Annotated in this window: 67 protein-coding genes and 1 other RNA gene (1 of these 68 cut by a window edge); 47 read left to right on the top strand and 21 right to left on the bottom strand. The window is 71.1% G+C overall.

What is annotated here, in order from left to right:
• Positions 1-100: 100 nt before the first annotated feature.
• The gene (locus tag ACIQMX_RS10760) at positions 101-1066 is read right to left on the bottom strand and encodes a LysR family transcriptional regulator (RefSeq protein WP_363068014.1); all 966 of its coding nucleotides are present in this window, start codon (positions 1064-1066) and stop codon (positions 101-103) included.
• A 136-nt stretch (positions 1067-1202) separates the two neighbouring features.
• On the opposite strand from ACIQMX_RS10760, the gene ACIQMX_RS10755 reads away from it, so the two are divergent.
• Positions 1203-2453 carry an MFS transporter gene (locus ACIQMX_RS10755; RefSeq protein ID WP_402476449.1) on the top strand — a complete coding sequence of 417 codons (1251 nt, stop codon included), beginning with the start codon at positions 1203-1205 and terminating at the stop codon, positions 2451-2453.
• Between the two features lie 48 nt (positions 2454-2501).
• Here the strand turns inward: ACIQMX_RS10755 and ACIQMX_RS10750 are convergent, their stop codons facing one another.
• The 5 genes from ACIQMX_RS10750 to ACIQMX_RS10730 are packed head-to-tail and all read right to left on the bottom strand — an operon-like array spanning position 2502 to position 7941.
• Complete coding sequence (locus ACIQMX_RS10750) at positions 2502-3812, bottom strand: DUF58 domain-containing protein (RefSeq protein WP_402476447.1); 1311 nt, start codon at positions 3810-3812, stop codon at positions 2502-2504.
• Between the two features lie 11 nt (positions 3813-3823).
• Positions 3824-4825 carry a MoxR family ATPase gene (locus tag ACIQMX_RS10745; RefSeq protein ID WP_363068020.1) on the bottom strand — a complete coding sequence of 334 codons (1002 nt, stop codon included), beginning with the start codon at positions 4823-4825 and terminating at the stop codon, positions 3824-3826.
• The gene (locus ACIQMX_RS10740; RefSeq protein WP_402476443.1) at positions 4822-6048 is read right to left on the bottom strand and encodes a DUF4350 domain-containing protein; all 1227 of its coding nucleotides are present in this window, start codon (positions 6046-6048) and stop codon (positions 4822-4824) included. The genes ACIQMX_RS10745 and ACIQMX_RS10740 overlap by 4 nt, the downstream gene beginning before the upstream one ends.
• Entirely contained in the window at positions 6045-6734 is a 690-nt protein-coding gene (locus ACIQMX_RS10735) for a DUF4129 domain-containing protein (RefSeq protein WP_402476439.1), read from the bottom strand. The genes ACIQMX_RS10740 and ACIQMX_RS10735 overlap by 4 nt, the downstream gene beginning before the upstream one ends.
• 4 nt (positions 6735-6738) lie before the next feature.
• The gene (locus ACIQMX_RS10730) at positions 6739-7941 is read right to left on the bottom strand and encodes a glycerophosphoryl diester phosphodiesterase membrane domain-containing protein (protein ID WP_402476437.1); all 1203 of its coding nucleotides are present in this window, start codon (positions 7939-7941) and stop codon (positions 6739-6741) included.
• Between the two features lie 140 nt (positions 7942-8081).
• On the opposite strand from ACIQMX_RS10730, the gene mtnA reads away from it, so the two are divergent.
• The 7 genes from mtnA (at position 8082) to ACIQMX_RS10695 (ending at position 16562) form a co-directional block, all read left to right on the top strand.
• A complete protein-coding gene (mtnA, locus tag ACIQMX_RS10725; RefSeq protein WP_363068028.1) occupies positions 8082-9227 on the top strand; it encodes an S-methyl-5-thioribose-1-phosphate isomerase in 1146 nt (381 codons plus the stop codon).
• 4 nt (positions 9228-9231) lie between these two features.
• Complete coding sequence (gene mtrA, locus ACIQMX_RS10720; protein WP_005316841.1) at positions 9232-9921, top strand: two-component system response regulator MtrA; 690 nt, start codon at positions 9232-9234, stop codon at positions 9919-9921.
• 1 nt (position 9922) lies between these two features.
• Positions 9923-11944, top strand: coding sequence for an MtrAB system histidine kinase MtrB (gene mtrB, locus ACIQMX_RS10715; RefSeq protein WP_402476433.1), 2022 nt, complete (start codon positions 9923-9925; stop codon positions 11942-11944).
• A gap of 85 nt (positions 11945-12029) precedes the next feature.
• A complete protein-coding gene (locus tag ACIQMX_RS10710) occupies positions 12030-13799 on the top strand; it encodes an LpqB family beta-propeller domain-containing protein (protein ID WP_402476531.1) in 1770 nt (589 codons plus the stop codon).
• Between the two features lie 82 nt (positions 13800-13881).
• On the top strand, positions 13882-14610 hold the full coding sequence (locus ACIQMX_RS10705; RefSeq protein WP_402476431.1) for a ComF family protein: 729 nt from the start codon (positions 13882-13884) through the stop codon (positions 14608-14610).
• 321 nt (positions 14611-14931) lie between these two features.
• Positions 14932-15621, top strand: a complete 690-nt coding sequence (hpf, locus tag ACIQMX_RS10700) for a ribosome hibernation-promoting factor, HPF/YfiA family (protein ID WP_148018960.1) — start codon at positions 14932-14934, stop codon at positions 15619-15621.
• A 185-nt stretch (positions 15622-15806) separates the two neighbouring features.
• Positions 15807-16562, top strand: a complete 756-nt coding sequence (locus ACIQMX_RS10695; RefSeq protein WP_363068035.1) for a response regulator transcription factor — start codon at positions 15807-15809, stop codon at positions 16560-16562.
• Positions 16563-16599: 37 nt separating this feature from the next.
• On the opposite strand, the gene ACIQMX_RS10690 is transcribed toward ACIQMX_RS10695, so the two are convergent.
• Positions 16600-17775 carry a winged helix-turn-helix domain-containing protein gene (locus ACIQMX_RS10690; RefSeq protein WP_402476426.1) on the bottom strand — a complete coding sequence of 392 codons (1176 nt, stop codon included), beginning with the start codon at positions 17773-17775 and terminating at the stop codon, positions 16600-16602.
• 84 nt (positions 17776-17859) lie between these two features.
• Entirely contained in the window at positions 17860-18447 is a 588-nt protein-coding gene (locus tag ACIQMX_RS10685) for a GNAT family N-acetyltransferase (protein ID WP_363068039.1), read from the bottom strand.
• A 239-nt stretch (positions 18448-18686) separates the two neighbouring features.
• Between ACIQMX_RS10685 and secA the strand changes: the two genes are divergently transcribed.
• Positions 18687-21500 (top strand): preprotein translocase subunit SecA, encoded by a 2814-nt coding sequence (gene secA / locus ACIQMX_RS10680; protein WP_402476424.1) that lies wholly within the window; start codon positions 18687-18689, stop codon positions 21498-21500.
• A 213-nt stretch (positions 21501-21713) separates the two neighbouring features.
• Here the strand turns inward: secA and ACIQMX_RS10675 are convergent, their stop codons facing one another.
• Complete coding sequence (locus tag ACIQMX_RS10675; protein ID WP_363068043.1) at positions 21714-22133, bottom strand: Rv3235 family protein; 420 nt, start codon at positions 22131-22133, stop codon at positions 21714-21716.
• Positions 22134-22423: 290 nt separating this feature from the next.
• Here ACIQMX_RS10675 and ACIQMX_RS10670 point away from each other — a divergent pair, with 290 nt between their 5' ends.
• Positions 22424-22930 (top strand): DUF6912 family protein, encoded by a 507-nt coding sequence (locus tag ACIQMX_RS10670; RefSeq protein ID WP_402476420.1) that lies wholly within the window; start codon positions 22424-22426, stop codon positions 22928-22930.
• A gap of 70 nt (positions 22931-23000) precedes the next feature.
• Entirely contained in the window at positions 23001-23672 is a 672-nt protein-coding gene (locus tag ACIQMX_RS10665) for an HAD family hydrolase (RefSeq protein ID WP_363068047.1), read from the top strand.
• A gap of 29 nt (positions 23673-23701) precedes the next feature.
• On the opposite strand, the gene ACIQMX_RS10660 is transcribed toward ACIQMX_RS10665, so the two are convergent.
• Positions 23702-24268 carry a DJ-1/PfpI family protein gene (locus tag ACIQMX_RS10660; RefSeq protein WP_363068049.1) on the bottom strand — a complete coding sequence of 189 codons (567 nt, stop codon included), beginning with the start codon at positions 24266-24268 and terminating at the stop codon, positions 23702-23704.
• A 397-nt stretch (positions 24269-24665) separates the two neighbouring features.
• On the opposite strand from ACIQMX_RS10660, the gene ACIQMX_RS10655 reads away from it, so the two are divergent.
• The gene (locus ACIQMX_RS10655) at positions 24666-29699 is read left to right on the top strand and encodes an NAD-glutamate dehydrogenase (protein ID WP_363068051.1); all 5034 of its coding nucleotides are present in this window, start codon (positions 24666-24668) and stop codon (positions 29697-29699) included.
• 421 nt (positions 29700-30120) lie between these two features.
• Here ACIQMX_RS10655 and ACIQMX_RS10650 read toward each other — a convergent pair whose 3' ends face one another.
• Together ACIQMX_RS10650 and ACIQMX_RS10645 are read right to left on the bottom strand one after the other, a co-directional pair.
• Positions 30121-30900, bottom strand: coding sequence for an ABC transporter ATP-binding protein (locus tag ACIQMX_RS10650; protein WP_402476415.1), 780 nt, complete (start codon positions 30898-30900; stop codon positions 30121-30123).
• Complete coding sequence (locus ACIQMX_RS10645) at positions 30893-31867, bottom strand: ABC transporter permease (protein WP_402476412.1); 975 nt, start codon at positions 31865-31867, stop codon at positions 30893-30895. The genes ACIQMX_RS10650 and ACIQMX_RS10645 overlap by 8 nt, the downstream gene beginning before the upstream one ends.
• Positions 31868-32006: 139 nt before the next feature.
• Here ACIQMX_RS10645 and ACIQMX_RS10640 point away from each other — a divergent pair, with 139 nt between their 5' ends.
• The 5 genes from ACIQMX_RS10640 to ACIQMX_RS10620 all read left to right on the top strand — a co-directional run bounded on the left by ACIQMX_RS10640 (position 32007) and on the right by ACIQMX_RS10620 (position 39838).
• Entirely contained in the window at positions 32007-32612 is a 606-nt protein-coding gene (locus ACIQMX_RS10640) for a TetR/AcrR family transcriptional regulator (protein ID WP_363068055.1), read from the top strand.
• Between the two features lie 169 nt (positions 32613-32781).
• Positions 32782-36375, top strand: coding sequence for a CDP-glycerol glycerophosphotransferase family protein (locus tag ACIQMX_RS10635; RefSeq protein WP_402476528.1), 3594 nt, complete (start codon positions 32782-32784; stop codon positions 36373-36375).
• Between the two features lie 183 nt (positions 36376-36558).
• Positions 36559-37800, top strand: a complete 1242-nt coding sequence (locus tag ACIQMX_RS10630) for a glycosyltransferase family 39 protein (protein ID WP_402476409.1) — start codon at positions 36559-36561, stop codon at positions 37798-37800.
• Positions 37801-37878: 78 nt separating this feature from the next.
• Positions 37879-39393 carry a bifunctional glycosyltransferase/class I SAM-dependent methyltransferase gene (locus tag ACIQMX_RS10625; protein ID WP_363068059.1) on the top strand — a complete coding sequence of 505 codons (1515 nt, stop codon included), beginning with the start codon at positions 37879-37881 and terminating at the stop codon, positions 39391-39393.
• 70 nt (positions 39394-39463) lie between these two features.
• Positions 39464-39838, top strand: a complete 375-nt coding sequence (locus ACIQMX_RS10620) for a hypothetical protein (RefSeq protein WP_236064105.1) — start codon at positions 39464-39466, stop codon at positions 39836-39838.
• Positions 39839-39898: 60 nt separating this feature from the next.
• On the opposite strand, the gene ACIQMX_RS10615 is transcribed toward ACIQMX_RS10620, so the two are convergent.
• The 5 genes from ACIQMX_RS10615 to ACIQMX_RS10595 form a co-directional block, all read right to left on the bottom strand.
• Positions 39899-42055 (bottom strand): CDP-glycerol glycerophosphotransferase family protein, encoded by a 2157-nt coding sequence (locus ACIQMX_RS10615; RefSeq protein ID WP_402476405.1) that lies wholly within the window; start codon positions 42053-42055, stop codon positions 39899-39901.
• Between the two features lie 229 nt (positions 42056-42284).
• On the bottom strand, positions 42285-43208 hold the full coding sequence (locus ACIQMX_RS10610; RefSeq protein ID WP_363068063.1) for a carbohydrate ABC transporter permease: 924 nt from the start codon (positions 43206-43208) through the stop codon (positions 42285-42287).
• On the bottom strand, positions 43205-44629 hold the full coding sequence (locus tag ACIQMX_RS10605) for a carbohydrate ABC transporter permease (protein ID WP_402476401.1): 1425 nt from the start codon (positions 44627-44629) through the stop codon (positions 43205-43207). The genes ACIQMX_RS10610 and ACIQMX_RS10605 overlap by 4 nt, the downstream gene beginning before the upstream one ends.
• 4 nt (positions 44630-44633) lie before the next feature.
• Positions 44634-46004, bottom strand: coding sequence for an ABC transporter substrate-binding protein (locus ACIQMX_RS10600; RefSeq protein ID WP_402476398.1), 1371 nt, complete (start codon positions 46002-46004; stop codon positions 44634-44636).
• 229 nt (positions 46005-46233) lie between these two features.
• Positions 46234-50082, bottom strand: coding sequence for an FHA domain-containing protein (locus ACIQMX_RS10595; RefSeq protein ID WP_402476395.1), 3849 nt, complete (start codon positions 50080-50082; stop codon positions 46234-46236).
• 451 nt (positions 50083-50533) lie between these two features.
• Here ACIQMX_RS10595 and ACIQMX_RS10590 point away from each other — a divergent pair, with 451 nt between their 5' ends.
• The 3 genes from ACIQMX_RS10590 (at position 50534) to prfB (ending at position 54828) form a co-directional block, all read left to right on the top strand.
• Positions 50534-52210, top strand: coding sequence for a protein kinase (locus ACIQMX_RS10590; protein WP_402476393.1), 1677 nt, complete (start codon positions 50534-50536; stop codon positions 52208-52210).
• A gap of 178 nt (positions 52211-52388) precedes the next feature.
• Positions 52389-53639, top strand: coding sequence for a serine/threonine-protein kinase (locus ACIQMX_RS10585; RefSeq protein WP_363068073.1), 1251 nt, complete (start codon positions 52389-52391; stop codon positions 53637-53639).
• 82 nt (positions 53640-53721) lie between these two features.
• On the top strand, positions 53722-54828 hold the full coding sequence (gene prfB, locus ACIQMX_RS10580; RefSeq protein ID WP_363068075.1) for a peptide chain release factor 2: 1107 nt from the start codon (positions 53722-53724) through the stop codon (positions 54826-54828).
• 87 nt (positions 54829-54915) lie between these two features.
• Here prfB and ACIQMX_RS10575 read toward each other — a convergent pair whose 3' ends face one another.
• Positions 54916-56265, bottom strand: a complete 1350-nt coding sequence (locus ACIQMX_RS10575) for a histidine-type phosphatase (RefSeq protein ID WP_402476389.1) — start codon at positions 56263-56265, stop codon at positions 54916-54918.
• A 411-nt stretch (positions 56266-56676) separates the two neighbouring features.
• Between ACIQMX_RS10575 and ACIQMX_RS10570 the strand changes: the two genes are divergently transcribed.
• A complete protein-coding gene (locus tag ACIQMX_RS10570) occupies positions 56677-57582 on the top strand; it encodes a hypothetical protein (protein ID WP_402476386.1) in 906 nt (301 codons plus the stop codon).
• 125 nt (positions 57583-57707) lie between these two features.
• Here ACIQMX_RS10570 and ACIQMX_RS10565 read toward each other — a convergent pair whose 3' ends face one another.
• A complete protein-coding gene (locus ACIQMX_RS10565) occupies positions 57708-57908 on the bottom strand; it encodes a hypothetical protein (protein WP_363068082.1) in 201 nt (66 codons plus the stop codon).
• A 268-nt stretch (positions 57909-58176) separates the two neighbouring features.
• Between ACIQMX_RS10565 and ftsE the strand changes: the two genes are divergently transcribed.
• From ftsE to ACIQMX_RS10510, 11 genes are all read left to right on the top strand, one after another.
• Positions 58177-58866, top strand: coding sequence for a cell division ATP-binding protein FtsE (ftsE, locus tag ACIQMX_RS10560; RefSeq protein ID WP_024489199.1), 690 nt, complete (start codon positions 58177-58179; stop codon positions 58864-58866).
• A gap of 23 nt (positions 58867-58889) precedes the next feature.
• Positions 58890-59807 carry a permease-like cell division protein FtsX gene (gene ftsX, locus ACIQMX_RS10555; protein WP_363068084.1) on the top strand — a complete coding sequence of 306 codons (918 nt, stop codon included), beginning with the start codon at positions 58890-58892 and terminating at the stop codon, positions 59805-59807.
• Between the two features lie 68 nt (positions 59808-59875).
• Positions 59876-61060: a S41 family peptidase gene (locus ACIQMX_RS10550; RefSeq protein ID WP_402476381.1), complete on the top strand. Its 1185-nt coding sequence runs from the start codon at positions 59876-59878 to the stop codon at positions 61058-61060.
• 18 nt (positions 61061-61078) lie between these two features.
• Positions 61079-61567: an SsrA-binding protein SmpB gene (smpB, locus tag ACIQMX_RS10545; RefSeq protein ID WP_363068088.1), complete on the top strand. Its 489-nt coding sequence runs from the start codon at positions 61079-61081 to the stop codon at positions 61565-61567.
• Between the two features lie 122 nt (positions 61568-61689).
• Positions 61690-62077: a transfer-messenger RNA gene (ssrA, locus tag ACIQMX_RS10540) on the top strand.
• A 368-nt stretch (positions 62078-62445) separates the two neighbouring features.
• Positions 62446-63132, top strand: coding sequence for a hypothetical protein (locus ACIQMX_RS10535; protein ID WP_402476377.1), 687 nt, complete (start codon positions 62446-62448; stop codon positions 63130-63132).
• Positions 63133-65325: a glycosyltransferase gene (locus ACIQMX_RS10530; RefSeq protein WP_402476374.1), complete on the top strand. Its 2193-nt coding sequence runs from the start codon at positions 63133-63135 to the stop codon at positions 65323-65325.
• The gene (locus ACIQMX_RS10525) at positions 65322-66680 is read left to right on the top strand and encodes an acyltransferase (RefSeq protein WP_402476371.1); all 1359 of its coding nucleotides are present in this window, start codon (positions 65322-65324) and stop codon (positions 66678-66680) included. Before ACIQMX_RS10530 ends, ACIQMX_RS10525 begins: the two co-directional genes overlap by 4 nt.
• Before the next feature lie 131 nt (positions 66681-66811).
• The gene (locus ACIQMX_RS10520) at positions 66812-68143 is read left to right on the top strand and encodes a nitrate/nitrite transporter (protein WP_363068096.1); all 1332 of its coding nucleotides are present in this window, start codon (positions 66812-66814) and stop codon (positions 68141-68143) included.
• A 182-nt stretch (positions 68144-68325) separates the two neighbouring features.
• A complete protein-coding gene (locus ACIQMX_RS10515; RefSeq protein WP_363068098.1) occupies positions 68326-69468 on the top strand; it encodes a uroporphyrinogen-III synthase in 1143 nt (380 codons plus the stop codon).
• A gap of 146 nt (positions 69469-69614) precedes the next feature.
• On the top strand, positions 69615-70181 hold the full coding sequence (locus ACIQMX_RS10510) for a GNAT family protein (RefSeq protein ID WP_363068100.1): 567 nt from the start codon (positions 69615-69617) through the stop codon (positions 70179-70181).
• Between the two features lie 324 nt (positions 70182-70505).
• On the opposite strand, the gene ACIQMX_RS10505 is transcribed toward ACIQMX_RS10510, so the two are convergent.
• A complete protein-coding gene (locus tag ACIQMX_RS10505; protein ID WP_402476366.1) occupies positions 70506-71060 on the bottom strand; it encodes a GNAT family N-acetyltransferase in 555 nt (184 codons plus the stop codon).
• A 113-nt stretch (positions 71061-71173) separates the two neighbouring features.
• Here ACIQMX_RS10505 and ACIQMX_RS10500 point away from each other — a divergent pair, with 113 nt between their 5' ends.
• The 6 genes from ACIQMX_RS10500 to ACIQMX_RS10475 all read left to right on the top strand — a co-directional run bounded on the left by ACIQMX_RS10500 (position 71174) and on the right by ACIQMX_RS10475 (position 78324).
• On the top strand, positions 71174-71791 hold the full coding sequence (locus ACIQMX_RS10500) for an ABATE domain-containing protein (RefSeq protein ID WP_363068104.1): 618 nt from the start codon (positions 71174-71176) through the stop codon (positions 71789-71791).
• 87 nt (positions 71792-71878) lie between these two features.
• The gene (locus tag ACIQMX_RS10495; protein ID WP_363068106.1) at positions 71879-72466 is read left to right on the top strand and encodes a sigma-70 family RNA polymerase sigma factor; all 588 of its coding nucleotides are present in this window, start codon (positions 71879-71881) and stop codon (positions 72464-72466) included.
• The gene (locus ACIQMX_RS10490) at positions 72463-73350 is read left to right on the top strand and encodes a zf-HC2 domain-containing protein (protein ID WP_363068108.1); all 888 of its coding nucleotides are present in this window, start codon (positions 72463-72465) and stop codon (positions 73348-73350) included. The genes ACIQMX_RS10495 and ACIQMX_RS10490 overlap by 4 nt, the downstream gene beginning before the upstream one ends.
• A 131-nt stretch (positions 73351-73481) precedes the next feature.
• Positions 73482-75863 carry a HelD family protein gene (locus tag ACIQMX_RS10485; RefSeq protein WP_402476362.1) on the top strand — a complete coding sequence of 794 codons (2382 nt, stop codon included), beginning with the start codon at positions 73482-73484 and terminating at the stop codon, positions 75861-75863.
• A gap of 405 nt (positions 75864-76268) precedes the next feature.
• Positions 76269-77702, top strand: coding sequence for an NAD-dependent malic enzyme (locus tag ACIQMX_RS10480; protein ID WP_363068112.1), 1434 nt, complete (start codon positions 76269-76271; stop codon positions 77700-77702).
• A gap of 340 nt (positions 77703-78042) precedes the next feature.
• Positions 78043-78324 carry an HU family DNA-binding protein gene (locus ACIQMX_RS10475; RefSeq protein WP_003968811.1) on the top strand — a complete coding sequence of 94 codons (282 nt, stop codon included), beginning with the start codon at positions 78043-78045 and terminating at the stop codon, positions 78322-78324.
• 130 nt (positions 78325-78454) lie between these two features.
• Here ACIQMX_RS10475 and murA read toward each other — a convergent pair whose 3' ends face one another.
• The gene (murA, locus tag ACIQMX_RS10470) at positions 78455-79795 is read right to left on the bottom strand and encodes a UDP-N-acetylglucosamine 1-carboxyvinyltransferase (protein WP_363068114.1); all 1341 of its coding nucleotides are present in this window, start codon (positions 79793-79795) and stop codon (positions 78455-78457) included.
• Between the two features lie 275 nt (positions 79796-80070).
• Here murA and ACIQMX_RS10465 point away from each other — a divergent pair, with 275 nt between their 5' ends.
• From ACIQMX_RS10465 to ACIQMX_RS10425, 9 genes are all read left to right on the top strand, one after another.
• Positions 80071-80631, top strand: coding sequence for a YqgE/AlgH family protein (locus ACIQMX_RS10465; protein ID WP_148018923.1), 561 nt, complete (start codon positions 80071-80073; stop codon positions 80629-80631).
• Positions 80632-80660: 29 nt separating this feature from the next.
• Positions 80661-80954, top strand: a complete 294-nt coding sequence (locus ACIQMX_RS10460; RefSeq protein ID WP_148018922.1) for a DUF3039 domain-containing protein — start codon at positions 80661-80663, stop codon at positions 80952-80954.
• Between the two features lie 250 nt (positions 80955-81204).
• A complete protein-coding gene (locus ACIQMX_RS10455; protein WP_402476357.1) occupies positions 81205-82512 on the top strand; it encodes an extracellular solute-binding protein in 1308 nt (435 codons plus the stop codon).
• Between the two features lie 2 nt (positions 82513-82514).
• Complete coding sequence (locus ACIQMX_RS10450) at positions 82515-83486, top strand: carbohydrate ABC transporter permease (protein WP_402476354.1); 972 nt, start codon at positions 82515-82517, stop codon at positions 83484-83486.
• Complete coding sequence (locus tag ACIQMX_RS10445) at positions 83483-84331, top strand: carbohydrate ABC transporter permease (protein WP_363068120.1); 849 nt, start codon at positions 83483-83485, stop codon at positions 84329-84331. Before ACIQMX_RS10450 ends, ACIQMX_RS10445 begins: the two co-directional genes overlap by 4 nt.
• 4 nt (positions 84332-84335) lie before the next feature.
• On the top strand, positions 84336-85967 hold the full coding sequence (locus tag ACIQMX_RS10440) for a beta-N-acetylhexosaminidase (RefSeq protein ID WP_402476350.1): 1632 nt from the start codon (positions 84336-84338) through the stop codon (positions 85965-85967).
• A gap of 334 nt (positions 85968-86301) precedes the next feature.
• Positions 86302-87198 (top strand): FAD binding domain-containing protein, encoded by an 897-nt coding sequence (locus ACIQMX_RS10435; protein ID WP_363068124.1) that lies wholly within the window; start codon positions 86302-86304, stop codon positions 87196-87198.
• Entirely contained in the window at positions 87195-88820 is a 1626-nt protein-coding gene (locus ACIQMX_RS10430) for a 2Fe-2S iron-sulfur cluster-binding protein (protein WP_402476347.1), read from the top strand. The genes ACIQMX_RS10435 and ACIQMX_RS10430 overlap by 4 nt, the downstream gene beginning before the upstream one ends.
• A protein-coding gene (locus ACIQMX_RS10425; protein WP_363068128.1) for a molybdopterin cofactor-binding domain-containing protein crosses the window boundary here: on the top strand, positions 88817-90199 show its 5' portion. Its footprint extends 963 nt past the window's final position; 1383 of the gene's 2346 nt are visible here — the first part of the coding sequence; its start codon is at positions 88817-88819; its stop codon lies off the right edge, out of view. Before ACIQMX_RS10430 ends, ACIQMX_RS10425 begins: the two co-directional genes overlap by 4 nt.

Raw genomic sequence — 90199 nt, 5'->3', positions numbered from 1 at the left:
TACTGCAGGGGGGACCCTGTGGGAGAGTAGGACGCCGCCGAACTCCTTTTGATAGTTAAGCCCCGTGCCCTTGTGGCACGGGGCTTTTCTGCGTTTACGGTCAGGGGCGGTCGTGGCTGGGCTGCTGCGTATCGGAGCCCTTGGCCCATGCAGGTTTCCACGTCTCACCAGCGGGCTGGTGCGTCCGTGAGGAGCCGAGATAGTCGCGGAGAGCGATGAGTGCGGGGTGCGCGTTGTCGCGACGCCAGATCAGTGAGTGCGGATAGACAGGTGTGGGGGCGGTCACCGGGATGCGCCGCAGCCCGTGGCCGGCGGGCCAGATGAGGCGGGTGTGCTCGCCCATGAACGTGGCGAGAGCCGGGGTGTCGGCAATGGTGTCGAGGAGGGCATCGGAGCCGAAGTTGGGGCCCGTCGCTTCGATGGTGAGGCCGAACTCGGCGACGAGATCGTCGTAGTAGGCGCCCCACTCGGTGCCGGGGACGATGCCGGGCATCCAGATCCGGTGTCCGGCGAGCTGCGCGAGGGTCACCGACCTGGCGCCGGCCAGAGCGTGGGCAGGGCCCGTGAGGAGTTGCAGCGGTTCATCGAGGACGTGGGCAGATTCGATGTCCTCGGGAAGTCGCCGGCCGGGCGCCGAGACGGCGCGGAATGACGCATCGATTGCACCGGACCGAACAGCGGCGACGGCCGTCTCGATCTCGAACAGCATCAACACGTCGAGCTCGATTTCGGGGTGCGCTCGGTGGAATTCGCGCATCAGGCCTGCCTGCGCACTGCGGGACGCGATCACGTCGACACGCAGCGGACGACGCCCGGCGTGCACGGACGCGACCGCACGTTCCGCGACGCGCAGCAGCTCCCGTGCGTGAGGCAGGAGTGCCTGCCCGTCGATGGTGAGCTCAGCGCCGCGTGGTGTGCGGGTGAACAGCCGTACGCCAAGGCTCTTCTCCAGCACGGAGATGCGTCTGGAGACGGCCTGCTGGGTGATCGAAAGCTCGGCGGCGGCTTCCTGGAACTGGCCCGTGTCTGCGACGGCTGCAAAGGTGCGTACGGCTGCGAGGTCCATGGAGAACCACGTTAATTCACAACGAACCGTTGTGCAGAAGCGCCGAGTTGGTTGTTTGACCTGGTGTTGTCCAGCCCGATTGGCTTTCCCCGGGCAATTTCTGTTTGTTCGGTGAGATATCAAGGGCGGGCTGAGCATGGCGGGCAGGAGACGGTTGGGCCGGCAGTTCGGGTGGCTGTGGGCGGCGTACGCCGTCAGTGGGTTCGGCACGCGGCTGGCGTTCGACGCCTTTGCCCTGATCGCGATCCTTGCGCTCCACGCAGGGCCGGCCCAAGTGTCCGTACTGGTCGCCACAGGGCTCGCTGTGGGAGCCGTCATAGCCGTGCCGCTGGGTCCGTGGCTGGAGTTCCGCCGCAAGCGGCCGGTGATGGTCGCGATGGACCTGACCCGGTTCGTCGCGCTGATGAGCGTACCTGTCGCGTACGCGCTCGGTCTGCTCGGCTTCGTGCAGCTTCTGCTCGTGTCCGTCGTCGTAGGCGCGGCCGACATCGCCTTCACCGCGGCCGGCAGCGCGTATCTGAAGACGCTTGTACGGTCGGAGGACCTGCTCGTCGCGAACGGGCGGTTCGAGTCCACGGCCTGGACCGTCACCGTGCTCGGACCGCCGGCCGGAACGGCGGCGATCGGATTCTTCGGACCGGTGACGACGGTGGTGGCAGATGCGGTCAGTTATCTGCTCTCGGCCGCAGGAATCCGTGCCATCGGTGGCAGTGAGCCGCGCCCCGCGCGGACGGGTACGCCCAGGCCGCGGCTCCGGCCCCGCGACCTGCTCGAAGGATGGCGGTGCATCCTGAGCCACCCGGCCCTGCGTCCTCTGTTCTTCAACACGGTCCTGGTCAACGGTCTGATCATGGCAACCTCGCCGCTGCTGGCCGTCCTCATGCTCGGGGACCTCCGGTTCGCCCCCTGGCAGTACGGCCTCGCCTTCGGCCTGCCCTGTGTCGGCGGGATCATCGGCTCACGGCTGGCTCGCCGGCTTGTCGCACGGTTCGGGCGGCAGAGGGTCCTGCTCGCCGCCGGGGCGCTGCGCGCGTGCTGGTCGCTGGGGCCGGCCTTCGTTCAGCCCGGCGCAGCCGGGCTCGTACTCGTCGTCGTGGTCGAGTTCGGACTGATCACCTGTATGGGCGTATTCAACCCGGTGTTCGCCACCTATCGGCTCGAGCAGACGGCGACGGACCGGATCGTCCGCACCCTGTCTGCGTGGTCGGTCACCAGCAAGCTGACCGTCGCTGCCATGACCGGGCTGTGGGGTGTGCTGGCTGCCGTCACCGGTCCTCGCGCCGCGATCGCCGTCGCGGGTCTTCTCATGCTGTTCACCCCGTTCCTGCTTCCCCGGTCCGCGCGCGAGCCACACCACGAGCCGGATGAGACAGGGATCCGAGCCTGACTTCATTGCGATTCGTCCCTGCCCTCGCCCCTGTCCGGGGCGGGGACGTCACAGCCGGCCGGCCGCCTTGAGGGCCAGGTAGGCGTCTGCGAGAGACGGCGCGAGGCTGTCCGGGGTGGCGTCCACGACGACCACGCCGTGACGCCGGAGTTGGTCCGCTGTCCGTCGCCGCCCTGCCTGAGCCTGGGCTGCCGCAGCAGCCTCGTAGATCGCGTCGACCGTTCCCCTCGCAGCCGCCATCTCCTCGATGTGAGGGTCTCGCACGGCTGCCAGCAGCACGGTATGCCGCTGTGTTAGCCGTGGCAGCACAGGCAGCAGCCCTTCTTCGACAGGGGCCGCCTCAAGACTGGTCAGCAGCACGATCAGGGAGCGCCGAGGAGCGTGCGTCAGCGCGGCGGCACTCAGACCTCGGGCGTCGGTCTCCACGAGTTCCGGCTCCAGCGGGGCCAAGGCGTCGACCGTGGCCGACAGTACGTCACCGGCGCCCCGGCCCCGGACCTGGGCGCGTACCCGGCGGTCATAGGCGAGAAGGTCCACGCGATCACCGGCTCGGGTCGCGAGGGCGGTGAGAAGGAGTGCCGCGTCCATCGACGCGTCGAGGCGGGGTACATCACCGACCCGGCCCGCCGACGTGCGGCCGGTGTCGAGGACGATGAGGATGTGGCGGTCGCGCTCGGGGCGCCAGGTCCGTACAGCGACCGCTGACTGGCGCGCGGTGGCCCGCCAGTCGATCGAGCGGGTGTCGTCACCGGGGACGTACGCGCGCAGGCTGTCGAACTCGGTGCCCTCGCCCCGGGTGAGGACACTCGTACGGCCGTCGAGTTCGCGAAGCCTGGCGAGGCGGGACGGCAGGTGTTTGCGGCTCGTGAAGGGCGGCAGGACACGTACGTTCCAAGGGGCGTGGTGGCTGCCCTGGCGGGCGGCGAGCCCCAGCGGACCGTAGGAGCGGACGGTGATCTGCTCCGCCCGGCGGTCGCCGCGACGGGTGGGGCGCAGAGACGTGGTGACACGGCGGCGCTCACCGGCCGGGACATCCAGTGCGTGGCGGGACGCCGCCTGGTCCGTTCCCGGGAACCAACTGCTGGGAGGCCATGCGTCGCGGAGGTGTGCCCGCAGGCGGCGGCGGGAAGGGTTGACTACGGTGAGTAGCACGTCGGCTCTGTCGCCGAGTCGAACGGTTGTATCACCGGATCGAGTGAACTGGAGCTGGCGCACTGGCGCTGCCAGGGCGTAGTCGCACAGAATTGCTAGAAGAAGCGGGGCGTTGACCGCGAGCAGGCCCGTCCAGCTCGGGGCCAGCATGCCTACAGGGAGTGACCCAAGGGCGGCGAGCAGGGCGGTGCGTCCGGTAAGGGCCACGATTCACCGCCTCAACGGGGTACGGGGACGTGGGCGAGAACCGCGGTGATGACGGAGTCCGGGGTGACACCCTCCATTTCCGCCTCGGGCCGCAGTTGTATGCGATGCCGGAGCGTGGGGAGTGCGAGGGCCTTCACATCGTCGGGGGTGACGTAGTCGCGGCCGGTCAGCCAGGCCCAGGCCCTGGCCGTGGAGAGCAGAGCGGTGGCGCCTCGGGGCGAGACGCCCAGGGAGAGCGAAGGGGATTCACGCGTGGCACGACAGATATCCACGACATAGCCGGCGATCTCGGGGGAGACGGTGGTCCCGGCGACAGCGATGCGGGCGGCCTCCAGGTCGGCGGGCCCGGCGACCGGCCGTATGCCCGCCGCGTCCAGATCGCGGGGGTTGAAGCCGTCGGCATGGCGGGTCAGGACGTTGATCTCGTCGTCGCGGGACGGCAGTGGGACCGTCAGCTTGAGGAGGAACCGGTCCAACTGGGCTTCAGGGAGGGGATACGTGCCCTCGTACTCCACAGGGTTCTGTGTGGCTGCCACGAGGAACGGGTCAGGCAGAGGGCGAGGAGTGCCGTCGACCGTGACCTGGCGTTCCTCCATCGCTTCCAGAAGGGAGGACTGGGTCTTGGGAGGCGTCCGGTTGATCTCGTCGGCGAGCAGAAGGTTCGTGAACACCGGCCCTGGCTGGAAGGAGAACTCGGCGGTCCGGGCGTCGTAGACGAGCGATCCGGTCACGTCGCTCGGCATCAGGTCGGGGGTGAACTGGACGCGCTTGGTGTCGAGTTCGAGTGACGCTGCCAGGGCCCTGACCAGGAGGGTCTTGGCCACACCGGGGACGCCTTCGAGCAGGACATGACCGCGGCAGAGCAGTGCGACCACGAGTCCGGTGACCGCCGGATCCTGGCCGACCACGGCCTTCGCGATCTCGGAGCGCAGCGCTTCCAGGGAGGCGCGGGCCGCGGCGTCGCCGCTGATGGTCCCGGTTGTCCCGGCGGGAATGGGGGGCGGGGCGCTCATGAGGTACGGACCTCTCTTTCGAGGGTGTCGAGTTGTTCTGCCAGAAGGACGAGAGCGGCGTCGTCCGAAGGGACCGGGCCGAAGAGCAGTTCGTGGAGGCGGGTGTCGTCGGCGCCGCGGCGCACGGACACGGCGGGGAGGAGCGTCGCGGGACTGTGCGCGTCGCGCGGGGAGACGCCGACCAGGGGGGCGAGGCGGGTGCGAGTGGCGTTGCGCAGGGAGGCGGCAGCCCGGTCGCGGGCCTTGGCCTTTCGCTGGAGGCGGGCACGGCCCTCGGTGGATTCGGAGGCGCGGATGGCCACGGGAAGCCGTTCGGCGATCACGGGACCCAGGCGCCGTGCCCGCCAGATCGCGGCGAGTACGGCTGCGAGGGCGAGCTGGAGGGTTCCCCAGATCCAGCCTGACGGCAGCAGGTCTATGAAGCTGCTTTCGTCCTCCGCGCGGTCGCCGTCCGTTCCACCGTCGTCGTCTCCGCCGCTGCCGGCAGCCGAGGGATCACTGAGCGAGGGGAGGTACCAGACCAGATGCGGGCGCGAACCGAGGAGTTGAAGGGCCAGCGAAGCGTTGCCCTCGTTGTCCAGACGGTCGTTGTGGAGGAGGTCGGGGGAACCGAGCAGGACGGTGTCACCCGAGGCCGGCTGTTCGAGTATCAGCAGGGAGGGAACGCCGTCGGCCGGGTAGCAGGCGGCGGCGCCCACACCGGTCGACGTGTAGCGGAAGCCCCCTGTCTCTGCCGTGCCGGCACTGCGTGCGGAGGCCAGGGAGCAGTGTGGGGAACGGGCGGAGACCGGCACGGGGGACCGCGCGTGGACACCGGGTGCCAGGACGCCCGCCGAGGGCGGACCTGCGGCGACGAGGACGGTCCGGCCGCCTGTGCCGGCGGTGGCCGTACGGAGCGCGTCCTGCTGAGACGGTGTCAGCAGATTGGGGGCGGCGACCAGCAGAGTGGTGTCGGAGCCGGCCGCGGACGTGGCGGCGCGAAGTGTGGTCACGACGCGGACGGATACGCCTCGGTCCTTGAGGAGTTCGGCGACGGCCCTGCTGCCGTAACGGTCTGCGGAGCGGGGGTCGAGCCGGCCGTGCTGGTCTCCGGAGCGGGTGGCGGCAAGGGCGATCCCGGCGGCGACGAGCACCAGGAGGGCGAGCAGGAGCCCACGAGTACGGACCCAGACCTGACGTGGCGTGGGGGAGGCGGAGGTGGACGGAGCGGTCGTCGCGGTCATTCGGCAGCCCCCGCAAGCGTGCCGGAGAGGTGCGGCGTTGCGGACCCGAGGTCGAGATCGAGGGTGAGCATGGTCAGATACGTCTGCTGGTCGGCCGACCGGCCGCCGTATGTCACGTCGTCGAATGACCGGGCTGCCGCCCGGAGCCGCGTGGCATGCGCGGGAAGCGTGCGGCCGGCCTCGGTGGCGGCCTCGTCGGCGGTGCGTCCGGGGCGGACGTCGAGCAGGGCACGCTCCTCCAGGGAGCGGACGATGGCACGCATCCGTTCCTGGACCGCCTGGCTCCAATGGCCGGCTGCGGCGTGGGCCTCGGCGGCGGCGCGGTGTTCCAGCGCGCCGCGGGGACCGTTCTCGAAGAGGGCGTCCGCTGCTCGCGAGGTGCGTTGGGGTGTGCCCAGACGCCACAGGAGCGCGGCGATCAGGGCGGCCACGATCAGTACGAGTACGACCAGTCCCACGGGTCCGCCCGGGGCAGCGCCCGAGGCGGTCGAGAGGAGGTCGCCGATCCAGTCCCACAGATGGTCCAGAGCGCGTTGGAGCGGGTTCGGATCATTCTCGTGGTACATCGGTTTGGACAGTTCGTGCCGCGCGGCTTCGCGGGCCGGTACCCGTGGGGTGTCCACGGGTATGTCGCCGCTTGCCCGGATCAGAAGCCCTGCTGCTGTTGTGCCACCCGCCCCCGACACGGTGTCAGCTCCTGTTGTCGTAGCCGGGCAGACCGGCCGCCCTGGCGAGGTCGAGGTCGAGTGCTTCCCGTCGGATGCGCTGGTCCACGTAGAGAAGGGCCATGACACCGGCGGACAGAGGATAGGTGATCGTTGCGATGACCACGTCGCCGATCGCGGAGACGATCAGGAAGGGCCAGCCGAAACTGGTGGCACCGTCGGTGAGGAAGGAGCTCACGTCGCCGTCGTCCACCGCCATCGCGATGAGGCCGAACGGCATGCCGATCACGAGCGCCACGATGAATGTCAGCAGCCAGGTGAGCGCGAGGATGCCGAAGGTCCGCCACCAGGCGCCGCGGACCAGTTTGGCGGACCGCCGCAGCGATGCGGTGATCGACTGCCTTTCCAGCATCAGCGCCGGGGAGGCGAGGCAGAAACGGACCATGAGCCAGAGGAACACACCGCCGGCGGCGAGCAACCCGAGGAAGGCGAGTCCGACACCCGCCGTGTCGCCGATCAGGAAACCCGGGAGGATTCCGGCGGTCATGATGACCGCGGCCATCAGCGCCAGCAGGAGGGTCAGACCCAGGAGGGGAAGCAGCCGGGGCCGGGCCTCGGCCCAGGCGTCGGAGAGTGTGACGGAGCGGCCCAGCACCGAACGGCTGATCACCACGGTCAGTACAGCGGTGGTGAAGATCGTGGCGAGCATCGAGATGAGCAGAGGCGGAGCGCTGTTGAGCAGGCTGGAGCGGAGAGCGTCGGTGGCCTGACGCAGGGCCTCCGAGCCGGTGGCGTTCCGGTCGATCGACGGGGGCTCCGGCAGCAGGTACCGCTGCAACAGCAGGATGCCGGTCTGGGCGATCACGGAGACGGCGAGTGTGATGCCGAGAACCGTCCGCCAGTGCGCGCGCATGGTGGAGACGGCACCGTCCAGGATCTCGCCGATGCCCAGGGGCCGCAGCGGGATGACGCCGGGCTTGGCGGCAGCGGGCCGGTGCCCCCAGCCGGGCCCCTGAGAGGGTGCGCCCCAGCCGGGGTAGGGGGGCGGTGTGCCGGGGCCGGCTGCGGAATTGCCCGGCGCGGACCACTGCCCTGCGGGCGGCTGCGTGGAAGACCAGTTCCCCGCGGGTCCGCTGCCGTCGACGGGCTCGGAAGGCCGGGGGACGCCTGCCTCCTGGTTGTCGGAGGGGGCAGATCCGGGCGAGGCCCAGCCCGGAGTGTCGTTCATTGTCGCTCCTTCACGGTCCTGTCCGCTCATCGGGGCGTCAGGTTGGCAGCCATCGTGCCACGCATGGCACCCGTCCGGGCCTGGCGCTGTATCTCGTCCGTTCCTTCCTGCGGGGGCGTCCCACGGGGCAGACTGGACAGATGGCTGATCAGGACGCGCAATCGCCGGTGGGCAGCGAGCCCTCCGCGCTTCCCGTACTTCGCTGGGACGAGCCTCCGGAAGGCCCCGTCCTGCTGCTTCTCGACCAGACGAGGCTGCCGGCAGAGGAGGCGGAGCTTGCCTGCACCGATGTCCCCGCACTGGTGGAGGCGATCCGGACACTGGCGGTGCGCGGGGCGCCGCTGCTGGGCATCGCGGGGGCCTACGGGGTGGCTCTCGCCGCCGCTCGGGGCTACGACGTGGCGGAGGCCGCAGGTCTGCTGGAGCAGGCGCGGCCCACCGCGGTGAACCTCGGATACGGGGTGCGGCGCGCCTCCGGGGCGTACTGGGCGGCCGTCGACAAGGGAGCCGGTCCGGAGCAGGCCGCTGCGGTGGCGCTGGAGGAGGCCCGGGCGCTGCACCGGGAGGACGCCGTGGCCAGCGGGCACATGGCCCGGTTCGGGCTCGCCCTTCTCAATGAGTTGCTGCCCGGTGGCGGCCACCGGCTGCTGACCCACTGCAACACCGGGGCGCTCGTCTCCGGGGGCGAGGGAACGGCCTTCGCGGTGGCGCTCGGTGCGCACCGGGCGGGGCGGCTCAGGCGGCTGTGGGTGGACGAGACCCGCCCGCTGCTGCAGGGCGCCCGGCTGACCGCGTACGAGGCCGCACGCAACGGCATGCCGTACAGCCTGCTCACGGACAACGCCGCGGGGTCGTTGTTCGCCGCGGGCGAGGTGGATGCCGTGCTCATCGGGGCGGACCGTATCGCTGCCGATGGATCGGTGGCCAACAAGGTCGGGAGCTATCCGCTGGCGGTCCTCGCGAAGTATCACCACGTACCGTTCATCGTCGTGGCACCGACGACGACCGTGGATCTGCACACCGCGGACGGGGCGGCCATCACTGTGGAGCAGCGATCGGCCCGGGAAGTGACCGAGGTCACACCGCCGCGATCGGGGGGCGACGGGAGGGGCGCGGGAGGAGTGCCCGTGGCGCCGGTGGGAACCCCGGCGTACAACCCCGCCTTCGACATCACGCCGCCCGAGCTGGTCACGGCGATCGTCACGGAGGAAGGCGTAATCTCCCCGGTCACAGGGGTCGGACTGGCAGAGCTGTGTGCCAGGTCATCGCAGGTAACGATTAGCTAATGGGATGATGTCGTTTATGAAGGGACGCGTCCTTGTCGTCGACGACGACACCGCACTGGCCGAGATGCTCGGGATTGTGCTGCGTGGTGAGGGGTTCGAACCGTCGTTCGTAGCGGACGGCGACAAGGCACTTGCTGCATTTCGTGAGGCAAAGCCGGACCTGGTCCTGCTGGATCTCATGCTGCCCGGTAGGGACGGCATCGAGGTCTGCAGGCTGATCAGGGCCGAGTCCGGTGTGCCGATCGTCATGCTCACTGCCAAGAGCGACACGGTTGACGTGGTGGTGGGCCTGGAGTCCGGGGCCGACGACTACATCGTCAAGCCGTTCAAACCTAAGGAGTTGGTTGCCCGGATCAGGGCACGTTTGCGGAGGTCCGAGGAACCGGCACCGGAACAGCTGACCATCGGGGACCTGGTCATAGATGTGGCCGGGCACTCGGTGAAGCGGGACGGGCAGTCCATCGCCCTGACCCCGCTGGAGTTCGACCTGCTGGTCGCGCTCGCCCGCAAGCCGTGGCAGGTCTTCACCCGTGAGGTACTCCTCGAGCAGGTCTGGGGATACCGTCACGCCGCCGACACCCGTCTGGTGAATGTCCATGTGCAGCGGCTCCGTTCCAAGGTCGAGAAGGACCCGGAGCGGCCGGAGATCGTCGTGACCGTGCGAGGCGTCGGTTACAAGGCCGGACCGAGCTGACATGGCCCTGGGCAGCACTGCTCCGAAGCCCGGGGAGCCGGGAGTCCGTGCGGAGCGGGCTGCCGGTTCAGGGCACACGTCATCTCCGGTGGGGCGCTTCCTGCAGGGCGGCCGGTTGTTCCAGGGCCGGGCGCCCGGCGGGCCGGTGCCGCGACTGCTGATGCGCTGGGTGAGGCGTCCGCTGCTGCCTGCCGTACGGCTGTGGCGGCGCAACCTCCAGCTGCGGGTCGTCGCCGGCACGCTGCTGATGTCGCTCGGTGTGGTGCTGCTGCTGGGTCTCGTCGTGATCGGGCAGGTGCGCAACGGCCTGCTCGACGCGAAGGGCAAGGCTGCCCAGACACAGGCCGCGGGAGGATTCGTGGCCGCCCAGGAGAAGGCGAACGCACCGCTCCCTCCCGGTCAGGGTGGCGACACCGCGGACGGCGCGACGGCCAACAACTCCTGGCGGACCGAGCTCGTCGACCAGCTCGCCAGTGGTGGGAAGTACGCCTTCAACGTGGTGGCGCTCAGCGCCGACGAAGGGTCACGCGCGCCGCGCGGCTCCGGCAGCGTCGAGGCCGCGAGCATTCCGCAGAAACTGCGGGAGTCGGTGAACAAGGGCCCGGGAGCGTTTCAGACGTACTCCCGGATCAAATACTCGAACGGGCAGGAGCCGCAGCCCGGCCTCATCGTGGGCAAGCGGCTCTACGACATCGACCGCAATCCGTACCAGCTGTACTACGTCTTCCCGCTGACGCAGGAGGAGAAGTCGCTGACCCTGGTCAAGGGCACACTGGCGACCGCGGGTCTGTTCGTGGTCGTGCTGCTCGGGGCCATCGCGTGGTTCGTGGTGCGCCAGGTCGTCACCCCCGTACGCATGGCGGCGGGGATCGCCGAACGGCTCTCGGCCGGCCGGCTCCAGGAACGGATGAAGGTCACCGGTGAGGACGACATCGCCCGCCTCGGTGAAGCCTTCAACAAGATGGCGCAGAACCTCCAGCTGAAGATCCAGCAGCTGGAGGAGCTCTCCCGGATGCAGCGGCGCTTCGTCTCCGACGTCTCGCACGAGCTGCGGACGCCGCTGACGACCGTGCGGATGGCGGCCGACGTCATTCACGAGGCCCGGGTCGACTTCGACCCGGTGACGGCGCGTTCCGCGGAGCTCCTCGGAGACCAGCTCGACCGGTTCGAGTCCCTGCTCTCCGATCTGCTGGAGATCAGCCGTTTCGACGCAGGTGCCGCGGCACTGGAGGCCGAGCCGATCGATCTGCGGCAGGTCGTGCGACGGGTGATCGGTGGCGCCGAGCCGCTGGCCGAGCGCAAGGGCACCCGGATCCGGGTGGTCGGCGACGAACAGCCCGTGATCGCCGAGGCCGATGCGCGACGGGTCGAGAGGGTCCTGCGCAATCTGGTGGTCAACGCCGTCGAGCACGGCGAAGGACGCGATGTCGTGGTGCGGATGGGCGTGGCCGGCGGAGCGGTCGCGGTAGCCGTCCGGGACTACGGCGTGGGGCTGAAGCCCGGCGAGGCGACCCGGGTGTTCAACCGCTTCTGGCGGGCCGACCCGGCCCGCGCCAGGACGACCGGTGGCACCGGTCTCGGGCTGTCCATCGCCGTCGAGGACGCACGGCTGCACGGTGGCTGGCTGCAGGCCTGGGGCGAACCCGGCGGCGGTTCGCAGTTCCGGCTGACGCTGCCGCGTACGGCGGACGAACCGCTGCGCGGGTCGCCGATACCGCTGGAGCCCGAGGACTCGCGGCGCAGCCGTGAGAACCGGGAACGGGCCGCGTCCGCTCCTGCCGGGAGCAGCGAGCACCGGCTGATGTCGGTGCCCTCGCAGCCGGCCGGCACGGACCGGGCAGCGCTGCCCGTACCGGCGCGGACCCCCATGCCCGCCCGGACCGCACCGGCCTCGGTGCATCCGGCGGCCCTTCCGGGCAACGGCGCACGGGTGGTGCCGCGTCCCGCCGGGGAGCGGCCGGACCGTCACAACGATTCTCCCGGGCAGGATCCGGGGCGGGAGGACACGACTCGTGGGCACTGACCGTCGTCAGGGCGGCCGTGGACGTGCGGTGGGGGCGACCGTGCTGCTGGGATGCGGCGCCGTGCTGCTCTCCGCGTGTGGATCGATGCCTGTCACCGGGGACGTCAAGGCTGTGGACGCCTCGCAGCCCGGTGACTCCCAGGTGCAGGTGTACGCGGTCGCGCCGCGGGACGGCGCCACTCCGAACGAGGTGGTCGACGGCTTTCTGGAGTCGATGACCAGTGACGACTCGGATTTCAGGACCACGCGCCAGTACCTCACGAAGAAGGCGTCGAGCAACTGGAAGCCGGGCGCGCTCACCACGGTGCTGGCCAACGCGCCGAACCGGAGCGACCGGCCGGTCCATGACAGCGACCGCAGTACCAACGAGGTCACCTACACCCTGACCGGTGAGGAGGTGGCGACGGTCGACGATCAGAACGCGTACCAGCCGCTCCCGCCGACCGACTACTCCCGAACGCTCAATCTGGTGCGGCAGAAGGGGCCGGAAGGCAACGAATGGCGCATCGACAGAGTGCCGGACGGCCTGGTTCTCGGGCAGTCCGACTTCGAGCGCCTCTACCGTTCGGTCAACAAGTTCTACTTCGCCACCGGGCGGACCGAGGCCCAGTCGACGCTGGTCGCCGACCCCGTCTACATCCGTAACCGGACCGACCCCGCCACCGGTATGGACACGGTGACGCAGGCCGTCCGCAGTCTGCTCCGAGGGCCGACCGACTGGCTGCGGCCGGTGGTCGCGTCCCGCTTCCCCGCAGGTACCGGGCTGCGGAAGGGCGTCACGTCGCTGACTCCCGACGACCGCAACGTGCTGCAGGTCCCGCTCAACAAGAAGGCGGACGGAGTCGGGCAGCGCTCCTGCCGGATGATGGCGTCGCAGGTGCTCTTCACCCTCCGGGACCTGACGTCCGCACGGGTCGAGCAGGTCGAGCTGCAGCGGTCCGACGGGTCGGCGCTGTGCGTGCTGGGAGCGGACCAGGCCGAGGAGTACGCCCCCACCGGTTCGTCGGGTGGTTCCGACAGCCAGTACTTCGTCGACGCCAAGGGGCATGTGGAGCGCATACCGGGAAGCACCCTGGGCAGTGGCGCGCCGCAGCCGGTGGCCGGCCCGTTCGGCAGCGGTTCGCTGCGGGTGAGCGCGGTCGGAGTGTCCCGGGACGAGCAGTCGGCGGCTGCGCTCTCTCAGAACATGGACGCGCTCTACGTAAGCTCCATCGCCACCGGCGGAGAACTCCGGGCCCCCGTGGTGACGAGCAGGGCCAAGAAGGCCGGGGACCGGCTGACGGCCCCCAGCTGGGACAACCGGGGCGACCTCTGGGTCGCCGACCGCGACCCGGACCGATCGCGGCTGCTGTGGCTGGCCGACGGCACGGGCAAGCCCCAGGAGGTCACTGTGCCGATCCTGGACGGCAGCCGGATCACGGCACTGCGCCTGTCCTCGGACGGGGTGCGCATCGCGCTGCTGCTGACCCTGGGCGACCGTACGACGCTGAAGATCGGCCGGATCGAGCGGACGGGCCCCCAGGGCAAGGAGCAGGTCACCGTGGTGGACCTGCGGCGTGCCGCGCCCCAGCTGGCGGATGTCACCGCGATGTCATGGTCGGGCGGCAGCCGCCTCGTGGTGATCGGCAAGGAGGAGGGAGGGGTGCAGCAGGTCCGCTACGTACAGGCGGACGGGTCGACACCCTCCTCGGGCGTGCTGCCCGGAGTCAACCAGGTGCGGGCCATCGCGGCGGCGGACGACGAACAGCTGCCGCTGATGGCGGACACGGTCGACGACGGCATATTCAAACTGCTGCCCGGCGACAACTGGCAGATGGTCCTGAAGGAGGGCTCCGCGCTGGTCTACCCGGGCTGACCTCGGTGGACGGGTCCCTCGTGGTGGCCGGCCGTTGTCCACAGGGGTGGTCCGGACACGTCGACGCGGGCACAGTGGAGCCATGCGCGGGTGGTGGCGTGAGATCGCCGGACTGGTCCTGCCGGTGGACTGCGGCGGCTGCGGCCGTCCACGGACAGAGCTGTGCGAGGAGTGTGCCGCACAGCTGTACGGCGGTGCGCCCCGCCGGGTGAGACCTGATCCGGAGCCGGCCGGTCTGCCCGTCGTGCATGCGGCCGCCGGTTACGGGAACGCGGTACGTGCGGTGCTGCTGGCCCACAAGGAGCGGGGTGCACTAGGCCTTGCCGGAGCTGCCGGAAGGGCGCTGGCAGGTGCCGTGAGGGCCGGGGCGGGGGCGTCGCCCGCGGGGAGACCACTGCTGCTCGTGCCCGTACCTTCGGCGCGTCGGGCCGTGGCCGCGCGCGGGCACGATCCGGCCCGTCGGATCGCTCTGGCGGCCGCCGCGGAGCTGCGCCGTGCGGGCACGCCGGCCAGGGTGGCCGCTGTGCTGCGACAGCGGCGTCCGGTGGCCGACCAGTCCGGGCTGGGAGCCCGTGAGCGCCGGGAGAATCTGGCGGGTGCGCTGGGGGTCGTGGCCGGCGGTGGGCGGCTGCTTGCCGCCGGACGGGTGGTGCTGGTGGACGACCTGTTGACGACAGGTGCCTCGCTGGCCGAAGCCGCCCGGGCGGTCGAGGAGGACCTCGGGTGGGCGGGCACCGGTTCCGGGGTGCGTCACGCGGCCGTTGTCGCAGCTTCTCCGTCCGCCTTCGAAATAAACCGGAACTGGAACTGAACTTGCATCGTTGCAGGTAGTGAGTGGGTAAAAAGACCTGAACGGAGGTACGCGCGAGTAGCGGGTGCCGACATCCGTCCCGGCAGGCTATGTTCGGTTGTGAGGAATGGTGAATGCCAGGCCTCGACGAATGCACCGCCAGGTTTCGGGCAGGTGACCCACCGGCGTACGGAAACCGGGAATTCGGTGGGGTGGAGACCCTGCCGACGGGGGAGGAGGAGGTGGAAGTCACCGAGTCCGCGGCTCCGGTCATCACCGGGGCCTGGTGCAAAAGGGAGATGCTCCGCCACTGAGCGGAGCGATCCGGGAACGGAGTTCTGCGTGGACATCGTCGTCAAGGGCCGCAAGACCGAGGTGCCCGAGCGGTTCCGCAAGCACGTGGCCGAGAAGCTGAAGCTGGACAAGATCCAGAAGTTCGACGGCAAGGTGATCAGCCTCGACGTGGAGGTGTCCAAGGAGCCGAATCCTCGTCAGGCGGACCGCTCCGACCGGGTGGAGATCACGCTCCGCTCGCGTGGGCCGGTCATCCGGGCAGAAGCGGCCGCAGGCGACCCGTACGCAGCGCTGGACCTGGCCACGGGCAAGCTGGAGGCGCGGCTGCGCAAGCAGCACGACAAGCGCTACAGCCGCCGCGGCACGGGTCGCATCCCCGCTGCCGAGGTCGGTGAAATGGTGCCGGACGCGGCGTCGTTCAACGGCGACGGCGAGCTGGTCGCCGACGAGGCGGCCCAGCCCGTGCCCACCACCAGGATCGGCTCGCTCGAGGTGCAGGGCGAAGGACCGCTGGTGATGCGCGAGAAGACGCACGTCGCGGCACCCATGTCGCTCGACCAGGCGCTCTACGAGATGGAACTGGTCGGTCACGACTTCTATCTGTTCGTCGACTCCGAGACGAAGGAACCCAGTGTCGTCTACCGGCGGCACGCCTACGACTACGGTGTCATCCACCTGAGGACCGACCCGCTGGCCGCCGATGAGGCGGGCGGCGCGGGCGGCGCGCTCGGCGGCTGACGCCACCACTCAGTGGTGCCCCTGGAGCGTCTGCGCGCCCCCAGGGGCACCCTCGTGCGACCACGGGATCACCGCTCCGACGTCCAGGCATGAAATCATGGCGGCCCAAGCCAATCGGTGCTCTGTGAACTGCCGTTGGCGGACAGTCTGTGAACTTCAGGCCGTGGACTTCAGGGGGAGGAACGATGGCGGACACCTTCGGGCCCGTGCGCGATGCGAACGCTGCCGATGACGCCGGCCGTGACCGTGCCGGCGCGGACGACGACAGCGGTTCCCGCAAGGAGCCGATCCGAGTCCTTGTGGTCGACGACCATGCCCTGTTCCGCAGAGGCCTGGAGATCGTCCTCGCGCAGGAGGAGGACATCCAGGTCGTCGGCGAGGCGGGAGACGGGGCGGAGGCGGTCGACAAGGCGGCCGACCTGCTGCCCGACATCGTCCTGATGGACGTACGCATGCCCAAGCGGGGAGGCATCGAGGCCTGCACCTCCATCAAGGAGGTGGCCCCCAGTGCGAAGATCATCATGCTGACGATCAGCGACGAGGAGGCGGACCTCTACGACGCCATCAAGGCGGGCGCCACCGGCTATCTCCTCAAGGAGATCTCCACGGACGAGGTCGCCACCGCGATTCGCGCCGTCGCCGACGGGCAGTCCCAGATCAGTCCGTCCATGGCGTCCAAACTGCTCACCGAGTTCAAGTCGATGATCCAGCGGACCGACGAGCGCCGGCTGGTTCCGGCGCCCCGGCTCACCGAGCGTGAGCTCGAAGTCCTCAAACTGGTGGCGACGGGCATGAACAATCGCGATATCGCGAAGGAACTGTTCATTTCCGAGAACACCGTGAAGAACCACGTCCGCAACATTCTGGAGAAGCTCCAGCTGCACTCCCGGATGGAAGCCGTGGTCTACGCCATGAGGGAGAAGATCCTGGAGATCAGGTGACCGGGCCCCGGGGGTAAAGCCCCGGAAATGTGGGCGCTCACACCAGGGCGCGGGCGATTTCCCGGGTGAGCGGCCCGCGCAGCTCCGGCGCGTCCACCCGTTCCAGCCGGACGTCCGTGCAGCCGACCCAGGAGGCCGCTTCCACCATCGCCTGCGCCATCGGCGCCACGGCCTTGGCGCCTGCCAGGGAGACCTGCCGGGCGACCAGCGTCGTGCCCTCGCGAGCCGGGTCGACCCGGCCCTGCAGCCTGCCGCCTGCCAGGAGCGGCATCGCGAAGTAGCCGTGGATCCGCTTGGGCTTGGGTACGTACGCCTCCAGGCGGTGGGCGAAGCCGAAGATCCGCTCGGTCCGCGCCCGTTCCCAGACCAGTGAGTCGAAGGGCGACAGCAGCGTCGTACGGTGGCGCCCGCGCGGCTCGGCGGCCAGGGCCTCCGGATCGGCCCAGGCCGGTTTCGCCCAGCCCTCGACCGTCACCGGGACCAGTCCCGAGTCCGCCACCACGGCGTCGAACTGCTCACCCTTGATCCGGTGGTAGTCGGCGATGTCCATGCGGGTGCCGACACCCAGTGACCGCCCCGCGAGCGCCACCAGCCGGCGCAGGCACTCCGCGTCGTCCAGATCGTCGTGCAGCACGGCGGCGGGCAGGGCACGCTCCGCGAGGTCGTAGACCCGCTTCCAGCCGCGCCGCTCGGTGCACACCACCTCGCCGTACATCAGGGCCCGCTCGACGGCCACCTTCGAGGCCGACCAGTCCCACCACTCCCCGCCGTTCTTCGCGCCGCCCAATTCCGTCGCCGTCAGCGGGCCCTCGGCGCGCAGCTGCTTGATGACGGTCTCGTAGGCGCCGTCGGGCAGATCGTGGTGCCACTGCGGGCGGGAACGGTAGGCGCGGCGGCGGAAGGCGAAGTGCGGCCACTCCTCGACCGGCAGGATGCAGGCGGCGTGCGACCAGTACTCGAAGGCGCGACCGCCCGACCAGTACGCCTCCTCGACCGGCCGGCGGCCGATCCTGCCCAGACGCGCGTACGGAATCAGTTCGTGCGAACGTGCGAGCACCGAGATCGTGTCGAGCTGTACGGCGCCCAGATGACGCAGGACCCCGGGCACCCCGGCCCGTCGGTCCGGGGCGCCGAGGAAGCCCTGGGCACGCAGCGCGATCCTGCGGGCCTGGTCGGCGGAGAGTTCGGCTGCGGGAGGCTGCACAGACGTCATGCCACGCACCCTAGAGCGCGGCACTGACATCCAGGGAGGAGCGGGGGCGCACTCGCACGCCCGCCATCCGGGGCGGGCACCCCCTCACGCCCGTTCGGCGACGTCAGCCGGGAGATACGCGTCGGTGCCGGGCAGCCCGAGGTCGGACGGGAGCAGGGCGCCGACCCACGTGTCGCGGCGCACACCCTTGTTGATCAGCCCGGAGCGCTGGCTGCCCTCCATGCGGAAGCCGGCACGCAGCGCGACCGCGCGCGAGGGAAGGTTGCCGGTCTCGGCCCGCCACTCCAGCCGGTCGCCGCCGAGCGCGGTGAAGGTCCAGCGGGCGGCGCACAGGACCGCCTCCGTCGTGTATCCGAGGCCCCGGTGCTCCCTGGCGGTCCAGAAGCCGACCTCGTACGTCCCCGGCCCGGTGCGCCGGTTGATGCCGAGCGCACCGGCCAGGGCGCCGCCGTCGCGCACCACCACGGCGAAGTTGTACATGGAGTCGTCCTGCCAGCCGCCGGGCGAGAGCTGCCGCGCGAAGAGTTCCGCGTCGGCGCGGCTGTAGGGCGAGGGAACGACCGTCCAGCGCTGGATTTCGGGGTCCTGGCAGGCCGCGTGCAGTTCTTCCGCGTCGCCCGGGACGAAGGGGCGCAGCAGCAGGCGGTCGGTGGTGAGGGTGATCGGCTCCATGTACGGATTCTGGTGAGGGAACCGTCGGGTCGCGAGTACTTTTCGGTCTTCCCGGCACCTTCGGCGCCCTTCGGCCGTTGTTTCGGAAGGGCACTGCGGGTCCACGCGGTGGCAGCCCTCCCGGCGCGGCGGGGTCCTCGCTTACGATGGCCGTTGCGGTGGGGCCCACCTGCCGTGCCCGCGCCAGAGTCCATAACACGACCCAGTGCCAGGCCCGACCGGCAAGGAGACCAGCCTCAGTGTCCGTCTTCAACAAGCTCATGCGTGCAGGCGAAGGCAAGATCCTGCGCAAACTGCACCGCATCGCGGACCAGGTCAGCTCCATCGAAGAGGACTTCGTCAACCTCTCCGACGCCGAGCTGCGGGCGCTCACCGACGAGTACAAGGAACGGTACGCGGACGGCGAGAGCCTGGACGACCTGCTTCCCGAGGCATTCGCGACCGTCCGTGAGGCCGCCAAGCGGGTCCTCGGACAGCGCCACTACGACGTCCAGATGATGGGCGGCGCAGCCCTGCACCTCGGTTACGTGGCCGAGATGAAGACCGGCGAGGGCAAGACCCTCGTCGGCACCCTGCCCGCGTATCTCAACGCACTCTCGGGCAAGGGCGTGCACCTGATCACGGTCAACGACTATCTGGCCGAGCGTGACTCGGAGATGATGGGCCGGGTCCACAAGTTCCTCGGACTGACCGTCGGCTGCATCATCGCCAACATGACTCCGGCCCAGCGCCGCGAGCAGTACGGCTGCGACATCACGTACGGAACGAACAACGAGTTCGGTTTCGACTACCTCCGCGACAACATGGCCTGGGCGCAGGACGAGCTCGTCCAGCGCGGTCACAACTTCGCGATCGTCGACGAGGTCGACTCGATCCTGGTCGACGAGGCCCGTACCCCGTTGATCATCTCCGGCCCCGCAGACCAGGCCACCAAGTGGTACGGCGACTTCGCCAAGCTGGTCACGCGCCTGACCAAGGGCGAGGCGGGCAACCCGCTCAAGGGCATCGAGGAGACCGGCGACTACGAGGTCGACGAGAAGAAGCGGACCGTCGCGATCCACGAGCCCGGTGTCGCGAAGGTCGAGGACTGGCTCGGCATCGAGAACCTCTACGAGTCGGTGAACACCCCCCTCGTCGGGTACCTCAACAACGCCATCAAGGCCAAGGAACTCTTCAAGAAGGACAAGGACTACGTCGTCATCGACGGCGAAGTCATGATCGTCGACGAGCACACCGGCCGTATCCTCGCCGGCCGCCGCTACAACGAGGGCATGCACCAGGCGATCGAGGCGAAGGAAGGGGTGGACATCAAGGACGAGAACCAGACGCTCGCCACGATCACCCTGCAGAACTTCTTCCGCCTCTACGGCAAGCTCTCGGGCATGACCGGTACGGCGATGACCGAGGCCGCCGAGTTCCACCAGATCTACAAGCTCGGCGTGGTGCCGATCCCGACCAACCGGCCGATGGTCCGGGCCGACCAGTCGGACCTGATCTACCGCACCGAGGTCGCGAAGTTCGCCGCCGTCGTCGACGACATCGCCGAGAAGCACGAGAAGGGGCAGCCGATCCTGGTCGGCACCACCTCGGTCGAGAAGTCCGAGTACCTCTCGCAGCAGCTCTCCAAGCGCGGTGTCCAGCACGAGGTCCTGAACGCCAAGCAGCACGACCGTGAGGCCACGATCGTCGCCCAGGCGGGTCGCAAGGGCGCGGTCACGGTCGCGACGAACATGGCCGGCCGAGGCACGGACATCAAGCTGGGCGGCAACCCGGACGACCTCGCCGAGGCGGAACTGCGCCAGCGCGGGCTCGACCCCGTGGAGCACGTCGAGGAGTGGGCGGCGGCGCTGCCGTCCGCTCTGGAGAAGGCCGAACAGGCCGTGAAGGCGGAGTTCGAGGAGGTCAAGGACCTCGGCGGGCTGTACGTCCTCGGAACCGAGCGCCACGAGTCGCGCCGTATCGACAACCAGCTCCGCGGTCGTTCGGGCCGTCAGGGTGACCCGGGCGAGTCCCGCTTCTACCTCTCGCTCGGCGACGACCTGATGCGTCTGTTCAAGGCGCAGATGGTCGAGCGCGTCATGTCGATGGCCAATGTGCCCGACGACGTGCCGATCGAGAACAAGATGGTGACGCGGGCCATCGCGTCGGCGCAGTCGCAGGTCGAGCAGCAGAACTTCGAGACGCGTAAGAACGTCCTGAAGTACGACGAGGTGCTCAACCGGCAGCGTGAGGTCATCTACGGCGAGCGGCGCCGGGTCCTGGAGGGCGAGGACCTGCAGGACCAGATCCGCCACTTCATGGACGACACGATCGACGACTACATCCGCCAGGAGACGGCGGAGGGATTCGCCGAGGAGTGGGACCTGGACCGGCTGTGGGGCGCGTTCAAGCAGCTCTACCCGGTGAAGGTCACGGTCGCCGAACTGGAGGAGGCCGCCGGGGATCTCGCCGGTGTCACCGCCGAGTCCATCGCCGAGTCCGTCAAGGACGACATCCACGAGCAGTACGACGAGCGGGAGAAGACGCTCGGCTCGGACATCATGCGTGAGCTGGAGCGGCGCGTGGTCCTGTCCGTCCTGGACCGCAAGTGGCGCGAGCACCTCTACGAGATGGACTATCTCCAGGAGGGCATCGGCCTGCGTGCCATGGCGCAGAAGGACCCGCTGGTCGAGTACCAGCGCGAGGGCTTCGACATGTTCAACGCCATGATGGAGGGCATCAAGGAGGAGTCCGTCGGCTACCTGTTCAACCTGGAGGTCCAGGTCGAGCAGCAGGTCGAGGAGGTTCCCGTCCAGGACGCGGCGACGTCGCTGTCCAAGGAGGACGCGGTTCCGGCGGCGCGTCCGGAGATCCGGGCCAAGGGGCTCGACGCTCCTCAGCGTCCGGACCGGCTGCACTTCTCCGCTCCCACGGTGGACGGGGAGGGCGGTGTCGTCGAGGGCGACTTCTCCAACGGTGACGGCGGGGCCTCCGGGGACTCGGACGGGCTCACCCGGGCGGAGCGGCGCAAGGCGCAGAAGAGCGGTGGCGGTGGGCGTCGCCGCAAGAAGTAGCGTGCGCTGACTGTTGTTCCGCGGCCGGGGCCGGGCACCGTGTGGTGTCCGGCCCCGGCCGTTCGTGTGGGCGTGGTTGCGGCCAGGCTCCTGCGGCTGAGGGCTGTTCCCTTCCCCGCCGCTTCCCGCAACCGGGGCCGGAGCCCCGGACCCCGCTCCTCGGACTCCCCCGGACGTCGTCCGGTGACCCCAGGGGCTGAAGAGGAAACCGGGTCAGGGGTGGCGTACCGGGGTGTTGCCCAGTTCCACCGCGGCGCAGCGCCAGCGGAGGTCGGGGCCCTGTTCCAGGCGGAAGGCCATCGCACGGACCTGTTCGCCCGCCGCGATGCTCGCGCAGGCCTCCACGACGCCGGGGGCCGGCTGGGCGCCTCGGCACATGCGGATGACCGGGCGTGCGCCGCGGCTCCTGAGCGGGGTGGCGGGGGCCAGTTCGGCGAGCTGGTCGTAGGCCTCGCCGATCGTGTGGCCGAGCATCCAGTGGACGGGGCGCTGGCCGCTGAGGACCGCCAGGAGACGTTCCGCGAACCAGTGGTGGGGCCGGCTCCGCCGGTCGGTCCGGCGACGTTGTGCGGGTACGGCTTCGGGCCTGCGTGCGTCGTGCCGTCCGGCGGGCCGGGTCCTGTTCGTGCTCATCGCTGTCGCCCCCGTGCTTCAGAGGCCCGGCCGAGTACCGGGCGGTAACTTCTGCTGTGGATCTTCTACGGGGGCGGCGGAGGCGGCCGCAAGCGTCGGTAGGCCGAGGGTGGAGGTTCCCGGATTCACCTATCCGGGTGGCGGGTCCGGTCCGGTGAGGGGGCCCGGGGCGGGCCGGGCAGGGTGAGGGGCGGTTGCCGGGTGGACAGGGCGGGGGCCGGACACGTAACCCCAAAGGGGGACGCCCCACGTATCCTGAGGGCGTTCCGACTACGAAAGCGACCCCAGGCATGCGCGTGTACGTCCCCCTGACCCTCTCCGGGCTCGCAGCGGCGCACCGGGCCGGCGAGGTCGGCCCCGGCCCGCTGACCGCCTACGCGGTGACTCCCGCGCTGCGTGAGTGGTACGTCTCCGACGACATCGAGGAGCTGGAGTACGCGGCGCTCAACCGGGCCGCGTCCGCGTCGCTGCGGTTGATCGCGGGAGACCCCGGAGTCGCCCGCCGACGTGTCGTCGTCGCCGTCGACGTGCCGGACGGGGCCGCGGTCGCCGACCCGGACCACATCCTGGACGCCTCCTCGCTCGGTGAGGTCACCATCGCCTCCGCGGTGGCGCTCACCAAGGCCGCCGCCGTGCACGCGGACTCGGACGAGGCCGGCGAGGACGTCACGGCCGCCGCGGCCGCCCTGGGCGCGGCGGACCTCGGGGACGACGACGCCCAGTTCACCGTCGACGGCGCCGAGGACCACGAGCTCCTGTGGTTCGGCATCCAGGAGATCCCGAATCTGATCGGGTGAGCGGGGCCCGCGGAGGGCCGTGCGCAGGACTGTTCGTCCGGTTGTCAGTGGCAGCGGGTATTTTTCTCGCATGGGGACGAACGGGAAGCACCGCACACATCTGGTCTGGGACTGGAACGGCACTCTGCTCGACGACAACACCGCGGTCGTCGGCGCGACGAACGCCGCGTTCGCCGAGATCGGGCTGGCGGCGATCACCCTGGAGCAGTACCGCGAGACGTACTGCATCCCGATACCCCGCTTCTACGAGCGCCTCATGGGCCGGCTGCCCACGGAGGCCGAGTGGGAGCGGATGGACGGGGTCTTCCACCGTCACTACACCGAGCAGCGCGCGGCCTGCGGACTGACCGAGGGGGCCGCGGAGCTGCTCGCGCAGTGGCAGCTCGCGGGCCGGAGCCAGTCCCTGCTGAGCATGTACGGGCACGAGCACCTGGTCCCCGTCGTGCGGGGATTCGGCATCGAGCGCCACTTCGTCCGCGTCGACGGCCGTACCGGGCCGTCCGGCGGCAGCAAGGCGGAGCACATGGAGCGCCATTTCGCGGCGCTGGACGGGATATCGCCCGAGTGCACGGTGGTCATCGGTGACGCCGTGGACGACGCGGTGGCCGCGGCCCATGTCGGAGCGAAGGCGGTGCTCTTCACCGGCGGTTCCCACAGCCGGACCAGCCTGGAGGCGGCAGGGGTGCCCGTCGTGGACACCCTGGCCGAAGCCGCGGCCCTCGCCCAGCAGCTGAGCGAGTAGCCGACGGGCGACGGGCTCGGAGGACGGGCTCAGCTCACGGGAGCCTTGGTGCGGAGCACGGTCAGGAATTCACGCATCCAGGCCGAGTGGTCCGGCCAGGCGCGGGACGAGACGAGGGTGCCGTCCACCACGACCTCGGTGTCCTCGAAGGCGGCCCCGGCCGTCTCCATGTCCGGCTCCAGCGCGGGATAGGCCGTGACCCGGCGATTCTTCAGCGCTCCGGCCGCGGCGGTCATCAGCGGGCCGTGGCAGATCTGGGCCACCGGGCGGTCCGTGTCGAAGAACGCCGAGAGGATCGTGCGGAGACCGGCGTCGTTGCGCAGGTATTCGGGAGCGCGCCCGCCCGGGACCACCAGGGCCACGTAGTCGTCCGGGTCGACCTCCGAGAAGGCCAGGTCGGCGGGCCAGGTGTAGCCGGGCTTCTCGGTGTAGGTGTCGAATCCGGGCTCGAAGTCGTGGACCACGAAGCGCAGCGTCTTGCGGGAGGGAGCGGCGATATGGACCTCGTAACCCTCCTCGCGCAGCCGCTGGTACGGATAGAGGACTTCCAGGGACTCGGCGGCGTCGCCGGTGACGATCAGGATCTTCGGTGCCATGGCGGGGCTCCCCACGGTGCGTCGGCCTGTTCTCTTTACCGGTACCAGAGTGCGGCAGTCAGGGCCTGGGCGCTGTCCAGAGTGTCAAAGTTCGGGGCCTTCTTTTGTACACATAAGGCTCGTGACGGTTACGGGGGCGGGCGAGATAGCCTGGACCCCGTGATCAGCGCGATACGCCTCGGGGGCAGCGAAGCCCCCGGCCTGCGCCCGGAGTGCCACAGCACCCGGGCCGTCACTGATCCCTTCAGCCCGACCCGACCGTCGAAAATGGCCAATAAGGTCCCGGGCGTCTCTCATAGCGGCATAGCGTCGTCTCAGACCGGAAACCCCGTGTCGTGGCGGTACGCCGTCTTTTTCACCTACGTCACGCAACGGCGCGCGACAGGAGCCAGAGGACATGCAGACCAAGCTGGACGAAGCCAAGGCCGAGCTGCTCGCACGGGCTGCCAAGGTAGCTGACAACAGCCCGGGCGGTGGTGTCGGTGGCCCGGGCGGTAGCCCCCGGGTGAAGGTCGCGGCCACCGGCGCCGACGACGGCACCGGGGCCGGGCAGGAGCGTTCGCGTCAGGACGTACTGCTCGCCTATCTCCAGCGCTACTACCTCCACACGGCTCCGGAGGACATCGCGGGCCGGGACCCGGTCGACGTCTTCGGCGCCGCCTCCTCCCACTACCGGCTCGCCGAGAACCGTCCGCAGGGCACGGCCAACGTCCGGGTGCACACCCCGACCGTCGAGGAGAACGGCTGGACCTGCAGCCACTCCGTCGTCGAGGTCGTCACCGACGACATGCCGTTCCTGGTCGACTCCGTCACCAACGAGCTGTCCCGTCAGGGCCGCGGCATCCATGTCGTGATCCACCCGCAGGTCATCGTCCGGCGCGACGTGACCGGCAAGCTGATCGAGGTCCTCACCGAGGGTGTCGGCATCTCGACGGACCCCCAGGCCGGCCGGAAGAACGCCAAGGGGGCGAAGGACGCCAAGGCGGAGCTGCCGCACGACGCGCTCGTCGAGTCCTGGATCCACGTCGAGATCGACCGCGAGACCGACCGCGCCGACCTCAAGCAGATCCAGCTCGACCTCCTGCGGGTCCTGTCCGACGTACGGGAGACCGTCGAGGACTGGGAGAAGATGCGGGACGCCGCGCTGCGCATCGCCGACGACCTGCCCGGCGAGCCGCTCGACGACCTCGCCGACGACGAGGTGAACGAGGCGCGCGAGCTGCTGCGCTGGCTCGCGGCCGACCACTTCACCTTCCTCGGCTACCGCGAGTACGAGCTGAAGGACAGCGACGCGCTGGCCGCCGTGCCCGGCACCGGCCTCGGCATCCTGCGCGCCGACCCGCAGCACAGCGAGGACGAGGCACACCCGGTCAGCCCCTCCTTCGACCGGCTGCCCGCCGATGTCCGCGCCAAGGCCCGCGAGCACAAGCTCCTCGTCCTGACCAAGGCCAACAGCCGGGCGACCGTGCACCGCCCCAGCTACCTCGACTACGTCGGCGTGAAGAAGTTCGACGCCGAAGGCAACGTCATCGGCGAGCGCCGCTTCCTCGGACTGTTCTCGTCCGCCGCCTACACCGAGTCCGTGCGCCGGGTGCCCGTCATCCGCCGCAAGGTCGCCGAGGTGCTGGAGGGCGCGGGCTTCTCGTACAACAGCCACGACGGCCGCGACCTGCTGCAGATCCTGGAGACGTACCCCCGCGACGAGCTCTTCCAGACGCCGCCCGACCAGCTGCGCTCCATCGTCACCTCGGTCCTCTACCTCCAGGAGCGGCGCCGGCTCCGGCTCTACCTGCGCCAGGACGAGTACGGGCGCTACTACTCCGCGATCGTCTACCTGCCGCGCGACCGCTACACCACCGGTGTGCGCCTTCGGCTGATCGACATCCTCAAGGAGGAGCTGAACGGCACCAGCGTCGACTTCACCGCCTGGAACACCGAGTCGATCCTGTCCCGGCTGCACTTCGTCGTCCGCGTCGCCCCCGGCAGCGAGCTGCCCAGCCTCACCGACGCCGAGGCAGACCGCATCGAGGCCCGGCTCGTCGAGGCCGCCCGCTCCTGGGCCGACGGCTTCCAGGAGGCGCTGGGCGCCGAATGCGGCGAGGAACGCGCCGCCGAGCTGCTGCGTCACTACGGGCACTCGTTCCCCGAGGGCTACAAGGCCGACCACTCACCGCGCTCCGCCGTGGCCGACCTGGTCCACCTCGAAGCGCTCAAGGAGGACGGGAAGGACTTCGCCCTCAGCCTGTACGAACCGGTCGGCGCCGCCCCCGGCGAACGCCGGTTCAAGATCTACCGGACCGGCGAGCAGGTCTCCCTGTCCGCCGTCCTGCCGGCGCTCCAGCGGCTCGGCGTCGAGGTCGTCGACGAGCGCCCGTACGAGCTGCGCTGCGCGGACCGTACGCACGCCTGGATCTACGACTTCGGGCTCCGGATGCCGCAGACCACGGCCAACGGCGGCTACCTGGCCGACGACGCCCGCGAACGGTTCCAGGAGGCCTTCGCCGCCGTATGGACCGGCGAGGCGGAGAACGACGGCTTCAACGCGCTGGTGCTGAGCGCCGGCCTGAACTGGCGGCAGGCCATGGTGCTGCGCGCCTACGCCAAGTACCTGCGCCAGGCCGGATCCACGTTCAGCCAGGACTACATGGAGAGCACGCTCCAGAACAACGTCCACACCACCCGGCTGCTCGTCTCGCTCTTCGAGGCCCGGATGTCGCCGGAGCGCCAGAGCGCCGGCACGGAACTGACCGACGGGCTCCTGGAGGAACTCGACGGCGCCCTGGACCAGGTCGCCTCGCTCGACGAGGACCGGATCCTGCGGTCCTTCCTCACGGTCATCAAGGCCACCCTGCGCACCAACTTCTTCCAGCGTGCGGAGAGCGGCGAGCCGCACGGCTATGTGTCGATGAAGTTCGACCCGCAGTCCATTCCGGACCTTCCGGCCCCGCGCCCGGCGTTCGAGATCTGGGTCTACTCGCCCCGCGTCGAGGGTGTCCACCTGCGCTTCGGCAAGGTCGCCCGCGGTGGTCTGCGCTGGTCGGACCGGCGCGAGGACTTCCGTACGGAGATCCTCGGCCTGGTCAAGGCGCAGATGGTGAAGAACACCGTCATCGTGCCGGTCGGCGCCAAGGGCGGCTTCGTCGCCAAGCAGCTCCCGGACCCGGCCGTCGACCGTGACGCCTGGATGGCCGAGGGCATCGCCTCGTACCGCACCTTCATCTCGGCGCTGCTCGACATCACCGACAACATGGTGGCCGGCGAGGTCGTGCCGCCCAAGGACGTCGTCCGGCACGACGAGGACGACACCTACCTGGTCGTCGCCGCCGACAAGGGAACCGCCAAGTTCTCCGACATCGCCAACGAGGTCGCCGTCGCCTACGGCTTCTGGCTCGGTGACGCGTTCGCCTCCGGTGGTTCGGCCGGTTACGACCACAAGGGCATGGGCATCACCGCCCGCGGCGCATGGGAGTCCGTCAAGCGCCACTTCCGGGAGCTCGGCCACGACACGCAGACCGAGGACTTCACCGTCGTCGGCGTCGGCGACATGTCGGGCGACGTCTTCGGCAACGGGATGCTGCTCTCCGAGCACATCCGGCTCATCGCGGCCTTCGACCACCGGCACATCTTCATCGACCCGAAGCCGGACGCCGCGACCTCGTACGCCGAGCGGCGCCGCCTCTTCGACCTGCCGCGCAGTTCCTGGGCCGACTACGACAAGTCGCTGATCTCCGCGGGCGGCGGCATCCACCCGCGCAGCGCCAAGTCGATTCCGGTCAACGCGCACATGCGCGAGGCGCTCGGCATCGAGGCCGGGGTCACCAAGATGACGCCCGCCGACCTGATGCAGACCATCCTCAAGGCCCCCGTCGACCTCGCGTGGAACGGCGGCATCGGTACGTACATCAAGTCGTCCGCCGAATCGAACGCGGACGTCGGGGACAAGGCCAACGACGCGATCCGCGTCAACGGCGAGGACCTGCGTGCCAAGGTCGTCGGCGAGGGCGGCAACCTCGGGGCCACCCAGCTCGGCCGCATCGAGTTCGCCCGTACCGGCGGCAGGATCAACACCGACGCGATCGACAACAGCGCCGGCGTGGACACCTCCGACCACGAGGTGAACATCAAGATCCTGCTCAACGGCCTGGTGCGGGACGGCGACATGACGGTCAAGCAGCGCAACAAGCTGCTCGCCGAGATGACCGACGAGATCGGCCGGCTGGTGCTGCGCAACAACTACGCGCAGAACACCGCACTCGCCAACTCGGTGGCCCAGGCGCCCTCCCTGCTCCACGCCCAGCAGCGCTTCATGCGCCGGCTGGGCCGCGACGGGTACCTCGACCGGGCCCTGGAGTTCCTGCCCACAGACCGGCAGATCCGTGAACTGCTGAACGCCGGCAAGGGGCTCAGCCAGCCCGAGCTGGCCGTCCTGCTGGCCTACACGAAGATCACGGCGGCGCAGGAACTGATCGGGACGAACCTGCCGGACGACCCGCATCTGCAGAAGCTGCTGCACGCCTACTTCCCGCAGCAGCTGCGCGAGCGCTTCCCGGAAGCCGTCGACGGGCACGCGCTGCGGCGCGAGATCATCACCACGGTCCTGGTGAACGACACGGTGAACAGCGGCGGTTCGACGTTCCTGCACCGGCTGCGGGAAGAGACCGGGGCCTCGATCGCGGAGATCGTGCGGGCCCAGTTCGCGGCCCGGGAGATCTTCGGCCTCGGTGAGGTGTGGGACGCCGTCGAGGCGCTCGACAACGAGGTCGCGGCCGATGTGCAGACCCGGATCCGGCTGCACTCGCGCCGGCTCGTCGAGCGCGGCTCGCGCTGGCTGCTCGGCAACCGGCCGCAGCCGCTGGAGATCGCTGCGACGATCGACTTCTTCCGTGACGGGGTCGAGCAGGTCTGGTCCGAGCTGCCCAAGATGCTGATGGGCGCGGACCAGGAGTGGTACCAGGGCATCCTGGACGAGCTCACCGAGGCGGGTGTCCCGGACGCACTCGCGCAGCGCGTCGCCGGGTTCTCGTCGGCGTTCCCGGCGCTCGACATCGTGGCGATCGCCGACCGCACGGGCAAGGAACCGCTGGCCGTCGCCGAGGTCTACTACGACCTCGCGGACCGGCTGGGCATCACCCAGCTGATGGACCGGATCATCGAGCTGCCGCGGGAGGACCGCTGGCAGTCGATGGCCCGTGCCTCCATCCGTGAGGACCTGTACGCGGCGCACGCCGCGCTCACGGGCGACGTGCTGAGCGTGGGCAACGGGTCCTCCTCGCCGCAGGAGCGGTTCGAGGCGTGGGAGGAGAAGAACGCGGCGATCCTGTCGCGCTCGCGCTCCACGCTGGAGGAGATCCAGGGGTCGGACGCGTTCGACCTGGCGAACCTGTCGGTGGCGATGCGGACGATGCGGACGTTGCTGCGGACGCACGCGTAGCGGGCGGGTGGGGCGGCTGCCGGCAGCCGCCCCACCCCTTGCGGCCCTTCCGGGGCTCGGGGCTTGTCCTCAACCGCCGGACGGGCTCGGTCCGCTTGACGGGATGGGGATGTGCGGGCCCGTTCCGGGCTCGGGCGCTGTCCTCAACCGCCGGACGGGCTTGAGATGCCGACCGTGGGATCGGGTGCCCGGGGTGGGCTTGAGATGCCGTCCGCGGGCTGGGAAGTGTCCGGGGTGGCTTGAGATGCCGTCCGCGGGATCGGGTGCCCGGGGTGGGCTCGAAATGCCGTCCGCGGGCTGGGCGGTGTCCGGGGTGGGCTTGAAATGCCGACCGCGGGCTCGAAATGTTAACCGCGGGTTCGGAAGGCAGACCTCGGACCCGGAAGGCCGGGCGCGGGCCGGATTGTGCTGGGGCGCCGGGTTACTTCTTGCCGGTGAACTGCTCGTACGCTGCGACGACCTCCTTGGCCGGGCCGTCCATCCGCAGAGTGCCCGCCTCCAGCCAGATCGCCCGGTCGCAGGTCTCGGTGATCGACTTGTTGTGGTGGCTGACCAGGAACACCGTGCCGGCCTGCCGGCGCAGTTCGACGATCCGGTCCTTGCTGCGCCGCTGGAAACGGGCGTCACCCGTGGAGAGCGCCTCGTCGATCAGGAGGACGTCGTGGTCCTTGGCGGCCGCGATGGAGAAACGCAGCCGGGCGCCCATGCCGGAGGAGTACGTGCGCATCGGCAGGGTGATGAAGTCGCCCTTCTCGTTGATGCCGGAGAAGTCGACGATGCCGGCGTAGCGTTCGCGGATCTCCTCGCGGCTCATGCCCATCGCGAGCCCGCCGAGCACGACGTTGCGCTCGCCGGTCAGGTCGCTCATCAGCGCCGCGTTCACCCCGAGCAGCGAGGGCTGGCCCTGGGTGTGGACGCGGCCCTTCGTCGCGGGCAGCAGTCCGGCGATCGCCTTGAGCAGGGTCGATTTCCCCGAGCCGTTCGAACCGATAAGACCGATCGCCTCTCCCTTGTACGCGGCGAAGCTGACCCCCTTCACGGCGTGCACCTCGCGCACCCCGGGGGTCTGCCGGCGCGAGACGATCCGGCTCAGGGCCGACGTGGCGCTGCCCTTGCCGGTGCGGGCACCGTTGACCTTGTACGTGATGTGGACGTCGTCGACGACGACCGTCGGTACCGCGGATTGCGTGTGCTCAGCCACGTCCGTAACTCTCCTCGGCCTGCCAGAAGTAGAGGAACCCGCCCACGCCGCAGACCAGCGCCCAGCCGGTGGCGACGGCCCAGACATGCGGCGGGAGCTGGGCGGCGTGGAAGCTGTCGATGAGGGCGAAGCGCATCAGGTCGATGTAGACGGCGGCCGGATTGATCTCCAGCGCCAGCTTGGCCAGGTACGGGACCCGGTCGCCCGCCAGGCTCGCGTCGAGGCTCCACATGACGCCCGAGGCGTACATCCAGGTGCGCAGGATGAAGGGCATCAGCTGGGAGATGTCCGGGGTCCGGGCCGCCAGCCGGGCGAAGACCATCGAGACACCGGTGTTGAACACCGCCTGCAGGGTCAGAGCCGGTACCGCCAGCAGCCAGGCCGGCTGCGGGTACTGGCCGACGGCCAGCAGGATCAGTACCAGCGCGCCCAGTGAGAACAGCAGCTGCTGGAGCTGTTGCAGGGCCAGCGCGATCGGCAGCGAGGCCCGGGGGAAGTGCAGGGCGCGTACGAGGCCGATGTTGCCGCTGACGGCACGGGTGCCGGCGGTGATCGAGCTGCTGGTGAAGGTCCAGATGAAGACGCCGGTGACCAGGAACGGGACGAAGTCGCTGACGCCCTGCTTCGTCTTCATCAGGACGCCGAAGATGAAGTAGTAGACGGCCGCGTTCAGCAGCGGCGTCATGAGCTGCCAGATCTGGCCGAGCTTCGCCTGGCTGTACTGGGCGGTGAGCTTGGCGGTGGCGAACGCCGTGATGAAGTGCCGCCGCCCCCACAGCTGCCGGACGTACACCGGCAGGGCCGGGCGGGCTCCGCTCACGGTCAGTCCGTGGCGGGCGGCGAGGGCGGCCAGTTCGCCCGGCGCGTGCACGGGCGCGTGAACGGGCGCCTGGGCGGGCGTGGGAACGGGCGGGGAGGCGGTCGGCGGGGCTTGCGCCGAGGCCGGGGCTGTTGTCTGGCTCACCACGATCGCTTTCGAGGGAAGGCGGGAAGGGGCGGGAAGCAGTCGAGCGCGACGGGACGGGACCGTATCGTCGCAACGCCGAGGGTAGGACGCCGGGACGTCGCTACGCAACCGTTTCGTCGTCACGCACTATGATTCGGCCATGACCACCGACCCGGGAAGCCGCCGCCGTGCCCCCGCCGGAGCCGCCGTGCTGCGCGAGGACGTGACCGATGCGATCCGCACCGCGGTCTTCGAGGAGCTGGCCGCGGTCGGCTTCGCCCGGATGTCCATCGAGGGCATCGCGCGCCGGGCCGGCGTCGGCAAGACCGCGGTCTACCGCCGCTGGAAGTCCAAGCTGCACCTGGTCCTGGACCTGGTGTCGGCCGTCGCCGTGCAGGGCATGCCGGCCCCGGCCACCGGCTCGCTGTACGGGGACGTCCGTGCCGTGCTCGAACTGGCCGCCTACGCCCTGCGCCACCCGCTCGCCTCCCAGGTCATCCCGGACCTGCTGGTCGAGGCGGCCCGCAACCCGGAGATCTCCGACACCATCAAGGCCGCTCTGCTCGACCCGCAGCAGGGCATCGCCGCCGTGGTCGTACGGGACGCCGTCGCACGCGGGGAACTGCCGAAGGACTGCGACCCGGACCGTGCCCTGGACCTGATCGTCGGGCCCCTCTACTGGCGGCTCGCCGTCGTCAGGGGCGAGCTGCCCGCGGGTTACCTGGACGACCTGGCCGCCTCGGCCGTGGCCGCCCTCACCCGCTGACGGGGACGGGGACGGGGCGGCGGACGGCTTGGGCGCGCGGCGGCGGTGCGCGACGTCAGCACGCATGACCGCGCCCTCACTCTTTGGGGACCGTAACCGGTGACCCCCGGCCGTTCACGGGGTTGAGCCATACGGATAGCCAGGACCCCGATGAACGGACGTGTTCACCATGCCGCCACGGCTCAGCGTCGTTGTCCCCGTCTACAACGTGGAACCCTTCCTCACGGACTGCCTGAAGTCGCTCGCCGAGCAGACCGTCACCGACCTCGAAGTGGTGATGGTCGACGACGGGTCCACCGACGGCAGCGCGGCCCTGGCCGCCGGGTTCGCGGCACAGGACGACCGTTTCCGGCTGGTGAGCCAGGAGAACGGCGGGCTGGGGCACGCCCGCAACACCGGCGTCCGCAACTGTGATCCGGAGAGCCGGTACCTGGCCTTCGCCGACAGCGACGACATCGTCCCGCCGCGGGCGTACGAGCTGCTGGTCGGCGCCCTGGAGGAGACGGGCTCGGACCTCGCGTCCGGCAACGTGCTGCGGCTGCGGGCCGACGGCAGGCTCCAGCAGTCGCCGATGTTCCGGGCGCCCATGGCGACCACGCGGCTGCGCACCCACATCTCCCGCGACCGGGAACTCGCCGGTGACCGGATCGCCTGCAACAAGGTCTTCCGCCGCTCGTTCTGGGACGAGCACGACTTCGCCTTCCCCGTCGGCGCGCTGTACGAGGACATCCCGGTCGTGCTGCCCGCGCACTTCCTGGCCGGCTCCGTCGACATCCTGAAGGACCCCGTCTACCACTGGCGCGACCGCCCCGGCTCGATCACCGCCGGCCGGGCCGTCGTGCGCGGCATCCGCGACCGGGTCGCACACGTGCAGGGCGTCTGCGCCTTCCTGGAGGAGAACCGCACGGCCGCCGACAAGAGCCACTACGAGGCACACGCGCTGGCCAACGACCTCTGGTACTTCATGGAGGTCCTGCCCGACGGCGACGACGCGTACCGCGACGCCTTCCTGACGCACACCAACGCCTTCATCGACCAGGTCGAACCTGCGGTGCTCGACGGGCTCCCGTTGCGGCTGCGGCTGATGTGGCACCTGGTACGCGAGCGTCGCACCGAGGAACTGCTGGCCCTGCTCGCCTTCGACAAGCGCGAGCCCGGCGCCTTCGCCGTACGCGGGCTCCGCCGCCGGAAGGCCGCCTACCCGCCGCTGACCCGGCCGGTGCCGGGCCGGGTGCTGCGTGTCGGCGAGCGCGATCTGCCGCTGATCGCCCGGCTGCGGGAGGCCGGCTGGCAGGACGGCAAGCTGCGCCTGAAGGGGTACGCGTACATCCGCAACCTGCCCGCCGGCTCGGGCGCCTCCGAATTCCGGGCCGGATGGTTCCGGGCGGGCGGGCGGCAGGTGATCCCGCTCCGGCTGCGCAGGACCGCCGAGCCGGAGGCCACCGCACGCTCCCGGCAGAGCCTCCACGACTACGACCGGTCGGGCTTCGAGGCGGTGCTCGACCCCGCCCGGCTCCGCATCCCCGTGGACGGCCCGGCCGGCCAGGTCACCTGGCGCCTGGAGCTCGGCGTCGCACGGAACGGGCTGCTGCGCCGCTCCGCGCCCAGCACCGCCGAGACCCCCGTGGCGCCGCCCGTGCACCGGCCGGACGGGGACCACCGGATCGTCCCGGTGCTCGACGGCGACCGGCTGGTCGTGCACGCCGAGCGGATCGACGCACGCTTCGAGACCCACCGCGCGGGTGAGCAGGCCGACGGCACGGCCGCCGTCGTCGTCGACGGCATGCTCCGCGACCGGCTCGGCGTACAGGACCTGAGACTGAGCCTCACCCACCGCTCCTCCGGCACCGCCTTCGAGTGCCCCGTGACGGTGCAGGGTGACACCACACCCTCGGCGACGGGATGGCGTCGCTTCACGGCCGAGATCCCGCTCGCCGCGCTCCTGGACGCCCGGCCCGCGGCCACGCAGGCGCGGTCGGGCATCCCGTACAGCGTCCATCTCGTCGGCCCCCGCGGCAGCCGCACCCCCCTCGACGTGCCGGGGCCCGTCCCGCCGGGCCGCTACCCCCTCGCGCCGGCCGGCGACGAGCCCCGCGAACTGGGCCTCACCGCGAGCGCGCGCGGCAATCTGCTGATCAGCGACCGCCCCGTCCAGCCCGCCGTGGAACTGGCCGCCTGGACGCAGGACGGGAAGCTGCTCCTGGAAGGCACCTTCCCGGACGACCCCGGACGCCCGGCCGAGCTGGTGGCCCGGCACAGCGGTCATCACGAGGAGGCGGTCTTCCCCGTCGCGTTCACCGGTCCGCAGGACGAGCGGCGGTTCACGGCCGAACTGCGGCCGGACGCCGTCGCGACGTGCGGGGGCGGCGAACTGCCGCTGGGGGAGGGCAACTGGTACTTCTTCCTCCGCGAGAAGGGCTCCGCCGACGAGACCCGTGACACCGCCCTGCGCCTCCCGGCCGCCGTCCACCACACCCTGCCGGCGGCCCGCACCCTGGCAGGCCGCGCGTACGTCATCGAGCGGCGCTTCCACGACCAGCTCCTCCTGAGCTGCGCGCCCCCGCTCGCCCCGGCGGAGCGAGGCCCCCGCGCCCGGCGGCTGCTCGGCACGGCCTACATCGCGCAGCGCACCGCGGCGCTGCGCGACACCGTGCTGTTCAGCAGCTTCGACGGCAGGCAGTACTCGGACTCACCGCGAGCCGTCCACGAGGAGCTGTCCCGGCGGGGTACCGGTGCGAAGCATCTGTGGGTCGTGCGCGACGGCCAGGCGCGCATCCCGGCCGGGGCCACCGCCGTGGAGCACGGCTCGGCCGCCTGGCACGAGGCACTGGCCCGCAGCCGGCACATCGTCACCAACACCCAGCTGCCCGAGTGGTTCGAACGGCGCGAGGGCCAGACCGTCGTCCAGACCTGGCACGGAACCCCGCTCAAGCGCATCGGCCTGGACCTCGCCGGAACCGCCCAGGCGAACCGCGCCTACATCGCCACCCTCGAACAGCGTGCCCGGCAGTGGAGCTTCCTGGTCTCGCCGAACACGTACGCGACGCCCGTGCTGCGCCGCTCCTTCGGCTTCGAGGGCGAGGTCCTGGAGTGCGGCTACCCGCGCAACGACCTCTTCCACGCCCCGGACCGGACCAAGGTCGCCGCCGCGGTACGGGAGACCCTCCAGATCCCCGACGGCAAACGGGTCGTGCTCTACGCACCGACCTGGCGCGAGGACCGGCCGAAGAACGGTGGCCGGTACACCATGGACCTGCGCCTCGACCTCGCCGCCGCCGAGCGGGAACTGGGCGCGGACACCGTCCTGCTGGTGCGCCGTCACTACCTGGTCACCGACCGGCTCCCGGACAGCGGGACCGGATTCGTCCGCGACGTCTCGCGCTACCCGGAGGCCGGCGAGCTGATGCTGATCAGCGACGCGCTGGTGACCGACTACTCCTCGATGATGTTCGACTTCGCGCAGACCGGCCGCCCGATGCTCTTCCACACCTACGACCTCGACCACTACCGCGACACGCTGCGCGGATTCGCCTTCGACTTCGAATCGAGGGCACCCGGCCCGCTGATCCCGGAGTCCGCGGATCTCGTCGAGGCCCTGCGCGACCCGGTCCGGTCGACCGCGGGACACGCGGGGGCGTACGAGGCCTTCCGGCGGGACTTCTGCGACCTCGACGACGGCCGGGCGGCCGCGCGGGTGGCCGACCGGATGCTGGAGTCCGTCTCCCCGTGCCGCACCGCTCCGGGCGGGACGGATGCGCGGTGAAGTGCGGAGCGGCGTGGTGGTGAACAGGAATTGACGCACGGGCTGTCCAAACTGCGTGAACCGTTCGAGTGATTCCGAGAAAGTGGCGTTTGCACAGATGTGCAGGGAAATCGAGATGCGGGCCGGATAAGTATGCTCATCGGTGCGTCGCATCGTGACTTCGGGTTGCTACGTTCTGTTTTCATGGGTATCCGAATGTGGTGCGAAACCTGGGATGTGCGTCGGGCCAGAGCCGTGGTGCTTGTTGCCGCGGCGGCCGGTCTTCTCACTCGCACGCTCATCGCGGCGAATGTGCCCGGACCCGCCGATGTGCGCTTCTTCCAGGGATTCGCCCGGGCCGTCGCCGCACACGGACCCATTCGAATCTATGAGCAGCAGCTGCCCGGACTGCCCGTCTACAACCACCCGCCGCTGGCCGGCTGGATGCTGCTCGGACTGAACGGTCTTTCGGAATTCGGCATTTCGTTCGCCACGTTGATCCGGTGGCCCGCCTCGCTCGCCGATTTCCTCTGCGCCCTGCTCGTGTTCGAAATCGTCCGCCGACGCGCCACGCTCCGTACCGCGGTGCTGTGCGGGGCCGGTGTGGCCGTCAGCCCGGTGCTGATCGCGACCTCCGGCTACCACGGCAACACCGACGCGGTCGCCGTCATGTTCGCCCTGGCGGCCGCCCATCTGCTGGCCGACCGGAAGTCCCCGCTCGCCGCGGGAGTGGCCGCGGTGCTCTCGATCAGCGTCAAGTTCATCCCGATCGTGGTGGTCCCGGCGCTGCTGATCGCCGCGCTGCGGGGCGGGCGCCCGGTCCTGGTCCGCTTCGCCGCCGGATTCGCCGCCGCCTTCGCGATCGTGTGGGGCCCGGCCCTGGCAACCGTGCCGCAGGATCTCCGGCGGAACGTGCTGGAGTACGCGGGCGGCAGCTACCGCCTCTGGGGGCTGGTCCGCTTCGCCGACGTGTCCGGCCTCCCGGAGTCCGTCATCACCTTCATGCAGGACGGCGGCCACTTCCTCTTCGTCCTGCTGTGCGTGGCCGCCGGGGCCAGGCTCGCGTGGCTGCGGCCCGCACAGCTGCCGGGCGTCGTCGCCGCCACGCTCGGCCTGCTGCTCCTGCTGTCCACCGCCTCCGGTCTGCAGTACCTGACCTGGGCGGCGGCCGCAATGTTCGTGCTCGGCGCCTGGGAGGGGCTCGCGTACAACGCCGTGCTCGGACTGACCGCCGTCCTCGGCTACAGCGGGCGCTCCGCCGTGAGCTGGAGCGAGCCGGTGCTGTACCTGGGCGCCGCCGGCTGGGTCGTCCTCGCGGCCGGGCTGGCCACCGGCGTCCACCGCCTCCTCGCCACACGGCCCGGCGGGGACCCGCCCGGCCGCACCGGGCGGGCGCAGCTCGCCACCCCCCGTACCTCCCGGCCCTCCGGGTCCGCCGTCACCTGAACGTGAATCCGCGGCGGCACCCGCCTCCACCCCTCCCCGACCCAGCCACCAGTACCGAGCGCAACTGGAGAACGCCCCGTGAAGGAAAGCCCGAGCCCCAGGATCGGCATCCTGGTGGTCGCGTACAACGCGGAGACCACGCTGGAGAAGACCCTCGACCGGATTCCGGAGGATTTCCGGTCCCGGGTCGACGAGATTCTCATTCTCGACGACGCGAGTCATGACGCGACCTTCACCGCCGGCTGCCGGTGGTCGCAGGCCGAGGGAATGCCGCGGACCGTGGTGATGCGGCACACCAAGAACCTCGGATACGGCGGCAACCAGAAAGCCGGGTACGCGCTGGCCGCCGCGCACGGCCTCGACATCATCGTGCTGCTGCACGGCGACGGTCAGTACGCCCCTGAACTGCTCCCCGAAATGGTCGCGCCGATCGAAAGCGGCGAATGCGAAGCCGTTTTCGGATCACGGATGATGAAATCCGGCAGTGCCCTCAAGGGCGGAATGCCGATGTACAAGTGGCTGGGCAACCGCATTCTCACCCGGCTGGAGAACGGACTGCTCGGATCGGAGCTCACCGAATTCCACTCCGGTTACCGCGCCTACAGCGTCGAGGCGCTGAGGAAGCTGCCCATCGACCGGAACACGGACGCGTTCGACTTCGACACCCAGATCATTGTCCAGCTGCTGAACGCGGGAATGCGGATCAAGGAGATCCCGGTCCCCACGTACTACGGCGACGAGATCTGCTACGTCAACGGAATGAAGTATGCGAAGGACGTCGTCAAGGACGTCCTCGAATACCGGCTGGCGGTCAAGGGGTTCGGTACCTGCGCCTGGATTCCCAAGCCCGTGGAGTACGCCTTCAAGGAGGGCGACGGCTCCTCCCACGCGGTCATCCTGGAGAAGATGCGGAAGCTGCCCCCCGGCCGGGTCCTGGACCTCGGCTGTTCCGGCGGGCTGTTCGCGCAGCGTCTCGAATCCCTCGGCCACGAGGTGACCGGCGTGGACTACGTCGAGGTGCCCGGTGTGCGGGAGAAGTGCACCCACTTCCATCTCGCCAACCTGGAGGAGGGGCTGCCGGCCGAGATCGGTACCGGCTTCGACTACGTCGTGGCCGGGGACGTCATCGAGCACCTCTCCCGGCCCGAGCGGGTGCTCGAGGAGGTCGCCTCCGTGTTGCGGCCCGGCGGCGAGGTACTGCTCTCCGTGCCGAACTTCAGCCACTGGTACTCACGGCTGCGGGTCGCGCTCGGGGTCTTCGACTACGACCGCCGCGGCATCCTCGACGAAACGCATCTGCGCTTCTTCACCCGGGCCAGCCTGCGCCGCACCGTGCGCGCCGCGGGCTACGACGTCCTGGACATCGCCTCGACCGGGGCGCCGTTCTGGTCGCTCCTGGGACGCGGGCCGCTCGCCGCCGTGCTCGGCGGGATGTCGAGGCTGCTGACCCGGATCCGGCCGACGCTGTTCGGCTATCAGCACGTCGCACTGCTCACCCCGCATGCGGCCGAGACGATCATCGCTGGAGAGCACGTCGATGTACAGGACATCCTCAACCGACAGTACGTCCCTGCCGACCGGGTCGGCGTCTGAGCCGACGATCCCCGAACCCACCCCCGCCCCGGCGTCCGAGTCCCGGGCCGCCGCAGTCAGGAGCAAGGCCTTGACCCTCCCCAGTCTGATCCTGCTGCTGTTCGCCGTGTTCTCGTCGGCCGGTGGCCAGATCATGCTCAAGCACGGGATGAAGGGCGCCGTCGCGACCGCCGGGCGGGACGGCGGCTCGGTCGCGCTGCGTGCCGCCACCAGCCCGTGGGTCGTCCTCGGCCTGGTGGTCTTCGCGGTCTCCGCTCTCGCCTGGATGTCGACGCTGGCCAAGGTGCCGCTGTCCATCGCCTATCCGTTCAACGCCCTCGGCTATCTGCTGATCGTGGGGGCCGGGGCGACGGTGCTGCACGAGCGGACCTCGATGTGGACCTGGGGCGGTTCGCTGCTCGTGGTGATCGGCCTCGCCACGGTCATGGCGGGCCAGCAACGCTGACCCGTGCATGAGGAAGGGCCCGCCACCACCGTGGCGGGCCCTTCCTCATGCACGACGGATTCAGAGCGTGGCGGGCTCTTCGCCCAGCAGGACGCGGCGCACCACGCGCTCGGCGGCGCGGCCGTCGTCGTACGGGCAGAAACGGGCCCGGAAGGCGGCCAGGAGCTCCCGGCTCTCCGGGCTGTCCCAGCTGCCGTCGTTGAAGACGCGTGCCAGTTCGTCCGTGGTCGTCGCCACGGCACCCGGGGTCTCGCCGGGCCGGCCGGAGAGCAGGTCGAACACGACGCCGCGGACCGTGCGGTACGTCTCCCAGTCCGGGGCGTGCACCACGATCGGGCGGTTCAGGTGCGCGTAGTCGAACATCACCGACGAGTAGTCGGTGATCAGAGCGTCGGCCGCCAGGCAGAGGTCCTCGATCCGGGGGTGCTCGCTCACGTCGATCACCGACGGACCCCCGGGCAGCTTCGCGCCCCCGTAGAAGTAGTGCGCGCGCACCATGACCACGGTGTCCGGGCCGACCGAGGCGCAGAACCGTTCCAGGTCCAGGCGGCTGGTGAAGGCCGCCTCGTAGTCGCGGTGGGTGGGCGCGTACAGCACGGCGCGCTGCCCGGGCCGGATGCCGAGGCGCTCGCGGACCGCCCGGACCTGTTCCCCGGTCGCCGACGCGAGGACGTCGTTGCGCGGGTATCCCGTCTCCAGGGTCCGCGCGGCACCCGGGTAGGCGCGGGCCCAGACCTCGGTGGAGTGCGGATTGGCGGAGACGCTCCAGTCCCACCGGTCGACCCGCTTGAGCAGCCGGTCGAAGTTCAGCCCCTGCGCCGCCGCCGGATAGTCCTGCTGGTCCAGGCCCATGATCTTCAGCGGGGTGCCGTGGTGCGTCATCACATGCACCTGGCCGGGCCGCTTGACCACGTGGTCGGGGAAGTTGACGTTGTTGAAGAAGTACGTGGCCCGGGCCATCGTCGCCCAGTAGCGACGGGTGCCGGGCACCACGTAGTCGATGCCCTCCGGCACCGAGTCCACCTGGTTCTTCGAGACCACCCACACCCCGCGCACCCCCGGCGCCAGCTCCTGGGCCTTGCGGAAGACGGCCTCCGGATTGCAGCTGACCCCGCGGTTCCAGTACGCGGCGTACACGGCGAGCCCCCGGTCCAGCGGGAGTTTGCGCCAGTACCAGTAGTAGCGCCTGCTCAGGCTGCGCTTGGCCCGGTCCCGCACCGCGTCCGGGGCGGCCCGCAGCCCGCGGCGCACGGTCAGGGCCGTGTCGAGGGCGCCGAGCAGGGCGTACCGGCCGCCGCCGATCAGCCGGGGGCGCAGTCCGCGTGCGCCGCCGGGGAGACGGTGCCCGGCGGGCCGGTAGGTGCGGTGGAAGGCGGCGACGGAGCGGACGTACCTCCGGCGGCGACGGGTCACGGCAGGGTAGTCGGCCAGCAGCTCCTGGACGGCCCGTTCGAAGAGCAGCGGCTGCACGGAGAGCAGCCGGGGGCGCTCGCGGAGGAACTCCATCAGCCCGGCGTACGCGTCGACGAGCTCGGCGGGCGCCGCTTCCGGCGTCCCGTCGCCGAGGCCCGGCAGGTAACGCTGCTGGCGGTGCTCGACGCACGGGGTGGGCAGGACGGCCACGGACTCGGCGGCGGCGACGGTCTGCAGGGCGTAGACGCGCTCCCCGTGCCGCCCGGGCCCGAAGGCCAGCTTCTCGCCCTCGTGCAGGGTGCGGCGTACCGCCCGGTTCCAGGACACCGGGGCGATATCGAGGAGCGCGGACTGTCCGGGGGCGGCCAGCGGGCCGTCGGAGAGGGCGCCCAGCCGCTCCAGCGACCTGCTGGGCCGGGACCGTCCGCGGAACGGCCGCTTGTGGTGGCCGAACAGCAGCAGATCGGGCTCCCCGGCGTCCACGAGCCGTTCGGCGACGGCACCCAGCGCGCCCGGCAGGAGGACGAAGTGAGCGTCCAGGAACAGCAGATAGTCGCCGACGGCCCGCTCCGCCCCGGCGTTGCGGCACCCCTGCGGACCCGCGCCGTCCGGCAGATGGATGACCTGCACCCGGTCGTCCCTGGCGGCGAACTCGTCGAGCAGCAGCCCCGAACCGTCCGGCGCGCCGTCGGCGACACCGATCACCTCGATGTCCGTGAACGGCTGGGAGAGCACCGACTCCAGACATTCGCGCAGACTTCCCCGGGCGCGGCGGACGGGGATGATGACACTCAGGCGGGGCATACGGACTCTTTCTCGGACACGGGCGTGCGGAGCGGCAGGGCCGGGGTGCGGCCGCACGGGCGTACGCGCGCCGACGGCGGAGGCGGGTACTCCGTAAACGCCCGAAGGAGTGACGGGGTTACGCCGCACCCCGCCGGCCACGCGAAACGCCAGGTGGGGGCACTCCTGTTGGCGTACACAGGGGTGCCCCCGGTTGACGTACCGGTGTGCGATGTTCCGTACGGCGGGGCTACTTGACCGCGCCCGCCATCACGCCGGAGACGAACTGGCGCTGGAAGGCGAAGAACACCGCGAGCGGGATCACCATCGACACGAAGGCGCCGGGCGCCAGGACGTCGATGTTGTTGCCGAACTGCCGTACCTGCTGCTGGAGCGCCACCGTGATCGGCGGGGAGTCGGAACCCGCGAAGATCAGCGCGACCAGCATGTCGTTCCACACCCAGAGGAACTGGAAGATCCCGAGCGAGGCGATCGCCGGCCCGCCCAGCGGCATCACGACCCGGGTGAAGAGCCGGATCTCGCCCGCCCCGTCGAGCCGCGCCGCCTCCAGCAGTTCGCGCGGGATCTCCGCGAAGAAGTTGCGCAGCAGGAAGATGGCGAAGGGCAGGCCGAAGGCCGTGTGGAAGATGACCACACCGAAGGTCGTCTCGAAGATGCCGACCGCGCCGAAGAGCTTGGAGACCGGGATCAGGGCGACCTGCACCGGGACCACCAGCAGCCCCACGACCACCAGGAACCACCAGTCGCGGCCCGGGAACTCCATCCAGGCGAAGGCGTATCCGGCGAGCGAGCCGATCACCACGACCAGGACCGTCGACGGGACGGTGATCATGACCGTGCTGAACAGCGAGTCGGTGATCGTCGAATTGTCCAGCAGCCGTGTGTAGTTGTCGAAGGTCAGCTCGGACGGGGCGGTGAAGACCTTCCACCAGCCGGTCGCCGCGATCCGGTCCGCGCCGCGCAGCGAGGACAGGAAGAGCCCGACGGTCGGCATCAGCCAGAACAGGGCCACCAGGACCAGCACGACCCGCATCACACCGCCGCCGGCCAGGGCCGCGATCCGTGAGCCGAGGGACCGCCCGGCCTTCGTCGCGGAGGTGCCCGGGGCGTCGCCCGCCCCGGCGGGCGGGGCCGTGGTCGAGGGAGTCGTCATCGGCGCCCCTCCTTCCGTATCCGCCGGATGTTGAAGAGCATCACCGGAACCACCAGCAGCAGCAGGAGTACGGCGATGGCGCTGCCGATCCCCAGGTCCGCGTCCGTGCCGAACGAGGACCGGTAGAGCTGGAGCGCCAGGACGTTCGCGTCGTCCTGCGAGGAGCCCGGCGCGATGATGAAGACGAGGTCGAAGACCTTCAGGACGTTGATCATCAACGTCACCAGCACCACCGCGAGGACCGGGGCGAGCATCGGCACGGTGATCCGGCGGAACACCTGCCACTCGTTGGCCCCGTCGACCCGGGCCGCCTCCAGGAGTTCGCGCGGCAGGCCCGCCAGGCCGGCCGCGATCAGCACCATGGCGAAGCCCGCCCACATCCAGACGTAACTCCCGATGATGCCGGGCGTCACGAACGACGGGCCGAGCCAGTCCACCCCGTTGTACGGCTCCTTGAAGTTCGAGGCCGGGAGGCGGAGTTCGGCCCCGTCCGCGGAGGCGGGCAGGGTGAAGACGCCGTCGGCGCCCGCGGTGGCCGATGCGACCACCCTGCCGTCCTTGACGGCCTCCACCTTGATGCCCTTGAGCCCGAGCTCCTTGGCGTCGATGACGTTGGGTCTGCCGCCGCCGCCCTTGGTGAAGTCCAGCCACGCGGTGCCGGTGATCCTTCCGTCCCCGCCGGTCTGCGGCGCGCGGGCCGGCTTGGCGTCGGTGGGCATCTTCGCGGGCAGCACGCCGACCAGCGGCAGCTGGACCGGTTCCCCGGCCCGTACGGGCTCCTTCGTCACGAAGGAGCCGCCGTCCGCCGCCTTCAGCGGATGGACGGGCAGCGGATGCGCCTTGGGGAAGCCCGCCGACTCGGCGAACGTGTCGTGCACACCCACCCATACGGCGTTCGCGACCCCGCGCTCCGGTGCCGCGTCGTACACCAGCCGGAAGATGATGCCCGCTGCGAGCATCGAGATCGCCATCGGCATGAAGACGATCAGCTTGAACGCCGTGCCCCAGCGGATGCGCTCGGTCAGCACCGCGAAGATGAGACCGAGAGCGGTGGCGACGGTCGGGGCGAAGACCACCCAGATCGCGTTGTTCTTGACCGCCGTACGGATGGTGTCGTCCGTGAACAGCGCCTTGTAGTTGTCGAGGCCGGCGAATCCGGTGCCCGCCTGGTCGAAGAACGACCGGTAGACGGAGTACACGATCGGATACACCACGAGCGCGCCGAGCAGGATCAGCGCGGGCAGCAGGAAGAGCGCCGCGATGATCCTGCGGGTGCCGGTCACGCTCCTGCTGCCGGGCACCTTGCGCAGGGGCGGCCCGCCGGGCCCGGGCTTCCTGGGGGCGGGCACCGAAGCCCCGCCGGGCGGTTGCTTGTCGGCGGGGAGCGCCTCGTCGGCGCCCCCCGCTGCGGCTGTCGTCATCGCGTCAGCTCTTGTACGCCTTGGCCGCGTCGGACTCCAGTTTCGCCTGGGTCCCCGCGATGTCCTTCGGGTTCTTCAGGAAGTCCTGGAGGGTCTTCCACTCGCCCTTACCGGGCGTACCGCCGAACGACTGCGGGGCCTGGTCGGACATGTCGAACCGGACGGCGTCACCGGCCGCGATCAGCGCCTTCGCCATGGTGCGCTGCACCTCGTTGGGGTACGCGGCGGCGTCCAGGGACTTGTTCGGCGAGATGAACCCGCCCTGCTCGGCCCAGATCTTCGCCGCGTCCGTGGAGGCCAGCCAGGTCAGCAGGGCCTGGGCGCCCTTGCCGTCCTTCAGGGCCACCGCCGCGTCGCCGCCGGTCACCACGGGCGACTCGGCGCCGACCGCGGGGAACGGGAACACCTTGGCGTCCGTACCGATCTTGGCCTTCGTCTGGGCGATGTTGATGCTGACGAAGTCGCCCTCGAAGACCATGGCGCCCTTGGGCTGGTCACCGCCGGTGAAGGTCTGGGTCACCGAGGCGGGGAACTCCGTCTGCAGCGCGCCGTCGGCGCCGCCCGCGATCAGGGAGGGCTTGCCGAAGAGCTGGGCCAGCGAGGTCAGCGCGTCCTTGACGGACGGGTCCGTCCACTTGATCTTGTGCTGGGCCAGCTGGTCGTACTTCTCCGGGCCCGCCTGGGAGAGGTAGATGTTCTCGAACCAGTCGGTCAGCGTCCAGCCGTCCGCGCCGCCGACCGAGACCGGGGTGACGCCGGAGGCGGACACCGTCTCCGCGGTCGCCAGGAAGTCCTTCCAGGTCTTCGGCTCCGATGCGCCCGCGTTCTCGAACGCCTTGGCGTTGTACCAGATCAGCGACTTGTTGGCGGCCTTGAAGTACACGCCGTACTGGGTGCCGTCGACCGCGCCGAGATCCTGCCAGACCTGGGAGTAGTTCTTGGCGAGCTGGGCCTTGGCCTCGGCCCCGGCCGGCTTGGCCCACTTCTTCTCGACGGCCTGCTTGATGGCCCCGACCTGCGGGATCATCGCGACGTCCGGCGGCTGGCCGCCCGCGATCTTCGTACCGAGGAAGTTGACGATCGGGTCCTGCGCCGGGACGAACGTCACCGTCGCGCCCGTGCGCTTCTCGAACTCCTTGAGGACCTTGACGAAGTTGGCCTGCTCGGGCCCGGTCCAGACGGCTGCGACCGAGATCTTCTCGCCGTCCAGTTTCGGTAAGGCGACGCTCGGCGTGCTCCCGGTCCCCTTGGACGAGCCACCCCCGTCCTTGGCGTCCTTCGTACCGTCACCGTCGTCGCCGCAGCCGGTGAGGGCCAGCGCGCCGATGGCGGTGAACACCAAGGCGGCCCTGCGAATCCGAACTGTTGTGCGCATTCCTGCCCCGTCTCTCCTGTGCGCGTGCGCGGACCGCCGCCGGCCTGGTCCCCCGTGGCGGTCGCTCACTTGTCACGTCGTCCTGTGCGCACAGTCCTACGCCCGGCGCCGGGGTGCCGCAATACCGCCATCGGGCCCAACTCCTTGATCGTGATGGGCTCGTGACGTGAGATCAGTGCCGGTAGCGGGTGATCAGGGACGGCGGGTCCCATAGGGGGCCCGCCGTCCCTCAGGGATGCGTGGGTGCCAGCGGCGGCAGCGGTTCGGCGTTCACCGAACGCGCCGCCCGCTCCAGCGCGCTGGCCAGCAGCGCCAGGTCCGTCGGCCCGTTGCCCAGCTCGCGGACCGGGCGACGGGTCGGCGGATCGCCCATCCGCTCCCACTCCAGCGGCACCACGGTGGGCCGCAGGGTCGCCGTGCGCGGGATGCGGCCGGTCACCCGGCCGCCCTGGAACGGTGTGACCCGGCCGTCGGGATGGCCCAGCCGACCGCGGCCCGGCGCGGGTTCGTCCGGCGACGGCGGTATGACGGGCGGATCCAGTACGACGCGCAGCCGCGCCCCCCGGGCCAGCTCGGTGTCCTCCGTGCGGTCCGGGCGGGCGGACGTCGCGATCAGATGGATGCCGAGCCTGCCGCCCTCCCTGGCCACGGCCTCCAGCGCCCGGACGACCGAACCCGCGGCCGGGCGGCCCGGACTGCCCAGCGCCGGGGCGATCAGCGCGTCGAAGTCGTCCACCAGCACGACGAGCCGGGGCAGCGGGGAGGGCCCCGGGTCCGCGGCCCGGGCCGAGGCGGGCCGCAGCCGCAGGGTGCCGCTCATCGCGGACTCCACGTCATCGCGCTGCTCGGACGGGCCGGCGGGACGCTGTCCCACCATGTGCTGAGCCACTTCGTGCCGGCTGTGCCAGTCGGTGAAGTCCAGCCCGCCCAGAAGCTCGGCCCGCCGCTTCACCTCACCGCCCAGCGCCTGGGCGAACTCCCGCATCCGGACCGGATCGGACGCCACCAGGTGCATGAACGCGTGCGGGAGTTCGGTGCAGGGACGCAGGCTCTCCCCGCGCTCGCCGCCCGCCCCGTCGACCAGGAGGACGCCGAGCCGGTCGGGCCGGTCGGCGGCGGCCAGCGACGCGGCGACCGCCCGCAGCAGTTCCGTACGCCCGCTGCCGCCGGGCCCTTCGATGAGCAGGTGCGGCCCCTCCTCGGAGAGATCCACGCTCACCGGACCCCGGGGCCCGGCCCCGAGCACCACCACGGGCCGCCCGGCGGGAACGCCCGAGGAGACGGAGGCCCGGGCGGACCGGGCAGCGGGCGCGCGCCCGGATCCGGCAGCGCGTGCGGCGACCTGGGGCGCGTCGCCCTGGCGCGGCCCGCTGACCCGGTTTGAGGACCGACCCGACCCCGCGCTCCGCAGGCTGTCCGCGCCCTGTACGTCTCCGGCCCCGCCCCAGGCCCGGGTGTCGGAGCCCGGCAGGGTGCGGGAACTCGGCCTGTCCCCGGGCCCTCCGTCGTAGCGCTGCGCCCCGACGCGGGGGTGAGGCGTGCTGTCGGGGTAGGGCGTGCGGCCCGAGCCGGGGCCTTCGGGGTACGGGGTACGGCCGGAGCCCGAGCGGGGGGCGTCGGCCGGGCCGGGGTAGGGCGTACGGCCCGAGCCGGTCGGTTCGGGGTACGGCGTGCGGCCGGATGTGCGGTCGTCCGCGGTGCCGGGGTACGGCGTGCGGCCGGAGCCCGCGCTGTCGTACGCGTCGCCGCGGCCCGGGGTGCGGCGCGGCACACCCGCGTGGGTGTCGTTGCTGCCGGGGTACGGGGTGCGGCCGGATGAGCGGTCGCCCGTGGCGCCGGGGTAGGGCGTGCGGCCCGAGCCGGTGCTGTCGGGATACGGCGTGCGGCCCGAGCCGAGCGGTTCCGGGTACGGAGTGCGGCCCGAGCCCGGGGTGTGGCCTTCGTCTTCCGTGCCTCGCGGGGCGGCGGGGTGCGCCGGGTCGGCGGCGTTGCGCTGGGCGCCCACGCGGGGGCCGGGGCTGCCCGGGTGCGCGGTGCGGGCCGAGCCGCGCCCCTCGTCGGCCACGGCTCCCGCGGCGCCCGTCCAGCTGCCCGCGCCGCGGACCGTCGCGCCCGGCTGCTCGTCCGCCGCCGAGGCCCAGCGGGCCATCAGCGAGGCCGGGGTGGCGCGGGCCAGGCCCAGCTCGTCCAGGAGCCGGGCCGACGGGGGGAGTGCCACGGCCGCGCGGTGGCCCGGCAACGCCGTCGAACCCTCCGCCCGCAACGGAGCCAGCGCCCGCGCGAACCGCTCCGCCCAGTGCGCCGAGACCGCGTCCACCGTGGCCACCGTGCCGTGGCCGGCGGCCCGCCCGCCCGAGGTGCGCAGCAGCCGCAGCGCCGTGGCCACATCGCCGCTGAGCATGGCCACGGCCCCGCACTCGCGGAAGGCGATCGAGGCGTGGCAGGCCGCCTCGTACGTCGCGGCGACCGGTGACGTGGGGCTGGCGGCCGGGGTCTCCGCCAGACAGACCAGATGGATGCCCGCCGCCGCACCCGCCGCGGCCAGCCGGGCGGTGTTCTCGCGCAGCACCGCGGAACCGGGGTCGCCGTCGACGACCACCACGGTGAACGGGCCCTCGTAGTGACGGGCGGCCTCGGCGACCGTGCCGGGGTCGAGACTCGCCCAGCCGGGGCCGAGCGGGCCCTCGTCCAGCCGGCGCACCAGCTCCGTCGTCCGGGCGACCGCCTGTTCGCGGTCGTACGCCAGCAGCAGCCGGCAGTCCTGGCCGTGCATCGGCCGCAGATGCGGGAGCCAGCCGAGCCAGGCCCACTCGCGCCGCCGCTCGTCCGCGCCGCGGGCCCGGTCCGTGCTGATCAGCACGATCTCCAGATCGGCGGGGGAGTGCAGCGCGGCCAGCTGGGCCACGGTGGAGCGGGCGAGGCCCGCCAGCCGTTCCCGCGGCCCGGCGAGCCCGAGGGAACCGGCCTCCCGCAGTCCCACCGTCACGGGCACGGCGGGCAGGTCGGCCCGGTCGGTCGTGCCGAGGCGCACCACCAGTGCCTCCGGGTGCGCGATGTCGCGCTCCCACAGCCGGGGGCCCGGGCCGAGCGCGGTCAGCAGGACGGAGGCCGGATCCGGCCAGGTGCCTTCGGGGGCGGTGGGCAGCGCGGTGAACGTCGCGGCGGGGGCCGGGGGGCCGGCCTCGTCGGGCACGCTCTCGTGCACGGGATCGGCCTTGCCGCCCGCGAGCCGGCGGGCCCAGGCGCCTATGCCGCGCCGGGGCGCCCCGGCGTCCGGCATCCGGCCGGTCCGTCCGGAGCCGGAGTGGGGCCGCGCCGGGGCCGGGCCGTCGGCGCCGCAGGAGCGCTCGTGCTCCGGGGCGGTGTCCGACCCGTCGTGTTCCTCCGGTCCGCCGTGAGCGGGTCCGTAGCCGTGGTCCGGGGCCGCCGGTGCCCTGGCCACCCGCAGATGACCCTCGCCGTCCGGCGCCGTGTCCAGGACCGGTGTGCGCGCACCGGAGGTGAGCCGGAGCGTCGATTCGCCGAGGCGGAGCAGTGCGCCGGGGTTCAGCCGGACCGGGCGGTCGCGGACGTCTGTACCGTCCAGCGAGGTGCCGTTGGTGGACCCGAGATCGGCGACGGAGACCCGGCCCTCCGCGGAGACCGTCACCGCGCAGTGCAGCCGGGAGACGTCGGGGTCGTCGAGCGGGACGTCGGCGTCGGCCGAGCGGCCGATCCGGATCTGCCCGCCGTGCAGCAGGTGGACCCCGCCGGCGTCCGGCCCCGCGATCACGTGCAGCTGGGCCGGGACGGTGTCGTCGGGCGTCTCGTCCCCGCCCGGGACCTGGAGCGAGAGCACCGCCCCGTCGACCAGGGGAGGCTCACCGAGCGCGCACCGCTGTGCGTCGAGCCGTTCCCGTCCGGCGAACAGCACCACCGCACCGCTGCCGAGCGAGCCGTCGGGCCCGGAGACGGAGGCGGCCAGATGCGACGCCACGGCGGCCAGCGCCGTCCCCGCGGGGGCGGTCACCAGCACGTCGCAGGCGCGCGCCGGGGTCTGGCCGCTGCGCGGCGCGAGGACGGTCAGCCGGATCTGCATCGCCGTCAGCGGTCCCTTCTGCGCGCGGTGCCCGGCAGGGGAGACGCCCTGTGATTCCCCCCACCCGGCACGGACGCGTCGTCCGGTACAGGTTCGTCACGTCACGCGGGGCTCCCGCCCCCACAGTTCCGTGCTGGAGGCATCCTCGCACCTGCCACTGACAACACGCCCGGGGGTCACCGCTAAGTGATCTTGAAACGTCTGCTGTGCGCCCAAAAGTGCCTGCTTGGCCGGTTCCTCAGGGGGTACCGACCCCACACGACGTGACCCGGACCGGTGCCCCGTGCCGTACCGCCGGACTGCCGTACGGCAACCATCGGCCCGGTACGGGCGTCTTCCCCGGCAGCCTGCCCGACCCGGCCGTCCACTCGGCCCGCCCCACTAGAGTGGGCCGGAACTCGGGACGGAACCGGGGGACCGCAAGCACCACGACCAGCAGGGAGCGCATGACGTGCGGCCGGTAGGCAGCAAGTACCTGCTCGAGGAGCCGCTGGGACGCGGCGCCACGGGCACCGTCTGGCGTGCCCGCCAGCGGGAGACCGCGGGCGCCGAGGCGGCCGTCGCCGGCCAGCCCGGTGAGACCGTGGCGATCAAGGTCCTCAAGGAGGAGCTCGCCAACGACGCGGATGTCGTGATGCGGTTCCTGCGCGAGCGCTCCGTCCTGCTGCGGCTGAGGCACGACAACATCGTGCGCACCCGCGACCTGGTCGTGGAGGGCGATCTCCTCGCCCTCGTCATGGACCTGGTCGACGGCCCCGACCTGCACCGCTACCTCCGCGACAACGGCCCGCTCACCCCGGTCGCCGCCTCGCTGCTCACCGCGCAGATCGCGGACGCGCTCGCCGCCAGCCATGCCGACGGCGTCGTCCACCGCGACCTGAAGCCCGCCAACGTGCTGCTCGACGAGCGCGACGGCCAGATGCACCCGATGCTCACCGACTTCGGCATCGCCCGTCTCGCCGATTCCCCGGGCCTGACCCGGACCCATGAATTCGTCGGGACGCCGGCCTACGTGGCGCCCGAGTCGGCCGAGGGCCGCCCGCAGACCTCCGCCGTCGACATCTACGGCGCCGGGATCCTGCTGTACGAGCTGCTCACCGGCCGCCCGCCGTTCGCCGGCGGCACCGCGCTGGAGGTCCTGCACCGGCACCTCAGCGAGGAACCCCGGCGCCCCAGCACCGTCCCCGCCCCGCTGTGGACGGTGATAGAGCGCTGCCTGAGCAAGGACCCGGACCGCAGGCCCAGCGCCGAGAACCTCGCCCGCGCGCTGCGTACCGTCGCCGCCGGTATCGGCGTGCACGCGAACTCCGCGCAGATCGCGGCCGCCGACGGCGTGGGCGCCCTGCTCGCACCCGACCCGGCGCCCACCGCGGTCCCGGAGACGCCGGGAGCGGCCGACCCCACGCAGGTGCTCCCGAGCAACGCGGGCTCGTACGACCCGAACGGCTACGACCCCAACGCGGCCACCAGCGTCATGCAGCAGAACGCCGGTCCGGGCGGCGGCCACGCCGACCCGACCGCGGTCATGCCGCCCGTCCCGCCGCGCCCCGAGGGCGCACCGCAGCCCGACGGGCCGCACCCCTGGCAGTCCCAGCTCCAGGCCGCACGCGACCGCAACGAGCAGACGCAGGTCCAGTACCTCGACCCGAGCCAGGACCCGCTGCGCCGCCGCCCCCAGCGCCAGCAGCAGCAACCGCCGCAGCAGCAGCCGCAGCGGCGCCAGCAGCAGTACCCCCAGCAGCAACAGCAGCCGCAGCAGTACCGCCAGCAGCCTCAGCCGCAGCCTCAGCAGTACCAGCCGCAGCCGCAGCAGCAGTACCAGCCGCAGCGCCAGCAGTACGCGCCTCAGCAGCCCCAGCAGCCCCAGCAGCCGGACCGGCGCCCGCCTCGCGAGCCGAGGCAGCGCAGCGCCAACCCGATGAAGATCCCCGGCCTCGGCTGCCTGAAGGGCTGCCTGTTCACGCTGGTGCTGCTCGTCGTCGCGAGCTGGCTGATCTGGGAGCTCACCCCGCTGAAGGACTGGATCGGCCAGGGGCAGGGCTACTGGGACGCGGTCACCGACGCCGTCTCCACCGTCACCGACTGGATCTCGAAGCTGGGCGGCGACAGCGGAGGCAGCGGAACCTGACGCGACAGAGACGTGACTCTGTAGTCATGTCGACTTCTGCGGACCAATTCCGTGGCAATTCGCCCGCAGAAGCGAAGGTTGGCGCCATCCGGGGCACGCAACACCCCGATCGCCGCGTAGCTTTGTCGGCCGGGGGTTGTTGTGCGACGGTCCACCGCCAGCCGCTGAGGGAGCAGTCTTGGCACGGAATATCGGCAGCCGGTACACCGCCCACCAGATTCTGGGGCGCGGCAGCGCCGGCACGGTGTGGCTCGGCGACGGCCCCGAGGGGCCCGTCGCCATCAAGCTGCTCCGCGAGGACCTCGCGTCCGACCAGGAACTCGTGGGCCGCTTCGTCCAGGAGCGCACCGCCCTGCTCGGTCTCGACCACCCGCACGTCGTCGCCGTCCGCGACCTCGTGGTGGACGGAAACGACCTGGCCCTGGTGATGAACCTGGTCCGCGGCACGGACCTGCGGACCCGGCTCGACCGCGAGCGCCGGCTGGCCCCCGAGGCGGCCGTCGCGATCGTCGCCGACGTCGCCGACGGCCTCGCCGCGGCGCACGCCGCCGGAGTGGTCCACCGAGACGTCAAGCCGGAGAACATCCTGCTGGACATGGAGGGCCCGCTCGGCCCCGGCAACTCCCACCCCGCGCTGCTCACCGACTTCGGTGTGGCCAAGCTGATCGACACCCCGCGCCGCACCAAGGCCACCAAGATCATCGGTACGCCGGACTATCTGGCCCCCGAGATCGTGGAGGGCCTCCCGCCGCGCGCCGCCGTCGACATCTACGCCCTCGCGACCGTGCTGTACGAGCTCCTCGCGGGCTTCACGCCCTTCGGCGGCGGCCACCCCGGCGCCGTCCTGCGCCGCCACGTCACCGAGACCGTCGTGCCGCTGCCCGGGATCCCCGAGGAGCTCTGGCAGCTGCTGCTCCAGTGCCTGGCCAAGGCCCCGGCCTCCCGGCTGCGCGCCTCCGAGCTGGCGGCCCGGCTGCGCGAGCAGCTCCCGCACCTGGCCGGCATCCCGCCGCTGGACGTGGACGAACCGGACGACGAGACCGAGTCCGAACCGCACGGCCAGGCCTACGATGAGCAGCAGTACACCCCGGCCGCCGAGGAGCCGCGCCGCCGCGGTGCCGTGCCCCTGGTCCCCGGTTCGTCGCCCGACTCCAACCGGGACACCCACACGAGCATGCGCGTCCCGGCGCCCGACGAGCTGTCCGGCGGCCCACGGGGCACCGCCCGCGCCCCGCGCGCCCCGGGCAGGCCCCGGCCGGGCTCGGCCCGCAACAAGTCGGCGGCCATCCGCAAGCGGCGCCTCACCCTGGGCGCCGCGGCCCTGGTCCTGGTCGCCGCCGCCGGGGTGGGCGGCTGGCTGGCCCTGGGCGGCGACGACGCGGGAGCGACCCCGCAGGACACGAGGAATTCGGCACCGGCCACCCCCTGAGCCGCCCTGGTCACGGGGGCTGCGGGAGCCGTGATCACGCGGTCCGAGGAATGCCCGCGCCGACAGCCGTTACGCTGGACCCGTGGCAGTCGTCGATATTTCCGAAGAGCTGAAGTCCCTCTCCTCGACCATGGGGTCGATCGAGGCCGTCCTGGACCTGGATGCGCTGAGGGGTGACATCGCCGTGCTCGAGGAGCAGGCTGCCGCTCCGTCCCTGTGGGACGACCCGGAGGCGGCGCAGAAGATCACCAGCAAGCTTTCGCACCTCCAGGCCGAGGTCCGCAAGACCGAGGCCCTCCGCGGCCGGATCGACGACCTCGAAGTCCTCTTCGAGCTCGCCGAGGACGAGGGCGACGCCGACGCGCTCGCCGAGGCCGAGTCCGAGCTGGAGTCCGTCCGCAAGGCGCTGGACGAGATGGAGGTCCGCACGCTCCTCTCCGGCGAGTACGACGCGCGCGAGGCCCTGGTCACCATCCGCGCCGAGGCCGGTGGCGTCGACGCCGCGGACTTCGCCGAGAAGCTCCAGCGCATGTACCTCCGCTGGGCCGAGCGGCACAACTACAAGACCGAGGTCTACGAGACGGCCTACGCCGAAGAGGCCGGCATCAAGTCGACCACCTTCGCCGTGGAGGTGCCGTACGCCTACGGCACGCTCTCCGTCGAGCAGGGCACCCACCGGCTCGTCCGGATCTCCCCGTTCGACAACCAGGGCCGCCGCCAGACGTCCTTCGCGGGCGTCGAGGTGCTGCCCGTGGTCGAGCAGACGGACCACGTCGAGATCGACGAGTCCGAGCTCCGCGTCGACGTGTACCGCTCCTCGGGCCCCGGCGGCCAGGGCGTCAACACCACGGACTCCGCGGTGCGCCTGACCCACCTGCCCACCGGCATCGTCGTCTCCTGCCAGAACGAGCGCTCGCAGATCCAGAACAAGGCGTCCGCGATGAACGTCCTCCAGGCCAAGCTCCTCGAGCGCCGCCGCCAGGAGGAGCAGGCGAAGATGAACGCGCTCAAGGGCGACGGCGGCAACTCCTGGGGCAACCAGATGCGTTCGTACGTCCTGCACCCGTACCAGATGGTCAAGGACCTGCGGACGGAGTTCGAGATGGGCAACCCGGAAGCGGTCTTCAACGGCGAGATCGACGGCTTCATCGAGGCCGGAATCCGCTGGCGCAAGCAGAGCGAGAAGTAGTGAAGCAGTCCCGCCGGGCCGGGACGCACGCGAGGAGGGGCGCGGGAACCACGGTTCCCGCGCCCCTCCTCGCGTACCCGCGTGGGGTCAGGACGCGGTGCGGCCCAGGCACTGCTTCAGCTCGTCGACCTCGTAGAAGTAGCTGCCCTTCGCCACCGGCTCGCAGCCCTTCCTGAACGCGGTCTGCTTCTCGTTGTAGAGCATCCGCACGAGGTACTTGTTGCCCTTCCGGAACAGGTCCCACTGGATGTTCGTGGCCATGGAGGCCGCCGACTCCCCGCGCCACGGGTTGTCGGCGTACGTGTACGGCTCGGCCTCCGACACGGCCTTCGTGCTCCCGGGCAGGCCCATGAGCGCGGCCAGCGGGATGATCTCCTCCGCGTGCGTGAACCGCAGCTCCGCGCCCGCGTCGCTGGTTCCGTTCCGCTTGGCGTCGATCTTCGCGAAGAAGTCGTCGAGCAGGACGTTCGCCATTTTGTACGTGATGTCGCTGTCCTCGAAGCCGGGGCCCTTCTCGTAGAAGTCCTCGGCGTCGCTGAGGTAGGCGAACCACCGTGCGTCACGGGGCGCGAGGTAGCGCTTCATGTTCCAGTCGCCCTCATCGGCCATGGCCGGAGCGATGCTGTAGAGGGCGTAGACCGCCTGCGCGGCCTCGACCTCGGTGGCGACCGAGCCGAACTCGCCCGCCGAGATCCGCTCGACGAACGCCGGCTTGAAGATCTTCCTCAGTACGTTGCGGGCCGCGGTGTGCGAGGCGGGCTGGTCGGTGATCGAGTCCAGGGTGGAGGCGAGGCGCTCGTCGTTCTCGACGTAGTCCCGGTACTCCGCGCCGCCGGCCGACTTGTGGAAGTAGAGCAGGTCGGCATCGGTCCTGGCCGGTGTGATGAGGGGGGCCAGGGCCGGGTCGTTCTCGGCGAGGGCCTCGGCGAACAGGTTCCCGCTGTCGACCGCGCGGTCCTTGCCGGAATTGACGACGTTGATCCGCTCGGCGTTCTCGGCGATCTGCTCGAAGAGCCCGGGAAGCCGCTTCTCCAGGCGTGCGGCGGTGTCCTGGATCTCGCGTACGCCGCGCCCGCTGAGCTGTCCGTATCCGATCGCTTCCATGGCGGCGAGCAGCGACTTCGTCTCGGCGCCGAAGCGCTCACCGTCACGGGTCAGCTGCCCCTCGCTCCTCGCCTTCTCCCACAGGGCCAGGATCAGATCGCCGTCCTCGCTGTCGGACGCCGCCCGGGAGCCGTGGCGAGAGACGTTCTCGGTGAACACCGGGACGAAGCCCTTCGGGGCGCGCTGGTACGACCGGATGTTCTGCTGGGGCGCGTACGGGGTCTTGGTGGCGTAGAAGCCGGAGGAGCCCGTCGTGGCCTGCGCCGGCAGGGCCGTCGGCAACAGGGCGGAGACAGCGAGCGTCAGGGCGAGTACGGCGGTTCGCTTCTGCATGGGTTCACCGGGTTCGGGACGAGTCGGATGGGCCGGGCCTCCGCATCGTGATCGTTCCGGATGAACCGGATATGGCCGCAGCGCGGCCGCAAGGCGTCCGAAACGGGCCGGGGGCAAAGGGGAGTTGGCTGGGCGAGTTGCGTAGATGGCGTGGTGGGTCCGTCACAGTCGTGGTGCTGAATGAGGGTCAACTCAGGCCAAACCGGTGCGCATTGCACAGAACGGCCTTGACGTAGTCCTTAACTCTGGACAGGGTGCTGGGACAGCATGCGTATGTCTGGGACGGGTGTGATCGGGGGCGGGCGGCATGGCCACGGCACGACGTGGGCCGGCGCTCGGAGCGAACCCCGCCGGACCGTGCCCGCATATGGCTGCTCCATCGACGAGAACAGCTACTGGGGGTAGCAGCACATGACGAAGAAGACGCGAGTCCGCGTCGCGCGGATAGCCGCGGGTGCGGTCATTGCCGCGGGCGCCTCGCTGACTGCCGCAGGTGCGGCCCAGGCCGTCGGCATCGGTGTCGATGTCGCCGGTATCGGTATCAACGCCGAGGCCAACGAAGACGGTCTGAACATCGGTATCAACGGCGAGGACGACGCCGCCGGTGGTGGCGACGCCGCTGCCGGCGGCGGTGACGCGGCAGCCGGTGGCGGCGACGCGGCCGGCGGCGCTGACGTGGCCGGCGGCGCTGACGTGGCCGGCGGCGGTGACGCTGCTGCTGGTGGTGGCGACGCTGCGGCTGGTGGTGGTGACGCGGCTGCTGGTGGTGGCGACGCTGCGGCTGGTGGTGGTGACGCGGCTGCTGGTGGCGGTGACGCTGCGGCTGGTGGTGGTGATGCGGCTGCTGGTGGCGGTGACGCTGCGGCTGGTGGTGGTGATGCGGCTGCTGGTGGCGGTGACGCTGCTGCCGGTGGTGGCGATGCGGCTGCTGGTGGCGGTGACGCTGCTGCCGGTGGTGGTGACGCGGCTGCTGGTGGCGGCGACGCTACGGCCGGTGGCGGCGATGCGGCGGCCGGTGGCGGCAGCATTGTCGGGGGTGGCGACGGGACCACCGGTTCCGCGACGAACGGCGGCTCCACCGGAGACACCGGTACCTGCACCGTGTCCCTCGACGGTGCCGAGTGCGTCGACTCCGACAACACCGACACCGACTCGGTCGGCAACCAGCCGGTCGAGCAGGGCAAGGGCAAGGACGAGCTCGCCGAGACCGGTGCCGCCGAGACCACGTTCCTGCTGGTCGGCGCCGCGACGATGATCGCCGGAGGCATCGGCTTCCGGATCCTCCCGCGCCTGGTGAACGGCCGCACGGCCGCCTGACGGGCAGCCGCGGTACACGTACACACGTACACAAAGGGGCCCCGGACACCGATCGGTGTCCGGGGCCCCTGCGCGTACGCAAGCGAGCGGTGGCCGGCCCGGCGAAGGCGGGCGAGCGGGATGCGCTACACGGTCTGGTGTGCCAGCAGCGCCAGCGCGGCCAGCAGCACCACCATCAGGGCCACCAGCATCGCCGGGCTGAGCCCCGCGAGCGGTCCCTGCTCCTGTTGCTGCTGCATGCGCACACGGCTGGCCCGGCACACGGGGCAGCGGCCCTCGTTCACGGGCGCCGCGCAGTTCGCGCACACCAATCGGTCATAGGTCATGCGCATTCCTCCTCCCGCGCGGCGGAGCCGCACAAGCCTTCTCTCCGCACAACGCTCACGGAAACGCAACCGTTCCCCTACCACTGTGCCAGCTCGCCCGGGATTCGGCTCGGCCCACCGGATACCTCCCGGTCCGTTCCGCCGGCGGCGGAACGGGGACCACTGCCGTTTCACCGTAAATCACCCATCCCGGTACGCGCGCCTGCACGCGTGAGCCCGGTTCGCGTATGGTCACGCACACCTACTCCCGGCCGACCGTGGTGCATCCGTGATCCGATTCGACAACGTCTCCAAGACCTACCCGAAGCAGAGCCGTCCCGCTCTACGGGATGTGTCGCTCGATATCGAGAAGGGCGAGTTCGTCTTCCTGGTGGGCTCCTCAGGCTCCGGCAAGTCCACCTTCATGCGTCTCATCCTCCGCGAGGAGCGCGCCAGCCAGGGCATGGTCCACGTCCTCGGCAAGGACCTCGCGCGCATGTCCAACTGGAAGGTGCCGCACATGCGCCGCCAGCTGGGCACGGTGTTCCAGGACTTCCGCCTCCTTCCCAACAAGACCGTCGCGGAGAACGTGGCGTTCGCCCAGGAAGTGATCGGCAAGCCGCGCGGCGAGATCCGCAAGGCGGTCCCGCAGGTCCTCGACCTCGTCGGTCTCGGCGGCAAGGAGGACCGGATGCCCGGCGAGCTGTCCGGTGGTGAGCAGCAGCGCGTGGCGATCGCGCGGGCCTTCGTCAACCGGCCCATGCTGCTGATCGCCGACGAGCCGACCGGCAACCTCGACCCGCAGACCTCGGTCGGGATCATGAAGCTGCTGGACCGGATCAACCGGACCGGCACCACCGTGATCATGGCGACCCACGACCAGAACATCGTCGACCAGATGCGCAAACGCGTCATCGAGCTCGAGCAGGGCCGTCTCGTACGCGACCAGGCGCGCGGCGTCTACGGCTACCAGCACTGAGCACCCAGCACTGAAAGGACGCCATGCGCGCCCAGTTCGTCCTGTCGGAGATCGGCGTCGGCCTCCGTCGCAACCTCACGATGACCTTCGCCGTCATCGTCTCCGTCGCCCTCTCGCTCGCCCTGTTCGGCGGCGCGCTGCTCATGCGCGAGCAGGTCAGCACGATGAAGGACTACTGGTACGACAAGGTCAACGTCTCCATCTACCTCTGTGGCAAGGGGGACGCGGAGACGGTGGTCCAGTGCGCCAAGGGTGCGGTGACCGCGCAGCAGAAGAAGGACATCGAGGGCGACCTCAAGAAGATGGACGTCGTCGACACGGTCATCTACGAGTCGTCCGACGAGGCGTACAAGCACTACCAGGAGGAGTTCGGCGACTCCCCGATGGCCGGCAACATCACGCCGGACCAGATGCCGGAGTCCTTCCGCGTCAAGCTGCACGACCCGACGAAGTACAAGGTCGTCGCCACGGCCTTCGCCGGGCGTGACGGGGTGCAGTCCGTCCAGGACCAGAGAAGCATCCTGGACAACCTCTTCGGCCTGATGAACGGCATGAACGTCGCCGCGCTCTTCGTGATGGCGCTGATGCTCGTCATCGCCCTGATGCTGATCGTGAACACGGTCAGGGTGTCCGCGTTCAGCCGAAGGCGGGAGACGGGCATCATGCGGCTCGTCGGGGCCTCCGGCTTCTACATCCAGATGCCGTTCATCATGGAGGCCGCGTTCGCCGGCCTGATCGGTGGCGTGCTGGCCTGCGTGATGCTGCTGGCCGGGCGCTACTTCCTGATCGACGGCGGACTGGCCCTCCAGGACAAGCTGAACCTGATCGACTTCATCGGCTGGGAGGCCGTCCTCACCAAGCTCCCGCTGGTTCTGGCGATCGGCTTGCTGATGCCCGCAGTTGCCGCGCTCTTCGCGCTCCGCAAGTACCTCAAGGTGTGACATGCGCCCCGTGGGGCGCGCGGCCAACGGGCCGTGCGCCGGCGGGGCGTTGTCCTAGACTCGGCGCCATGCCGGGCCCTGAGAACCGTTTCGGGTCCCGCGGCGTCCGCCGCGGGGCGGCCCTGACGTTGGTCTTCGCGAGCGTGCTCGCCACCGCCGCCGCCACCGGTGCGCTGCCGCGCGGGGAGCGGGGCACCGAGATGGAGGCCCAGTCCGTCGCCAGTTCCGCCGACCGCGACGCGGTGGCCGACGCCGCGGCCGAGGCCGTGGCCGACGGCAAGTCCGGTACGGAGGCGGCCGAGGAAGCCGTCAGCCGCAGCGGGGACCGCTGGGGCGCGGTCTACGACGAGCGGGAGTACCAGGAGTTCGAGCAGGCCCTCGACGGTTCGTACACGGGCGTCGGGCTCGCCGCCCGGCGTACCGCGGACGGGCTGGTCACGGTCACCCGGGTCCAGCGGGGCGGCCCCGCCGCGCGCGCCGGGATCCGCGCCGGCGATCTGCTGCGTACGGTCGACGGCCACCGGGTCGACAAGCGGGCGGTCTCCGACGTCGTGGCCCTGCTGCGGGGCGACCGTACCGGCGCCGCCGCCGGCAGCACCGTGGTGCTGGGAGTCCAGCGGGGGTCCGTCACCCGGACCGAGACGCTGCGCCGGGCCCGGCTCACCACGGAGGCCGTCTCCGTGCGGCGGCTCGGACCGTACCGTTCCGATTCCTCCGCAGCTGTGCTGATCGAGGTGGACTCGTTCACCAAGGGATCCGGTACCGCGGTCCGCGACGCGGTCCTGAAGGCGCCGGCGGGCGCCGGTGTGCTGCTGGACCTGCGCGGCAACTCCGGTGGACTCGTCACCGAGGCCGTCACCGCCGCCTCCGCCTTCCTGGACGGCGGCCTGGTCGCCACGTACGACGTGCACGGGGAACAGCGCGCGCTGTACGCGGAGGCCGGGGGCGACACCGGGCGGCCCGTCGTCGTCCTCGTCGACGGCGGGACCATGAGCGCGGCCGAGCTCCTGACCGGCGCCCTGCAGGACCGGGGCCGGGCGGTCACGGTCGGTTCGCGGACCTTCGGCAAGGGGTCCGTCCAGATGCCGAGCAGGCTCGCGGGCGGCTCCGTGGCCGAGCTGACCGTGGGGCACTACCGCACTCCGGCGGGCCACAGCGTCGACGGCCGGGGCATCACCCCGGACCTCGCGGTGAGCGCGCGGGCCCAGGAGCGGGCCGAGACGGTATTGAGTGGCCTCGGGGGTGGGTCGTAGTGCGAAAATGGCCGCACTATGGCTAAGGAAAAAGACACCGGGCGCAAGATGGTCGCGCAGAACAAGAAGGCGCGCCACGACTACACCATCCTCGACACCTACGAGTGCGGCCTCGTCCTGATGGGGACCGAGGTGAAGTCGCTGCGCATGGGCCGGGCCTCCCTGGTGGACGGCTTCGTGCAGATCGACAACGGCGAGGCGTGGCTGCACAACATCCACGTCCCGGAGTACGTCCAGGGGACCTGGACCAACCACTCCGCCAAGCGCAAGCGCAAGCTGCTCATGCACCGGGCCGAGATCGACAAGCTGGAGTCGAAGTCCCAGGAGACCGGCCACACGATCGTGCCGCTCGCCCTGTACTTCACGGGCGGCCGCGTCAAGGTCGAGATCGCGCTGGCGAAGGGCAAGAAGGAGTACGACAAGCGGCAGACGCTGCGCGAGAAGCAGGACACGAGGGAGACGAACCGGGCGATCTCGGCGGCCCGCCGCCGTCAGCGGAGCGCCTGAGCGCATCGCGCCGGCGGCTGCCCGGCCGGTGCGGCAGGAATACGCTGGCATCGGCGCGCGTTGGTCACGTACGATGGCACTGCACCCCACAGGGGTGTGCACCACCTTTGAAAAATCAACATGGGGATGATCGGTTTCGACAGCGGATGTCGAAGCAGGGGAAGCGAGTCGAGGAAGCGGCAATGATCTCGTAAACCATATGTCGCAAACAATAATCGCCAATTCTAAGCGCGATTCCTCCGCCTTCGCCCTCGCTGCCTAATTAGCAGCTAAGCGAAGACTCTGCGGAGTGTCAGCCCGGGGGTGATCCCGACCCGGATCCTGGCATCAACTAGGGATCTAAACTTCTAAGCCCGGTCACGGGGCCTGGAAGGAAATCAAACAGTGGCTGGGCCTGTCGGAGGCTTGTTCGTGTGACCTCCGGGGCCGAGAAAAGCGTAGCGAACTGCACTCGGAGAAGCCCTGGTTCCGCACCGTTGGACGCGGGTTCGATTCCCGCCATCTCCACAATTCCCATGTGAACGAGGACCCCGCTGCCACCGGCAGCGGGGTCCTCGTTTTTTGCTGCCCGACGCCGTGCGCGGCCGGCGCCCGGGAGTGGGGGGCGTGCGCCCCCGGCGCGTGTCATGCACCGCGCTCCCATACGGGGAAGGGGCCGTCCGGTCGGGGCGGGGCCCGCGCCACAGTTCGAAAACAGATGTATCTCTCATGATGAACAACACCCGTCCGTGGGACCGGACTGTCGTCGGCGTGCGCTACATTCATGGCCCGGGTGCACTGTGGTAGGGGGCGCGTGGGACAGGGTGGGGGCCCGTCCGGCGGCGCACAGACGGTCAGTTGCGCGCACCCGATCCTGAGTGGGGGAAGTGCGTACATCAGTGGAAACTTGGCGTGAAGGTGCCCGTGCGGGACACACCCACGAGCCCAACGAAGTCACCATCCAGCTCGACGGACTGGGACGGCAGCTCTCCGAGCTGCTCCCGGAACCCGGCGTTCCGGAGGGCTCCGACGGCCCGGTCTTCGTCGACGAGAGCGGCCGGCGGAGCAAGACGCTCCGGCGGCTCGGCTGGGTCCTGGCCGCGATCTTCGTCGGCTACGCCGTGACGCTCGTCGTCGCCCTGCTCGGAGGCAACTCCACCGCCCCCTTCCTGCCGCTGTCCGGCCAGGAGGGACACCGCAAGGCGGAAGAGGTACGGACGCCGGCCACCGAGGGTGTGACCCCGGGGACCGAGGACACACCCGGCACGATGCCCGACGTCTCGCCGTCCGCCCTCCCGCAGACCGGGGAGACCGCGTCAGCCCCGGGAGGCGCCGTCGGCGCAGGCGTTTCCTCGACGCCCGGTACCGGAACCTCCGCCCCGGCCAGTACCGAACCGTCCGCGCGGAACACCGCCACGGGAGCGAGCACCGCCGGCGGTGTGCCGGCCGGCGGCACGTCCGCCTCCGCGACGACCGCCGCGACCGGGCCACCGAGCGCCGATCCGACGGCCACGTCCACGGACCCGGGCACCCCGCCCGCGACCACACCTGATCCCTCTGTGCAAGAGCAAGAAGGCGCCAGCTAGATGACCACCCCCGCCCCGCGGGGCAGGCACCACCGCAAGAAGCAGAGCCGGCGGCGCAGACTCCCCATGCGCTACATGCTGCCGTTCCTGTTCCTCGTTGCCCTGCTCGCCATGTTGATGCTGCGCGGCTACGTGCACAGCGAAATCCTCGCCGACCACCGGATCCAGCCACCGGCGGCCACGGACCGGGTGCCCGAGCAGGTGCTGGAGGGCGGTCCGGTCATCGACGCGCGCAGCGCCACCGAACCCGCGAAGACGCTGCGGATTCCCGACCACCGGATCGTGCTGACCTTCGACGACGGCCCCGACCCGGTGTGGACCCCCCGGGTGCTGGACGAGCTGAAGAAGTACCACGCACACGGGGTCTTCTTCGTCACCGGCACCATGGCCTCCCGCTACCCCGATCTGGTGGAGCGCATGGTCAAGGAGGGACACGAGGTCGGGCTGCACACGTTCAACCACCCCGACCTCTCCTACCAGTCCACCGGACGCATCGACTGGGAGCTGTCGCAGAACCAGCTGGTGCTCGCGGGCGCGGCCGGCATCCGCACCTCCCTGTTCCGGCCGCCGTACTCCTCGTTCGCCGACGCCATGGACGACAAGTCCTGGCCGGTCACCCAGTACGTCGGCAGCCGCGGCTACCTCACCGTCGTCAACAACACCGACAGCGAGGACTGGAAGCGGCCCGGCGTCCGGGCGATCATCGACCGGGCCACTCCCAGGGGCGGCAAGGGCGCCATCATCCTCATGCACGACTCCGGAGGCGACCGGTCCCAGACGGTCACCGCCCTGGGCAGGTTCCTGCCGAAGATGCAGGAGCGCGGCTACGCGTTCGACAACCTCACCGACGCCCTCGGCGCCCCCAGCGCGCACACCCCCGTCACCGGGTACGCGCTCTGGAAGGGCAAGGCGTTCGTCTCCGCCGTCGAGGTCTCGGAGCACATCACCGACGTCCTGGTCGTCGGTCTCGCCGTCATCGGGGTGCTGGTGCTGGCCCGGTTCGGTCTGATGCTGCTGCTGTCCTTCGCGCACGCCCGCCGGGTCCGCAAGAAGGACTTCAGGTGGGGCGAACCGCTCACCCGCCCGGTGTCCGTCCTGGTGCCCGCGTACAACGAGAGCAAGTGCATCGCCAACACGGTCCGCTCCCTGGTGGCGAGCGACTATCCGCTGGAGGTCATCGTCATCGACGACGGCTCCACGGACGGCACCGCCGACCTCGTCGACCGGATGCGGCTCCCGGGCGTCCGGGTGGTGCGCCAGCGCAACGCCGGAAAGCCCGCCGCCCTGAACAACGGCATCGCGCACGCCCGCCACGACATCATCGTGATGATGGACGGCGACACGGTCTTCGAACCGTCGACCGTCCGCGAGCTGGTGCAGCCCTTCGCCGACCGCCGGGTCGGCGCCGTCGCGGGCAACGCCAAGGTCGGCAACCGTGACTCGCTGATCGGCGCCTGGCAGCACATCGAGTACGTGATGGGCTTCAACCTCGACCGCCGGATGTACGACATGCTGCGCTGCATGCCCACGATCCCCGGCGCGGTCGGGGCGTTCCGCCGCGACGCGCTGAACCGGATCGGCGGCATGAGCGAGGACACCCTCGCCGAGGACACCGACGTCACGATGGCCCTGCACCGGGACGGCTGGCGCGTCGTGTACGCGGAGAACGCCCGCGCCTGGACCGAGGCGCCGGAGTCCGTGCAGCAGCTCTGGTCGCAGCGCTACCGGTGGTCGTACGGCACGATGCAGGCCATCTGGAAGCACCGCAGGTCGGTGATCGAGCGCGGGCCGTCCGGCCGTTTCGGACGCGTCGGGCTGCCGTTCGTCGCCCTGTTCATGGTCGTCGCCCCGCTGCTCGCCCCGCTCATCGACGTCTTCCTGCTGTACGGACTCGTCTTCGGCCCCACCGAGAAGACGGTCGGCGCCTGGCTGGGCGTTCTTGCGGTGCAGGCCTTCTGCGCCGCGTACGCCTTCCGGCTCGACCGGGAGCGCATGACCCATCTGCTCTCGCTGCCCCTCCAGCAGGTCCTCTACCGGCAGCTCATGTACGTGGTGCTGCTCCAGTCCTGGATCACCGCTCTCACCGGCGGCCGGCTCCGCTGGCAGAAACTCCGCCGCACGGGAGTCGTGGAGGCGCCCGGTTCCATGCCGAGCCAGGGCCGGCGCAGCACCGACCGGAGGCCCGTCGCATGAGCTACCCCTCGGCGTACCCGCAGCAGCCGCCGGAGCCGCACACGGTGCCGTTCCCGTTCCAGCCGCAGACCGGGACGGAGCTGCCCGGCCAGGAGGCCTGGGCCCGGCAGTCCGGCCCCGCATCCTGGCCACAGGCCCCCGCCCCGGTGCCGCCCGCGCCGGAGCCCGAAGCCGCGCCGGCCGCGGAGGCGAAGCCGGGACGGGACCGCTACCTCGATCTGCTGCGCGCGGTGGCGCTCGTGCGCGTCGTCGTCTTCCACCTGTTCGGCTGGGCCTGGCTGACCGTCCTCTTCCCCTCCATGGGCGTCATGTTCGCCCTGGCCGGTTCGCTGATGGCCCGGTCGCTGGCGAGGCCCGCGTGGAGTGTCGTCCGCGGCCGTCTGCGGCGGCTGCTCCCGCCGATGTGGGCGTTCCTCGCGGTCGTCGTCCCCGTCGTCTTCCTGCTCGGCTGGAAGCCCGTCCGGGAAGAGGGCATCTGGTGGTTCCTCAAGCTGGGCTGCTACCTGCTCCCGGTCGGCACGCCCCCGTTCCCGTGGGACAGCGGCTCCGAGGGCGGCTTCCTGGAGACCTCCTGGGCCGAGCAGGCCATGGGACCGCTCTGGTACATCCGCGCCTATCTGTGGTTCGTACTGGCCTCACCGCTGCTGCTGAAGGCCTTCCGCAGGCTTCCCTGGGTGACCCTGCTCGCCCCGCTCGGCCTCACCGCCGTGATCGGCACCGGACTGGTCACCGTGCCGGGCACCGCGGGCGAGGGACTGATCGACTTCGCCGTGTTCGGCTCCTGCTGGATCCTCGGCTTCGCGCACAACGACGGGCTCCTGCGGACCGTTCCGCGCTACCTCACGGTCTCGATGGCGGCGTTCCTCATGGCCTTCGCGCTCTGGTGGGCCTCCGGGCACCTCTCCGAGGAGGGCTGGAACCTGGACGAGATCCCTCTCTCCCAGGCCGCCTGGTCGCTCGGCTTCTGCGTCATCCTGCTGCAGTACGCGCCCTCGTGGCGGCAGCTGCCGGGCCGGCTGGCCGGCTGGGACAGCCTCGTCACGCTCGCCAACAACCGGGCCGTGACCATCTACCTCTGGCACAACCTGCTGCTGATGGCCGGTTTCCTGCTGATCGACCAGCTGTGGAACGTGCCCTGGGTCGGCGACCACCTCGGAACCTACATCGACGCCTCGGACAACGCTCTGGCGCTGATCGTCGTCTGGCCGCTGATCGGGCTGATGATCCTCGCCGTCGGCTGGGTCGAGGACGTCGCAGCCAAGCGCCGTCCGCGGCTCTGGCCCAACGGACAGACACGCAAGGCCGGTGCCGGGAGCCGGGCGGCGGCCGTGCCCGACGGCAGGCGCAGGCGCTGAGCCACCGTCTCACCGGGCCGCCCCCGGCCCGGTGAGAGCAAGGTTGCGCACCGGTCACCTCGCGGCACCACACCGAAACGCGCGCTTCCTAGGGTCGGGGACAACACCCCGACCACCCGTGGAGGCGCGTGATGGCTGGCCGTTGGATCGAGCACTGGGAACCCGAGGACGAGACGTTCTGGCAGGAGAAGGGCGAGCGGATCGCCCGCCGGAACCTCTGGTTCTCCGTACTCTCCGAGCACATCGGGTTCTCCATCTGGACCCTGTGGTCGGTGATGGTCCTGTTCATGGGTCCGGAGTACGGGGTGGACCCGGCCGGAAAGTTCTTCCTGATCTCCACCGCGACGCTGGTCGGGGCCCTCGTGCGGATTCCGTACACCTTCGCCGTGGCGAGGTTCGGCGGCCGGAACTGGACCGTGTTCAGCGCGTTCACCCTGCTGGTGCCGACGATCGCCGCCTTCATGGTGATGGAGCCGGGGACCTCGTACACCACCTTCGTGGCGGTGGCCGCGCTGACCGGTATCGGCGGCGGCAACTTCGCCTCCTCGATGACGAACATCAACGCCTTCTTCCCGCTGCGCAAGAAGGGCTGGGCGCTCGGGCTGAACGCGGGCGGCGGCAACATCGGCGTGCCCGTCGTGCAGCTCGTCGGACTGCTCGTGATCGGGACCGCGGGCGCCATGCACCCGCGGATCGTGCTCGGCGTGTACATCCCGCTGATCGTCGTCGCCGGGCTGTGCGCCGCACGCTTCATGGACAACCTGGCGCCGGTGCAGAACGACACCGGGGCCGCGAAGGACGCCGCACGCGACCCGCACACCTGGATCATGGCGGTGCTCTACATCGGCACCTTCGGCTCCTTCATCGGCTACAGCTTCGCCTTCGGGCTCGTCCTGCAGACCCAGTTCGGCCGGACCCCTCTGCAGGCCGCCTCGCTGACCTTCGTCGGCCCGCTGCTGGGCTCGCTCATCAGGCCGGTCGGCGGCTGGCTGGCCGACCGGTACGGCGGCGCCCGGATCACCCTGGCGAACTACGCCGCGATGGCCGCGGCGACCGGTGTCGTCGTCTACGCCTCCGGCATCGAATCGCTCCCCGTGTTCCTGGTCGGCTTCACCGCGCTGTTCGTCCTCACGGGGCTCGGCAACGGGTCGACGTTCAAGATGATCCCGGGCATCTTCCATGCCAAGGCGATCGCCCAGGGGCTGCGCGGCGAGGAGGCGGCGGCCCAGGGGCGGCGGCTGTCCGGGGCGGCGATGGGGCTCATCGGCGCGGTCGGGGCGCTCGGCGGCCTCGCCATCAACCTCGCCTTCCGGCAGTCCTTCCAGACCTCGGGCACGGGAACGGCGGCCTTCTGGTCCTTCCTCGCCTTCTACGGAGTGTGTTTCGCGCTCACCTGGGCGGTATACCTTCGCCGCACCGCGGCGGTCCCGGCGAAGCCCCAGCTCAGCTACGCGGAAGTGTGATGATGAAACCGGGGCGGTCCTTTTGGATCAGACCGGGCTCCTGGGGGCCGAACAGACGGCCCTGACATGTCGGGTGACGTAACGGGCGGGAAATACGGGTGAACCGAGCCTGTCACGCTTCGTTGGCAGGCTCGGACCTCCGCACCATTGAGCAGCAGCGGGACGAGAGCCGGGTAGACCATATGCACGACGACGAACAGCACGGGCCCCTCGCGGGCTTCACGGTCGGTGTCACCGCCGCGCGCCGGGCGGAAGAGCTCTCCACTCTGCTGCGGCGGCGGGGCGCCACCGTGGTGCACGCGCCCGCCCTGCGGATCGTGCCGCTCGCCGACGACAGCGAACTGCTCGCCGCCACCAAGGAACTCATCGACACCGTCCCCGACGTGGTCCTCGCGACCACGGCGATCGGCTTCCGCGGCTGGATCGAGGCCGCCGACGGATGGGGCATCGGGGAACAGCTGCTGGACACCCTGCGCGGGGTCGAACTGCTGGCCCGCGGCCCCAAGGTCAAGGGCGCGGTCCGCGCCGCCGGGCTGACCGAGACCTGGTCACCGGCGTCCGAATCCATGGCGGAGGTGCTGGAACGGCTCCTGGAGGAGGGCGTCGAGGGCCGCCGCATCGCTCTCCAGCTGCACGGCGAACCCCTCCCCGGCTTCGTGGAGTCGCTGCGCGCGGCCGGCGGCGAGGTCGTCGGCGTCCCGGTCTACCGCTGGATGCCGCCCGACGACATCGCGCCCCTCGACCGGCTCCTCGACATCACCGTGGCACGCGGCCTGGACGCGCTCACCTTCACCAGCGCCCCGGCAGCGGTCTCCCTGCTCCGCAGGGCCGAGGAACGCGGCCTGCTGACCGAACTGACGGCCGCCCTCCGGAGCGACGTCCTCCCGGCCTGCGTCGGACCGGTCACCGCCCTCCCGTTGCAGGACCGCGGGATCGACACCGCCCAGCCCGAGCGCTTCCGGCTCGGCCCGCTCGTCCAGCTCATCTGCCGCGAACTTCCCTCCCGGGCGCGGATCCTGCCGGTCGCCGGGCACCGGGTCGAGATCCGCGGCCACGCCGTCCTGGTGGACGACGAACTGCGCGCCGTACCGCCCGCCGGCATGGCTCTGCTGCACACCCTGGCCCGCAGGCCCGGCTGGGTGGTGGCCCGCGCCGACTTGCTGCGCGCCCTGCCCGGCAGCGGCACGGACGAGCACGCGGTGGAGACGGCGATGGCGCGGCTGCGCACCGCGCTCGGGGTGCCCCGGCTGATCCAGACGGTCGTCAAGCGCGGCTACCGGCTGGCCCTGGACCCGGCGTCCGACGCCAAGTACGCGGACTCCTGAGGACGCTGCCCGCCATCGGGCCGGCGGTGACGGTGACGACGGCGGCGCCGGGTACGAGGCGGTTGAGGGCGGTGGCCGGCCGGGCGGGACCGCTGGTCGGCATGGCTCCGCATGAGCGCCGAGGCGCGCCGGGATACCGTGCGTGGATGATCGAGGAAGCGCACCGCGTCGACGGCGAGGTACACCTGCGGCCCGTGGTCCTGGCCGATGCGGGCCCTCTCGCCGAATCGCTGAGCCGCAGCCGCACCTACATGCGGCCCTGGGAACCCGTGCGGCCCGACGCCTTCTACACCGAGGACGGCCAGCGCGAACGGCTGGCCGTCGCGCTGGCGGACCGTGAGGCGGGGCGGGCCATGCCCTGGGTGCTCAGCGACGGGCAGGACCGGGCGGTCGGGGGGTTCACCCTCAACGGAATGGTGCTCGGGCCGTTCCGCAGCGCCGCCCTCGGCTACTGGGTGGACGTGGACTTCGCGGGGCGCGGGCTGGCCACCGCGGCCGTGCGGCTGGTCTGCGAACTGGCGAGGGAAGAGCTCGGGTTGCACCGGATCGAGGCGGCGACGCTGCCGCACAACGCGGCGTCGCAGCGCGTGCTCGCCCACTGCGGCTTCGAGCAGATCGGCCTGGCCCCGGGCTACCTCCACATCGACGGCGCATGGCGTGACCACCGGCTCTTCCAGCGCCTCCTGCACGACGGCCCGGTGACCGGGGTGTGAGGACGTACCGGCGTCGGCTTCCGGGTTCGGGGCTGAGGACGTCCCGGCGTCAGCGTCAGCGTCCGGGTTCGGGGCTGGGGGCGTCCCGGCGTCAGCGCCAGCGTCAGTGACCGGGTTCGAGGGCTGGGGCGTCCCGGCATCGGCGGCCGTCGGGGTCTGAAGGCGTCCCGGCCCGCGTCCGTGTCCGGGTCCGGAGTCGGCGTCCGGGGCAGTGTCGGCTTCCGGCTGAGGGCGCTCCGGCGTCAGCGACCCGGGTCCGGGGTCCGGGGTTCGGGGTCCGGGGCAGTGTCAGCGCCCGTGCCCCGAGAGCGCTCTGGGGCAGTGTCAGCGTCCGGGGCCGGCTGCCCGGCGCACGTGGCGGTGGCCCTCCCGCGGCCAAGGCGGGCGGGCGGGCAGTACCTCCGCGAAGCCGTACCCGGCCTTCTGCGCCACCCGGCACGACGCCGCGTTGTCCACCTGGTGCAGCAGGTCCAGCGTGACGAGCCCGTCGTCGGCGAACACCGTGAACGCCCAGTCCGTGAGCGCCTCCAGGGCCCTCGGGGCGACGCCGCGGCCCCGGGCGGGCGCCGCCGTCCAGTAGCCGACCTCGGCCGCCTCCGAGCCCGGCGCGGTGCGCACGAGGACGACGTTGCCGACCGGCCGCCCGCCGAACTCCGTGTCCACCACGGCGAAGCTGTGGCGGAGCCCGGACCCCCGGCCCTCCTCCTGGTCCCGCAGCCAGCGCTCCGCCGCCGCCTCGTCCTCCACCGGGGCGCGCGACCCCGCCCGGATCGCCGGGTCCCGGTACGCGTCCAGCAGGGACGGAAGGTCACCCGGCAGCCACGGGCGGAGCACCAGGGAACCGGACCGGAGGCGGGCGCTGCGCAGCTGGTCGCTCATCGGCCCATCGTATGTGGGGAGTTGTCGCGGTCCGCGCGCCAGGGGTTACGGCCGGGAGCCGCGCGGGGCACTCTGGTGGGGACGGCGACCGGACCCGGGGCGGGGGCATGCGCATGGCGACGCGCAAGGGCTCGTACGACTGGCGGTTCGACTCCGGACGGCTCTGCCTGGACCTGGTCGCGACGGGAGCCGGAAGCCCGGGCACCGCCGATCCGCTGGACCGGTGCGAGGGGCTTGCCGACTGGCTGGTGGCCGCCGGGGCCGTACCCCGGGGCACCCGGCTCGACGGCGTGGACGACCAGTGGCTCATGCGGTTCCGGCAGCTGAGGAGCGCCGTCGACCGGCTGCTGACCGCGCAGCTCGGCGGCCGGGGAGCCGACGGCGCACTGGAGCGCGTCAACGCGCTCGCCGCCGGCGCACCGCCCGGCCTGTGCGCCGTGCGCGCCGGGAACGGCGCCCTGGTACGCGGCCTGAGCGCCGAACCCGGCTGCGGCGCGCTGCTGGCCGCCGTGGCGCGGGACGCCGTGGAACTCCTCACCGATCCGGCCGCCCTGGCCGGACTGCGCCGCTGCGAGGGCGACCACTGCCGCCGCGTCTACCTGGACACCTCGCGCGGCCGGCGCCGCCGCTGGTGCTCCAGCGAGGTCTGCGGCAACCGCGAACGGGTCGCCCGGCACCGCAGGCGCCACACCGGGCCACCGGGTCCCTCCGCGGACAGCCCCCGGGCGTAAAGAATCTTGGACGCGCGTTGAGCGGATCGCCCCGCATCCCCGTATCGATGGCCAAGGAGCTCGACAGGTCTCGACCGGGAGGTTCGGGTGCGCAAGGATGCGGCCGTGGCCGATGACCGTCCGCACAGGGCCCGGCATCGTAGTGGGCCGCCCCCGTCATCCTCCGCCGTCCCCGACGAGGAGCTGATGCGGGCGCTCTACCGCGAACACGCCGGGCCGCTGCTCGCGTACGTACTCCGCCTCGTTGCCGGCGACCGCCAGCGTGCCGAGGACGTGGTGCAGGAAACGCTCATCCGTGCCTGGAAGAACGCCGGTTCGCTCAACAGGGCCACCGGTTCCGTCAGGCCCTGGCTGGTGACGGTCGCCCGGCGCATCGTCATCGATGGCCACCGCAGCCGGCAGGCCCGGCCGCACGAGGTCGACCCGTCGCCACTGGAGGTCATTCCCGCGGAGGACGAGATCGACAAGGCGCTGTGGCTGATGACGCTCTCCGACGCGCTCGACGATTTGACCCCGGCCCACCGGGAAGCCTTGGTCGAGACCTACTTCAAGGGCCGTACGGTCACCGAGGCGGCCGAGGTGCTCGGTATTCCCAGTGGCACGGTGCGGTCCCGGGTCTTCTACGCACTGCGCTCGATGAAACTGGCACTCGAAGAGAGGGGGATCACGGCATGAGCGACCAGGAATGGGAGCCCTTCGGGCCCCGGCCGTCCGGTCCCTCCGGCCCCGCGGGGCCTCTCGCGGGCCCGTCCGGTCCCTCCCGGCCCGCCGGGCCCTTCGCCGCCGCCGGCGGCCCCGTGGACGAGTCGGGACACGACGCGGCGGGCGCCTACGTCCTCGGCATCCTCGACGACGCCGAGACCGCCGCCTTCGAGGCGCATCTGGCCCGGTGCGACCGCTGCGCCGCCCACCTCGACGAGTTCGCCGGCCTGGAGCCCATGCTCGCGCTGCTCGCCGAGTCCCCGGCCGCCGTGCCCGGCGCCCGTCCCGTCCCGCACGTCCCGGCGCCGCCCGCGCCCCGGGTGCTCGACACCCTGGTCGACGAGGTCGCCGTGAGGCGCGCCCGGCGCACGCGGCGCGCAAGGTACCTGGTGGCGGCGGCAGCGGCACTGATCATCGGCGGCCCGGTGGTCGCGTTGACGGCCACCGGCGGCCACACCGGCGGCGTGGCGGCGGCCGACCCGCACCCCACGAGCCCCGCCGAGGACGCCTTCTTCCACCACATGAAGGAGAAGGCGCGGGCCACCGACCCCGTCACCGCCGTCGACGCCACGGTCGGCCTGGAGCCGAAGGCCTGGGGCACCCACACCGTGCTGGAGCTGAAGAACGTGAAGGGCCCGCAGAAGTGCCGGCTGATCGCCGTGTCGAAGACCGGCGAGGAGGAGGTCGTCACCTCCTGGTCCGTACCGAAGTGGGGCTACGGCATCGCGGACTCCGGCCACCCCAGTGCCCGGTACCCGCTCTACGTGCACGGCGGGGCGGCCATGGACCGGGCCGACATCGACCACTTCGAGGTCCGTACGTTCGACGGCGAACGGCTGGTGAGCGTCGGCGTCTGAAAGAGGTCCGCGGGGCCACCGACACGCAATCGATATCCCGGCGCGCGAGATCGATGCCTGCGGCAGGTGCGCGACGGCCCCCCTTCGCATAGGGTTGACGGCTGCCCAATGCACGTCAGAAGGGGGCCTCGGTGGCCGCGCAGGATGCCGCTGTCGATTCGTTGCGGGACCGGGAAATCGGTGTCGAGCAGGAACATCTCGACCGTGTTTACCACCGCCTCGAGGAGAAGATCCACGAGGCGGAATTTCTCATGAGTGACGCCGTCAAGCGCGGCCAGGTGGGTACACCGGGAGCGCTCGCCGAACGCGACGCCCAGGTGTTCCGTGCCGGAATCCATCTCAACCGGCTGAACAGCGAGTTCGAGGACTTCCTCTTCGGAAGGATCGACCTGCTGCTCGGCAAGGACGGTGAACGCGGCCCGGACGGCGCGTTCACCTCCGTCGAACCGGCCGACGACGCCGTACGGGAGGACAGCACCGCCGATATCGCCGAGACGCTGCACATCGGCCGGATCGGGGTCCTCGACTCCGACTACGCGCCGCTGGTCATCGACTGGCGCGCCCCGGCCGCCGCACCGTTCTACCGCTCGACGCCCAAGGAGCCGGGCCGGGTCGTACGCCGCCGGGTGATCCGCTCCAAGGGCCGCCGGGTCCTCGGGGTCGAGGACGACCTGATGCGGCCCGAGCTGACCGCGTACCTCGGCGGCGACACGCTCCCCGTCATCGGGGACGGCGCCCTGATGGCGGCGCTCGGACAGGCCCGCAGCCACACGATGCGGGACATCGTCTCCTCCATCCAGGCCGAGCAGGACCTGGTGATCCGGGCGCCCGCCGCCTCGGTCACCGAGGTCTCCGGCGGTCCCGGCACCGGCAAGACCGCGGTCGCCCTGCACCGGGCCGCGTACCTGCTCTACCAGGACCGGCGGCGCTACGCGGGCGGCATCCTCGTCGTGTCGCCGACGCCGCTGCTGGTCGCGTACACCGAGGGCGTGCTGCCCTCGCTCGGCGAGGAGGGCCAGGTCGCGATCCGCGCGGTCGGCTCGCTCTCCGACGAGGCGGCCGGCACCGAGGGCGCCACCACCTACGACGAACCGGCCGTGGCGCGCATCAAGGGCTCCTCCCGGATGCTCCACGTGCTGCGCAAGGCGGCCCGCGGGGCGCTGGAACAGCCCGCGCCCCGTCCTGCCCCGGCGCAGGACGGCCAGCTGGCCTTCGGAGAGGCGGAACAAGCCCCTCAGGAGGCCGGTACCCCCACCCGGCTCAGGGTGGTCGCCTTCGGCGCCCGGGTCGAACTGCACGAGGACGAGCTCCGGCGCATCCGCAACAACGTGCTCAGCGGCACCGCACCGGTCAACCTGCTGCGCCCGCGCGCCCGCAAGCTGCTGCTCGACGCGCTGTGGAACAGGTCGTCGGGCCGGGGCCGCTACACCGATCAGGAGCTGGCGGCCGAACTGCGTTCGTCGTTCGACGAGGACGTCTCCACCGAGACGCCGTTCATCGAGTTCCTGAACGCCTGGTGGCCCGAGCTCACCCCGCGCGGGGTACTCGCGTCCATGGCCGACGAGAAGCGGCTCGCCCGGTGGGCGCGCCGCACCCTCAACCAGGGCGAGGTGCGCCGGCTCGCGCGCTCCCTGAAGCGTCTGGACGCGGAGGGCCGGGGGCCGCTGTCGGTCCACGACGTGGCGATCCTGGACGAGCTCCAGACGCTGCTCGGGACGCCGCACCGGCCCAAGCGCAAGCGCGAGTTCGATCCGCTGGACCAGCTCACCGGTCTGGAGGAGCTGATGCCGCAGCGCGAGGAGACCCAGTGGGAGCGGGCCGAGCGGCTCGCGGCGGAGCGCACGGAGTACGCGCACGTCATCGTCGACGAGGCGCAGGACCTCACGCCGATGCAGTGGCGGATGGTCGGCCGCCGCGGCCGGCACGCCACCTGGACGATCGTCGGGGACCCGGCGCAGTCCTCCTGGTCCGATCCGGACGAGGCGTCGGCCGCCCGTGACGAGGCGCTGGGCAGCCGCCCGCGCCGCAACTTCACGCTGACCGTCAACTACCGCAACCCGGCGGAGATCGCCGAGCTCGCCGCCAAGGTCCTGGCGCTGGCCATGCCGGGCATGGAGTCCCCGGCCGCGGTCCGCTCCACGGGCGTGGAGCCGCGCTTCCGGACCGTGCAGGACGGCGATCTGGCCGGGACCGTGCGCGAGGAGGCGCGGCGGCTGCTCGGCGAGGTGGACGGCACGGTCGGTGTGGTCGTCGCGATGAACCGGCGGGCGCAGGCCCGTGGCTGGCTCGCGGAACTCGGCGAGCGTGTGGTGGCGCTCGGCAGCCTGGAGGCGAAGGGCCTGGAGTACGACGCCACGGTGGTCGTCTCGCCCGCGGAGATCGCGGACGAGTCCCCGGCGGGGCTGCGGGTGCTGTACGTGGCGCTGACGCGGGCGACCCAGCAGCTCACGGTCGTCTCGGGGGAGCGGGACCTGCCGGACGAGGACGGGGTGCCGGACCTGCTCAGGGACTGACGGGACCGGCGCGGGAGCCTCTTTTCGGTCAACCTGCGCCGAGGGAATCACTTCCCCGGGGTCTTTGTTAGCCTGGAGTCGGCACCGGCTCGATCCAAGCCCCCGGGCCCAACCTTCGTCGCTACGAGCGACCACTTGCCGCGAGGCGAGCATGGCGGGTCGGTGCCGCTCAACTGAAGAAGACAGACCCGCGTCACCCTCCGGTGGCGCGGGTCTGTTTCTGTTTACGGGCCCGGCGGGGGTTCCACTGGACCCGCCATATCTCGTATGGTGGAAAACTCTTTCCGAAGAGTGGCAGTCATTACCGGCTACTCGCCGGTAGGTGCGAATATCGGAAGGCGTGTTCCGGAGCGAGAGTTCCGGCCACGCGTAGCAATGAAGCTAAGGAAAGCGAAGGACTCGGCCATGGCAACGGCGCCCAGCGTCTCGTACTCGATGACGGTCAGGCTGGAGGTGCCCGCGAGCGGCACAGCGGTCTCCCAGCTCACCACGGCCGTGGAGTCCTCCGGCGGTTCGGTCACCGGCCTCGACGTGACCGCTTCCGGCCACGACAAGCTGCGGATCGACGTCACGATCGCCGCTTCCTCCACGTCGCACGCGGACGAGATCGTCGAAGGTCTGCGGGACATCGAGGGTGTCATCCTCGGCAAGGTCTCCGACCGTACGTTCCTGATGCACCTCGGCGGCAAGATCGAGATGGCCTCGAAGCATCCCATCCGCAACCGTGACGACCTCTCGATGATCTACACCCCCGGTGTGGCCCGGGTCTGCATGGCGATCGCCGAGAACCCTGAGGACGCCCGGCGCCTCACCATCAAGCGCAACTCCGTCGCAGTCGTGACGGACGGCTCCGCGGTGCTCGGCCTCGGCAACATCGGCCCGATGGCCGCCCTGCCCGTCATGGAGGGCAAGGCGGCGCTCTTCAAGCGCTTCGCGGGCATCGACGCCTGGCCGATCTGCCTGGACACCCAGGACACCGACGCGATCGTCGAGATCGTCAAGGCGATCGCCCCCGGCTTCGCGGGCATCAACCTGGAGGACATCTCCGCGCCGCGCTGCTTCGAGATCGAGGCCCGGCTGCGCGAGGCGCTCGACATCCCCGTCTTCCACGACGACCAGCACGGCACCGCCATCGTCGTCCTGGCCTCCCTGACCAACGCCCTGCGCGTGGTGGGCAAGGCGATCGGGGACGTACGGGTCGTCATGTCCGGCGCCGGAGCGGCCGGCACGGCCATCCTGAAGCTGCTCATCGCCGCGGGCGTCAAGCACGCCGTCGTCGCCGACATCCACGGTGTGGTGCACGCCGGCCGCGAGGACCTGGTCTCCGCCGACGCCGACTCGCCGCTGCGCTGGATCGCCGACAACACCAACCCGGAGTCCGTCACCGGCACCCTCAAGCAGGCGGTCGTGGGCGCCGACGTCTTCATCGGCGTCTCCGCCCCGAACGTCCTGGACGGCGACGACGTCGCGGGCATGGCCGAGGGCGCGATCGTGTTCGCGCTTGCGAACCCGGACCCCGAGGTGGACCCGGCGATCGCGCGCCGGACGGCGGCCGTCGTGGCCACCGGCCGCTCCGACTTCCCCAACCAGATCAACAACGTCCTGGTCTTCCCGGGCGTCTTCCGCGGCCTGCTGGACGCTCAGTCCCGGACCGTCAACACGGAGATGATGCTCGCCGCCGCCCGCGCGCTGGCCGATGTCGTCGCCGAGGACGAGGTGAACGCGAACTACATCATCCCGTCAGTCTTCAACGACAAGGTCGCCGGAGCGGTCGCGGGAGCGGTCCGGGACGCCGCGAAGGCCGCCGGCTCGGCTGTGACGGGCCCCACGTCCATCTGATGTGCGGCGCGTCGCGGGTCGCGGCGCCCCAAACGCCCCTTTAGGGTGGGCGGGCGACGCGTCCCGCGGAACCCCGCATCAGGTGCGGACCGCTTTTGGGGAGTCGACGGAACGTCACCACGACGAGGCAGTGGTGCCTTTCGTGTGACTCCGGAGGGTGCCGGATTGGCTTTCCCGCCGCAGGTGGGGGCAGGATGCTTTCCCAAGGACTTCGTCCGGGGGAGACCCCACGGGGCGCGAACGTCTAAAAACGGACCCGGTCCGGGGACTGTCCGAGGGCCCTGGCAGCATCGGCTTCGATCTCACGCCTCACAGGCAAGAAGAACACGGGAGTAACAACATGAACCGCAGTGAGCTGGTGGCCGCCCTGGCCGACCGCGCCGAGGTGACTCGCAAGGACGCCGACGCCGTGCTGGCCGCGCTCGCCGAGACCGTCGGTGAGATCGTCGCCAAGGGCGACGAGAAGGTCACCATCCCCGGTTTCCTGACCTTCGAGCGCACCCACCGTGCCGCTCGCACCGCTCGTAACCCGCAGACCGGCGACCCGATCAACATCCCGGCCGGCTACAGCGTGAAGGTCTCCGCGGGCTCGAAGCTCAAGGAAGCCGCCAAGGGCAAGTAACACCCCTGAGCACGACGAAGGGCGGTCACCCCGACCAGGGTGGCCGCCCTTCGGCGTACGGGCCGCAGAACGCCGTTCCGGGCCCGCAGGCGCTTCCCGGGGACCGTGGGCCCCCGGGAAGCGAGCCGCGTCAGACCAGTGAGCCGCCCGGCAGCTCCACCTTCGCGCCGAGCTTCTCCAGCTTCTCCATGAAGTTCTCGTAGCCGCGGTTGATCAGGTCGATCCCGTGCACCCGGGACGTCCCCTGGGCCGCCAGGGCGGCGATCAGGTACGAGAAACCGCCGCGCAGGTCAGGGATGACCAGATCCGCGCCCTGCAGCTTCGTCGGCCCGGACACGACCGCGGAGTGCAGGAAGTTGCGCTGGCCGAAGCGGCAGTCGGAGCCGCCCAGGCACTCGCGGTAGAGCTGGATGTGCGCGCCCATCTGGTTCAGCGCCGAGGTGAAGCCGAGCCGGGACTCGTACACCGTCTCGTGGACGATCGACAGGCCCGCGGCCTGCGTCAGCGCCACGACCAGCGGCTGCTGCCAGTCGGTCTGGAAACCGGGGTGCACGTCCGTCTCCAGCGCGATGGCGTTCAGCGCGCCGCCAGGGTGCCAGAAGCGGATGCCCTCGTCGTCGATCTCGAAGGCCCCGCCGACCCGGCGGAAGGTGTTCAGGAACGTCATCATCGAGCGCTGCTGGGCGCCGCGGACGTAGATGTTGCCCTCGGTCGCCAGCGCGGCGGACGCCCAGGAGGCGGCCTCCAGGCGGTCCGGGAGCGCCCGGTGGGTGTATCCGTCGAGGCGGTCGACACCGGTGATCCGGATGGTCCGGTCGGTGTCCATGGAGATGATCGCGCCCATCTTCTGCAGTACGCAGATGAGGTCCTCGATCTCCGGCTCCACGGCCGCGTTCGACAGCTCGGTGACACCCTCGGCGAGCACCGCGGTCAGCAGGACCTGCTCGGTGGAGCCGACCGACGGGTACGGCAGCCGGATCTTGGTGCCGCGCAGCCGCTGCGGGGCCTCCAGGTACTGGCCGTCCGCCCGCTTCTCGATCGTCGCGCCGAACTGGCGGAGCACGTCGAAGTGGAAGTCGATCGGCCGTCCGCCGATGTCGCAGCCGCCGAGACCCGGGATGAACGCGTGGCCCAGCCGGTGCAGCAGCGGACCGCAGAAGAGGATCGGGATGCGCGACGAGCCCGCGTGGGCGTCGATGTCGGCGACGTTCGCACTCTCGACGTGGGTGGGGTCGAGGACCAGCTCGCCCGGTTCGTCACCCGGACGGACCGTCACACCGTGCAGCTGCAGCAGCCCGCGCACCACCCGCACATCGCGGATGTCGGGCACGTTGCGCAGCCGGCTGGGCCCGCTGCCGAGCAGCGCGGCGACCATTGCCTTCGGCACCAGGTTCTTGGCGCCTCGGACGCGGATCTCGCCCTCCAGCGGGGTTCCGCCGTGGACAAGCAGGACATCGTCTGTGCCGGTCATGAATCTCGCGTTCCGGAGTGGTCGGGCAGGGGGCCAATCGAAAGGGTAATGGCCAGACACCCTCCTTCAGTAAGAGAGCGGGGGGTGTACGAACGTCATGAATCCGCCACAACACGCTGTGCTCCCCGGATCTTGCGGAGGGTTACCGTCCGGATGGCCCGTCCCGTCGTGCGCTCCTCGTGCACCCGTGCGCCCTGAGCTGCGCTCGGGCACTCTGCGCGATGAGCGGGCTACTTGGCCCCCGCGAGGACCGAAGATGCGGGATCATTTCTGCCATGACCGAGGTGTCCTCGCTCACAGGGCGGCTGCTCGTGGCCACACCCGCCCTGGCGGACCCGAATTTCGACCGCGCGGTGGTGCTGCTCCTCGACCACGACGAGGAGGGCTCGCTCGGCGTGGTCCTGAACCGCCCGACGCCGGTCGGCGTCGGCGACATCCTCGCGTCCTGGGCGGAACTGACCGGAGAACCCGACGTCGTCTTCCAGGGCGGCCCGGTCTCGCTGGACTCGGCGCTCGGGGTGGCGGTGATCCCCGGCGACGAGGGCCCGCTGGGATGGCGCCGGGTGTACGGGGCGATCGGCCTGGTGGACCTGGAGACGCCTCCGGAGCTGCTGGCCGCCGCCCTCGGCTCGCTGCGGATCTTCGCCGGTTACGCGGGCTGGGGACCCGGCCAGCTGGAGGCGGAACTGTCCGAGGGCGCCTGGTACGTCGTCGAGTCGGAACCCGGCGACGTCTCCTCGCCCCGTCCGGAAAGTCTCTGGCGGGCGGTCCTGCGCCGTCAGCGCAGCGAACTGGCCATGATCGCCACCTATCCGGACGACCCTTCGCTGAACTGATGCCCGGGCTTTCAGTACGCTTGGCGGTTATGAGCACTCTTGAGCCCGAGCGCGGGTCAGGCACCGGAACCCTCGTGGAGCCGACACCACAGGTGTCGAACGGCGACGGCGACCACGAGCGCTACGCCCATTACGTCCAGAAGGACAAGATCATGGCGAGTGCCCTGGAGGGCACCCCCGTGGTAGCGCTGTGCGGCAAGGTCTGGGTACCGGGGCGCGACCCCAAGAAGTACCCGGTCTGCCCCATGTGCAAGGAGATCTACGAGTCCATGGGCGCCGGCGGCGACAAGGACAAGGGCAAGGGCGGCAAGGACAAGAAGTAGTCCCGGAGCCACCACGGAACAGCCCGGAGGAGCCCCCGGGGCACGCAGTCGCGTGCCCCGGGGGCTCCTCTTCGTGTGCGGCGCGGCTCTTCTCCGTGGGGACCGCCGGCGTTGCACGGGCTGCGTCCGAGGGTCACAGAGTGGTGGAGACCACTTGTCGGCGTCCTGGTCCGGACCTACGCTCCTGCGAGTTGTGCAGAACGAAACGCGCGTTGCGTATGTTGCAACGCCTACCGGTAGGGGTTCCCGGATGAAGCTTTCTGCCCGAATCGCCGTCCCGGCCGCGGCGCTTGTGCTGGCCGGCCTGACCGTCACCGCCTGCGGTGCGCCGCAGACCTCGGACACCGGCACCAAGAAGGACGAGAAGACCGGCACGCTGCGCGTCTGGCTGTTCCAGGAGGTCGGCAACAAGCCCAAGGAGAAGGTCGTCGACGCCGCGGTCGCCGGCTTCAGGAAGAGCCACACGGACGCGAAGGTCGAGATCGAGTACATCCCGGTCGAGACCCGCGCCCAGCGCGTCAAGGCCGCGTTCAACGACCCGAAGAGCGCCCCCGACCTCATCGAGTACGGCAACACGGACACCGCCGGCTACGTCAAGGACGGCGGACTGGCCGATGTGAGCGCGGAGTTCGCCGCCTGGGACGACGCCCGGGACACCGACCCCACGGCCAAGGAGTCCGTGACCGTCGACGGCAAGGTCTACGGGGCGCCGCTCTTCGTCGGCGTACGGGCGCTGTACTACCGCACCGACGTCTTCGCCGAGCTGGGGATCAAGGCCCCCAGGTCCCAGGCCGAGCTGATCTCCACGGCGAAGACGATCCACCGGAAGAAGCCGGAGCTGTACGGGCTCGCGGTCGGCGGCGCGTACACCTACGGCGCGATGCCGTTCATCTGGGCCAACGGCGGCGAACTGGCCGACGGGAGCGGGTCCGCGGTCAAGGCGGCCATCAACAGCGACAAGGCCCGCAAGGGCATCGAGTCCTACACCTCGCTCTTCGGCGACACCAACTGCCCGGCCGCCAAGTGCGCGGGCATGGGCGGCAACGCGACCGTCACCGCCTTCGCCTCGGGCAAGGCCGCGATGGCCATCGGCGGCGACTTCAGCCACACCGCCGTCGAGGCCGGCACGGTGAAGGGCAAGTACGCCGTCGTCCCACTGCCCGGGCTCGCCGAAGGGTCCGTCGCACCGGCGTTCGCGGGCGGGAACAACATCGGCGTGCTGAAGAGCAGTACGCACCGCACCCTGGCCGTCGGCCTGATGAAGGCACTCACCGGCAAGGAGACCCAGGCGAAGATGTTCGACGCGATGGGCTTCCTGCCGACGTACGCGGACGTGCGGGCCGACGCGGCGAAGCGGGAGCCGTTCGTCGAACCGTTCGTCACCACGCTGGGCGCGGGCACCAAGTTCGTCCCCGCCTCCCCGGCCTGGGGACAGATCGACTCCTCGCTGGTCCTGCCGACGATGTTCCAGGAGATCGTCAGCGGCCGTAAGGACGTGGCGAAGGCCTCGGACGACGCGGCGAAGAAGATGGACGCGGCGTTCGCCGACGCGGGCTGACGATGACGGCCAACAGCACGGCGTACAAAGCGCCCCCCGTACCCGGCACGGACGGTCCCCCTCCCCGCCCGCTCCGCCGCCGCCCGGCCTCACCCGCCGGGCGGCCGGGCTGGACCCCCTGGCTCTACCTGCTGCCCGCACTCGTCCTGACCGGCGGGCTGCTGGTCTACCCGATCTACCAACTGGGCCTGATCTCCTTCCTGGAGTACACCCAGGCCCAGGTCAGCGGCGGCGAGCCCGCCACCTTCCAGGGCTTCGGCAACTACGCCGCGCTCTTCGGCGACCGCCAGTTCTGGCAGGTGCTCCTGGCCACCGTGGTCTTCGCCGCGGCCTGCGTGCTGGCCACCCTGCTCACGGGCTGCGCGCTCGCCGTCCTGCTGACCCGGGTCCGGGCCGTGCCCCGGCTCGCGCTGATGATGGCCGCGCTCGGTGCGTGGGCGACCCCCGCGATCACCGGCTCGACCGTCTGGGTCTTCCTCTTCGACGCCGACTTCGGACCGGTCAACCGGGTGCTGGGGCTCGGCGACTTCTCCTGGACGTACGGGCGCTACAGCGCCTTCGCGCTGGTGCTCCTCGAAGTCCTGTGGTGCTCGTTCCCGTTCGTCATGGTGACGGTGTACGCGGGCATCCGGGCGATCCCCGCCGAGGTGCTGGAGGCGGCCGCGCTGGACGGTGCCTCGCAGTGGCGGATCTGGCGGTCGGTCATGGCGCCGATGCTGCGGCCGATCCTGGTCGTCGTCACCATCCAGTCGGTCATCTGGGACTTCAAGGTCTTCACCCAGATCTACGTGATGACGGGCGGCGGCGGCATCGCCGGCCAGAACCTGGTGCTCAACGTGTACGCGTACCAGAAGGCGTTCGCGTCCTCGCAGTACAGCCTCGGCTCGGCCATCGGCGTCGTGATGCTGCTGATCCTGCTGGCCGTCACGCTCGTCTACCTGCGCCTGATGCGCCGCCAGGGGGAGGAACTGTGAGCCTGCCGAACGTGCTGCGGGTGCGCAGGCCCGGACGGCTCGCCGCCGAGGCCGCCACCCTGCTGATCGCCGCCGTCGTCGCCTTCCCGCTGTACTGGATGGTGCTCTCGGCCCTCAAACCGGCCGGCGAGGTCCAGTCCGCGCACCCCAGGCCGTGGACGCTCTCCCCGTCCCTGGACTCCTTCCGCCGGGTCTTCCAGCAGGAGGACTTCGGGCGCTACTTCCTCAACAGCCTGCTCGTCGCCGGTACGGTCGTCGTCGCTTCCGCGCTGGTGGCCTTCCTGGCGGCGACGGCGGTCACCCGGTTCAGATTCCGCTTCCGGACCACGCTGCTGATCATGTTCCTGATCGCGCAGATGGTCCCGGTCGAGGCGCTGACCATCCCGCTGTTCTTCCTGATGCGGGACTTCGGCCAGCTGAACACCCTCGGCTCGCTGATCCTGCCGCATCTGGCCTTCTCGCTGCCGTTCGCGATCTGGATGCTGCGCGGCTTCGTCAAGGCCGTCCCCGAGGCGCTGGAGGAGGCCGCGTACATCGACGGGGCGAGCCGCACCCGCTTCCTGTGGCAGATCCTCTTCCCGCTGGTCCTCCCCGGACTGGTGGCGACGAGCGTCTTCTCGTTCATCTCCACCTGGAACGACTTCCTGTTCGCGAAGTCGTTCCTGATCAGCGACACCTCGCAGTCGACGCTGCCGATGGCGCTGCTGGTCTTCTTCAAACCCGATGAGAACGACTGGGGCGGGATCATGGCAGCCTCGACGGTGATGACCGTTCCCGTGCTGGTCTTCTTCGTACTCGTACAGCGACGCCTGGTCTCGGGACTGGGCGGAGCGGTTAAGGACTGACGTCATGAACACGGATCTGATCCCGGCGCCCGTGCGCGCCGGTGACCAGGGGCGCTGCGGATTCCTGCTGGACGCGTCCACCACCATCACGGCGGCTCCCGGCACCGAGTCCACCGAGCGCTGGCTGCGCACCACGCTCGGCGCCGCCTTCGGCCTGCCGCTCGCACCGGGCGGCGAGGATGCCGAGGGGTCCATCCGGCTGCTGACCGATCCGGCGCTGGAGCCCGAGGCGTACCGGCTGACCACGCTGCCCGGCAACATCGTCGCGCTCACCGGCGGTGGCCCGGCCGGGGTCTTCTGGGGTGCCCAGACACTGCGCCAGCTGCTGGGGCCGCGGGCGTTCCGCAAGGCGCCGGCGGACGGGGGAACGGCCGCCTTCGGCTTCACGGACATCGAGGACCGCCCCCGCTTCGGCTGGCGCGGTCTGATGCTCGACGTGGCCCGGCACTTCATGCCCAAGACCGACGTCCTGCGCTACCTCGACCTGCTCGCCGCCCACAAGCTGAACGTCTTCCACTTCCACCTCACCGACGACCAGGGCTGGCGCGTCGAGATCAAGCGCTACCCGCGCCTGACCGAGGTGGGCGCGTGGCGTTCGCGTACGAAGTACGGCCACCGGGCGTCCGAGCTCTGGGACGAGACCCCGCACGGTGGTTACTACACCCAGGACGACATCCGCGAGATCGTGGCGTACGCCGCCGAGCGGCACATCAGGGTCGTCCCCGAGATCGACATCCCGGGGCACTCGCAGGCCGCCATCAGCGCCTATCCGGAGCTGGGCAACGCCGACGTCGTCGACACCGCCGCGCTGTCCGTGTGGGACACCTGGGGCGTCAATCCGAACGTGCTCGCACCCTCCGACCACACCCTGCGCTTCTTCGAGGGCGTCTTCGAGGAACTGCTGGAGCTCTTCCCCGCGGACATCTCGCCGTTCGTCCACGTCGGTGGCGACGAGTGCCCGAAGGACCAGTGGAAGCAGTCGCCGGCCGCCCGGGCCCGCATCGAGGAACTCGGGCTGGCCGACGAGGACGAGCTGCAGTCCTGGTTCATCCGGCACTTCGACAACTGGCTCACCGCGCGCGGCCGGCGGCTCATCGGCTGGGACGAGATCCTGGAGGGCGGTCTGGCCGAGGGTGCGGCCGTCTCCTCGTGGCGCGGGTACGCGGGCGGCATCGCCGCCGCCGAGGCCGGGCACGACGTGGTGATGTGCCCGGAGCAGCAGGTGTATCTGGACCACCGTCAGCACGGCGGCCCCGACGAGCCGATGCCGATCGGGTACGTCCGCACGCTGGAGGACGTCTACCGCTTCGAACCCGTACCGCCGGCCCTCTCCGAGGAGGCGGCCCGGCACGTGCTCGGCACCCAGGCCAACGTGTGGACCGAGGTCATGCAGAACCGGGCCCGTGTCGACTACCAGGTCTTCCCCCGCCTCGCGGCGTTCGCCGAGGTGGCCTGGTCGGCCCTGCCCGCCCCCGCCGACCGGGACTTCGCGGACTTCGAGCGCCGCATGTCCACGCACTACGCGCGACTTGACGCGCTCGGCGTCGACTACCGGCCGCCGGGCGGCCCGTTGCCGTGGCAGCGGCGCCCCGGGATCCTCGGACGGCCGATCGAGGGAACACCCCCGAACGTGTGAGTCCGGACGCGGTCCGGTTGCCGCCACCACGGTCCCGGGGACCGTGGTGGCGGCGCCGTCCGCGGCGGGTGATCTCCCCGGAGGAGCCGTCGGGGAGCCGCCACCCGCCGGACCGGACAAGTCGTACAAGCGCGTGGAACAGGGGTAATTCGCGTTCTGCGCCGAAGAGGTGCGAAAAGGGACCATTCCCCTGACCGGGGACGGATATACCCTTCGTGGACCCTCGCGTCGAGCCGGTCCGAAGATGTGCCAGAGTTGCCACGTCCGGGCTTTGAGCACGTACCGTACGGCGAAACAGGCGGGACAGCCGGGACACCGGGAAGGGGCAGCTGGGTTGACCACGCACGCACCGCAGGCGACGCAGTCCGTCACGCTGCCTGCCTCGCTGGACGAGGCCGTGGCGGCACTCGGCGCCATGCCCACGGCCGTACCCGTGGCAGGCGGTACGGACCTGATGGCGGCCGTCAACAAGGGGCTCCTGCGCCCCTCCGCGCTGGTCGGCCTCGGCAGGATCAGCGAGCTCCGCGGCTGGCACTACCAGGACGGCCACGCCCTGCTGGGCGCCGGTCTCACCCACGCACGCATGGGACGGCCCGACTTCGCCGCCCTCATCCCCGCGCTCGCCGCGTCCGCGCGCGCGGCCGGCCCGCCCCAGATCCGCAACGCCGGAACGCTCGGCGGCAACATCGCGACCGCCGCCCCGACCGGCGACGCCCTGCCGGTGCTCGCCGCCCTGGAGGCCGAGCTCGTCATCGCGGGCCCCGGCGGCGCACGCCGCGAGATCCCGGTCTCGCACCTGCTGGCGGGCCGCGAGATGCTGGAGCCCGCCGAGCTGATCGGCTTCGTCCGCGTCCCGCTGCTGCACGCCCCGCAGGTCTTCCTCAAGGCGACCGGACGGACCGGCCCCGGCCGTGCCACCGCCTCCGTCGCGATCGTGCTCGACCCGGCCCGGCGCGGAGTGCGCTGCGCGGTCGGCGCCATCGCGCCGATGCCGCTGCGGCCGCTGGAGGCCGAACGCTGGATCGCCTCGCTGATCGACTGGGACGGCGAACGCGGCCTGGCCCCCGACGCGCTGGCCGCCTTCGGCGAGTACGTCGCCGCGGCCTGCATCCCGGACCAGGCACCACCTGCCGACGGGGGCCAGGCGCCACCGCTGCCCCCCGCCGTACTGCACCTGCGGCGCACCGTCGCCGCGCTGGCCCGACGCGCGCTGGGGAGGGCACTGTCATGAGCAACGAGGACCACGCCGACCGGCACGGCGGCTGGGAACCGACCCCGCAGAGCGGTGAGTACGACGCCGAGGCGACCGCCTTCGTCCATCTGCCGCCCGAGGACCTGGCGAACGTACCGCTGGCCGCGCCCGGCCAGGGCTACGTGCCGCCGATGATCCTTCCGCTGACCCCCGCGCCCGGCCTCGACCCGGCGGCCACCGGCAGCTGGGTCGTCCAGACGCCGAACCAGGAGCACCCACAGGACCAGCAGGAGCAGCACGGCCGGGAGCCCGGCACGGAGCCCGCGCCCGCCGCGGTGCACTGGCCGGACCCGAACCAGCAGCAGGCGGCTTACGGATACCCGCAGCCCGGCCCGCAGGCGGCTCAGGAGTACCCGGACCGGGCCTACCCGGACCAGTACCCCGGCGCCCAGGCAGCCACCGGCCAGTGGGACTTCGCCGAGTCCGGCGGTTCCGCCGGGGCGGCCGGTCACACCGGACAGTGGACGATCCCGGTCGCCGACGGCGAGCTCCCGGAGGAGTCCGGCGAGTTCTCGGCCTCCGCGCTGGCCGCCGGCTGGTACGCGGACCGGACCCCGCCGGCCACGCTGCCGGGCGGTGCGCCCGCGCCGTGGGCGGCACAGGAGCCGGAGCCCGTCACCAGGGACACCCCGGCGCTGGGAACGGACCTCGGCGCGCTGCCGGAGCCCGCCCCCGAAGCGCCGGCCGACGACCCGGCCGACGAGTCCGGCCCGGACCAGGCCGCCGACGGCAGCGAGGCCGGTTCCCCGGCCGCTCCGGACGCTACGCCCGAGCCCGAGCCCGAGGACGCACGGCAGACCGGCCCTGAGCAGACCGGCCCTGAGCAGACCGGCCCGGAGCAGCCCGGGGCGGCCGCCCCGGACGCGGCTCCGGACGAAGCGGTGGCCGACGCCACGGGCGTGGACGACCCGGCCCTGGACGACCCGGCCCTGGAGGGTGCGGCCCCGGACGACGTGGTCGCGGACGCCCCGCCCGCCCCCGTGCCCGACCTGCCCAGCGAGCACCCCGCCACGTCCTACGTCCTGCATGTGAACGGCGCCGACCGGCCCGTCGCCGACGCCTGGATCGGCGAGTCGCTGCTCTACGTGCTGCGCGAGCGCCTCGGCCTCGCCGGTGCCAAGGACGGCTGCTCGCAGGGCGAGTGCGGTGCCTGCAACGTCCAGGTGGACGGCCGTCTCGTCGCCTCCTGCCTGGTCCCCGCGGCCACCGCGGCGGGCAGCGAGGTCCGTACGGTCGAGGGCCTGGCCGTCGACGGCGAGCCGTCCGACGTCCAGCGCGCCCTGGCCGGATGCGGCGCCGTCCAGTGCGGCTTCTGCATCCCCGGCATGGCCATGACCGTCCACGATCTGCTGGAGGGCAACCACGCCCCCAGCGAGCTGGAGACCCGCCAGGCGCTCTGCGGCAACCTCTGCCGCTGCTCCGGCTACCGCGGCGTGCTCGACGCCGTCAACGAAGTCATCGCGGGCCGGGAGGCCGCCTCCGAGGCGGCATCGGCACCCGCGCAGGAAACCGCCGAGGCGGACGAGGCCCGCATCCCGCACCAGGCGGCGCCGGGCGCGGGTAGTGTGCAGGCCCATCTGCAGGACGGAGGCATGGCGTGAGCAACGACGCGGCCACCGCGGCGGGCGCCACCCACACGGCGATCAGCATCCCGTCACTGGACGGCCCGGGCGGCCCCGGAACCGAGCAGCCGCTGCTCGGCCTCGGCGCCTCCCTGCCGCCCGCCGACGCCCGCGCCAAGACCGAGGGCACGTTCCCGTACGCCGCCGATCTGTGGGCCGAGGGTCTGCTCTGGGCGGCCGTGCTCCGCTCCCCGCACCCGCACGCCCGCATCCTGTCCATCGACACCTCGGCCGCCGCCGAGATGCCCGGTGTGCGCGCGGTCGTCACCCACGAGGACGTCCCCGGCGACAGCGCCTACGGCCGCCGCGTCGTCGACCGCCCCGTCTTCGCGTCCGACCTGGTCCGCCACCACGGCGAACCGATCGCCGCCGTCGCCGCCGACCACCCGGACACCGCCCGGCTGGCCGCCGCCGCGATCACCGTCGAGTACGAGGTCCTGGAACCGGTCACCGACCCGGAGAAGGCCTTTGCCGCCGAGCCGCTGCACCCCGACGGCAACCTGATCCGCCACATCCCGCTGCGCTACGGCGACCCGGAGATCACCGGCGACATCGTCGTCGAGGGCCTGTACCGCATCGGCCGGCAGGACCCGGCACCCATCGGCGCCGAGGCCGGACTCGCCGTGCCCCGCCCCGACGGCGGCGTGGAGATCTACACCGCGTCCACCGACCCGCACACCGACCGGGACCTGGCCGCCGCCTGTTTCGGCCTGGAACCGGACCGGGTGAAGGTCGTCGTCACCGGGGTGCCCGGCGCCACCGGCGACCGCGAGGACCCCGGATTCCAGCTCCCGCTCGGCCTGCTCGCCCTGCGCACCGGCTGCCCGGTCAAGCTGGCCGCCACCCGCGAGGAGTCCTTCCTCGGCCACGCGCACCGCCACCCCACGCTGCTCCGCTACCGCCACCACGCGGACGCCGAGGGCCGCCTGGTCAAGGTCGAGGCCCAGATCCTCCTGGACGCGGGCGCCTACGCGGACGCGTCGTCGGAGTCCCTGGCCGCCGCGGTGGCCTTCGCCTGCGGCCCGTACGTCGTGCCGCATGCCTTCATCGAGGGCTGGGCCGTCCGGACGAACAACCCGCCCTCCGGCCATGTCCGGGGCGAGGGCGCGATGCAGGTCTGTGCCGCGTACGAGGGCCAGATGGACAAGCTCGCGGCCAAGCTCGGGATCGAACCGGCCGAACTGCGGATGCGCAACGTCCTGTCCACCGGCGACATCCTGCCCACCGGACAGACGGTCACCTGCCCCGCCCCGGTCGCGGAACTCCTGCGTTCCGTACGGGACTTCCCGCTGCCCTCGCTGCCCAAGGACTCCCCGGAGGACGACTGGCTGCTGCCCGGCGGACCCGAGGGCGCGGGC

Origin of the sequence: Streptomyces sp. NPDC091416 (genome assembly GCF_044756845.1) — a bacterium.
Taxonomy (GTDB): Bacteria; Actinomycetota; Actinomycetes; order Streptomycetales; family Streptomycetaceae; genus Streptomyces.
This window is presented reverse-complemented; position numbering and strand designations above follow the sequence as displayed.

Bases quoted from the DNA above. Each gene is read 5' to 3' on its own strand.
- ACIQMX_RS10760 (WP_363068014.1), bottom strand. From the start codon at position 1,066: ATGGACCTCGCAGCCGTACGCACCTTTGCAGCCGTCGCAGACACGGGC.
- ACIQMX_RS10755 (WP_402476449.1), top strand. From the start codon at position 1,203: ATGGCGGGCAGGAGACGGTTGGGCCGGCAGTTCGGGTGGCTGTGGGCG.
- ACIQMX_RS10745 (WP_363068020.1), bottom strand. From the start codon at position 4,825: ATGAGCGCCCCGCCCCCCATTCCCGCCGGGACAACCGGGACCATCAGC.
- ACIQMX_RS10740 (WP_402476443.1), bottom strand. From the start codon at position 6,048: ATGACCGCGACGACCGCTCCGTCCACCTCCGCCTCCCCCACGCCACGT.
- ACIQMX_RS10730 (WP_402476437.1), bottom strand. From the start codon at position 7,941: ATGAACGACACTCCGGGCTGGGCCTCGCCCGGATCTGCCCCCTCCGAC.
- mtnA (WP_363068028.1), top strand. From the start codon at position 8,082: ATGGCTGATCAGGACGCGCAATCGCCGGTGGGCAGCGAGCCCTCCGCG.
- mtrA (WP_005316841.1), top strand. From the start codon at position 9,232: ATGATGTCGTTTATGAAGGGACGCGTCCTTGTCGTCGACGACGACACC.
- mtrB (WP_402476433.1), top strand. From the start codon at position 9,923: ATGGCCCTGGGCAGCACTGCTCCGAAGCCCGGGGAGCCGGGAGTCCGT.
- ACIQMX_RS10710 (WP_402476531.1), top strand. From the start codon at position 12,030: ATGCCTGTCACCGGGGACGTCAAGGCTGTGGACGCCTCGCAGCCCGGT.
- ACIQMX_RS10705 (WP_402476431.1), top strand. From the start codon at position 13,882: ATGCGCGGGTGGTGGCGTGAGATCGCCGGACTGGTCCTGCCGGTGGAC.
- ACIQMX_RS10695 (WP_363068035.1), top strand. From the start codon at position 15,807: ATGGCGGACACCTTCGGGCCCGTGCGCGATGCGAACGCTGCCGATGAC.
- ACIQMX_RS10690 (WP_402476426.1), bottom strand. From the start codon at position 17,775: ATGACGTCTGTGCAGCCTCCCGCAGCCGAACTCTCCGCCGACCAGGCC.
- ACIQMX_RS10685 (WP_363068039.1), bottom strand. From the start codon at position 18,447: ATGGAGCCGATCACCCTCACCACCGACCGCCTGCTGCTGCGCCCCTTC.
- ACIQMX_RS10675 (WP_363068043.1), bottom strand. From the start codon at position 22,133: ATGAGCACGAACAGGACCCGGCCCGCCGGACGGCACGACGCACGCAGG.
- ACIQMX_RS10670 (WP_402476420.1), top strand. From the start codon at position 22,424: ATGCGCGTGTACGTCCCCCTGACCCTCTCCGGGCTCGCAGCGGCGCAC.
- ACIQMX_RS10665 (WP_363068047.1), top strand. From the start codon at position 23,001: ATGGGGACGAACGGGAAGCACCGCACACATCTGGTCTGGGACTGGAAC.
- ACIQMX_RS10660 (WP_363068049.1), bottom strand. From the start codon at position 24,268: ATGGCACCGAAGATCCTGATCGTCACCGGCGACGCCGCCGAGTCCCTG.
- ACIQMX_RS10655 (WP_363068051.1), top strand. From the start codon at position 24,666: ATGCAGACCAAGCTGGACGAAGCCAAGGCCGAGCTGCTCGCACGGGCT.
- ACIQMX_RS10640 (WP_363068055.1), top strand. From the start codon at position 32,007: ATGACCACCGACCCGGGAAGCCGCCGCCGTGCCCCCGCCGGAGCCGCC.
- ACIQMX_RS10635 (WP_402476528.1), top strand. From the start codon at position 32,782: ATGCCGCCACGGCTCAGCGTCGTTGTCCCCGTCTACAACGTGGAACCC.
- ACIQMX_RS10630 (WP_402476409.1), top strand. From the start codon at position 36,559: ATGGGTATCCGAATGTGGTGCGAAACCTGGGATGTGCGTCGGGCCAGA.
- ACIQMX_RS10615 (WP_402476405.1), bottom strand. From the start codon at position 42,055: ATGCCCCGCCTGAGTGTCATCATCCCCGTCCGCCGCGCCCGGGGAAGT.
- ACIQMX_RS10610 (WP_363068063.1), bottom strand. From the start codon at position 43,208: ATGACGACTCCCTCGACCACGGCCCCGCCCGCCGGGGCGGGCGACGCC.
- ACIQMX_RS10605 (WP_402476401.1), bottom strand. From the start codon at position 44,629: ATGACGACAGCCGCAGCGGGGGGCGCCGACGAGGCGCTCCCCGCCGAC.
- ACIQMX_RS10600 (WP_402476398.1), bottom strand. From the start codon at position 46,004: ATGCGCACAACAGTTCGGATTCGCAGGGCCGCCTTGGTGTTCACCGCC.
- ACIQMX_RS10595 (WP_402476395.1), bottom strand. From the start codon at position 50,082: ATGCAGATCCGGCTGACCGTCCTCGCGCCGCGCAGCGGCCAGACCCCG.
- ACIQMX_RS10575 (WP_402476389.1), bottom strand. From the start codon at position 56,265: ATGCAGAAGCGAACCGCCGTACTCGCCCTGACGCTCGCTGTCTCCGCC.
- ACIQMX_RS10570 (WP_402476386.1), top strand. From the start codon at position 56,677: ATGACGAAGAAGACGCGAGTCCGCGTCGCGCGGATAGCCGCGGGTGCG.
- ACIQMX_RS10565 (WP_363068082.1), bottom strand. From the start codon at position 57,908: ATGACCTATGACCGATTGGTGTGCGCGAACTGCGCGGCGCCCGTGAAC.
- ftsX (WP_363068084.1), top strand. From the start codon at position 58,890: ATGCGCGCCCAGTTCGTCCTGTCGGAGATCGGCGTCGGCCTCCGTCGC.
- ACIQMX_RS10550 (WP_402476381.1), top strand. From the start codon at position 59,876: ATGCCGGGCCCTGAGAACCGTTTCGGGTCCCGCGGCGTCCGCCGCGGG.
- smpB (WP_363068088.1), top strand. From the start codon at position 61,079: ATGGCTAAGGAAAAAGACACCGGGCGCAAGATGGTCGCGCAGAACAAG.
- ACIQMX_RS10530 (WP_402476374.1), top strand. From the start codon at position 63,133: ATGACCACCCCCGCCCCGCGGGGCAGGCACCACCGCAAGAAGCAGAGC.
- ACIQMX_RS10525 (WP_402476371.1), top strand. From the start codon at position 65,322: ATGAGCTACCCCTCGGCGTACCCGCAGCAGCCGCCGGAGCCGCACACG.
- ACIQMX_RS10520 (WP_363068096.1), top strand. From the start codon at position 66,812: ATGGCTGGCCGTTGGATCGAGCACTGGGAACCCGAGGACGAGACGTTC.
- ACIQMX_RS10515 (WP_363068098.1), top strand. From the start codon at position 68,326: ATGCACGACGACGAACAGCACGGGCCCCTCGCGGGCTTCACGGTCGGT.
- ACIQMX_RS10510 (WP_363068100.1), top strand. From the start codon at position 69,615: ATGATCGAGGAAGCGCACCGCGTCGACGGCGAGGTACACCTGCGGCCC.
- ACIQMX_RS10505 (WP_402476366.1), bottom strand. From the start codon at position 71,060: ATGAGCGACCAGCTGCGCAGCGCCCGCCTCCGGTCCGGTTCCCTGGTG.
- ACIQMX_RS10500 (WP_363068104.1), top strand. From the start codon at position 71,174: ATGGCGACGCGCAAGGGCTCGTACGACTGGCGGTTCGACTCCGGACGG.
- ACIQMX_RS10490 (WP_363068108.1), top strand. From the start codon at position 72,463: ATGAGCGACCAGGAATGGGAGCCCTTCGGGCCCCGGCCGTCCGGTCCC.
- ACIQMX_RS10480 (WP_363068112.1), top strand. From the start codon at position 76,269: ATGGCAACGGCGCCCAGCGTCTCGTACTCGATGACGGTCAGGCTGGAG.
- ACIQMX_RS10475 (WP_003968811.1), top strand. From the start codon at position 78,043: ATGAACCGCAGTGAGCTGGTGGCCGCCCTGGCCGACCGCGCCGAGGTG.
- murA (WP_363068114.1), bottom strand. From the start codon at position 79,795: ATGACCGGCACAGACGATGTCCTGCTTGTCCACGGCGGAACCCCGCTG.
- ACIQMX_RS10465 (WP_148018923.1), top strand. From the start codon at position 80,071: ATGACCGAGGTGTCCTCGCTCACAGGGCGGCTGCTCGTGGCCACACCC.
- ACIQMX_RS10460 (WP_148018922.1), top strand. From the start codon at position 80,661: ATGAGCACTCTTGAGCCCGAGCGCGGGTCAGGCACCGGAACCCTCGTG.
- ACIQMX_RS10455 (WP_402476357.1), top strand. From the start codon at position 81,205: ATGAAGCTTTCTGCCCGAATCGCCGTCCCGGCCGCGGCGCTTGTGCTG.
- ACIQMX_RS10450 (WP_402476354.1), top strand. From the start codon at position 82,515: ATGACGGCCAACAGCACGGCGTACAAAGCGCCCCCCGTACCCGGCACG.
- ACIQMX_RS10440 (WP_402476350.1), top strand. From the start codon at position 84,336: ATGAACACGGATCTGATCCCGGCGCCCGTGCGCGCCGGTGACCAGGGG.
- ACIQMX_RS10430 (WP_402476347.1), top strand. From the start codon at position 87,195: ATGAGCAACGAGGACCACGCCGACCGGCACGGCGGCTGGGAACCGACC.